At 67.2% G+C, this 112,090-nt stretch carries 93 protein-coding genes, 3 tRNA genes and 1 pseudogene (2 of these 97 running past the window's edge); 35 read left to right on the top strand and 62 right to left on the bottom strand.

All coding sequences use genetic code 11. The features are described 5' to 3' along the window. The 4 genes from HFGMBDPB_RS18440 to HFGMBDPB_RS18425 form a co-directional block, all read left to right on the top strand. Nucleotides 1–910, top strand: the 3' portion of a protein-coding gene (locus HFGMBDPB_RS18440; protein ID WP_349305386.1) for a GMC family oxidoreductase N-terminal domain-containing protein. Its footprint begins 563 nt before the window's first position; the window shows 910 of its 1,473 coding nt (coding positions 564–1,473); the start codon falls outside the window, past its left edge; it ends in the stop codon at nucleotides 908–910. 49 nt (nucleotides 911–959) lie between these two features. Continuing rightward, complete coding sequence (locus HFGMBDPB_RS18435; RefSeq protein WP_239009427.1) at nucleotides 960–2,390, top strand: gamma-aminobutyraldehyde dehydrogenase; 1,431 nt, start codon at nucleotides 960–962, stop codon at nucleotides 2,388–2,390. 125 nt (nucleotides 2,391–2,515) lie between these two features. Continuing rightward, nucleotides 2,516–4,042: a flavin-containing monooxygenase gene (locus HFGMBDPB_RS18430; RefSeq protein WP_212645983.1), complete on the top strand. Its 1,527-nt coding sequence runs from the start codon at nucleotides 2,516–2,518 to the stop codon at nucleotides 4,040–4,042. Next, the gene (locus HFGMBDPB_RS18425; protein WP_016445442.1) at nucleotides 4,039–4,938 is read left to right on the top strand and encodes an alpha/beta fold hydrolase; all 900 of its coding nucleotides are present in this window, start codon (nucleotides 4,039–4,041) and stop codon (nucleotides 4,936–4,938) included. The genes HFGMBDPB_RS18430 and HFGMBDPB_RS18425 overlap by 4 nt, the downstream gene beginning before the upstream one ends. A gap of 48 nt (nucleotides 4,939–4,986) precedes the next feature. Here HFGMBDPB_RS18425 and HFGMBDPB_RS18420 read toward each other — a convergent pair whose 3' ends face one another. The 5 genes from HFGMBDPB_RS18420 to HFGMBDPB_RS18400 all read right to left on the bottom strand — a co-directional run bounded on the left by HFGMBDPB_RS18420 (nucleotide 4,987) and on the right by HFGMBDPB_RS18400 (nucleotide 12,650). Continuing rightward, complete coding sequence (locus tag HFGMBDPB_RS18420) at nucleotides 4,987–6,198, bottom strand: patatin-like phospholipase family protein (RefSeq protein WP_212645982.1); 1,212 nt, start codon at nucleotides 6,196–6,198, stop codon at nucleotides 4,987–4,989. Nucleotides 6,199–6,422: 224 nt separating this feature from the next. Further along, nucleotides 6,423–7,745 (bottom strand): NAD(P)/FAD-dependent oxidoreductase, encoded by a 1,323-nt coding sequence (locus HFGMBDPB_RS18415; protein WP_026062277.1) that lies wholly within the window; start codon nucleotides 7,743–7,745, stop codon nucleotides 6,423–6,425. A 29-nt stretch (nucleotides 7,746–7,774) separates the two neighbouring features. After that, complete coding sequence (locus HFGMBDPB_RS18410) at nucleotides 7,775–10,915, bottom strand: efflux RND transporter permease subunit (protein ID WP_212645981.1); 3,141 nt, start codon at nucleotides 10,913–10,915, stop codon at nucleotides 7,775–7,777. After that, nucleotides 10,912–12,042, bottom strand: coding sequence for an efflux RND transporter periplasmic adaptor subunit (locus HFGMBDPB_RS18405; protein ID WP_016452446.1), 1,131 nt, complete (start codon nucleotides 12,040–12,042; stop codon nucleotides 10,912–10,914). The genes HFGMBDPB_RS18410 and HFGMBDPB_RS18405 overlap by 4 nt, the downstream gene beginning before the upstream one ends. Before the next feature lie 23 nt (nucleotides 12,043–12,065). Next, nucleotides 12,066–12,650: a TetR/AcrR family transcriptional regulator gene (locus HFGMBDPB_RS18400; RefSeq protein ID WP_016445447.1), complete on the bottom strand. Its 585-nt coding sequence runs from the start codon at nucleotides 12,648–12,650 to the stop codon at nucleotides 12,066–12,068. A gap of 74 nt (nucleotides 12,651–12,724) precedes the next feature. On the opposite strand from HFGMBDPB_RS18400, the gene HFGMBDPB_RS18395 reads away from it, so the two are divergent. Then, entirely contained in the window at nucleotides 12,725–14,125 is a 1,401-nt protein-coding gene (locus HFGMBDPB_RS18395; protein ID WP_227472661.1) for an efflux transporter outer membrane subunit, read from the top strand. Nucleotides 14,126–14,257: 132 nt separating this feature from the next. After that, complete coding sequence (locus tag HFGMBDPB_RS18390) at nucleotides 14,258–14,833, top strand: TetR/AcrR family transcriptional regulator (protein ID WP_249343542.1); 576 nt, start codon at nucleotides 14,258–14,260, stop codon at nucleotides 14,831–14,833. 245 nt (nucleotides 14,834–15,078) lie between these two features. On the opposite strand, the gene HFGMBDPB_RS18385 is transcribed toward HFGMBDPB_RS18390, so the two are convergent. The 6 genes and pseudogenes from HFGMBDPB_RS18385 to HFGMBDPB_RS18360 form a co-directional block, all read right to left on the bottom strand. Then, the gene (locus HFGMBDPB_RS18385) at nucleotides 15,079–16,287 is read right to left on the bottom strand and encodes a sensor domain-containing diguanylate cyclase (protein WP_017404992.1); all 1,209 of its coding nucleotides are present in this window, start codon (nucleotides 16,285–16,287) and stop codon (nucleotides 15,079–15,081) included. A 422-nt stretch (nucleotides 16,288–16,709) separates the two neighbouring features. Next, nucleotides 16,710–17,279: pseudogene (locus tag HFGMBDPB_RS18380) on the bottom strand (transposase); the annotation flags it as partial. Nucleotides 17,280–17,333: 54 nt separating this feature from the next. Then, entirely contained in the window at nucleotides 17,334–18,068 is a 735-nt protein-coding gene (locus HFGMBDPB_RS18375) for a tyrosine-type recombinase/integrase (protein WP_212645979.1), read from the bottom strand. Between the two features lie 159 nt (nucleotides 18,069–18,227). Further along, nucleotides 18,228–18,304, bottom strand: a tRNA-Arg gene (locus HFGMBDPB_RS18370). 85 nt (nucleotides 18,305–18,389) lie between these two features. Then, entirely contained in the window at nucleotides 18,390–20,147 is a 1,758-nt protein-coding gene (locus HFGMBDPB_RS18365) for a M14 family metallopeptidase (protein ID WP_016449926.1), read from the bottom strand. Nucleotides 20,148–20,386: 239 nt separating this feature from the next. Next, nucleotides 20,387–22,183: a DEAD/DEAH box helicase gene (locus HFGMBDPB_RS18360; protein ID WP_016452439.1), complete on the bottom strand. Its 1,797-nt coding sequence runs from the start codon at nucleotides 22,181–22,183 to the stop codon at nucleotides 20,387–20,389. 267 nt (nucleotides 22,184–22,450) lie between these two features. Between HFGMBDPB_RS18360 and ettA the strand changes: the two genes are divergently transcribed. From ettA to HFGMBDPB_RS18345, 3 genes are all read left to right on the top strand, one after another. Next, nucleotides 22,451–24,112: an energy-dependent translational throttle protein EttA gene (ettA, locus tag HFGMBDPB_RS18355; protein ID WP_016449924.1), complete on the top strand. Its 1,662-nt coding sequence runs from the start codon at nucleotides 22,451–22,453 to the stop codon at nucleotides 24,110–24,112. A gap of 60 nt (nucleotides 24,113–24,172) precedes the next feature. Next, on the top strand, nucleotides 24,173–26,779 hold the full coding sequence (locus HFGMBDPB_RS18350; RefSeq protein ID WP_212645978.1) for a DUF1631 family protein: 2,607 nt from the start codon (nucleotides 24,173–24,175) through the stop codon (nucleotides 26,777–26,779). Between the two features lie 240 nt (nucleotides 26,780–27,019). Beyond that, nucleotides 27,020–28,165 carry an FAD-dependent monooxygenase gene (locus HFGMBDPB_RS18345; RefSeq protein WP_212645977.1) on the top strand — a complete coding sequence of 382 codons (1,146 nt, stop codon included), beginning with the start codon at nucleotides 27,020–27,022 and terminating at the stop codon, nucleotides 28,163–28,165. A 6-nt stretch (nucleotides 28,166–28,171) separates the two neighbouring features. Here HFGMBDPB_RS18345 and HFGMBDPB_RS18340 read toward each other — a convergent pair whose 3' ends face one another. The 10 genes from HFGMBDPB_RS18340 to HFGMBDPB_RS18295 form a co-directional block, all read right to left on the bottom strand. Continuing rightward, complete coding sequence (locus tag HFGMBDPB_RS18340; RefSeq protein WP_016449921.1) at nucleotides 28,172–29,182, bottom strand: P1 family peptidase; 1,011 nt, start codon at nucleotides 29,180–29,182, stop codon at nucleotides 28,172–28,174. Nucleotides 29,183–29,248: 66 nt separating this feature from the next. Further along, nucleotides 29,249–29,641, bottom strand: coding sequence for a copper-binding protein (locus HFGMBDPB_RS18335; RefSeq protein WP_016452437.1), 393 nt, complete (start codon nucleotides 29,639–29,641; stop codon nucleotides 29,249–29,251). A 15-nt stretch (nucleotides 29,642–29,656) separates the two neighbouring features. Beyond that, on the bottom strand, nucleotides 29,657–30,166 hold the full coding sequence (locus HFGMBDPB_RS18330; RefSeq protein WP_016452436.1) for a DUF411 domain-containing protein: 510 nt from the start codon (nucleotides 30,164–30,166) through the stop codon (nucleotides 29,657–29,659). A 34-nt stretch (nucleotides 30,167–30,200) separates the two neighbouring features. After that, nucleotides 30,201–30,692 (bottom strand): cupredoxin domain-containing protein, encoded by a 492-nt coding sequence (locus tag HFGMBDPB_RS18325; protein WP_046242186.1) that lies wholly within the window; start codon nucleotides 30,690–30,692, stop codon nucleotides 30,201–30,203. 20 nt (nucleotides 30,693–30,712) lie between these two features. Continuing rightward, complete coding sequence (locus tag HFGMBDPB_RS18320) at nucleotides 30,713–32,095, bottom strand: multicopper oxidase family protein (protein ID WP_212645976.1); 1,383 nt, start codon at nucleotides 32,093–32,095, stop codon at nucleotides 30,713–30,715. A gap of 1 nt (nucleotide 32,096) precedes the next feature. Next, entirely contained in the window at nucleotides 32,097–33,545 is a 1,449-nt protein-coding gene (locus tag HFGMBDPB_RS18315; protein WP_212645975.1) for a TolC family protein, read from the bottom strand. Next, nucleotides 33,542–33,895 (bottom strand): hypothetical protein, encoded by a 354-nt coding sequence (locus tag HFGMBDPB_RS18310; RefSeq protein ID WP_212645974.1) that lies wholly within the window; start codon nucleotides 33,893–33,895, stop codon nucleotides 33,542–33,544. Before HFGMBDPB_RS18310 ends, HFGMBDPB_RS18315 begins: the two co-directional genes overlap by 4 nt. A gap of 121 nt (nucleotides 33,896–34,016) precedes the next feature. Continuing rightward, nucleotides 34,017–34,475: a hypothetical protein gene (locus tag HFGMBDPB_RS18305; protein WP_249343540.1), complete on the bottom strand. Its 459-nt coding sequence runs from the start codon at nucleotides 34,473–34,475 to the stop codon at nucleotides 34,017–34,019. A gap of 48 nt (nucleotides 34,476–34,523) precedes the next feature. Next, a complete protein-coding gene (locus HFGMBDPB_RS18300) occupies nucleotides 34,524–34,910 on the bottom strand; it encodes a DUF3703 domain-containing protein (protein ID WP_016449914.1) in 387 nt (128 codons plus the stop codon). Further along, nucleotides 34,907–37,111, bottom strand: a complete 2,205-nt coding sequence (locus HFGMBDPB_RS18295) for a heavy metal translocating P-type ATPase (protein ID WP_212645972.1) — start codon at nucleotides 37,109–37,111, stop codon at nucleotides 34,907–34,909. The genes HFGMBDPB_RS18300 and HFGMBDPB_RS18295 overlap by 4 nt, the downstream gene beginning before the upstream one ends. 39 nt (nucleotides 37,112–37,150) lie before the next feature. On the opposite strand from HFGMBDPB_RS18295, the gene HFGMBDPB_RS18290 reads away from it, so the two are divergent. The 4 genes from HFGMBDPB_RS18290 (at nucleotide 37,151) to HFGMBDPB_RS18275 (ending at nucleotide 40,304) form a co-directional block, all read left to right on the top strand. Then, complete coding sequence (locus HFGMBDPB_RS18290) at nucleotides 37,151–37,615, top strand: Cd(II)/Pb(II)-responsive transcriptional regulator (protein ID WP_212645971.1); 465 nt, start codon at nucleotides 37,151–37,153, stop codon at nucleotides 37,613–37,615. A gap of 72 nt (nucleotides 37,616–37,687) precedes the next feature. Beyond that, nucleotides 37,688–38,491, top strand: a complete 804-nt coding sequence (locus HFGMBDPB_RS18285; protein ID WP_012204765.1) for an MlaE family ABC transporter permease — start codon at nucleotides 37,688–37,690, stop codon at nucleotides 38,489–38,491. 65 nt (nucleotides 38,492–38,556) lie between these two features. Further along, nucleotides 38,557–39,549 (top strand): MlaD family protein, encoded by a 993-nt coding sequence (locus HFGMBDPB_RS18280; RefSeq protein ID WP_212645970.1) that lies wholly within the window; start codon nucleotides 38,557–38,559, stop codon nucleotides 39,547–39,549. Continuing rightward, nucleotides 39,546–40,304 (top strand): hypothetical protein, encoded by a 759-nt coding sequence (locus HFGMBDPB_RS18275; protein WP_212645969.1) that lies wholly within the window; start codon nucleotides 39,546–39,548, stop codon nucleotides 40,302–40,304. Before HFGMBDPB_RS18280 ends, HFGMBDPB_RS18275 begins: the two co-directional genes overlap by 4 nt. A 59-nt stretch (nucleotides 40,305–40,363) precedes the next feature. Here the strand turns inward: HFGMBDPB_RS18275 and HFGMBDPB_RS18270 are convergent, their stop codons facing one another. After that, nucleotides 40,364–40,528 (bottom strand): hypothetical protein, encoded by a 165-nt coding sequence (locus HFGMBDPB_RS18270; RefSeq protein WP_016449910.1) that lies wholly within the window; start codon nucleotides 40,526–40,528, stop codon nucleotides 40,364–40,366. A gap of 236 nt (nucleotides 40,529–40,764) precedes the next feature. Next, entirely contained in the window at nucleotides 40,765–41,793 is a 1,029-nt protein-coding gene (locus HFGMBDPB_RS18265; protein WP_016449909.1) for a porin, read from the bottom strand. 528 nt (nucleotides 41,794–42,321) lie between these two features. On the opposite strand from HFGMBDPB_RS18265, the gene HFGMBDPB_RS18260 reads away from it, so the two are divergent. Further along, nucleotides 42,322–42,960 carry a LuxR C-terminal-related transcriptional regulator gene (locus HFGMBDPB_RS18260; RefSeq protein WP_016449908.1) on the top strand — a complete coding sequence of 213 codons (639 nt, stop codon included), beginning with the start codon at nucleotides 42,322–42,324 and terminating at the stop codon, nucleotides 42,958–42,960. Nucleotides 42,961–42,986: 26 nt separating this feature from the next. Here HFGMBDPB_RS18260 and HFGMBDPB_RS18255 read toward each other — a convergent pair whose 3' ends face one another. Continuing rightward, complete coding sequence (locus HFGMBDPB_RS18255) at nucleotides 42,987–45,638, bottom strand: hybrid sensor histidine kinase/response regulator (protein WP_061287759.1); 2,652 nt, start codon at nucleotides 45,636–45,638, stop codon at nucleotides 42,987–42,989. A 223-nt stretch (nucleotides 45,639–45,861) separates the two neighbouring features. Between HFGMBDPB_RS18255 and HFGMBDPB_RS18250 the strand changes: the two genes are divergently transcribed. Further along, entirely contained in the window at nucleotides 45,862–47,190 is a 1,329-nt protein-coding gene (locus HFGMBDPB_RS18250) for a dicarboxylate/amino acid:cation symporter (RefSeq protein ID WP_016449906.1), read from the top strand. 83 nt (nucleotides 47,191–47,273) lie between these two features. On the opposite strand, the gene HFGMBDPB_RS18245 is transcribed toward HFGMBDPB_RS18250, so the two are convergent. The 9 genes from HFGMBDPB_RS18245 to HFGMBDPB_RS18205 form a co-directional block, all read right to left on the bottom strand. Then, on the bottom strand, nucleotides 47,274–48,155 hold the full coding sequence (locus HFGMBDPB_RS18245) for a MurR/RpiR family transcriptional regulator (RefSeq protein WP_016452430.1): 882 nt from the start codon (nucleotides 48,153–48,155) through the stop codon (nucleotides 47,274–47,276). A 120-nt stretch (nucleotides 48,156–48,275) separates the two neighbouring features. Next, the gene (locus HFGMBDPB_RS18240) at nucleotides 48,276–49,448 is read right to left on the bottom strand and encodes a Gfo/Idh/MocA family protein (protein WP_212645968.1); all 1,173 of its coding nucleotides are present in this window, start codon (nucleotides 49,446–49,448) and stop codon (nucleotides 48,276–48,278) included. 39 nt (nucleotides 49,449–49,487) lie between these two features. Continuing rightward, on the bottom strand, nucleotides 49,488–50,420 hold the full coding sequence (locus HFGMBDPB_RS18235; RefSeq protein WP_017404562.1) for a TIM barrel protein: 933 nt from the start codon (nucleotides 50,418–50,420) through the stop codon (nucleotides 49,488–49,490). Nucleotides 50,421–50,444: 24 nt separating this feature from the next. Next, complete coding sequence (locus HFGMBDPB_RS18230; RefSeq protein WP_026062169.1) at nucleotides 50,445–51,458, bottom strand: Gfo/Idh/MocA family oxidoreductase; 1,014 nt, start codon at nucleotides 51,456–51,458, stop codon at nucleotides 50,445–50,447. 14 nt (nucleotides 51,459–51,472) lie between these two features. After that, nucleotides 51,473–52,294: a TIM barrel protein gene (locus HFGMBDPB_RS18225; protein ID WP_034365010.1), complete on the bottom strand. Its 822-nt coding sequence runs from the start codon at nucleotides 52,292–52,294 to the stop codon at nucleotides 51,473–51,475. After that, the gene (locus HFGMBDPB_RS18220; RefSeq protein ID WP_016449900.1) at nucleotides 52,291–53,238 is read right to left on the bottom strand and encodes a sugar phosphate isomerase/epimerase family protein; all 948 of its coding nucleotides are present in this window, start codon (nucleotides 53,236–53,238) and stop codon (nucleotides 52,291–52,293) included. The genes HFGMBDPB_RS18225 and HFGMBDPB_RS18220 overlap by 4 nt, the downstream gene beginning before the upstream one ends. Before the next feature lie 24 nt (nucleotides 53,239–53,262). Continuing rightward, nucleotides 53,263–54,300, bottom strand: coding sequence for an ABC transporter permease (locus HFGMBDPB_RS18215; RefSeq protein WP_016449899.1), 1,038 nt, complete (start codon nucleotides 54,298–54,300; stop codon nucleotides 53,263–53,265). A 29-nt stretch (nucleotides 54,301–54,329) separates the two neighbouring features. Then, nucleotides 54,330–55,880 carry a sugar ABC transporter ATP-binding protein gene (locus HFGMBDPB_RS18210; RefSeq protein ID WP_212645967.1) on the bottom strand — a complete coding sequence of 517 codons (1,551 nt, stop codon included), beginning with the start codon at nucleotides 55,878–55,880 and terminating at the stop codon, nucleotides 54,330–54,332. 73 nt (nucleotides 55,881–55,953) lie between these two features. Then, nucleotides 55,954–56,934, bottom strand: coding sequence for a sugar ABC transporter substrate-binding protein (locus HFGMBDPB_RS18205; RefSeq protein ID WP_212645966.1), 981 nt, complete (start codon nucleotides 56,932–56,934; stop codon nucleotides 55,954–55,956). 219 nt (nucleotides 56,935–57,153) lie between these two features. On the opposite strand from HFGMBDPB_RS18205, the gene iolD reads away from it, so the two are divergent. From iolD to HFGMBDPB_RS18185, 4 genes are all read left to right on the top strand, one after another. After that, nucleotides 57,154–59,037 (top strand): 3D-(3,5/4)-trihydroxycyclohexane-1,2-dione acylhydrolase (decyclizing), encoded by a 1,884-nt coding sequence (gene iolD, locus HFGMBDPB_RS18200; RefSeq protein ID WP_212645965.1) that lies wholly within the window; start codon nucleotides 57,154–57,156, stop codon nucleotides 59,035–59,037. 89 nt (nucleotides 59,038–59,126) lie between these two features. Continuing rightward, entirely contained in the window at nucleotides 59,127–60,053 is a 927-nt protein-coding gene (gene iolE, locus HFGMBDPB_RS18195; RefSeq protein WP_212645964.1) for a myo-inosose-2 dehydratase, read from the top strand. A gap of 44 nt (nucleotides 60,054–60,097) precedes the next feature. After that, a complete protein-coding gene (locus HFGMBDPB_RS18190) occupies nucleotides 60,098–61,195 on the top strand; it encodes a porin (protein ID WP_212645963.1) in 1,098 nt (365 codons plus the stop codon). Nucleotides 61,196–61,330: 135 nt separating this feature from the next. After that, nucleotides 61,331–62,305: a DUF4434 domain-containing protein gene (locus HFGMBDPB_RS18185; protein WP_212645962.1), complete on the top strand. Its 975-nt coding sequence runs from the start codon at nucleotides 61,331–61,333 to the stop codon at nucleotides 62,303–62,305. A gap of 16 nt (nucleotides 62,306–62,321) precedes the next feature. Here the strand turns inward: HFGMBDPB_RS18185 and HFGMBDPB_RS18180 are convergent, their stop codons facing one another. The 12 genes from HFGMBDPB_RS18180 to HFGMBDPB_RS18125 all read right to left on the bottom strand — a co-directional run bounded on the left by HFGMBDPB_RS18180 (nucleotide 62,322) and on the right by HFGMBDPB_RS18125 (nucleotide 78,651). After that, nucleotides 62,322–63,467 (bottom strand): acyl-CoA dehydrogenase family protein, encoded by a 1,146-nt coding sequence (locus HFGMBDPB_RS18180; RefSeq protein ID WP_016452419.1) that lies wholly within the window; start codon nucleotides 63,465–63,467, stop codon nucleotides 62,322–62,324. A gap of 26 nt (nucleotides 63,468–63,493) precedes the next feature. Further along, nucleotides 63,494–64,195 (bottom strand): alginate O-acetyltransferase AlgF, encoded by a 702-nt coding sequence (locus HFGMBDPB_RS18175; protein WP_016449891.1) that lies wholly within the window; start codon nucleotides 64,193–64,195, stop codon nucleotides 63,494–63,496. Nucleotides 64,196–64,212: 17 nt separating this feature from the next. Further along, the gene (locus tag HFGMBDPB_RS18170; protein WP_212645961.1) at nucleotides 64,213–65,676 is read right to left on the bottom strand and encodes an AMP-binding protein; all 1,464 of its coding nucleotides are present in this window, start codon (nucleotides 65,674–65,676) and stop codon (nucleotides 64,213–64,215) included. Between the two features lie 69 nt (nucleotides 65,677–65,745). Next, nucleotides 65,746–65,985: an acyl carrier protein gene (locus tag HFGMBDPB_RS18165; RefSeq protein ID WP_016449889.1), complete on the bottom strand. Its 240-nt coding sequence runs from the start codon at nucleotides 65,983–65,985 to the stop codon at nucleotides 65,746–65,748. Between the two features lie 22 nt (nucleotides 65,986–66,007). Then, nucleotides 66,008–67,588 (bottom strand): MBOAT family O-acyltransferase, encoded by a 1,581-nt coding sequence (locus HFGMBDPB_RS18160; RefSeq protein ID WP_016452417.1) that lies wholly within the window; start codon nucleotides 67,586–67,588, stop codon nucleotides 66,008–66,010. Nucleotides 67,589–67,601: 13 nt separating this feature from the next. Further along, nucleotides 67,602–68,735 carry an alginate O-acetyltransferase AlgX-related protein gene (locus HFGMBDPB_RS18155; RefSeq protein ID WP_133073582.1) on the bottom strand — a complete coding sequence of 378 codons (1,134 nt, stop codon included), beginning with the start codon at nucleotides 68,733–68,735 and terminating at the stop codon, nucleotides 67,602–67,604. Between the two features lie 3 nt (nucleotides 68,736–68,738). Beyond that, a complete protein-coding gene (locus tag HFGMBDPB_RS18150; RefSeq protein ID WP_212645960.1) occupies nucleotides 68,739–69,779 on the bottom strand; it encodes an alginate O-acetyltransferase AlgX-related protein in 1,041 nt (346 codons plus the stop codon). A gap of 54 nt (nucleotides 69,780–69,833) precedes the next feature. Further along, complete coding sequence (locus tag HFGMBDPB_RS18145) at nucleotides 69,834–72,701, bottom strand: NfrA family protein (RefSeq protein ID WP_212645959.1); 2,868 nt, start codon at nucleotides 72,699–72,701, stop codon at nucleotides 69,834–69,836. After that, a complete protein-coding gene (locus tag HFGMBDPB_RS18140) occupies nucleotides 72,698–74,419 on the bottom strand; it encodes a glycosyl transferase family protein (RefSeq protein WP_074924255.1) in 1,722 nt (573 codons plus the stop codon). The genes HFGMBDPB_RS18145 and HFGMBDPB_RS18140 overlap by 4 nt, the downstream gene beginning before the upstream one ends. 42 nt (nucleotides 74,420–74,461) lie before the next feature. Beyond that, nucleotides 74,462–76,693: a hypothetical protein gene (locus HFGMBDPB_RS18135; protein WP_212645958.1), complete on the bottom strand. Its 2,232-nt coding sequence runs from the start codon at nucleotides 76,691–76,693 to the stop codon at nucleotides 74,462–74,464. Between the two features lie 99 nt (nucleotides 76,694–76,792). Continuing rightward, nucleotides 76,793–77,977 carry a non-hydrolyzing UDP-N-acetylglucosamine 2-epimerase gene (wecB, locus tag HFGMBDPB_RS18130; protein WP_016449882.1) on the bottom strand — a complete coding sequence of 395 codons (1,185 nt, stop codon included), beginning with the start codon at nucleotides 77,975–77,977 and terminating at the stop codon, nucleotides 76,793–76,795. Nucleotides 77,978–78,561: 584 nt separating this feature from the next. Next, nucleotides 78,562–78,651 (bottom strand) — tRNA-Ser (locus HFGMBDPB_RS18125). 591 nt (nucleotides 78,652–79,242) lie between these two features. On the opposite strand from HFGMBDPB_RS18125, the gene HFGMBDPB_RS18120 reads away from it, so the two are divergent. From HFGMBDPB_RS18120 to HFGMBDPB_RS18110, 3 genes are all read left to right on the top strand, one after another. Then, on the top strand, nucleotides 79,243–80,265 hold the full coding sequence (locus tag HFGMBDPB_RS18120; protein ID WP_249343538.1) for a hypothetical protein: 1,023 nt from the start codon (nucleotides 79,243–79,245) through the stop codon (nucleotides 80,263–80,265). Nucleotides 80,266–80,310: 45 nt separating this feature from the next. Next, complete coding sequence (locus tag HFGMBDPB_RS18115) at nucleotides 80,311–81,411, top strand: M15 family metallopeptidase domain-containing protein (RefSeq protein ID WP_034364978.1); 1,101 nt, start codon at nucleotides 80,311–80,313, stop codon at nucleotides 81,409–81,411. Nucleotides 81,412–81,481: 70 nt separating this feature from the next. After that, complete coding sequence (locus tag HFGMBDPB_RS18110; RefSeq protein WP_212645957.1) at nucleotides 81,482–83,281, top strand: SAM-dependent methyltransferase; 1,800 nt, start codon at nucleotides 81,482–81,484, stop codon at nucleotides 83,279–83,281. Between the two features lie 47 nt (nucleotides 83,282–83,328). On the opposite strand, the gene HFGMBDPB_RS18105 is transcribed toward HFGMBDPB_RS18110, so the two are convergent. Further along, complete coding sequence (locus HFGMBDPB_RS18105) at nucleotides 83,329–84,546, bottom strand: MFS transporter (protein WP_074924265.1); 1,218 nt, start codon at nucleotides 84,544–84,546, stop codon at nucleotides 83,329–83,331. 106 nt (nucleotides 84,547–84,652) lie between these two features. Here HFGMBDPB_RS18105 and HFGMBDPB_RS18100 point away from each other — a divergent pair, with 106 nt between their 5' ends. Then, on the top strand, nucleotides 84,653–85,609 hold the full coding sequence (locus tag HFGMBDPB_RS18100) for a LysR family transcriptional regulator (RefSeq protein WP_016448914.1): 957 nt from the start codon (nucleotides 84,653–84,655) through the stop codon (nucleotides 85,607–85,609). 185 nt (nucleotides 85,610–85,794) lie between these two features. Here HFGMBDPB_RS18100 and HFGMBDPB_RS18095 read toward each other — a convergent pair whose 3' ends face one another. Beyond that, nucleotides 85,795–86,058: a hypothetical protein gene (locus tag HFGMBDPB_RS18095; RefSeq protein ID WP_016452405.1), complete on the bottom strand. Its 264-nt coding sequence runs from the start codon at nucleotides 86,056–86,058 to the stop codon at nucleotides 85,795–85,797. A gap of 201 nt (nucleotides 86,059–86,259) precedes the next feature. On the opposite strand from HFGMBDPB_RS18095, the gene HFGMBDPB_RS18090 reads away from it, so the two are divergent. After that, on the top strand, nucleotides 86,260–86,553 hold the full coding sequence (locus HFGMBDPB_RS18090) for a DUF2789 domain-containing protein (RefSeq protein WP_212645956.1): 294 nt from the start codon (nucleotides 86,260–86,262) through the stop codon (nucleotides 86,551–86,553). A gap of 86 nt (nucleotides 86,554–86,639) precedes the next feature. After that, entirely contained in the window at nucleotides 86,640–88,577 is a 1,938-nt protein-coding gene (locus HFGMBDPB_RS18085) for a hybrid sensor histidine kinase/response regulator (RefSeq protein WP_212645955.1), read from the top strand. A 33-nt stretch (nucleotides 88,578–88,610) separates the two neighbouring features. On the opposite strand, the gene HFGMBDPB_RS29930 is transcribed toward HFGMBDPB_RS18085, so the two are convergent. The 3 genes from HFGMBDPB_RS29930 to HFGMBDPB_RS18075 form a co-directional block, all read right to left on the bottom strand. Further along, nucleotides 88,611–88,733: a hypothetical protein gene (locus HFGMBDPB_RS29930; RefSeq protein WP_016448910.1), complete on the bottom strand. Its 123-nt coding sequence runs from the start codon at nucleotides 88,731–88,733 to the stop codon at nucleotides 88,611–88,613. Nucleotides 88,734–88,921: 188 nt separating this feature from the next. Beyond that, nucleotides 88,922–89,011: transfer RNA gene (locus HFGMBDPB_RS18080), tRNA-Ser, on the bottom strand. Nucleotides 89,012–89,024: 13 nt separating this feature from the next. Then, nucleotides 89,025–89,984: a LysR substrate-binding domain-containing protein gene (locus HFGMBDPB_RS18075; protein WP_212645954.1), complete on the bottom strand. Its 960-nt coding sequence runs from the start codon at nucleotides 89,982–89,984 to the stop codon at nucleotides 89,025–89,027. Nucleotides 89,985–90,144: 160 nt separating this feature from the next. Between HFGMBDPB_RS18075 and HFGMBDPB_RS18070 the strand changes: the two genes are divergently transcribed. Further along, entirely contained in the window at nucleotides 90,145–90,552 is a 408-nt protein-coding gene (locus HFGMBDPB_RS18070; protein ID WP_074924276.1) for a tautomerase family protein, read from the top strand. A 68-nt stretch (nucleotides 90,553–90,620) separates the two neighbouring features. Here the strand turns inward: HFGMBDPB_RS18070 and HFGMBDPB_RS18065 are convergent, their stop codons facing one another. Together HFGMBDPB_RS18065 and HFGMBDPB_RS18060 are read right to left on the bottom strand one after the other, a co-directional pair. Further along, nucleotides 90,621–91,538: an SPFH domain-containing protein gene (locus HFGMBDPB_RS18065; protein WP_016448907.1), complete on the bottom strand. Its 918-nt coding sequence runs from the start codon at nucleotides 91,536–91,538 to the stop codon at nucleotides 90,621–90,623. A 127-nt stretch (nucleotides 91,539–91,665) separates the two neighbouring features. Next, entirely contained in the window at nucleotides 91,666–92,091 is a 426-nt protein-coding gene (locus HFGMBDPB_RS18060; protein ID WP_016448906.1) for an NfeD family protein, read from the bottom strand. 151 nt (nucleotides 92,092–92,242) lie between these two features. Between HFGMBDPB_RS18060 and HFGMBDPB_RS18055 the strand changes: the two genes are divergently transcribed. Next, entirely contained in the window at nucleotides 92,243–94,816 is a 2,574-nt protein-coding gene (locus HFGMBDPB_RS18055; RefSeq protein ID WP_212645953.1) for an arginine/lysine/ornithine decarboxylase, read from the top strand. Nucleotides 94,817–94,903: 87 nt separating this feature from the next. On the opposite strand, the gene HFGMBDPB_RS18050 is transcribed toward HFGMBDPB_RS18055, so the two are convergent. From HFGMBDPB_RS18050 to HFGMBDPB_RS18040, 3 genes are all read right to left on the bottom strand, one after another. Then, nucleotides 94,904–95,953 carry a Bug family tripartite tricarboxylate transporter substrate binding protein gene (locus tag HFGMBDPB_RS18050; protein ID WP_212645952.1) on the bottom strand — a complete coding sequence of 350 codons (1,050 nt, stop codon included), beginning with the start codon at nucleotides 95,951–95,953 and terminating at the stop codon, nucleotides 94,904–94,906. Nucleotides 95,954–96,098: 145 nt separating this feature from the next. Further along, nucleotides 96,099–97,346 (bottom strand): CaiB/BaiF CoA transferase family protein, encoded by a 1,248-nt coding sequence (locus HFGMBDPB_RS18045; protein WP_074924282.1) that lies wholly within the window; start codon nucleotides 97,344–97,346, stop codon nucleotides 96,099–96,101. A 39-nt stretch (nucleotides 97,347–97,385) separates the two neighbouring features. Continuing rightward, the gene (locus tag HFGMBDPB_RS18040; RefSeq protein ID WP_212645951.1) at nucleotides 97,386–98,339 is read right to left on the bottom strand and encodes a hydroxymethylglutaryl-CoA lyase; all 954 of its coding nucleotides are present in this window, start codon (nucleotides 98,337–98,339) and stop codon (nucleotides 97,386–97,388) included. Between the two features lie 158 nt (nucleotides 98,340–98,497). Here HFGMBDPB_RS18040 and HFGMBDPB_RS18035 point away from each other — a divergent pair, with 158 nt between their 5' ends. Further along, on the top strand, nucleotides 98,498–99,229 hold the full coding sequence (locus tag HFGMBDPB_RS18035; protein ID WP_212645950.1) for an IclR family transcriptional regulator: 732 nt from the start codon (nucleotides 98,498–98,500) through the stop codon (nucleotides 99,227–99,229). Between the two features lie 24 nt (nucleotides 99,230–99,253). Here the strand turns inward: HFGMBDPB_RS18035 and HFGMBDPB_RS18030 are convergent, their stop codons facing one another. The 4 genes from HFGMBDPB_RS18030 to fabI form a co-directional block, all read right to left on the bottom strand. Further along, the gene (locus tag HFGMBDPB_RS18030) at nucleotides 99,254–100,174 is read right to left on the bottom strand and encodes a ZIP family metal transporter (RefSeq protein WP_016452392.1); all 921 of its coding nucleotides are present in this window, start codon (nucleotides 100,172–100,174) and stop codon (nucleotides 99,254–99,256) included. A 45-nt stretch (nucleotides 100,175–100,219) separates the two neighbouring features. Next, nucleotides 100,220–100,855: a superoxide dismutase gene (locus HFGMBDPB_RS18025; RefSeq protein ID WP_212645949.1), complete on the bottom strand. Its 636-nt coding sequence runs from the start codon at nucleotides 100,853–100,855 to the stop codon at nucleotides 100,220–100,222. Nucleotides 100,856–100,922: 67 nt separating this feature from the next. Next, nucleotides 100,923–101,048 carry a hypothetical protein gene (locus HFGMBDPB_RS29925; protein WP_269431527.1) on the bottom strand — a complete coding sequence of 42 codons (126 nt, stop codon included), beginning with the start codon at nucleotides 101,046–101,048 and terminating at the stop codon, nucleotides 100,923–100,925. A 216-nt stretch (nucleotides 101,049–101,264) separates the two neighbouring features. Then, on the bottom strand, nucleotides 101,265–102,065 hold the full coding sequence (gene fabI / locus HFGMBDPB_RS18020) for an enoyl-ACP reductase FabI (RefSeq protein ID WP_016448897.1): 801 nt from the start codon (nucleotides 102,063–102,065) through the stop codon (nucleotides 101,265–101,267). Between the two features lie 111 nt (nucleotides 102,066–102,176). Between fabI and HFGMBDPB_RS18015 the strand changes: the two genes are divergently transcribed. The 4 genes from HFGMBDPB_RS18015 to HFGMBDPB_RS18000 all read left to right on the top strand — a co-directional run bounded on the left by HFGMBDPB_RS18015 (nucleotide 102,177) and on the right by HFGMBDPB_RS18000 (nucleotide 108,063). Then, complete coding sequence (locus HFGMBDPB_RS18015; RefSeq protein WP_249343536.1) at nucleotides 102,177–104,006, top strand: extracellular solute-binding protein; 1,830 nt, start codon at nucleotides 102,177–102,179, stop codon at nucleotides 104,004–104,006. 96 nt (nucleotides 104,007–104,102) lie between these two features. Then, nucleotides 104,103–105,131 carry a microcin C ABC transporter permease YejB gene (locus tag HFGMBDPB_RS18010; RefSeq protein ID WP_016448895.1) on the top strand — a complete coding sequence of 343 codons (1,029 nt, stop codon included), beginning with the start codon at nucleotides 104,103–104,105 and terminating at the stop codon, nucleotides 105,129–105,131. 104 nt (nucleotides 105,132–105,235) lie between these two features. Next, the gene (locus tag HFGMBDPB_RS18005; protein ID WP_074924285.1) at nucleotides 105,236–106,378 is read left to right on the top strand and encodes an ABC transporter permease; all 1,143 of its coding nucleotides are present in this window, start codon (nucleotides 105,236–105,238) and stop codon (nucleotides 106,376–106,378) included. Next, nucleotides 106,375–108,063: an ABC transporter ATP-binding protein gene (locus tag HFGMBDPB_RS18000; protein ID WP_212645948.1), complete on the top strand. Its 1,689-nt coding sequence runs from the start codon at nucleotides 106,375–106,377 to the stop codon at nucleotides 108,061–108,063. Before HFGMBDPB_RS18005 ends, HFGMBDPB_RS18000 begins: the two co-directional genes overlap by 4 nt. A 24-nt stretch (nucleotides 108,064–108,087) precedes the next feature. Here the strand turns inward: HFGMBDPB_RS18000 and HFGMBDPB_RS17995 are convergent, their stop codons facing one another. Continuing rightward, on the bottom strand, nucleotides 108,088–108,714 hold the full coding sequence (locus HFGMBDPB_RS17995; RefSeq protein ID WP_212645947.1) for a lipocalin family protein: 627 nt from the start codon (nucleotides 108,712–108,714) through the stop codon (nucleotides 108,088–108,090). 247 nt (nucleotides 108,715–108,961) lie between these two features. Here HFGMBDPB_RS17995 and HFGMBDPB_RS17990 point away from each other — a divergent pair, with 247 nt between their 5' ends. Further along, a complete protein-coding gene (locus HFGMBDPB_RS17990) occupies nucleotides 108,962–109,123 on the top strand; it encodes a hypothetical protein (protein WP_012204826.1) in 162 nt (53 codons plus the stop codon). Between the two features lie 89 nt (nucleotides 109,124–109,212). On the opposite strand, the gene HFGMBDPB_RS17985 is transcribed toward HFGMBDPB_RS17990, so the two are convergent. After that, nucleotides 109,213–109,548, bottom strand: coding sequence for a MerR family transcriptional regulator (locus HFGMBDPB_RS17985; RefSeq protein WP_212645946.1), 336 nt, complete (start codon nucleotides 109,546–109,548; stop codon nucleotides 109,213–109,215). After that, the gene (locus HFGMBDPB_RS17980) at nucleotides 109,545–110,534 is read right to left on the bottom strand and encodes a DnaJ C-terminal domain-containing protein (protein WP_212645945.1); all 990 of its coding nucleotides are present in this window, start codon (nucleotides 110,532–110,534) and stop codon (nucleotides 109,545–109,547) included. The genes HFGMBDPB_RS17985 and HFGMBDPB_RS17980 overlap by 4 nt, the downstream gene beginning before the upstream one ends. 168 nt (nucleotides 110,535–110,702) lie before the next feature. On the opposite strand from HFGMBDPB_RS17980, the gene HFGMBDPB_RS17975 reads away from it, so the two are divergent. Both HFGMBDPB_RS17975 and HFGMBDPB_RS17970 read left to right on the top strand, forming a co-directional pair. Continuing rightward, nucleotides 110,703–111,530, top strand: a complete 828-nt coding sequence (locus tag HFGMBDPB_RS17975) for a c-type cytochrome (RefSeq protein ID WP_212645944.1) — start codon at nucleotides 110,703–110,705, stop codon at nucleotides 111,528–111,530. Next, nucleotides 111,527–112,090, top strand: the 5' portion of a protein-coding gene (locus HFGMBDPB_RS17970) for a cytochrome c (RefSeq protein WP_212645943.1). 780 nt of this gene lie beyond the right edge of the window; only the first 564 of its 1,344 coding nucleotides appear in the window; it begins with the start codon at nucleotides 111,527–111,529; the stop codon falls past the right edge of the window. The genes HFGMBDPB_RS17975 and HFGMBDPB_RS17970 overlap by 4 nt, the downstream gene beginning before the upstream one ends.

Genomic DNA, 112,090 nt, shown 5'->3' with positions numbered 1-112,090 from the left:
GCGTGCGCATCAGGAGGTGCTGCTGTCGGGCGGCGCGATCAACTCGCCGCAGCTGCTTCAGTTGTCCGGCATTGGCGATCCGTCGCATCTGCGCGCTGTGGGCATCGACGTCACGGTGGCATTGCCTGGCGTGGGCCAGAACCTGCACGATCACCTCTCCGTCGGAGTGCAATGCCGCTCGACGCAGCCCAACTCGCTCCTGACCTATGTGCGTCCCGTTCGTGCTGCCGCCGCCCTGGCGCGGTACATGTGGGACAAGGGAGGCCCTGGCGCGTATCACGGCGTGGAGGCGCTGGCCTTCGTGAAAAGCCAGCCCGATCTGATCGCCGCGGACATCCAGTACCACTTCGAGATGATCATGTACCGCGAAAACGGTCGGGTCATCATTCCCGAGCACGGTTTCACGCCCCTGTTCAACATCTCGCGCCCCAAGAGTCGGGGCTGGTTGAAGATCCAGTCGGCGGACCCCACTCAGCACCCGCGCCTTCAGCCCAACTATTTCTCGGATCCGGATGACATTCGCATCTATCGCGAGGGGATTCGTGTCGGCCGGGAAGTGCTGGCGCAAAAGGCGTTCGATCCCTATCGCGGCGTGGAGTACGCCCCCGGACCGCAGGCCACGACCGATGCCCAGATCGACCAGTACCTGAGGGAGAACGTCGAATCCGTCTACCACCCGGTAGGCACTTGCAAGATGGGCAGCGACGAGATGGCTGTCGTGGACGATCGGCTGCGCGTGCGCGGCGTGAGCGGCCTGCGCGTCATCGATGCACCCATCATGCCGACCATCGTGAGCGGCAATACCAATGCACCCACGATCATGATCGCCGAAAAGGCGGCGGATTTCATCCTCGCTGCGGGCTCCCGCGGCGCCAAGGCCGCGACCGCGGTCGCCGCCGTTGCGGCCTAGCGGTCCGCGGCATATCCCCTCAACCTCATCCCGTAGACAGGAGACTCCCGTGTTTGACCAAGAACTGCTGATCGGTTCCGCCTTTGTCGTGGGCGCGGAAACCAAGGAGAAGATCCTTAATCCAAAGACCGGGGCGCTGCTGACCGAATTGGCCGAAGCCTCGCTTGCGCAGGTCGATGCGGCGGTCGAGGCAGCGTCCAAGGCCTTCACCGCCTGGTCTCGAACCACGCCTGCCGAGCGATCGCGCCTGCTGTTGAAGCTGGCCGATGCCATTGAGAGCGCCGGCGAGGAATTCGCGACGCTCGAAGCGCTCAACTGCGGCAAGCCGCGCATCCGCGTGCTGGAGGATGAGATCCCGGCGATCGTCGATTGCTTTCGCTTCTTCGCCGGCGCCGCACGAACGATGCACGGCGCTGTGTCCGGCGAATACGTTGCCAACCACACGTCGATGATTCGCCGAGACCCGATCGGCGTCGTCGCATCCATCGCGCCCTGGAACTACCCTCTGATGATGGCGGCCTGGAAATTGGCACCCGCGATTGCTGGCGGCAATACGGTCGTGATCAAGCCTTCGGAGCAGACGCCCCTGACGCTGCTGAAGCTTGCGAAGATCATTGCGGACATCTTTCCCGCCGGTGTCGTCAACGTGGTCACGGGGCGCGGCGCTAGCGTGGGCGATGCGCTGATCCACCATCCGAAGGTGGCGATGGTCTCGCTCACCGGCGATATCGGCACGGGCAAGAAGGTGCTGCAGGCCGCGTCCAGGATCGTCAAGCGGACCCACCTCGAGCTCGGCGGCAAGGCGCCCGTCATAGTCTTCGATGACGCCGACCTTGCCAGCGTCGTGGAAGGCGTCAAGGTCTTCGGCTACTACAACGCTGGCCAAGACTGCACCGCCGCCTGCCGCATCTATGCCGGCAAGAAGATCTACGACAAGCTCGTTGCCGACCTTTCCGGTGCGGTCAAGAGCCTCAAGTTCAATCAGCCCAACGATGACGACAACGACCTGGGCCCACTGATCTCGGCCAGGCAGCAATCCCGCGTCGAATCCTTTGTTCAGCGGGCGTCTGAAAACAAGCACATCGAGATTACGGCGGGCGGCCGCGTGGGTGGTGGTAGCGGCTTCTTCTACGAACCCACCGTCGTGGCTGGCGCGCTGCAAGGCGACGAAATCGTCCAGCGCGAAGTCTTCGGTCCCGTCGTCTCGGTGACGCGATTCGACGATGCCGATGAAGCAGTGCGCTGGGCCAACGATTCCGACTATGGCCTGGCCTCATCGGTCTGGACCCAGGACATTTCACGCGGCATGGCGACGGCCGCCCAATTGCAGTACGGCTGCACCTGGATCAACACGCACTTCGTGCTGACGAGCGAAATGCCGCACGGCGGCGTGAAGTCATCGGGCTACGGCAAGGATCTGTCCATGTACGCACTGGAGGACTACACGGTCGCGCGGCATGTCATGGTCAAGACAGGCTGAAACGATGCACAGGGTCAACGCGATCGCCGGCGCCCGTGTGGCGCAGATCGAGGGCGGCAAGGGCGGCAGCCTCGAGCTTTTTTACTTATTGAAAACTGGTCAAAACACAAGGAAACAGGAACAGCATGCTCTCGCAATCAGCTCCTCTCGATGAACCTCTGGACGTCCTGATCATTGGGGCGGGAGTTTCCGGCATCGGCCTTGCCGCCTATCTGCGCCGAAAACAGCCCGGAAAACGCTTTTCCATTCTCGAGGCTCGAGAGCGGATTGGCGGAACATGGGATCTGTTCAAATATCCCGGCATTCGATCCGACTCGGACCTCTACACCTTCGGTTTCGACTTCAAGCCCTGGGTCAAGAACAAAACGCTGGCGGACGCACGGGACATCCTCGAGTACCTTCGCGAAACCGTTGAGGAGTTCGATCTGGGGCCGGTCATCCAATACCAGCAGCAGGTGGAATCGGCGGACTGGCTGAGCAGTGAGGGCCTTTGGGCGGTCCGGGTCCGCGACGGAATCGGCGGCGATGTCCGCACGGTCAGGACCCGCTGGCTGTTCAGCGCTGGCGGCTACTATCGATACGATCAAGGCTACAGCCCGCGCTTCGAAGGCTCGGAACGTTTCAAGGGGCGGATCGTGCATCCGCAGCATTGGCCTGAGGATCTGGACTACTGCGGCAAGCGCGTCGTCGTGATCGGCAGCGGCGCCACGGCAGTGACGCTCATCCCGGCGATGGCCGATCAGGTGGCGCACATCACCATGCTGCAGCGCACGCCTTCGTACATCATCAACCAGCCTGCTACCGACTCCGTCGCCGGCTTCCTGCAAAAGATACTGCCGGCCCAAACCGCCTACTCGCTGACCCGCTACAAGAACGCCAGGATCACTCTGGGGTTCTGGAGCTTTTGCCAACGCTTTCCGAAGCTGGCCCGAAAGCTTCTCGTGGGGCTCGTGCGCCGGGACCTGCCGAAGGGGTACCCCGTCGACGTGCACTTCAACCCGCCATACAACCCTTGGGACCAGCGGCTGTGCTCGGTGCCCGACGGTGACTTGTTCAAATGCCTCAGTTCGGGCAAGGCGTCCGTGGTGACCGACCAGATCGAGACCTTCACCGAATCGGGCATCCTTCTCAAGTCGGGCAAGGAAATCGAGGCCGACATCATCGTCACGGCCACCGGACTCAACGTCCAGCTCTTTGGGGGAGTGGCCTTGCGCAAGGATGGGCAGCCGGTGGTGTTGAGCGAAACATTGGCCTACAAGGGAATGATGTTGTCCGGTGTGCCGAACTTTGCCTTTGCCGTCGGCTACACCAACTCGTCTTGGACGCTGAAGGTCTGCCTGCTGTGCGATCACTTCTGCCGGCTCCTGGCTTACATGGATGAACATCGGCACGCCGTCTGCGAGGCACAGGCGCCAGAAGGGATCGAGACCCGCCCGCTGCTGGATTTCGGTGCAGGCTACGTGCAGCGCGCGCTGCACAGCGTGCCACGACAGGGACCCGGCGAACCTTGGGTCATGTCCATGGACTACTTCCGCGACGTCAAACTGCTGCGACGCGGGCGGGTGGCAGAAAAGTGCCTGGCGTTCTCGCCGGCCCCCGGCGCGAGTTCCCAGGCTCCGCTTGATCTGCGACTTTCAAAGGCTCGCGCATGAACACGGGAGACCTCTTCTGCAATATGGCCGATGGCCGACGCATCTGCTACCGCAGCCACGGCCCCGATGGCGGGGAGACGTTAATTCTGGTGGTGGGCCTGGGGTTGCAACTGACGTACTGGCCACAGGCCTTGATCGATGGTCTGGTAGAGGCCGGTTTGCGGGTGGTTGTCTTGGACAACCGCGACGCGGGACAGTCGTCCTTCACCGACGCCGAGCCGCCCAGCACATTCCAGCAACTCCTTCGCCGGCCCACGCGCGGCTACGACCTGGGGCACATGGCCAGCGATGTGGTCGGTTTGATGGATGCCCTGTCCATAGCCTCTGCCCACGTCATGGGGATGTCCATGGGCGGCATGATCGCGCAGACCCTGGCGGCGCGCCATGCCGAGAGGATGAAGTCGTTGACCTCCGTCTTTTCGACCACCGGATCATTGAAGGTCGGCCAGCCGGCGCTCAAGTCGATATTGCAGCTGATCCGTCGGCCGCCACGTGATCAGCGGGAGGCTGCTCGAGATTACGTCGACCTCTTGCGAGTGGTCGGCTCGAGCCTGGAGTGGAGCGAGCCTCGGCACCGGCAATATGCAGAACAAGCCTGGGAGCGCGGTGGTGGCCTGCGCAACAACGTCGGCACCGCGCGGCAGATCGGGGCAATCATCAATTCCGGTGATCGGACGGCCGAGTTGGGCCGCGTGCGGTGCCCCACGCTGGTCATCCATGGCGACCGGGATCTGATGGTGGCGACCAGTGGCGGTTACGCCACCGCAGCGGCCATCGGTGGCGCACGCCTGGTCATCTTGCCGGGCATGGGGCATGACATTGCACCGGGTCTGGTCAACATCCTCGTCGACCTGATCGCGGGACATGTGCGGTCCTGCCTGCGCCCTGCGAGCTAGGCGAGGGTGCTTGTCGGCCTTTGGGGCTTTGGCGCGCGCGACATCAGATCATGGTGGCGCCAAAGCCTTCAGCGATTCAACCAGCTCCTGGTAGGCCGGGGATTTTCGAACAGCCTCCGAACCTGCCTGCTGCAAGTCGCGGACGTCCTGTGCTTCGACCGTGAAGGCCGTCGGCACACGCAAAAGCCTGTAACGGAAACTGTCGTCGTCGACATCGTTCAGGCTTACGCTGACGACATATACCTCGCAATCTGCTGCAAACGGGCTGCCAGGCAAACCTCTGGTGCGCTGAATCTCGTTACGCCAGCGTTGCAGATCATCGTTGAGCATTGCCAGCGTCTGCTGGCTGTCGCGGGTCCCGGCACCAAAGATCAGTGTCTCCAATACCTGTGGAATGGTAGGGACCTGATCACTCTTGTCCACACGCTCGGCAAGCGCACGTGCAGAGTTGACTGTGACCAGCACCAGGCGATGGATGGAGCCAGCTTTTGCTTCAGGGAAGTTCGCGCCCATGGAGCCTACAGCGGTCATTTGATCGAGCAGCAAGCGAACGCCGAGGTTGTCGCTGACTCCGCCATCCACCAGGTGGATATAGGGGCGCTCCTTGGCATTGCGGTAGCTGACGGCACTGCGCCGCAATATGTGTGCGCGGTAGCCTGACGCGGGCTGAAGTACCGATGCTTTTACCTCGGGACATTGGTCGGCATAGTTGCGTATGGCGACGGGCGACAGCAGCAGCGGTACGGCGGAGGACGCTGCAACTGCGAATGACAGTGGGGTAGCGTCAAGATCGGAGCAGATCAGCTGGAACTGTTCGGACGTGAAGTTGAAGGGGGCCCCGGTGGTCAGGTCGGTAGCCGTGATCATGAGGTCCGGTGCTCCAGGGCGCCTGCGAGCGTCGGCGAAGGTCTTGCCTTCGTAGAGCTTGTTCAGGCGATCCATCAGCAACTGCGTTCTGCCATACCAGGGTGAGGTCAATGTGTAGAGCTCACCAGGCCAGAACACATCGCGTATGAGACGGCTTTCGAATGGCGTGAGCAGGAATTCTGGCTCAAATCGCTTGAGCGTCGCGTCGCCAAAGGCTGCGTAGTGTGCGGCCAGGATGCTGCCACCTGACACGCCACTGATCAATACGGTCTCGTCCAGCAACGTCGTTGTGCGTTCTCCGATCTTGAACTCCTGCGCCTTGAGTTCACGCAGCACACCGAGGCCAAAGGCTGCGGCACGCGCACCCCCTCCGGACAAGGTCACGGCAACCATGACAGACTTTGGTTGATGCTGCTCGGCCGCTAGCACCTCCCGAGGCTGATGGGGATACGGTTCATTGATCCAGGGCCTGTAAGTGGAGCATCCTGCCAGCAATAAGATCGAAATGGCTTGCAGGGTGCGAGTCCAGGGTGAAGCTAACTTGCGCATGTGTATACCGTGAGGAAAGCCGGTGTCAATCTGCCTTGTCCTAGTGACCTGTACATGTTTTGCACATTTCAATCGAGCCGGATGGTGGGACGGAGCCGGGCATTCATCAGATCGACCAGCCACATCTGGCTGCCACGCCAGAAGCCATGCAGCTGGGCCTGGTGGCTGCGGTAAAGCAGTGCATGGCTCAGTTGCGCCAGGCGCCCTCTGAAGGTCACACCCTTGAACAAGCCTGTCTTGCCGAGCGAGCCATAGGCGTCATATTCACCCAGTGACACCAGGGCCCCCATATCACGGTACTTGAAATCCGGTGGTGATATGTCGTGCAGCAGTGCGGCTGGAAGATGGCGAATCAGGTGCTGCGCTTGTTGATGAGCAATCTGTGCGGTAGGAGGAAACGGCCGCTCGGCCCCCTCGGGTATCAGGCTGGCACAGTCGCCCAATGCATAGATGTCCGCGTCATGGGTAGTCTGCAATGAAGGGCGCACGATCAACTGATGGTTACGGTTGGTCTCCAGCCCATCCAGATCACTCAGAATCTCCGGGGCCTTGACTCCGGCCGCCCAAACCTTCAGTGATGCATGAACTTCCGTGTTGTCGCCCAACACGAAGCCGTGCGCATTGACCGCTGCCACACGCGTCGCGACCTTGACCTGCACACCCAGAGCTTCCAGCCGAGCTTGGGCACTGGCGGAAATATCTTCCGGAAAGGCCGCAAGGAGGCGAGGGCCGCTTTCTATGAGCGTGATGTTTATCCGCCTCTTCAGACCCTTGGCTCCATAGGCCTCTGCAGCGTCAGCCAAACCGACGAGTTCGGCAGCCAACTCCACACCAGTCGCTCCGCCACCAACGATGGCGATGGAAAGGGTGGCATTTTTCTCATTGCTGCCTTCGTGTCCCAGGCATTGGAGCAGCTGCGTGCGGATCTCCTGGTTGAATGCATCTGCCTGCAGGCGTGAGTCGATGGTGTAGCAGTGCTCGGCCGCACCCGGTGTGCCAAAGTCGTTTGCCTGGCTGCCTACTGCGATGATGAGCTTGGTATACGGAACGCTACGCTCCGGGACAAGCACCCGTCCGTCGGGTGCCAGCAGCGCCGCAATCTCCACTTGTCGCGACTCGCGGTCAACGCCCAGCAGTTCACCGGGCTCGTAAGAGAAATTGCAGGCATGTGCTTGTGCTATGTAGGCCGTTTGTTGCTGGTAAATATCGCGCGTGCCCGCTGCGATGGTGTGCAGCATGGGTTTCCACACGTGGGCGAACTCGCGATCAATCAGCAGGACTGGTGGCAGCTTGCTGCCGGAATTGGCACTCAGCTTGCCCATCGCCGTGGCAACGGCAAGACCTGCCACGCCACCACCTACGATGATGATCGGTGCTTGGGATGTATTCATGTCATGGTTCCCTGGGTAGAGATGTCCTGTCAGGCAGCTACCGCTTGGGCGTTATTGCGGCCTGTCAAGCGTGCCGCCCATTGGGCGATTCGGTCGCTGAACAGCAGTTCGTACAAGACAGGCACCAGGCCCAGCGTGATCAGGGTGCCGAGCATCAGGCCGCCGATGATGGTCACGGCCATGCCGGTCCACAAAGTGCCGGCAAACAGTAGCAGCGGGATCAGACCCACGATGCAGGTCATCTTGGTCATCACGATGGGGCGCAGTCGCGCTACCGCTGCCGCGACGACCGCTTCGCGCCGGGTCTTGCCCTCGGCCAGCTCTTCCTCGATCCGCTCGAGCAGCAGCACCGCGTTGTTGACGATGATGCCTGCCAGCGACAGCAAGCCGAACGTTGCCATGAAGCTCATGGGCTCTCCCGCGATCATCATCGCCGGCCCGACACCAATCATTGCGAACGGAATGATGGCGAGGATCAGCGCGAGCTTTCGGAAGGAACGGAACTGCCATAGGAACAGAACCAGCATGGCTACGGTTGCATGCGGTAGGTACTGCTCCAACGAGACGTTGGCTTCAGCGGAGTCTTCAATCTCTGCGCCCATTTCGATGCGATAGCCTGGTGGCAAGGCGATCTGGCTCACGACTGGAGCGGCAGCTTGTACCGCCTGCAGTGCCGTGCCATGGGTGCTGCGGCCCTCAACCGTCAAGGTGCGCACCAGGTTGCGGCGTAAGAGCGCTGCGGGCTCGAAGTCGAGGCTCACTGCAGCCATGGCCGAAAGTGGGTGCGGCGCCCCTCCATTGGCAGGATAGATGAGTGTATTGGCGAGGTTCTCCGCACTGGCGCGCTCGGAAGCCGTACCGCGTATGACCAGCGGTACCAAGGTGTCGTTGTCGCGCATGACGGATGCCTGAATACCGCTGTTGCGCGCTGCCAGCGTCGTCGCAATGTCTTCGCTGCTGATTCCCAGCGCTCGTGCCTTGGCTTGATCAATCTGTACATTCATGCGTGGAACACGGGGGCCCCAATCATCGCGAACCATCACCATTCCGGGAATAGGTCGCAGCGCAGCTTTCACCTGTTCGCCGATGGCTCGCAACACATTCTCGTCAGGCCCGGAGATCCGATAGGCAACCGCACCCGCGTCATTGCTGCTGCGCGAGAACAGCTTGGGGTCGATACGCACATCCGGGTGATGGTCATTCATCCAGGCGGTGGTGCGTTCCATCACCGTCTTGAGTTGCTTGGCATCCTTCACCGTGACAGTGAAGTAGCCCACGTGAGAGGCTGGCATAGGAGGGGTCAGTGCCAGCACGACCCTGGGCCCGCCTTCGGCCACATAGCCAATGCTGGTGCTGACTTCGGGGTTCACCTGCCTGTCAGCGAGCCAGCGGCTCAGATCCTCTACCACCTGCTTGGTTTGGCGCGTGTCCGTACCCGGCTGCAGCTCCAGCCCCATTTGGAACTGGGGGCGATCCGATGGCGGCAAGAAGCCTGCGGGCAGGTTGGCCAGCAGAAGCAGGGCACCGGTCAACAGCGCGACCATGAATCCCATGAAGATGGCTTTGTGCGCCAACAAGTACCGGATCACCTTGGCGTAGCCGGCATAGAAGCCGGTAAGCTGGGGTTCGGCGTGTGCATCGTGATTCTCGTCTGTCGGCTTGGGGTGGGCTTTCAGGAAGTAGTAGCAAAGCAGCGGAGTCACTGTCAGGCATAGGAGCCAGGAGCCGAGCAGGCACAACCCCAGAACGATGACCAGCGGCTTGAGGTATTCATTCGTTGTGGTGTTTCCAAAGAAGAAAGGAGAGAAGGCCAAAATGATGACCAGTGACGAGGTCAACAGCGGAATGGCAAGCGTCCGCCCGGCTTCGATGCAGGCGTTGCGGCGGTCTTCACCCAATGCGAGTCGCCGCTCCACGTCTTCCACGATCACGATGCCGTTGTCCACCAGCAGTCCCAACGCAATGATGATGGCCGCCATGGATACCGAATGCAGTTCAATCCCCAGGCTGCGCATGATGAGCAGCGTGAGGAGAATCGTCAGCGGCACGATGCTGCCCACCACCAGGCCCGCCCGCCACCCCAGGAAGAGGACGACCACGATCATCACGATGACCACCGTCTCGCCCATCACTTGGTTCATGCGACCCATCTCGGTCTTGACCACGTCGGGCTGGAAGGTCACGTAGTCCAGGCTGAAGCCCGCAGGCAACTGGGCCTGCAGCTCCGTCACGCGTTGCTGCAATGCGGCGCCCACAGTCTTGACGTTCTGGCCTGATCGCATCGAGATGCCCAACACCACGGCATCCTGGCCCTTGTAGATGGCCGCGCTTTCCGGAGGATCGGCCTTTTGCACCTGGAGACGCGCCAAGGCGCCCAGACGGATTTGGGCAGGGCCAAGGTGCGACGCGTCGGCGCCCTGGCGTGCCAATGGCACCGACAACATGAAGTTTTCCAGTTCGGCGACGGAGCGGATTTCGCCCGATGCGATTACCACACTGTTGACGCCAGCCAGAACAGCCTGGCCCCCTGACTGCACCACGTTCTGCTGGCGCAGTTGTTGCAGCACCGCAGCGGGCGACAAACCCAGACCCGCCATGCGTGCACGGTCGAACTCAAGATAGACACGGTCCTCTTGCCAGCCGTGCACGCTTACGCCCTGTATGCCAGGTAAACGGAAGATGCCTTCTCGCAGCATCTTGAGCGGCTCGCGCATCTCGCTCATGGAGAAGTCCGGCGCTGTCACGGCAATCGACGCGATTGCCACGCGGCCGAAATCGTCATCGATCTGAGCAGGCAAGGTACCCGTGGGGAACAGGGGTTCCACCTCCTGCACCTTGGCGCGCAATCGCTGCCATACCGGCATCAACTCCTTGACGTCTTCGCGCAAAGTAGCCTTCACCAGCACAGAGCCGGAGCGCACCGTGCTGACGACGTTTTTCAGTTCCGCCATCTGGCGCAGATTTTCTTCCACGGGACGGGCAATCAGCTGCTCCATGCGCTCGGAGGGCATGCCAGGATTGGAGATCATGATCACGGCATCACGTATCGTGACGGAGGGCTCCTCCTGCGAGGGAAAGCTCAGGAAGGTAAAGATCCCCGTAATCAAAATCAGCAGCGCGACAAAAAGGGTCAGCCTGCTGGATTGCAGCGCTCCTTCGGCCAGCTTCATGATTTCGCCCCTTTCAGGACAGTCTGGGGCACATGCACTACCACTTGTTGTCCAGCGTTCAGAAAGGCGGTGCCGGCGGTCACCACGCGGTCCCCGACGGATAAGCCCTGGTCGATGACAACCCGCCCGTGGGACGTCAAGTGGCCTGCGGTCTTGATAGGTCGCAACTCCAGTTTGTTTTCCTGATCGATCACGTACACCTGGGCCTGAGACGCTTCAGTGCCAGCCATGACCGCAGTAACGGGCAAGGTCAGTGTGGCAGCCTGGGCTGGTTTCTGTGGTAGCTCTACCGACACCATTCCGCCGCTTCGAAGTCCGGGGCTGCTGCTTCGTTCTGTGCGCTGGACGCTGTAAATGGCCTGAACCAGTGAGCCGTTGTCACTGCGTGTGGACAAGTATTCGAGCACCAACGGGAAAGTGCGTTCGCCACTGCGGCCCTGCGCCTTATCACCCACAGCAAGCGTACTGGCGACGGTATCCGGAAACATGGCAACCACCTCCAGAGCACTTCCCGCCTGCAACTGCAAAATGGTCTGTCCGGCAGACACGTCGGAATGTGGCTGTGCTTGTCGGCCCACCACTTCACCATCAAAAGGCGCGGTGATTTTTGTCAGGCTCAGGTCACGGCGTGCCGATGCAAGTGCGGCATCTGCCGCATCGAGCTGGCTGCGCGCCAGTTGGTGCGCAGCGCGAGCAGACTGCAGGGCAGTGGGGGAGATGATCTTGTCATTGGCAAGCATCTCCTGTTGATGGAGTTGGGTGCTGCGCTCTAGCAGCGATGCGGCTGCTGCCGCACGGTCCGCAGCAGCTTTGTCCACGCGCCATCGGGCAGGTGACTCGTCCAGCCGCGCAATCACTTGACCTGCCCGCACACGGTCGCCCACTTCGACGGAAATGGCCGTGAGTCGGCCAGATGTTTCAAAACCCAGATCAGTGCGTTGGCGCGCGCGCAACGTGCCGACAAAGTTATCTGCGCGGGATGCAATGCCCGCTTCGCCAACGACCTCGATTTTCACCGGTTTGGGCGTAGCCGTTGTAGTGGCGGCATGTTGTGTGCAAGCAGCCAGCGTGACGGTCGATAGCACGCATGCCAGTAACCGGGAGATGGAGTTGAGAGAGAAATGCATGATTGGATGCGTGTGTGAATGGTTCAGGGCAGTTGTGCAATCAACTCTTCAACAGTCTTCCTGACGGCATTGCGCTGCTCAGAGGTGAATTGGTGAAGACGGAGCAAATCAATGAGTTGCATCCCATCCATTGCCAGACTGATCAGCAAAGCGCGGCCTGGATCGGCGCACTCACTGGCGATACCGTAGCTGCGCTCGAACAAGGCCTGTACAGGTGGCAGCAGGTCAGGATGAGAGAAATGGGCTTCAAGCAGGTTGCGCATCAGTCGCTGCAGCTGCGGGGGCATTTGGAACGTCATTTCGACCAGTTCCATCATGGCGGACTGCAATTCGCTTTGGCTCCCGCGGGAGGCGTCATTCACGCGCGATGCGCGCTGCTCTTCGGCGGCGCGGCTGTAGAGATCGATGGTTCGGGCCATGCTTTCCACCACAGCCACCAGGAGCTCGTCGCGGGTCTTGAAGTGATATATGAGACCGGCCTTGGTCACTCCCGCAGCGGCAGCAGCAGCTTCAATGGTCAGTTGCTGAACCCCGCGCTCACTCACCAGGGCGGTAGCGGCGTCAAGGATCTTGTCTCGGGAGCTTGGGCGTCTTGTCGTCTTGGTCATGAAAACTCCACTTGAAAACTTATCTATACGTATAGTATAGTAATGTCATCGCAACGTCAACGCCTGGTCCTCATATGCTCGAAATTTCTCCACGTTCCCAACGCTTTCTCCGTCGACCCCTGCTGCTTGGCGTTCTCAGCCTGGCCGCTCTTGGCTTGGGAGGCTGCGCGTCGGTTCCGCCCTCGGTCGGGCCTGACGCTGCATCGGTGGACGTGCCTGGGCAATGGGGTGCCCCATACCAAGGTGTTGCTGCCGTCAACGCTGACTGGTGGACAGACTTCCATAGCGCTGAACTGGACCGTCTGGTCCGCATGGCACTGGATTCCAATCGGGATCTGCGCATCGCCACAGCCCGCATGGCCCAAGCCCAGGCACTGTTGGGAAGTGCTGAAGCCGAACGCCGCCCACAGTTGGGCGCCACAGCCGGTGCGCAGCGGGGGCGAGACAGCGCCGACGCAGTGAAGGCTGAACGCAGTTCCGTCGGTTTGCGCGCAAGCTGGGAGGTGGATCTGTTTGGGCGCGGCGCACTGGGCGTGGACGCCGCCAAGGCAGACATACAGAGCAATCGCCAGGCACTCGCTGCCGCGCGTATCGCTCTGGCTGCCGATGTCGCCACTGCGTACTTTGAACTGCGCACCCTGGATGCCCGCGTGGGGATGAGGCACGAAGTCATGACCTTGGCTGAGCGCCAACTGCACGTGGCGCAGAAAAAATTTGAGGCGGGCCAGTCCAGTGCACTGGACGTTGAGCGCTGGAAGACAGAGCTTGCACAAGAGCGCGCGGCAGTCCAGCAAGTGAAGGGTGAGTTGCAAGTGCGTCAGCGACAGCTGGCGGTGCTGTTGGGCGCCAGCCAGCCACCGGTGCTGGATCTGAAGGCTGAAGCCGTCATGCCCCAGGCGCCCGCTCCCTTGCTGCCTGCCGATTTGTTGGAGCGCCGCCCTGATGTACAACGCCAGGCCCGCGCTCTGGATGCTGCGCTGGCACGGGTGGGTGTCGCCCGACGCGAGATTTACCCTCGCCTGCAGATCGCCTGGGCCGGAGCGCGCGAGCGGTTGGCGGCCATCGGTGGCTCCGCGTCTCCCATTTCCGTGGTGGGATACGGCATCTCGCTATCCCTGCCCATTCTGGACGGTGGCCGGATTCGCTCGAATGTAGAGATACAGGAAGCCCGCGCCCAAGAGGCAATGGCGGGGTACGAGCAGTCGATGATCTCCGCGCTGGCCGACGCCGAAACTTCGCTGGTGCAATGGTCGGCATCGGAAGCCAGTTTGCGCGAACTGCTGGATGCACGAGAGGCGGGCGACATGGCAGCGCAACGCGCGGCGCGCATGTTCGCTGCCGGCATGGCTGACGCCACGGCAGTGCTGGACACTCAACGCGAACAGCTGCGGGTACGGGACGCAGTCGCACAGGCCGAGGGGCAGCGCTGGACATCGGCCGTTCGTCTTCGCCGCGTGTTTGCCGGAACTGTCTGAATGCATCCCCTGTGTGCAAAAGCCGCGAATCGATCTGACATTCATATGCCTTGACGAACAGAGATGTCGGATGACCAAAAGGCAGAAGAGGTTGCGTATCGGGAAGGTTGGAGATGTTTTGCTTGCACGCCCATGACCATCGAACTGGATGACAAGCTGGCCAGTGCGCTGGCACTGGCGGTGTCTCAACACCCAAGAGCAAACCTTGAACAGCTTGCACGCGCGGCAGGTACTTCCAAGGGAACGCTTTACCGAATCTGTGCGACTCGGGAGGGGATGATTGAATTGTTGATGCAACGCACTGAACGGCACATGCGAGAGGCGCTGGAAAAGGCAGATCTCACGCGGCTACCTTTTGCTGATGCGCTTCATCGCCTGACAAAACACCTTATGACCCATCGTGAGCTCTACCTGTTCTGGAGTGCCGTTGTATCGGTCGACCTCGGAGGTACCAAAGACCACGACATGAAAGGCTACGCGCTTTCCTTTTTTGGAGGTGCGCTCGAGGATTTTTTTTTAAGAGGGCAAAAGGCTGGCGTTTTCCGGATTGACATGTCAGCAAGATGGCTGGCGAAATCCTATAGCTTTTTGCTTTATGGCGCTCTCGATTCAGCCCAGAGAGGAGAGATTGCCACGTTGGGAATATCGGGAAGCGTGAACAAGATATTCCTGTGTGGTGCCAGTTCCGATCCTGCATCAGTCACATAGGGCAGGGTGCATTGGCATCGCCGAAGGTGGTGCGTACTATCTTGCCGCGGGTCGCGCCGCGCAGTCTCGTGCTGCATGGATCAGGCGCTTGACCGTGCAGCCGGACCACGGCAATGCCTGCGGGTGCCAGGGGCCACTCACCTTGTCGGTGCCTCAGACCTGCATGCTGGCGCATGCCATCCCCATTCCGAGTCCCTTGTCCAGCTCGGCGCCTTTCGCAGGATCGAAAAAGTGAATACCACGTTCTACAGATAAACCATTGCCACCCTCGCATCCTGGTCTGAAATGCCGGGAGAGGAACTGGCTGTTTCGATCCGGTTGCGCCCGGCCGCCTTTCCCCTGTAGAGGGCGGTATCGGCCTGTCGAAGGGCCTCTTCCATATCATGCGTGCCATGGAAAGGAGGCGAGATCCCGATGGTGACCGTGCAGCGCAGCGGATGACTGGAGCCAGCAACCGAGACCGCCTGGCTTGCAATGCCGGTGCGCAGCCGTTCTGCCAACTGTGTGGCGCCCCTGGTGTCCGTTTCCAGGCAAATGACTACGAATTCTTCGCCTCCAATGCGGCCTGTCAGGTCGCCGTGGCGTACGGTGGCGCGAAGCAATGCGGCCACGTGCCGCAGAACTTCATCCCCTGCCTGGTGTCCATGGGTGTCATTGATGCGCTTGAAATGGTCGACATCCATCAGTAGCAGGCATGTCGGCGCAGCGTTGCGGCTGTTGAAGTACAACTGCATCGCTTCTGAAATCCCTCTGCGATTGAGCAGATGGGTCATGGGATCGCGTGCCGCCATTGTGCGCAGGTCATCCGTCAGGCGCCGCAACACCAGCCAGACAATGGAGGGAGGCAGCACGGTCGCCAGGGTGGACATGTAAATGTAGAAAACCATCTGAAAGCGGCTTTCCATGTGCAGTGCTTCCAGGCCGCTGTCCATAATTTTCAAGAATTTCAATGCATTGAGCACACAGATGCCGCCAATCACAAAAGCAAAGAAAATCATTTCCCCGTAGAAATCCTTGGCAAAAGTGCGTAAGCCATAGATGACGTTCAGTGTCATGGCGAAGAAGAGCACTGCCGACATTGCTGCGAGCATCGCGTAGCGTGCCACAGGCCCGGCGCTCCAATGCACCAGCCATTGCGCCATGCCGTAGGCCACTGAAAACGCGATCAACGGGCGCCACACTGGAACGGGCTGCCCAAAAAAACGCATGGCACCGAGCCAGTAGGCGATGGGCGCTGCCAACGTGAGGGTGTGGTTGACCACGCTCATCACGCTCCAGGCGGGCTCTCCTTCAACCAACTGCAGCACATAGGCCGACCCCAGCAGGAGGTCGCCCAGGGCAAAGACATCCATTCCCATCCTGTTGCCTTGCAGGCGTCGGCTGATGAGCAAGAACATGACCGAAAAGCACAGCAGGTGTGCGCAGAGCATGCCGACGAGAATGGTTGCAACCATGGGGATGTCAGGTGGGAAGTGCTTTGTCTAAAAGGGTGTTACCGGGCTGCGGCCACTGTCGCATCACCAGGAAAATGTTGGGTGCCAGGTGCATGCTTTGGCAATGTAGCCGACATGGGGGCTAGCAGATGGCCCAAGGTGCTTCGGCTGCTCTTGGCGAACAAGGCGTGCATGCGCTCGTGGGACCAGTCCATCGATGTGATGAAGGTGGCGGCGCGCTGCAGCTTCTGCATGGCTCGATCCCTGTCTTCATCTGATGTTGCCCCCAAATTCCCGCCCCCACCCTATTCGCAATAAAGCATCTGGTCAGCCGCTGCAGCCTGTTGCTGCCTGAACCCCCGAGGCGACCGCATTTTCAGCGAAGAATGCGGATGCACCTCGTTGAAGTGCTCGAAGGCAGCTGGCAGTTGTGCCACTACCGTCACCAAGCCACAGGCACGTCGGTAGCCATAGCTGGGCAAGTCGGCAATTTCCTGGCGCAGTTCGGCGAGCAGCCCTGCATCGTCGCTGGGTGTGCGATGGCTGCGGCCATCGGCCCAGTCTTCACCGCGCCCAATCAGGTCGGGCACATGCGAGCGCGCCAGCCCCATCATCCGCAGACCAGTTTTCACTGGTCGTCCCCGGGCAACAAGGGCGAGCGCGCAATCCACTTTTTTCTGCGACGTACTCCACGGCTTCCTTGAGGATTTCGTTCTCCAAGGTCTTCTTGCCGAGCACGCGCTGCAGCTTGGCGATTTCTGCGCGTGCAGCCGCCAGCTCGGATGCCGGCACGACTGCCTCGCCAGCGGAGACGGCGGTCAAAGCACCCTGGCGTTCGAGCTTGCGCCACTGGCACAGCAGTCCAGCGAAACGCCTTCCCGCCGAGCGACCAATGACACGCTCATGCCCGGTTCGTAGGTTCGGCGCACCAGCGCCGCCTTCTCTGTGAAGGGCCAGCGCCTGCGGCGCTGATCCTTCACGACTACCTCTATTGACTCCGTATGCTTAGTCATATGCACAGTCCTGTTCCTATCTCAGAAGACAAGCGATAGGGCGGGGCCGGGGAATTAAGGGGTTAACTCAAGGGCTGACAGCTGCAGAGCTGCCTTGGTTGTGGGCTGACCCCTGTATTCGTCTATTGAACGTAGAAGCTCTCCAGCTTTGCTTGGCTCGAGGACTGCTGCCATGTGCTTCACCACGATTGGCTCAAGAGCACCTTGCAGGTCAGAGACCGGGTTGCGCTCACATCGTCCCGTCTGGATGCCGTAGCGAAACACCTGCCCTGCTGTCTGGCGAAGCGTGTGAGCAGTTTCGCGTGCCCCTCGTTTTTCGACCTTGCGGAGCACGCCCAGCAGCAGGGGAGGGGTGATCTCAGGAAGCAACATGCGGACCACATGCGGGAACAGATCCTTGGACATGTTGCGCAGCCATTTCTCTGCGTAGGTGTCGCTCCATGCACCGGACTTGACGCCATGAAATTCACGCGCGACAGCCTCAAAAGTGCTCTCCTGGGCATGGGCGAGGGCGAGCTTCTGGACTTGCTTTGCAAGGCTGGGGTCGATGCTGGATGCGAGCTGTTCTCTGGCTTCATCGCGGCGACGGCGGGCCTGGGCGAGTCCTACAGTGGGATACACCCCTAGTGCAAGCGTCTTCTGCTTGCCTGCAAAGCGGTACGCCATGCGCCAGTACTTGCCAGACTCCTTCACGTGCAGGTACAAGCCATGCCCATCGGAGTGCTTCGATCCAGCGCTCTTGCTGGGGTCGTGTCTGAGGGCTTTGATGAAGGTGTCTGTCAGGGGCATTCAGGTCGTGTTGGCATCTTGCGTGTCAAGTACACGGGATACCAACAAACATCCTGGATGTCCCCGGATGCCGTTGGACGGCTTTGAACGCTGGATGTCCTTGAAGCCCAAGGCCAGCGCCTATTCTTGAACTTCTTTGAACTTCTTGGGATGCCAGGATGGCCTGCCCGGAGGGACTCGAACCCCCGACCTATTGCTTAGAAGGCAATTGCTCTATCCGGTTGAGCTACGGGCAGGTATGGCCGCTGACGGGCCAGCGCGGATCATACCCGCAATGGGCGGGCGCTCAGGGCTTGGCGGCGTGCCCTGGCGCCCTTGCCGTCATTCGGCGTCTTCTTCTTCCTCGAACACCACAGAAGGGGGGGCCATCACGCGCGCCATGTCGCTCAGCGTGGGCACCAGGCCGCGTGCGAGGTAGCTGTAGGGCGTGTCGGGCTCCAGCGCCGCAGCGGCAATATTGGCCATGGGCTGGTTCATCGACAGGTAGTAGCTGCCCACGGGTGCTTCGACGGCGCCGCGCGTGAGCGCATAGGCGCCGCTGGCGGGCGTGGCCGAGCGGGCCTCGTTGTACGAGTCGGCCAGCAGCTGGCCGGGCTCGGCCACCTTGAGCACTTGCAGGCCCAGCAGGCGCAGCCTGTCCACGGCGGTCTGGGCGCTGGCGGACAGCCAGTAGCCGCAGGAGCGCGGGCGCGACAGCGTGGTGCGGGCCTGCAGGGAGGCGTTCCAGTCCACGCGCACCTGCTGGTCGGCACCCGTGTCGGGCTGGATCATGGTGAGCGTGCGCTGCTCGGGCGTCTGCTCGGCCTGGACGGCCAGTTGCTGGTGGCAGGCGAGAGAGGCGGTCTCGCGCGCCACGAAGGCCTGCACCTGGGTGAGGTCCTTGGCGCGCTCGGCGCTCGAATGCAGCATGCGTGTGGCGGCGGTGACCAGGGTGTGCACGCGCCGCTGGATGTGGGCGCGGCCCAGGTCCGAGCCACGGCTGCTGACCAGATAGCCCACCGAGTTCTTGAGTCCGCTGATGTTGCGCAGCGAATCGGGCGCCAGGCTGCCCATGGAGATGGACTTGTCCTGCAGGTCCTGGCTGGTGGTGTAGTACCAGTCGCTGCTCAGGCCGGCCTGCGACAGCGCGGTGCGCAGCGGTGCCGTGTACCACTCGCGCGCAGCCTTGGTCACGAATTCATTCTGGTTGGCCGTGGCCGAATACTGCAGCAGGGCGTCGTAGCGCTGTATGGCCTGGTACTTCTGCAGGAAGATGCTGGCGGCCGGGAATTCCTGCAGGTCCACCACGGCGACGGGGCGGTAGTCGCGTGCCAGCGTGGCCAGGGCCTTGGCCTCCGGCGTGTTCAGGAGCAGGTGGTCATGGGCGATGTCGGTGCCATCGGCTGCATTGCGCGTGCCGGCTTCCACGGCATCGGGGTTGGCGCGCGGCACGAGGATCACGTTGATCTGCTGCAGCAGCGGCTCCAGCAGGCCGCCGGGAGCGAGTTCGCGGGCAATGATGAGCAATGCCTCGGTCCCTGCAGGCTCGTCGCCATGCTGGCCGGCCACGAGCATGACCGTGGGGCGGCGGCTGTCATAGAGCGCCGACGGCTGGATGCCGGGAGCGCGCGTGGCCACCAGGGCCTGGATGGGGCTGCCGCGCTGCGAGCTGCCGGGCTGCACGATTCCCAGGCGCGTGTCGCGGCCCAGGGATTTGCTGGCCTGGCTGTTCAGCCAGGAAGACAGTTCGCTGGCCGTGGTGAACTGGTTGCGCTGCGGCGCCAGGCCGGGCGTGTCATAGCGCGTGGCCGGGTCGGGGAAGCGCGCCGCCACGGCCGCGTTGTAGGGCAGGGGGACGAGGTTGTTGGCCGGTGCGATCGGCTGCGTGGTCGCCTGGGGCACCACGGGTATTTCCGGGGCCGGGCGGGTGGGCGTGGCCACCTGGGGCTTGGAGGACGTGGGCCAGGGCGGCAGCGGCGTGCTGGAGCAGGCGGCCAGCAGGGCGGTGCATGCCAGGGCCGACCACCGCAGCCGGCCCTGTGGCAGCTCCGGATCGGGGCGCTGGCTGGAGGGTATGGCGGGTGGAGTCAGCAGTGTCATGGCGTGGCCTTGAGGAACCAGTCGTGGGGAATCTTGGGGAATCCGGGAAAAGGGGTGCGGCCTTCAGTCGCCGCAGGCCGCAATGCTATCGGGATGATAGCCATGCAGGCTTGCGGCGCGCTGTCGGCTGAAGGCGCAATCTGTGCAATGCAAAAGGGCTGCAGCCCCGGGGAGATGCAGCCCTTTGGGCTGGTGCAATGCCCGGTATGCCGCCTGGCACGCCGGGTATTCAGTGCAGGTCAGCGACCGTAGCCGCCGCGCGAGGAGCCGCCACGGCCACCGCCGCCGAAGCCACCACCGCCGCCGCCGCCACCGCGGTTGAAACCACCGCCGCCGCGGCGGCCGCGTTCGGCCATGGTGTCCACGCTGGTGCGCATCGGGTCGGGTTGGCCGCCGCCGGCGCCGCCGCGCGGTCCGCTGCTGCGTGCATGGCCGAGCTGCGTGCCCAGGTGGGCGTCAGCGCGCGGGGGCTGGTCGTCGAAGCGACGGCCACCGCCGCCTTCGCCGTCAGGACGCGGGCCGCGACGGGGGGCGTTCTGGGGACCTGCCTTGGGGCGGTGAGCAGCGCCGGAGCCGTTGCCCGGACCGTCGAAGCGGTCGCGGCGCGGCTTGTTGTTGGCGCCTGCGCCGGCGTGGTTGCGGCCACGGCCCTGGCCGCCTGCGCTGCCTTCGGAGCGGCCTTCGTCCGAGCCTGCCTTGGGTGCTGCCTGGCCACGGCCGCCTGCACGACCGCCGCGGTCGGGCTGGGCAGCCTTGTTGGTGCGGATGCGGTCCATCATTTCCTGGCGCGCGGCCTTGGCGGCGGCCTGCATGACGTCACGGCTGGGCGGCTTGCCCGCGCCGCCCCAGATGGTCTGGCGGCCCATGGCGATGGGTTCGGCCACTTCGCCTTCTTCCGGGCCGAAGCCTTCGAGCACCTGCACGGGGATTTCCTGCTTGGTGAAGCGCTCGATGTCCATCATGAAGCCTTCTTCGTCCATGCACACGAGGCTGACGGCATGGCCTTCGCGCCCGGCACGGCCCGTGCGGCCGATGCGGTGCACGTAGTCTTCGGAGACGTTGGGGATTTCGTAGTTCACGACGTGCGGCAGCTCATCGATGTCGATGCCGCGTGCAGCGATGTCGGTGGCCACCAGTGCGCGCAGCTCGCCGGTCTTGAAGCCGGCCAGTGCCTGGGTGCGTGCGCTCTGGCTCTTGTTGCCGTGCAGCGCCATGGCGCTGATGTTGTTCTTGGTCAGGAATTCGGCAACGTTGTTGGCGCCGAACTTGGTGCGCGTGAACACCAGAACCTGGCTCCAGTTGTTCTCGTTGATGATGTGCAGCAGCACCTGCTTTTTCTTGCCGCGGCCCACGGGGTGGATCACCTGGGTGATGCGCTGCACGGTGGTGTTGCTGGGCGTGACCTGGATGGACTGCGGATTGCGCAGCAGGCCGTTGGCCAGGTCGCGGATCTCGTCGCTGAAGGTGGCCGAGAACAGCAGGCTTTGCTTTTCCTTGGGCACCAGGGCCAGCACCTTCTTGACGTCGTGGATGAAGCCCATGTCCAGCATGCGGTCGGCTTCGTCGAGCACCAGGACTTCGACGGTGGACAGGTCCATGAAGCCTTGCTGCTGCAGATCCAGCAGGCGGCCCGGCGTGGCGACCAGGATGTCCACGCCCTTCTTGATGCGGTCGATCTGGGGCTTCATGCCCACGCCGCCGAAGATGACGGTGGAGTTGATGTCCAGGTACTTCGCGTAGCTGCGCACCGATTCCTCGACCTGCGCTGCGAGTTCACGCGTGGGCGTCAGCACCAGGGCGCGGATGCCCTTGCCGCCGAACTTGTTGCGCGGCACCTGGCCTTGCGAGAGGCGGTGCAGCATGGGCAGGGTGAAGGCCGCGGTCTTGCCGGTGCCGGTCTGGGCGCCTGCCAGCAGGTCGTGGCCGGCGAGCACCGCCGGAATGGCCTGTGCCTGGATGGGAGTCGGGTTCTCGTAACCCTCCTCAAGCACGGCCTTCAGAATGGCGGGAGCCAGATTCAGTTCTTCAAATGTCATGTGATCAAAGATGCGCCCGTCCGGGGCGCTGGGTATCAGCCTGCCGAGGCAACCAGGGCGGTTGCCGGACCAGTCGTAGGCGGATGAGGTTCAATGTCGGGAGCCTGGAAAACAGCGTCCATCGTCCCCAGCTGGAATGCTGATGTCACGGGCAACTGGAACCCGCAACGCAGGGTATTGTCGCATGCGCCGATAATCACGGCTGGCGTGCAACCGATTTGTTGCCCGGTTTTTGCAGAAATCAACGATTCAAGTACTCGGACCAGAATGGCTCAATACGTTTTTTCGATGAACCACCTCACCAAGACCGTGCCGCCCAAGCGGCAGATCTTGAAGGATATCTCTCTCAGCTTTTTCCCGGGCGCCAAGATCGGCGTGCTGGGTCTGAACGGCTCTGGCAAGTCCTCGCTGCTCAAGATCATGGCCGGGGTGGACAAGGAATTCGAAGGCGAGGCGCTGCCCATGCAGGGCCTGTCCATCGGCTATCTGCCGCAGGAGCCTCAGCTCAATCCAGAGCACACGGTGCGCCAGGCTGTGGAAGAGGCCATGGCCGAAGTCAACGCGGCCCGCGCGCGCCTCGATGAAATCTACGCCGCCTACGCCGAGCCCGACGCCGACTTCGACGCGCTGGCTGCCGAGCAAGGCGAGCTGGAAGCCAAGATCGCCGCTGCCGGCACCGACTCCGAGCACCAGCTGGAGATCGCCGCCGACGCCCTGCGCCTGCCGGCCTGGGACGCCGTGATCGGCAAGCTGTCCGGCGGCGAGAAGCGCCGCGTGGCGCTGTGCAAGCTGCTGCTGTCCAAGCCCGACATGCTGCTGCTGGACGAGCCCACCAACCACTTGGACGCCGAGTCCGTGGAATGGCTGGAGCAGTTCCTGCACCGCTTCACCGGCACCGTGGTGGCCATCACCCACGATCGCTACTTCCTGGACAACGCTGCCGAGTGGATCCTGGAACTGGACCGTGGCCACGGCATTCCCTACAAGGGCAACTACTCCGAGTGGCTGATCCAGAAGCAAAACCGCCTGGAGTCCGAGCAAAAGGGCGAGGAAGCCCGTGCCAAGGCCCTGAAGAAGGAACTGGAGTGGGTTCGCCAGAACGCCAAGGGCCGCCAGGCCAAGTCCAAGGCCCGTATCGCGCGCTTCGAGGAACTGAGCGATTTCGAATACCAAAAGCGCAATGAAACCCAGGAAATCTTCATTCCTGTGGCCGAGCGCCTGGGCACCCAGGTCATCGAGTTCAACAACGTCACCAAGAGCTTTGGCGACCGCGTGCTCATCGACAACCTGACCATGAACATCCCCGCTGGCGCCATCGTCGGCATCATCGGCCCCAACGGCGCCGGCAAGTCCACGCTGTTCAAGCTGATCGCGGGGCGCGAGCAGGCCGATTCCGGCGAAGTCATCGTGGGCCAGACGGTCAAGATGGCCTATGTGGAGCAGACGCGTGACGCGCTGGCCAATGACAAGACGGTGTGGGAAGACATCTCGGGCGGGCTGGACATCATCAACGTCGGCAAGTTCCAGATGGCCTCGCGCGCCTACGCAGGCCGCTTCAACTTCAACGGACAGGACCAGCAAAAGAAGGTCGGCAACCTCTCCGGCGGCGAGCGCGGCCGCCTGCACCTGGCCAAGACCCTGATCCAGGGCGGCAACGTGCTGCTGCTGGACGAACCCTCCAACGACCTGGACGTGGAAACCCTGCGCGCGCTGGAAGATGCGCTGCTGGAGTACGCGGGCACGGTGCTGGTGATCTCCCACGATCGCTGGTTCCTCGACCGCATCGCCACGCACATCCTGGCCGCCGAAGGCGATTCGCAGTGGGTGTATTTCGACGGCAACTACCAGGAGTACGAAGCCGATAAGAAAAAGCGTCTGGGCGAAGAAGGCGCCAAGCCCAAGCGCATGCGCTACAAGGCACTGAAGTAAGCATCAAAGGCAAGCCTCAAAGCGCCTCCGGCACGGGCTGGAGCCTGTATTCTTCGGGCCATGAATCCTCCACCCGTTTCTGTTGCCGCGTTGCAGGCCTGCCTGGTGCAGGCTGTCCGCGGCTCGGAGGCGCTGATCCTGCGGCTGCTGCAGCGCACGGCTCATGCCATGGAGCAGGCCGAGCTGCCTGGCTCCGGCCTGCCGCGCCGCGCTGAAATCCCCGAGGCGCTGGAATTGCTGGCCCGCCACCGGGCCGCCATGCTCAAGGGCTATGGGCTGGCGCTGCTGGAATGCTTTGGCCAATCCGGTGGCGCTGCCGCCTGGCCGCCGGTGCCGGGCATCTCCGGTGCGTCCGGTGTGCCCGGCACCACCGATTTCGCCTCCCTCTCCCTCCTGGATGACTCCGTGCTGCAGTCGCAGCTGGCCCACCAGCGCCTGCTGCAGCATGTGGCGCCGCAGGTGGAGATCGCACTGGCCGAGCTCGATGCCCTGGTCAGCGCCATCCAGGGCCTGGACCGTGTCCAGCCCGAACGCAACCCGCTCAGGCCCCACAACTATGTGCAGGCGCTGCAGCGCGTGATCGACGACACCGGGGTCGAGCCCGAATGCGCCGCCTGCTGGCTGGGCTTCATGCGCGAGCATCTGGGCGCATTGCTGGTATCCGAGTACGGCCATGTGGCCCAGTCCCTGCGCGACCAGGGCGTGCAGCCTGCCGCCTATGGCGTGGCACCGCCGCCCGAGCCGGGCCGGCGCCAGACCGACATGCCGGGGCCGAACCGCTGGCGTGCGCCTTCACACTATGGCGATGCCGTGGCACAGAGCCGCGCCTACGGCGCCTTCGGCCAGCAGGCGCAGGAAGATGAGTTGACGCGGCGCCTGGTGGCCGCCCTGCTGTCCGACCCCCGCTGGATGGATTCACACCGCGAGGCGCCCGCTGCGGCGCCTTCTTCCATGCTGGCGCTGGCCCAACCATCCGCCTATTCCGTGCCCGGGCAGTTTGCGCCGGCCATGGACGGCGCAAGCCGGCTGCAGACCACCGCCTGGCAGGGCAGCGAGACGGCACCCACCGTGCTGGCGGCGCTGCCCGAAGGCTGGACCTCGCTGAGCTGCATGGCGCTGGAGTCCGTGCAGCACCACTCGGCCCAGCTGGAGCAGCTGATGCAGGCCCTGCAGCCGCAGGAGCCGCAGGAGCCTCCCCCGGGCGCGCGCGCCGACGACGGCGCGGCGCTGCATACGCTGCAGCGCATGATGCGCTTCATGGCCGCCGACACGCGCCTGCTGCCTTCCGTGCAGCGCACGGTGGGCCGGCTGGAGCCGCTGCTGCAGCAGCTGGTGGTCCAGGACACGCGCTTTTTCGAGGACCGCAATCACCCTGCGCGCCAGCTGCTCGACGAGCTGACGGCGCGCAGCCTGTGGTTCGACAGTGAATCCGCACCGGGCTATGGCCAGTTCCTGCAGGTGGCCGATTCCGCTGCCATGCGGCTGGCGGCCCTGCAGCGCGCCGATGCATCGGCCTTTGCCACGGTACTGCAGCAGCTGCGTGACGGTTGGGGCGGCAGCGGCATGCAGCCCGTGGGCCCGAGCGAAGCGCCTGAAGATGGCACGGTGACCGGCCCCGTCTCGGCCGCGCTCCGGCGCGTGGAAGGGCGGCGTGCGGACCCGCGCTGGCCGGAAACCGCCATGCCCCGGGCCGAGCAGATCGCAGCCGCCATCCGGCGCCTGCCCAGTGCCCAAGGCGTACCCGATGACATCCTGGAATTCGCCACGGGGCCGTGGGCCCAGGTGATTGCCAGCGTCCAGGAGCCTGTGGACGGCAGCGAGGCCCGCGACCCCGGCGGCTACCTCGCCCTGGTGCCCAGCCTGCTGTGGAGCGTGTCCGCACACGCCGGCCGCGATACCGACCGGCTGGTGGCGCTGGCGCCGCGCCTGCAGGCCCGGCTGCGCGCCGGCCTGCGCAGCGTGGGGCGCACGGAGGAGGAGATCCAGGCCTTTGCCGCGCGCCTGGCCGGCCTGCACCAGGATGCGCTGGATGCGGGTGTGGTCCGCCAGCCCATAGAGAGCGTGGATATTTATCTGGACTCCGTGCCGCCCACCGTCTATGGGTCGGACTCGGTGCTGGCGTCCCTGCCTTCCCGGTTCGATGCTGCCGGGCCCGGCCAGGCCAGGCCCGTCCAGGCAAGGCCCGGCTCCTCGGCAGCGCGCCTGCCACAGTCGTTGTTCGGCGTGGCGGCCTCCATGCCGGTGCCGCTGGATGTGCCTCAGCCCATGGCGAGCGATATGGCGCACGAGATGGCCACCCTGACCGAGCAGGACCTGGAGCTGCCCGAGGCGCTGCAGGACGAGCTGCCTGCCCCCCCGGCCGTTGCGGCGTCGCCGACCAGGATGCCTGGCGAGCCTGCCGGGCCCCAGGTGACGCCGCATGCGACATCCGTGGCACCTGCACCTGAACCTGTGGCACCCGTGGCGCCCGTGGTCTCCGAGGACTGGGCGCTGGGCACCTGGGTGGAGCTGTCCAATGCCCGGCAGAGCATCCGCACCCAGCTGACCTGGGTCAGCCCGCAGCAGACGCTGTTCCTGTTCACGGCCACCGATGGCAGCACCCAGTCCATGACGCGCCGCATGCGCGACAAGCTGCTGGCGCAAGGGCAGCTGCGGCGCGTGGACTGAGGCGGCTGCGGCGCCGGCCTCACCCGCCGCTCCTGCCGCACCCGCCGCACCCTCTCTTGCACCTCCAACACCCGCCTGCCGGACATGCGCCGGCGCCGATGGGGACGAATCGTGCCCAATTCGGGCGTTGCGGAGGTTGAGGCTTGAGGCGCGTCAAAAAGACAATGTCCTGCATCGATGCGCCCCGGATCATGGGGCGCATCACCACCGAATAGACCCCACCAGCAGGAGACAGGAACCATGGCGCGTTTGAGGATAGGCATCGTCGGAGCAGGCATTGGCGGATTGGCGGCAGCCAATGCGCTGCACCAGGCAGGGCATGAAGTATTGGTGTTCGAGCAAAGCCGGCAGTTCCTGCGCGTGGGCGCGGACATCAACCTCACGCCCAATGCCGTGCGCGCCCTCGATGGCCTGGGCGCCGACATCGCCGCCGCCGTGCGCGCCAGCGCCGCACGGCCCACGCACCGCATCAGCCGCAACTGGGACACGGGCGAGGAAACCTCGCGCCTGACCATGGGTGACGAGGCCGAGCGCAAATACGGCGCACCCCAGCTCACCATCCACCGCGCGGACCTGCTGGCGGCCCTGGCCGATGCCTTTCCACTGGACCAGGTGCAGTTGGGCAAGCGCGCCAGCCAGATCACGCAGAGGGGGCAAGGCGTGGACATCGCCTTCACCGATGGCAGCGAAGTGGCCGGGCTGGACGCACTCATTGGCGCGGACGGCATCCACTCCGTGGTGCGTGCGGCCCTGTTCGGCGCCGAAAGCCCGCGCTTCACGGGCGTGGTGGCCTTCCGCGCGGTGGTGCCTACCGAGCGCGTGCGCCATGTGCCCGACATCCAGGCCTTCACCAAATGGTGGGGTGCCACGCCGCAAAGCCAGATCGTGACCTTTCCGCTGAACCAGGGGCGCGATACCTTCATCTTTGCCACCACGGCCCAGGAATCGTGGCATGAGGAATCCTGGACCACGCCGGGCAGCGTCGAGGAGTTGCGCGGCTTCTATGCCGATTTCCATCCCGACGCGCGGGCGCTGCTCGACGCCTGCGACACGGTGCTCAAGACCGCGCTGTACGAGCGCGATCCCCTGCCGGCCTGGTCGCAGGACCGCATCACGCTGCTGGGCGATGCCTGCCACCCGATGATGCCCTTCATGGCCCAGGGTGCGGGCATGGCCATCGAGGATGCCGTGGTGCTGGCGCGCAACCTGGACGCTGCCCATGGATCGCAGCAGGTGCCCGCTGCCCTGGCGCGCTACCAGGCCATGCGCATGCAGCGCACCAGCGAGATCCAGATCGGCTCGCGCGGCAACAACTGGCTGCGCGCCGGTGGCAATGCCGATGGCGTCTACGGCTACGACGCCTGGGCGGTGGCACTGCAGGCCTGAACCCGGTCAGGGCCGGCAGGCGGCCAGCTCCCTGGCACAGGGCAGCTCCAGCCCTTCGGCCGTGGTCAGCGACTGCGCGGCCAGCACGGCGCGCACCGTGGCCAGGGCCACGGCCTCGGCGGCCATGGCGGACAGGGTCAGCATGCCCAGCGAGTGCTCGGCCAGGCCCGTGCCCAGGGCGAACAGGGTGTCGCCATCGCTCATGGTGTGCACGGGTCGTATGGCGCGTGCCAGGCCGTCATGGGCCACCACGGCCAGGCGCTGGGCCTGGGCCTTGGTGATGCGTGCATCGGTGGCAACCACGCCGATGGTGGTGTTGGTGCCTGCCAGCAGCGGCCGGGGCTCTTCGCCGCGCAGCAAGGCACGGCAGGTGTCGTGCAGCTGGCGGCCATCGGGGCTGCGCGCGCCGGCCAGCAGCACGCCGCTGTGGGGATCGACCACATCGCCCACGGCATTGCAGGCGATGAGCGCGCCCACGGTGACGCCGTGCACGGTGAGCGAGGCCGTGCCGATGCCACCCTTCATGGCGCGATCCATGCCGAAGACCTTGCCCACGCAGGCGCCCATGCCGGCGCCCACATTGCCCTCGGCAGGCCGCGCGGCGCTGGCGGCCTGGCAGGCCGCATGGCCGGCATCGGCCCCTGGGCGGATGCGGCTGTCGCCCACCGCCAGGTCGAACAGCACGGCGGCCGGCACGATGGGCACGCGGCCCACGCCCACATCCAGCCCTATGCCCTGCTCGTCCAGCCAGCGCATGGCGCCGCTGGCCGCGTCCAGCCCCCATGCGCTGCCGCCCGAGAGCATGACGGCATGCACCTGCTGCACCAGGTTGGAGGGATGCAGCAGGTCGGTCTCGCGCGTGCCGGGGGCGGCGCCACGCACATCGCAGCCCCCCACGGCGCCGCCGCGCGCCAGCACGACGGTGCACCCCGTGGGGCGGCGGGCATCGGTGTGGTGGCCCACCTCGATGCCCTGTACGCGGGTGATGGAGCCGGGGTCTGAGTCGGTGCTTGGCATGCGCTGCTCTGCTCTGTGATGGACAGGCCTTCACCTTAGCCGAAACGGCAGCCCTGCACCCGGTCTTCAGCGCAGCACTTCCAGCTGCGTGACCACGAAGGCGCCCTGGTCCTGCTCGGCGCGAAAGCGCACCTTGTCGCCCGCCTTGAGGGCGGGCTCGGGTGCTGCCACGCGCAGCTGGAAGACCATGGTCATGGGCGGCATGCCCAGGTTCTTGAGTTCGCCGTGGCGCAGCGTGACCTTGCTGGTGCGTGCATCCCAGCGCGTGACCTCGCCTTCGCTGAGGTCCTGGCTGGCGGCGGCGGGTGCGGTTTCGGCAGATTGCGCGCCATGCGCCGCATGGTCGTGGGCCGTGGCCTGGGCACAGGCCCAGGCCGGGATCAGCGCGGCGGCAAGGGCCAGGCGCACGGCAAGGGCGGTACGGGACGTACGGGAAACAAGGAGGACTGTGTTGTGCATGGTGTGCTCCGGGGTTCAGCGGTAGCTGGTGAAGGTGCGGGTGGAAACGTCGCTGTTCATGAGGTTCTTGGTGATGAGCAGCACCTCGTAGGGGTCCTTGCGGCCGCCGTACTCGGGGCCGTCCATGCCGGGGCTGCCCACGGGCATGCCGGGCACGGCAATGCCTACCGCCTTGGGCTTTTGCCTGAGCAGCTTGTGCACGTCGGCCGCAGGCACATGGCCTTCGAGCGCATAGCCTTCGACCAGGGCCGTGTGGCAGGACCCCAGGCGCGCCGGAATGCCCAGCCTGGCGCGCACGGCGCTGTTGCCGGTGTCGTGCACGGTGACGGCAAAGCCGTTGTGCTCCATGTGCACCACCCAGTCCTGGCAGCAGCCGCAGTTGGGGTCCTTCCAGACCTCGACCGGGATGCGGGCCGTGGGTGCAGCCGCCCACAGCGAAGGGGCGGCGAATGCCGTGCAGGCCAGGGCCATGCGGCGCAGCGCACTGCGGCGCGGGTGGGCGGATGCCATGCGTTCATGTTTCATGGGGTGCTCCTGAAGGGGGGAAGAAGTGGCGCGCTCATTGCGTCACGGTGATGGTTCCGCGCATGCCGGCCTGGTAGTGGCCGGGGATGAGGCAGGCAAAGTCGAAGCTGCCTTCGCGGTTGAAATTCCAGACCAGGTCGCCGGATTGGCCGGGCGAGACATGGGCCATGTAGGGCTCGCCGTGCTCCATGGTGGGGAACTTGAGCATCATCTGCGCGTGCTCGTCCAGCGAGGCCGGCGTGCCCAGCACGATCTCGTGCATGACCTGGCCCTTGTTGGCCACGCGCAGGCGCACCGTCTCGCCGCGCCTGACGCTGATGCGCTCTGGCGTGAAGCGCATGTTGTCGCTCATGTCCAGGGTGATGGTGCGCCGGGCGGCTGAGGCATCGCCGGCAATGCCCCAGGGCTTTTGCTCCTTGACCGCGGCGGCCTTGGGAGCGTCATCGTGGGTTTCGCTGCCATGGGCGAAGACGGCAGCGGGGCCGGCAAGCAGTGCGGTGGCAAGGAGGAGGGCAAAGGTGTTCATGAGGTGCTCCTTGGATGGCATCAGTGGTGCTCATGGCCCGCACCGGGCTTGCGCACGCTGGGCGCGCCGGGGGACTGGCCGGGCGTGGTCTGGCGCGGTGCGGAGGCCTCGGCCGCCGGCCCCTTCCATTCATAGGCCACGCGGCCCTTGGGGTGGTTGAACCAGCCCGGGTCGCCGTAGTCGTTGGCGCCCAGCTGCTCGCGCACCTTGAGGGTGGTGAACATGCCGCCCATCTCGAGGGGGCCGAAGGGGCCCGTGCCCGTCATCATCGGGAAGGTGTTGTCGGGCAGCGGCATTTCCATGGAGGCCATGTCGCCCATGCCGCGCTCGCCCATGACCATGTAGTCGGGCACGATCTTCTGGATCTTGCCGACCAGGCCCCGGTGGTCCACGCCGATCATGGTCGGCGTGTCATGCCCCATGGCGCCCATGGTGTGGTGGCTCTTGTGGCAGTGCAGGGCCCAGTCGCCCAGCTCGTCGGCGATGAACTCCACCTGCCGCATCTGGCCCACGGCCACGTCGGTGGTCACCTCGGGCCAGCGCGCGGACCGGGGCACGGGGCCGCCGTCGGTGCCCGTGACCTCGAATTCGTGGCCGTGCAGGTGGATGGGGTGGTTGGTCATGGTCAGGTTGCCCACGCGCAGGCGCACGCGGTCGCCGCGCCTGGCGACGACGGGGCTGATGGCGGGGAACACCCGGCTGTTGAAGGTCCAGATGTTGAAGTCCGTCATCTCGGCCACGCGCGGCGTCATGGAGCCGGGCTCCACGTCGTAGGCCGACAGCAGGAAGGCGTAGTCGCGCTGGACCTCGGCGATCTGCGGATGGGCCGCCTTCGGATGCGTGATCCACAGGCCCATCATGCCCATGGCCATCTGCACCATCTCGTCGGCATGCGGGTGGTACATGAAGGTGCCGGGACGGCGCGCCGTGAACTCGTAGACGAAGGTCTTGCCGGGCGGGATGTGCGGCTGGGTCAGGCCGCCCACGCCGTCCATGCCGTTGGGCAGGCGCTGGCCGTGCCAGTGCACGGTGGTGTGCTCGGGCAGGCGGTTGGTCACGAAGATGCGGACCTGGTCGCCTTCCACGACCTCGATGGTGGGGCCGGGGCTCTGTCCGTTGTAGCCCCACATGTTGACGAAGAAGCCCGGCGCCACCTCGCGCACCACGGGCTCGGCCACCAGGTGGAATTCCTTGACGCCTGCGTTCATGCGCCAGGGGGTGGTCCAGCCGTTGAGCGTGACCACGGGGCGGTAGGGGCGGCCGTTGGGCGGGGCCAGCGGGGCGGCGGTTTCGGCCGAGGACTGGGTCGCTGCCTCGGGCAGGGCGGCCAGGGCCACACGGCTGACGGCGGCACTGGAGACGGCGGCCACGGCGGCGGCGGTGAAGAAATTGCGGCGGTTCATGTCAGTGGCTCGCTTCGTTGGTGGGGGTGGGCGCGGCAGCGCTGGCGGCAGCCTGGATGGCTCCCGGCGACGTGCCGGTCAGTGCCAGCTGCAGGTCGGTCTCTGCCAGCCAGAAGTCGCGCTGCGCATCGGTGGCGGTGGCCACGGCCTGGGCGCTGCTGCGGGCCTCGGCCAGCAATTGCCAGACGCTGACGAACATGCCGTTGTAGCGAAGCATGGTTTCATCCTGGATGAAGCGGCGCAGCGGCAGCACCTCAGCCTGCTGCTGGTGGGCCAGGTCCCAGGCCGTGCGGTAGCGCATCCAGCTGCTGCGCGCCTCGGCGCGCGCCTGGATGGCGCCTTGCTGCAGCTGGGCCGCGCTGCGCTGCAGCTCGGCGCGCGTGCGGCCGCTGGCGGCGCCACCCCAGTCGAACAGCGGCAGGGGCAGGTCGATCTCCCAGCCGCGTGTCACATCACTGTGGCCGGTGGCCCGGTCCGTGGCGGTGTTGCGGCTGTAGCCCAGGCCGATGTCGCCGAAGATGGCGCCGGCGCGCGCCCAGCCCCGGCGCTCGCCCAGATGGTCCAGGTCGCGGCGCAGGGCGCGCAGGTCCAGGCGCTCGCGCAGCGCGGTGGCCTCGGCATCGTCCCCGGCGCGCAACTGCGTGGCGGCCTGCGGGATGGCGGGCAGCTGGTCGGGCAGCTTGAAATCGATGCGCCGTCCCCACAGGCCCATCAGGCGGGCCAGTTGCTCATGCTCGGCCGTGGCGGCCAGGCGCGCACGCGCCAGCTGGGCTGCGGTGTCCTGCTGGATGCTGAGCTCGCGCGCCTGCTGCAGCCGGCTGAAGTTGCCCACGCGGGCCATGCGCCGCGCCAGCTCGGCACCGGCCTCGGCCGCCTCGTGCATGCGCTCGCTGGACGCCAGCTGCTGGCGTGCGGCCACGGCGCGCAGCCATGCGCGGCGCGTGTCGGCGGCCAGCCGCAGCACGTCCTGCGCGGCGGTCAGCGTGGCCTGTTCCATCTGCATGCCCTGCCAGCGGCTGCGCCAGGGCAGGGTGATCAGGCTGACCAGGCCGAAGCTCAGCTGGCGCTCGATCTCGCGCTCGTCGCTGTTGACCATGCGGCCCAGGGTCAGCGTGGGGTTGGGCAGTGTCAGGGCCTGCACGCGGTCTGCATCCTGCACGCCCAGTTGCGCCAGGCGCGCCTGCAGGCCGGGGTTGTTGAGCAGTGCGATGCGCACGGACTGGTCCATGTCCAGCGGCTGGCGCAGCCACTCGTCGATGCGATGCTGCGCCGCGTCGCGGGCCTGCAGATCGGTTGGTGGCAGTTGGGCGCCGTCCGGCAGGCGGCTGGCGGTATGGGACTGAACCACGCCGCGCAGGCCGTCGGGCGAGATGCTGGCGCAGCCGGCCAGGGCCAGCACGGCAGCCATGGCGCCGACCAGCCGGGTGGGGGCGAAGACGGTGCGCTTCATGGCCGGCCTCCGTGCTGCATGTGAGAGCCGTGCGGGGACGGCGCAGGCGTGGATCGGCCGGCCTGGGCCGCCTCCCAGCGCAGGATGTCCACATGGCCGTTGGGAAACTCGCCCACGGCGGCGTTGGCCTGGCGCCAGTCGGTCAGCTCGGTTTCCACGGCGCCGCTGGCCGGCAGCGCGGCATGGCGCAGCGGCAGGCTGGCCGCAGCCGGATCGATGGCGCCGTTCAGGCCTGCGGAGGAAGAGGCCGGGGGGTGGCTGCCGTCATGGGCCCTGGCAGCGGGGCTGGATGCGGCAAGGGCCGCCAGCCCGAATTGGATAAGGGGGACTAGAAAATGCGCACGGCGCATGGTGTTCTCCTGAATGCGAAACGGACAACGCATCCGCGGCCAGACGCCCCGCCATGCCCGCAAGCGGGCTGCCCATGGAGGGGCGGCAGGGATGGCGCGGACGCACTTCGGGCGTCAGGCTTCAGGAAATGGGTGGCTTGATGGCCTGCAGCTTGGCCGCGCTGGCAAAGCGCGTGCTGCCTTGGGGGCGCAGTGCGGCGGACGGCGCAGCGCCGTCCGAGCCGATCTGGCCAGGGGTGAAAAGGGCCGAATGGCAGATGCCGCACAGGGTGCAGCTGGGGCCGTGTTCATGCTCGCCGCAGCCGCCGCCCGCAGGGCTGCCGGCCTGGGGGGAGCAGTCTGCACTGTGCTCGGCGTGCGACGTATGCGAGGGGTGAGAGGGCTGCTCCATGGCGTGTGCCGGATGCCGTTCATGGCTGTCCGGCGTCTGCGCTATCTCCGGCGCATGGTGGTGGAGTGCGGAGTCCGACGCCAATGCGACGGCCGGAGCCGGGACGCCCATCACCGGAGCCGCCCCCATGGCCATGGCATCGCCCAGCAGGCCACGCAGGACCAGCAGCAAGACCAGGACAATGGACAAGGGGCGACGCATAGGCATGGATGATACCGGACGGTGCCACGAAGTTCCTCAGGTGCGGGCCCTCTGCCCGGGCGGGCGGCGCGTGGTGCGCAGTGCCTCGGCGATCAGCGCCGATATGGCGGGTGGCATGTCCATGGGCAGGGTGGCCGGCACCGTGGTGCGGCCGGTGTTGCCGCGCGGCAGCCGGTCCAGCAGATGGCCTGCGGGCACCAGGGCCAGGCGCAGCAGCTGGCCGGCGACCTCCCTGCCGTCGCGCAGCTGCAGCGCGTGGCGCAGCATCCAGCAGTGGGATCGCCAGTGCAGGCCCAGCAGCTGCTGGCCCAGCACATGGCTGGCCTCCAGCAGCAGCCAGCGCTGTGCGGGCGCCTGGTCCTGGCTTGAACGGAAGCTGTGCAGCAGGTGGGTGAAGGCGGCACGGCGCTGGGCGTCGGTCATGCCGCCTCCCTGTCGCTGCCCCAGCGGCGCAGCCGAAGGCCGTTGCCGACCACCAGCAGGCTCACGCCCATGTCGGCGAGCACAGCCAGCCACATGCTGGCGTTGCCGGCCAGGGCCAGCGCGAAGAACACCAGCTTGACGCCCAACGACAGGGCGATGTTCTGCCAGAGCACGGCGTGGGCGCTGCGTGACAGCTCCACCACCTCGGGCAGGCGGCGCAGGTCGTCGTTCATCAGCACCACGTCGGCGGTTTCCATGGCCATGCCCGTGCTGTGCATGCCGCCCATGGCAAAGCCGATGTCGGCTTGGGCCAGTGCCGGCGCGTCGTTGATGCCGTCGCCCGTCATGGCCGTGGGGCCGCGTGTGCGTTGCAGCTCGGCCAGTGCGTCGAGCTTGTCCTGGGGCAGCAGGCCGCCGCGCGCATCCTGGATGCCGGCTTCGGCAGCGATGGAGCGCACGGTGGCCGTGTTGTCGCCGCTGAGCACCACGGGCTGCACGCCCAGGGCCTGCAGGCGTGCCACGGCCTCGCGGGCCTGGGGCCGCAGCGGGTCGGCCACGGCGAACAGGGCCCGCACGCCGCTGCTGTCGGCCAGCAGGGTCACGGTGCGGCCCTGGGCTTCGTGCATCGCCAGGCTGGCACGCAGCGCGGCGCTGTCCCAGCCTTGCTCCTGCACCCAGCGCAGGTTGGCCAGGGTCCAGAGCTGGCCGTCGATCTCGGCCTGCACGCCACGGCCGGGCAGGGCCAGCAGCTTGCTGACCGAGGCCCGTGCGGCATCGGCGGCCACGGCGGCATCGGCCTGGAGGCCGGAAGCAATGGCGCGCGAGACCGGGTGGTCCGAGCGGCCGGCCAGGGCCAGGGCGCGCGCGGCGGGCAGGGCGGGGCCAGGGGCGGCGTCCCGGGCTGCATCCTCTTCGCCCCAGGACTTCCATTCGACCAGCTTCGGGCTGCCCGTGGTCAGCGTGCCGGTCTTGTCCAGGGCAATGGCGCGCAGCTTGCGCGCCGATTCCAGCGCCTGGCCTCCCTTGATCAGCAGGCCGCGGCGTGCAGCCGCCGTGAGCGCGCTGACCACGGTGACGGGGGTGGACAGCACGAGGGCGCAGGGGCAGGAGATGACCAGCAGGGCCAGGGCCTGGTAGGCCGCGTCATGCCAGCTCCAGTCCATGACCAGCGGCGCCAGAACCGCCAGCGCAATGGCCAGCACCAGCACGATGGGCGTGTAGACGGCGGCAAAGCGATCGACAAAGCGCTGGGTGGGTGCCTTGGAGGCCTGGGCCTGCTCCACGGCATGGACGATGCGCGCAATCAGGCTGTCATTGGCCGCCGAGGTGACGCGCATCTGCAGTTCGCCATCCTGGTTGATGCTGCCGGCGTAGAGCTCGTCGCCCGGGGCCTTGTCGGCCAGGGCGCTTTCTCCGGTGATGGGCGCCTGGTTGACCGAGCTTTGGCCTCGCAGGACCACGCCGTCCAGCGGCACGCGCGCGCCGGGGGCCACGCGCACGGTGGCGTCCAGCGCCACGTCGGCGGCCGCCACGCGCTGAACGCTGCCGTCGGGCTGGAGCACGTCGGCCGTCTCGGGCGCCATCTGCAGCAGGCTGCGGATGGCATTGCGCGCGCGGTCCATGGCCTGGTCCTCGATGCGCTCTGCCGCGGCGTACAGGGCCATGACCATGGCGGCCTCGGGCCACTGGCCGATGGCGAAGGCACCCGTGACGGCAATGGCCATCAGCGCATGGATGCCCAGCTTCAGGCGCAGCACGTCGCGGATGCCGGCCTTGTAGACGCCCAGGCCCGACAGGGCAATGGCCAGCACGGCCACGGCCATGCCGCCGTATTGCAGGGCCGGCACGCCGCCCTGGGAGCCGCTGAGCCAGTGGGCGGCTTCGGCCAGCACGGCTGCAATCAGCGCGGCCGTGATGCGCGGCCAGCCGGGCAGCACGCTGTGGTCATGGCCGGCATGGGGATCGCTCTCGTCGTGACCGTGGTCATGGTCGTGGTCATGGGCGTGATCGTGGCCCTCGCCGTGCGCATGCGAGTGGCCATGGGCCTTCTTGCGGGCCGGCGTGGGCTGGGTGATGGTGAAGGGCGCGCAGCAATCGGTGCCGCAGGCGGAAGACGGCGAAGTCGAGGCGGGCGTGGAATGGGCTGGGAAGGCTTTCAGGGCCTCGTTGCCCTGAGGGCTTGGCAGGCGATTGGAGTTCATGCGAGCATTGGAAACGGTGAAGTCACTTCAAGGTCAAGCATGTCACAGCATGAATCTGCGCGCTGGCGCATCGGCGAGGCGGCCAAGCGTTCCGGCGTGGCCGCCGCCAACATCCGCTACTACGAGAAGGAAAGGCTGCTCAGTGCAGGCGCGCGCGAGGACAACCAGTACCGGCTGTACAGCGACAGCGATGTGCACCGGCTGCGCTTCATCCGCCTGTGCCGCGCCATGGACATGTCGTTGGAGGAGGTCCGCACCCTGCTGGCGCTGGACGGCGCCAGCAAGGCCGACTGCGTGGCTGCCAACGAAACCCTGGATGCCCACCTGGGCCATGTGCGCGAGCGCCTGGCCGAGCTGCGCGCGCTGGAGCATGAGCTGATGCAACTGCGCAGCCAGTGCGACGGGTCGGCCAGCTACTGCCATCTGATCGAGGCCCTGCATGCCCAGGCCGACGAGCCGCTGGCGCCTGCCCTGGGCAGCTCCGGCGCCAAGCGCCATGTGTAGCGCCGTCCGCGGCTGCCTGTCTTGCGCCGGCGTCCGACGGACCGTCCCGGTACGGCTCGCTATCATCGACCGATGAGCCTCAGCCACGCAGCCCTGTCCCTTCCCGACCGCATCTGGGCGGCGCTGCGCGACCATGCGCTGGCCTGGTGGCGCAGCGTCTACCTGGGCGCCGTGCTGCTGGTGCTGGCCATGTCCCCTTCCAGCTACCGGCGCGGCGCGCGGCGTGCCATGGCGCACCAGATCTATGTGCAGACCGGCCCCATCCTGCTGGGTTTCACGGCGCTTGCGGCCCTGCTGTGCGCGGTCATCACGCGCATCGTCATCGTCACGGCGCTGAGCTATGGGCTGTCGCGCTATGCGCTGGAGATGGTGGTGCGCGTGCTGGTGATCGAGCTGATCCCGCTGACGGCCGCGCTGTTCGTGGCCATGCGCTGCACCATTCCCAACGGCACGCTGATTGCGCAGCTGCGCGCGCGGGGCCAGCTCCAGGCCTGGCAGGAGCGCGGCTCCGATCCGCTGCGCATGGCCCTGGTGCCGCGCGCGGCCGGTGGCGTGTTTGCCTCGGTCACGCTGGCCGTGCTCAGTTGCGTGGTGGCCCTGGTCACCGTCTACCTGAGCGTCTATGGCTTCACGCTGGCGGGCCTGCCCGGCTACACGCGCATCTTCGGCCAGATCTTCACGCCGGCCGTGACCCTGGTCTTCGTGCTCAAGACCTGGTTCTTCAGCCTCACCGTGGCCATCATGCCCATGGCCTCGGGCCTGTATGCGCCGCTGCGGCGCCACCGGCTCGGCGGCGCGGCGCTGGGCGGCTTTGCGCGCATGTTTGCCGTGCTGCTGGTGATCGAGGTGATCTCGCTCATGGGCAACTACTACTGAGCACGCCCGCTGAACTCCACGAACCCCACATGCACGGCAAGGCCCGTGCCAGAACAAGGAATGCCATGACCGATACGCGGCGCACGCCGCCAGACCCCTGGGACGGCGAGGAAATCGAGGCCCTCAAGCCTGTGGCGCACCTGCGCGCCAAGGCGGCGGGCCTGCTGCTGTTCACGCTGGTGCTGATTCTTGGATCGGCCCTGTACCTGCTGTACTCGCGCGGCGTGTTCGACGCCACGCAGCGCCTGGTGCTCACGGCCGACGACTCCGAGGGCGTGAGCGTGGGCATGGACATGACCTTCTCGGGCTTTCCGATCGGGCGCGTGCGCCGCATCGAGCTGGCCGAGGACGGCAATGTGCGCATCCTCATCGACGTGCCGCGCAAGGACGCGCACTGGCTGCGCGAGTCCAGCGTCTTCACCCTGGTCAAGGGGTTGGTGGGCGGCACCACCATCAAGGCCTACAGCGGCATCCTCAGCGATCCGCCGCTGCCCGACGAGGCCGTGCGCCCCGTGCTGCGCGGCGATGCCACGGCCGAGCTGCCGCAGATCATGTCCACGGCCAAGGAAGTGCTGGGCAACATCGCCCAGCTCACCGCACAGGACTCGGCCCTGGGCGGGTCGCTGACCGAGCTGCGGGGCCTGGCCGGCCGGGCCCAGGGGCCGGGCGGCGTGCTCGGCGTGGTCATGGGCAGCGAGCAGGAGGCGCGCAAGGTCACGGCCCTGCTGGACCGCGCCAATGCCACGCTGGCCCGCATGGAGCGCATGGTGGCGCGGGCCGACAGCCAGGTGTTCGACGCCGGCGGCGTCATGCCCGAGGTGCGTTCCACCGTGGTGCAGCTCAACGGCCTGCTGGCCGACACGCGCCGCACGCTGGGCAAGGTGGACGCCGTGCTGGCCGAGGCCCAGGCCGTGGGCTCCAATGCGCGCGAGGCCACGGCCGACCTGGGCGCCCTGCGCGCCGAGGTGGAGGGCAACCTGCGCCGCCTCGAAGGCGTGCTGGCCGACCTGCAGCGCAAGTGGCCGTTTGCCCATCAACCGGAGTTGAAGCTGCCATGAGTGCTGCCGCCAAGAAACTTTCTGCCGCAGCCCTCCTGGCGCGCCATGCCGCCGCCGGCGCCGTGCTGACCGTGGTGCTGGCCGGCTGCAGCAGCCGCCCGCCCGCACCGGACTGGGCGCTGAATGCCGAATCTGTGTCCCAGCGCGCCTCCACCGCCTACCTGGAAGGCCGCCAGCGCGTGCAGGCCCTGGAATGGGACAAGGCCCGCGCCGAAGTGGCCGCCACGGGCCGCACCGACCTGGCCGCGCGTCTGGAGCTGATGCGCTGCGCGGCCCAGGTGGCCAGTCTGGAATGGGACGACTGCCCCGGCTACCAGGCGCTGGCGCTTGACGCGGCGCCGGCGGAGGCCGCCTATGCGCGCTATTTGCAAGGCAGGCCCCGGCCCGAAGACATTGCGCTATTGCCGGAACTACAGCGCCCCGTGGCGCAGGCGCTGCTGGGTGCGCCTGCCTCGGCGCTGGCTGCCGTGGGCGCCATCAAGGAACCGCTGCCCCGGCTGGTGGCGGCCGGCGCGGCCTTGCGGGCGGGGGCGGCACAGCCGCAGTTGCTGGAGCTGGGTGCCGAGACCGCCTCGGCCCAGGGCTGGCGCCGTGCGGTGATGGCCTGGCTGCTGCTGCAGGCCAGGGCCCATGATCAGGCGGGCGAGGTGGACAAGGCCCAGGCCGTCAGGCGCAGGCTGGCGCTGCTGGAGAAGACGGCCAGCGGTGGGGGCGCATCGGCAGGTACATCAACCGGCGCATCGGCCGGCAAATGAAAACAGCGCCAGTCCGCAAGGGATGGCGCTGAGCAGGCATTTGCAGGCGCTTGCAGGGCCTACATCGACGACAGCAGGGCGCCCGGGTCTTTTTGCAGCAAGGTGTCTGCGGCCGGGGCGGCGCTGTCCAACCACAAGGTGGCAACGCTGGCGGCGACGGCAAGCAGTACCGTGGCGGTGAAGGCAATGAAGGGATGACGTCCGAAGGGGCTGGGTCTGCGCATGGTGCACCTCCTGTCTGGCAGCGCAGGCAGAGCATGGGGCTGGGCCTGGACTCCATTGCACACCGGATTGCGCAGCGTGGCTGTCGGACAATCGCTTTCTCTCTTGACGTTCGTGAAAAAAGCGGTGGGAGAAATTCCCTATCGATCTTCAGAAGGCCGAAAAAAAAGCGAGGCAGGGCCTCGCTGAAAGTTCGGGACGTAAGTCCCCGGCCCGTGCTGGCAGGCCAGGCGTCGCCTTAGAAACGGTGGCGGATACCCGCGATCAGGCTGGTGCCCGACTTCAGGTCCGTGATGCGGTCGTGCATCAGCACGGTGTACACATCGGTGCGCTTGGACAGGTAGTGGTCGTAGCCCAGGCTGGCCGTGGTGCGCGTGGAGTCCACGGCGCCGATCTCGGCCTTGGTGCGGGCCAGGGCGGCCTTGATGGTGCCGGCGCTGCTCACGGGCACGTCCAGGCCCAGCGAGTAGGTGCTGTTCTTGCGGTCCAGGTCCTTGACCTTGGCCTGGCCATAGGTCGCGTACAGCTTGGCCACTTCGAAGTTGTAGGTGCCGCCCAGCATCCAGTCGGTCTTGGTGGGCATGACGGCCAGGCTCACGGGGTTGCTGATCTGGGCGCGCTCGTAGAAGGCCACCAGGCTCAGCGGGCCGCCGAAGTACATGGCGTTCACGCCGATGTTCTTCTTGCCGGAGTCGCCGCCCTTTTCACCGAACTGGTAGTGGACGTTGGCCTGCAGGCCGCCGAACTTGGGCGTGCTGTAGACGATCTGGTTGCTCCAGCCGGTGTCCGACGGCGTGGTCAGGTTGGCCGAGCCCCAGGCTGCCGTGCCCACGTTGGCGTGCAGCACCAGCGGGGAGATGGTGAAGGAGTCGCCGAAGGGGTTGGTCAGGATGGTGGGCAGGAAGTTGGGCGCCATGCCGCGGCCCAGGCGCACCGTGCCGAAGCCGCCGGACAGGCCGACGTTGGCATCGCGCGAGAAGTACGGGTCGCCGTCGAAGCGGCCGGGGCTGCCGGTGTCCACGCGCATGAAGGCCGTCAGCTGGAAATCGACCTTCAGGCCGCCGCCCAGGTCTTCCTGGCCCTTCATGCCCCACCAGGAGGTGGTCATGCCGCCCGAACCCACGACGCCCTTGCCGCTGGCGTCGCCAGCCATGCGCATGGAGCCGGCATAGGCGTCCACCAGGCCTGTCAGCTGGACCGAGCTTTGGGCGTGTGCAGCGCCGGCGCAGGCCAGTGCAGCGGCCAGTGCGATGAAGGAACGTTTCATGTTGAGGAGTCTTTCATTGTTGGATAGTGGAAACGGTTGGCCAGTGCTGTGACCGGGGCAGACGATGAGGCAAACGCCCTGGGCGGGCTATGTGGCAAACCTGGGACAGTGGCGTTTTCGCATCAGGGTCCGGCCGGTGTCGGCGTGCCTTTGCGGTGCGCGCGCGAGGCAGTCCAGACTGGCTAAGCCGCGTATTACAACGCATCCCAGCCATTGCACCGGCCAGAAAGTGGTGTCTTTGACACAGTTATGACGAAACTTAATTTGTGTTTTGCACTCTCGCGGCTTGAACGCTGCCGTGCACTGGGTTGGGGCCGGGGCACCAGGCCTGTGCAGCAGGCCCTTGCAAGAGGGCTCAAAGGTCAATTCAGGGCTCCTTGTTCGTCGGTTGGAGGAAGATTTCCGCCTGTTGCCAGGCCTGTGGCTGCAACTGATTGCAAACGGCGTGCCAGCCTGCAACCCGGCCACCGGCCTCCACGGGGGGCCATGAGCCGGGCATGTGTTTGCAGACGTGTCAGACTCGCGCCCATGTCCGAATCCACCCTGCTCGTTGCCGATGACCACCCGCTGTTCCGCGCTGCGGTGATCCATGTGCTGCGCGAGGCCCTGCCGCAGTTCGCCGTGCTGGAGGCCGCAAGCGCTGCGACCCTGGGGGCGGCGCTGCAGCAGCACCCCGAGATCGAACTGGTGCTGCTGGACCTGGCCATGCCGGGCGCGCGCGGCTTCTCCGCGCTGCTGCATGTGCGCGGCGAGTACCCCGACATTCCGGTGGTGGTGATCTCATCCAACGACCATCCGCGCGTGATCCGCCGTGCCCAGCAGTTCGGTGCTGCAGGCTTCATTCCGAAGTCGGCGCCGGCCGAGGCCATAGGCACGGCCCTGCAGGAAGTGCTGGACGGCGGCAGCTGGTTCCCGCCCATGGCCGCCGAGCGCTCCGAGGCCGACGCCGCGCTGGCCGCGCGGCTGGCCCAGCTCACGCCCCAGCAGTTCCGCGTGCTGCTGTGCCTGGCCGACGGCCTGCTCAACAAGCAGATCGCCCATGAACTGGGGCTGGCCGAGAACACCGTCAAGGTGCATGTGACGGCCATTCTCAAGAAGCTGGAGTGCTACAGCCGCACGCAGGCTGCCGTGCTGGTCAAGAGCCTGGAGAACGACGGCACGGCCTGAACTCCATGCCGCGGCGTGCCGTGCCCCTACCGGTGGCGCAGCAGCATCTGGCTCATGAGCGCACGCAGCGCGGGCGGGCGCACGGGCTTGGCCAGAAAGCCCCAGCCGCGCTCGGCCGCCTGGCGGCGCAGCATGCCGTCGCGCTCGGCCGTGACCAGGATCACGGGCGGCGACTGGCCCCAGCGCTGGCACAGCTGCGCGTAGACATCGGGGCCGTGCAACTGGCCCAGGCGCACATCGAGCAGCACCAGTTGCGGTGCCTCGCCGGGCGCGGCCAGCGCCAGCGCCTCGGCCGGGCCGCCGGCCAGCGGCACGCTGCAGCCCCAGCGCTGCAGCAGGGCGCGCATGGCGGTGCAGGACTGGGGATCGTCCTCCACATACCAGGCGTTCATGCCCTGCAGCGGTGCATCCTGGTCCGGGTCGCCGGTCTGCGCGCTTGCGGCGATCTGCGGCACGGCGCCCGGGTCGCCCAGCGGCACGCAGACCCAGAACACGCTGCCCCGGCCCAGTTGCGAGCGCAGGCCGATCTCATGGCCCAGCAGCCGGCCCAGGCGCTCGACGATGGCCAGGCCCAGCCCGGCGCCACGGTCGTCGCCATGGCCTTCGTCCAGGCGGCGGAATTCCTCGAAGATCTCGTGCTGCAGGCTCTCGGGAATGCCCGGTCCCTGGTCGTGCACCTCGATGCGCAACTGCTGGCCCTGGCGCCGGCAGCCGATGACGATGCGGCCCTGGCGCGTGTAGCGTATGGCGTTGGACAGGAAGTTCTGCAGGATGCGGCGCAGCAGGGCCTCGTCGCTGCGCACCACGCAGCGCGTGTCCACCGCGCTCAGGCGCAGGCCCCGGCTTTCGGCCAGGATGCCGAAGTTGTGGCGCATGACCTGCAGCAGCGGGCCCAGCGCGAAGTCGCGCACGCGCACCTCCAGCTGGCCCGATTCCATGCGCGAGATGTCAAGCAGGCTGCCCAGGATGGCGTCCTGCGCGGCCAGGGCGCCGTCGATGCTGTCGGCCACGTGGCGGCCCGCCTCGTCATGCAGATGGCTGCGCAGCAGGGAGCTGAACATGCGCGCGGCGTTCAGAGGCTGCAGCAGGTCGTGCACCGCAGCGGCCACGAAACGGGTCTTGTAGCGGTTGGCCTGCTCGGCCTCGCGCTTGGCCTCGGCCAGGTCGCGCGTGCGCTCGGCAATGCGCTGCTCCAGCGCATCGGCCAGCGAGCGCAGTTCGCGCGCGGCGTTCTTGTAGCTGGTGATGTCGGCGTAGCTGGTGACGAAGCCGCCATCGGGCAGCGGGTTGCCGCGGATCTCCAGCACCGTGCCGTCGTCCTTGGTGCTTTCGCGCAGGTGCGGGCTGCCGCTGCGCAGATGCTGCAGCCGCCGGTGGATGGCTTCTTCGATGGGGCCGGGCCCCAGCAGGCCGCGCCGGGCGTTGTAGCGGAACAGGTTCTCTATGGGCTGGCCCGTGCGCAGCAGCTCGGAGGGAAACCGGAACAGCTCCACGTAGCGCGAGTTCCAGGCCACCAGGTTGAGGTCGGCATCGATCACCACCACGCCCTGGGGCAGGTGCTCCAGGCTGCGGCTCAGGCCCGTGTCGGCCTGGCGCGCGGCCTGGACGATGCCGTCCTGGGCCGTGCGCAGCTCCTGGGCATGCTGGCGCAGCACGGTCTCCAGCTCCAGGCGGCTGCGCAGGCGCAGCGCGGCCAGCCGCCTGCGCTGGCGCACGAACAGCACCAGCATGCCCAGGGCCAGCCAGCCCCCCGCCGCCGCCGCCGCCGCCCAGCGGCTGGCCACGGTGCTGGCCTGCGTGTCATGCAGCAGGTGCAACTGCCAGTCGCTGCCGGGCAGAGGCAGGGTCTGCCACAGCGTGGTGCCGGGCAGTGCGGGTTCCTGCATCTGCACCAGGCGGCTGCCTTGCTCCAGGCCCTGGCGCACCCGGTAGCGCATGGGGTGCAGTTCCTGGTCGATGTACTGGCGCGTGGCGGCCAGGTCCGCCTCGTCGGCGGGGCTCAGGGGTGACAGCAGGCGGTAGCGCCAGTCGGGCTGGCTGGCCAGGAAGACCACGCCGTGCTCGTCCGAGGCCATGACCACGTCGGGCGTCTGCAGCCATTCGCGCTCCAGCTCCAGCAGCGCGATCTTGATCACCACCAGGCCCGCGACGGCGTTGTGCTCGTCCAGGATGGCCTGCGAGAGGAAGTAGCCCGGCAGGCCCGTGGTCAGGCCGATGCCGTAGAACCGCCCGCTGCCGCGCGACAGCGCCTGCTGCACATAGGGCCTGAAGCTGTAGTCCACGCCCACGTTGCTGCGCGTCTCGCGCCAGTTGCTGGCGGCCAGGGCCGTGCCGTGGCGGTCGATCAGGGTCAGCGTGGACGACTGGCTGGCGCCGTTGGCCTGCTCCAGCTTGCGGTTCAGGGCATCGACCTCGGCGGGAGACAGCGGGTGGGTGAGGGCGGCACGCAGCTGCGCATCCAGCGCCAGCACCTCGGGCAGGGTGCGGTAGCGGTCTATGCGCTGGCCCAGGGCCTGGGCGTAGAGGCTGAGCTGGCGCTGCACGCTTTCGGCCTCGCCGCGCAGGGCTCGGTGGTAGACCAGCTCCCCGGCCAGCAGCATGCAGGCGAGCATGCCGCCGAACAGCAGCAGCAGGGTCCAGAAGGAGCGGCGTGAAGGGCGTCGAACGGGTTGGGGCATGGTGGTCTGGGCCCGATTGGGCGCCAGCTTGGTGCCTTCCAGGGACGGGAAGGGGTTGGGGATTACCCTGATTCTGCGTCCATTCTCCCTGGGAGAGCGCCTGCGCCTAATACCAATAGGTTATCGGCGCCGGAGGATGCCAGCGGTACAACCTGCACCTTCCCGCAACTTGCCGCACCTCGGTGGTGCGTCAACCCCACAGAAATCCTGCCGGAGCCGCACCATGCATGCCGTCCCCACCCACGCCGCCAGCCCCGAGCGGCTGCCCTTCTACCGCCAGCTGTATTTCCAGGTGGTGGTCGCCATCGTGGCGGGCGTGCTGCTCGGCCACTTCGAGCCCCAGTACGCCGAGCAGTTCAAGCCGCTGGGCGACGCCTTCATCAAGCTGGTGAAGATGATCATCGCGCCGGTGATCTTCCTGACCATCGTCACCGGCATTGCGGGCATGACGCACCTGCGCACGGTGGGCCGCGTGTTCCTCAAGGCCATGGCCTACTTCCTGTTCTTCTCCACGCTGGCCCTGGTGGTCGGCATGGTGGTGGCGCACGTGGTGCAGCCTGGCGCGGGCATGAACATCAACCCGGCCGACCTGGACCAGGCTGCCGTGAAGGGCTATGTGGCCAAGTCGCATGAGCTGACGCTCACCGGCTTTGCCATGGACATCATCCCCAAGACGCTGGTCAGCCCCTTCGTGGGCGACAACATCCTGCAGGTGCTGTTCGTGGCCGTGCTGTTCGGCATCTCGCTGGCCATGGTCGGCGACGCCGGCAAGCCCGTGCTCAACTTCCTGGAGGCGCTGACGGCCCCCGTGTTCAAGCTGGTCGGCATCCTGATGAAGGCTGCGCCGCTGGGCGCCTTCGGCGCCATCGCCTTCACCATCGGCAAGTTCGGCCTGGGTTCGCTGGTCAACCTGGCCTGGCTGGTGGGCTCGTTCTACATCACCTCGCTGCTCTTCGTGGTCGTGGTGCTGGGCTTCGTGGCGCGGCTGTGCGGCTTCTCGGTGCTCAAGCTGGCACGCTACCTGAAGGCCGAGCTGCTGCTGGTGCTGGGCACCTCGTCCTCGGAATCGGCCCTGCCTTCGCTGATGCAGAAGATGGAGCGCGCCGGCTGCGGCAAGTCCGTCGTGGGCCTGGTCGTTCCCACGGGCTATTCGTTCAACCTGGACGGCACCAACATCTACATGACGCTGGCCGCGCTGTTCATCGCCCAGGCCACCAACACCCACCTGACCCTGGGCCACGAGATCGCGCTGCTGCTGGTGGCCATGCTCAGCTCCAAGGGAGCTGCCGGCGTGACCGGCGCGGGCTTCATCACGCTGGCCGCCACGCTGGCCGTGGTGCCCGAGGTGCCGGTGGCGGGCATGGCCCTGATCCTGGGCGTGGACCGCTTCATGAGCGAGTGCCGCTCGCTGACCAACTTCATGGGCAACGCCGTGGCCACCGTGGTGGTCTCGCGCTGGGAAAACGAGCTGGACTACAGCAAGCTCAACGCCGCCCTGGATGGAGAGCCTGTGCAGGCCCTGCCTGCCGAGGCCGCCGTGGCCAAGGCCTGAGAACGCCCTGGCCAGGGCAAGGGCCGGCAACGGCCCCTGCCTGCCCCACCGCTGCGCCACCCCAGGGTGGCGCTTTGCTTTGTCTACTCGCCTGCCAAGCTGCCGGGCGCGGCTGACGAGCGCAGCGACAGCTCCAGCCGGTAGGCCAGGGCCACGAAAAGGCTTTGCGCCAGCCCCATGGCCGCCGTCAGCGCGCGAAAGCCGAAGGTGGCGCTGTCCTGCACGATCAGGGCCGCCTCGGCCTCGCGCGCAATGGGGCTCATGCGGCTGTCGGTCATGGCGATCAGGTGGGCGCTGCGCTGCCTGGCCCACTGCGCCACCTGCACGGTTTCGTCCGCATAGGGCATGAAGGAAATGGCGATCATCACGTCGCCGCTGCGCACCGACCGGATCTGCCCCTGCTGCATGCTGCCCAGCGCGCTGAACAGGCCTATGCGCTTGTCGGTGTGTTGCAGCGCATATTCCAGATACACGGCCACGGGAAACGAGCGGCGCGAGCCGGCGATCCAGATCGCCTGCGTGCCGGCCAGCAACTCCACCGCCCGGTCGAATGCCTGACCGTCCAGGTTCTGGCGCAGCTGTTGCATGCCGGCCATGCCGCCTTTGAGGAATTCGTCGGCAATCTGCACGGGCTCCAGGGCGGCGGGGCCGGCCTCGACCATGTCGCGCACGCGCAGCTCATAGGCGCGGCCCGGCGCGATCTGCTCGGCAAGGCCTTCGCGGAACAGGCGCTGCATTTCGGAAAAACCCGAGAGCCCGAAATGCTTGGCAAACCGTACGACGGCCGAGGGCTGCACACCACATTGCGCGGCCAGGGACTGTATGCCTTGCAGGCCGAGCTGGTCGCGGTGGACCTCGATGTGGCGGGCAATGGCCTTGAGCTGCCGGCTCAGGCCATCGTATTCCTGGGCAATCTGCTGCAGGAGTCGGTCCACGGATGCGGGGGGCGGCGGGGAAGGGCTCATCGCAGGCGGGCCGGTGGGCGATCCCGGGGCAAGGGATCGACTGATTTCTGGATGGGCCATGATGCCATGGCGATCCCCGGGTCCCGGGCCGCTGGCGGCTCAGGCGGGGCATGGCATTCCCTAGCAGTAGTCCACCCAGATCCCGCCGGCATCGGCCGAGCGCACGCAGTTCTCCACCCAGCGCACGCCCTCGATGCCAGCATGGATGTCCGGATGGAGGATGGTTTGCAGCGCCTCGCGATCGCGCCTGTCCGTGGCCTCCATCGCCAGCGCGAAGCGGTGGTAGAGGTTGGACCATGCCTCGAACAGGCCTTCCGCATGGCCTGCGCTGATGCGGTCTTCCTGCAGCGCGGCGGGGTGCAGATAGCCCATGCCGCGATCGAGCACCTGCGCCGGCTGGCCCTGGACTTCGTGGCGCAGCTGGTTGGGGTGTTCGTCCCACCATTCGAGGCTGGCCCTGGCGCCGATGACGCGCAGCTTGTGCCCATGCATGGAGCCGCTGTTGACCGCGCAGGCCCACAGGCAGCCCATGGCGCCGCCCTGGTACTGCATGAGGGTGAAGGCGTTGTCCTCCAGCGGGGCGCGGCTGCTGACGAAGCTCTGCCGGCTGCACATCAGCCGCTCGATCTTCAGCCCCGGCAGCATCACCTGGGAAAGGTACAGCGGATGCGTGCCAATGTCGCCCAGCACATAGCTGGGGCCGGCAAAGGCCGGGTCCATGCGCCAGCGCGCGGCGGGGCTGGACTGCTCCACCGCCTCGCTGTGAAAGCCGTGCGAGAACTGCATCTGCACGATGCGGATGTCGCCCAGCTCGCCCCGCGCGATCATCTCGCGCGCCTGGGCGATGAGCGGGTGGCCGGCATAGCCGTAGGCCACGCCGACCATGCGGTTCCTGGCAAGGGACAGCTCCAGCAGCTCCTTGGCCTCGGCCGTGGTGAAGCACAGCGGTTTCTCGCAGACCACGTGCAGGCCTGAGAGCAGGGCGGCCTTGCAGATCTCGAAATGGGTGTTGTTGGGCGTGGCGATGGATACCGCGCGAATGCCGTCCGGGCGGCCGGCCTCGGCCTCGAACATCGCCCGGTAGTCGGCGTAGCAGCGCTGCACGTCCACGCCCAGTTGTTCGCCGAACCGGCGCCCGCGCGCGGCATCGATGTCGAACGCCCCGGCCACGAGCCGGAAATTGTGGTCGCGCAGCGCCGCCGACCGGTGCACATGGCCGATCTGGCTGTTGTGTCCGCCGCCGACCATGCCCCAGGCAATCGGGCGGCCGGGCAGAAGGGTTCCGTCGATCATGGTGTCCACCTTTGTGTTGCGTCTTCAGCAAAAGCGTCTTCAGCAAAAACCTGTGCGGGCCAGGAAGGCGCGGCTGGCGGCCACGTCGGGCAGGCTGGCACCCGCATTGCGCGGGTCGCGCTCCTGCTCCACCGTGATGCAGCCTGCATAGCCGATCTCCCGTAGCGTGGCGCCTATGGCCGGATAGTCGAGCACGCCTTGGCCGATGGGGCACATCACGCCCCGGGCGCAGGCGTCGAAGAACGCAATGCGCTCGCCCATCACCTGCCCGTACACCTGGGCGTCTATGTCCTTGAAATGCACGTATTCCAGCCGTGCCGCATGCCGGCGCAGCCAGCTTGCCGGGTCCATGCCGCTGTAGTGCAGGTGGCCGGTATCCAGGCACAGTCCGGCGGCCTGCGCCGGCACGTCGGCGGCGATGCGGTCGATCTCGTCGGCAAATTCGATGTAGCCGCCCGCATGCGGATGGATCACCGCGCGCACGCCGAAGCCGCTCCAGGCAAGGTGCGCTATCTGGCGGATGTGATCGACCATGGCGGCCCAGCGTGCATCGGACAGGCGCGGGGCGCGGTCCGGGTGGCCGGCCTCGAAGTCGCGCTCGGGGTGGCCCCAGTCCATCACCACGAGATAGGGCGCCGGGTAGCGTTGCCCGGCTGCAGCGGCCGGCCTGGGAAGCTGGCTGATGAGTCCGCAGATCTCGCGAGTCTGGCGCAGCAGCTGCGGCAGCCGGGCCGGCGAGACGAGATCGTCGAAGATCGTGCCGGCGGTGATGCACAGGCGCCGCTGCGTGAATTCCGTGCGTACCAGGGCCGCCTCGAGCGGGATGTAGCCGCAGGGGCCGAGTTCCATGCCCCGAAAGCCCGCCTCGCAGGCCTCGTCCAGCACCTGGCGCCAGGGCGGCAGGTGCGGGTTGTCCACGTTGTCCACGCCCCAGCAGCAGGGCGCGCAGCCAATGGTCAGGGTCGCTGTCATGGTCGCAGTCATGGCGTCAGGGGCTCAGGGCTGGTAGAACGCCGGGCGCGCTGCGCTCGCCATGCGCTCTATCGCGCCGGAGGACTGCGCCAGCAGGCAGGCATCGGCGGCCACTGCGGCGGCGTAGCCGTCCCAGGCCGAGGGACCTGTCAGTTGCCGGTCGCGCACGCCGTCGATGAAGGCCTGCAGCTCCGCGTCGTAGGCGGCGATGAAGCGCTGCTTCCAGTCGGTCAGCAGGGGCGTGCAGCTGCTGGCCGCGCGCTTCATGGGCACGGCCGCAGGCTCCGGCAGGCGCGCGATGCCCGTCTCGCCCACCACTTCGCACTGGATGTCGTAGCCGTACCGGCAGTTGACGAATACCTCCACGTCGATGCGCACACCGCCCACGGTCTCCAGCAGGATGATCTGCGGATCGTTCAGATGCGGCAATGCGTGGCGCGTCTTCCTGGGGAACACCACCTGGGCGCTGGCGTAGTCGTCGTCCAGCAGCCAGCGCAGGACATCGAGCTCGTGGATCAGCGTGTCGGTGATGGCCATGCTGGTGGTGTAGCCCCCGGCCACCGTGGGATTGCGGTGCGCGCAGTGCACCATCAGGGGCGCGCCAATCTCGCCGGCGGCGATGACATGGCGCAGCGCACGGTAGCCCGCGTCGTAGGGGCGCATGAAGCCGACCTGCACCAGGCGCCGGCCCTGCGCCACCTCCGCTTGCACGATGCGCATGCAGCCTGCGGCGGTCACCGCCAGCGGCTTTTCACAGAACACGGGCTTGCCGTGGGCGATGGCCTCCAGCACCAGTTCCTCGTGCGAGGGACCCCAGGAGGTGACCAGCACCGCCTGCACCTGTGGCGCAGCGATCAGTGCCCGGCCGCTGTCCATGATCTCGATGGCCGGATCATGTCTGGCCACCACGTCCCGCGCCTGCTGCGCATCGATGTCTGTCACCGCCACCACCCGGGCGCCCGACATCACCCGGGAGATCCTGCGGATGTGGTCTTGTCCGATGGCTCCGCAGCCTATTGCTCCGATCTGCAGCGTCATATGGTTCCCTTCTTTCAAAGCAATGAATGGCGGATGAAGTCCATGCTCTGGCGCAGCAGGGCTTCGTTGCTGTCCGCGTCCGTGATCCGGGCCGCGAACGGCTCGAACGAGACCGGGCCGCCATAGCCGCGATCGAGCAGTTCTCGCAACTGGGCGATGTTGCCCAGGCGGTCTCCTTCGCCGACCAGCACGCGGTGGCCGTCGCGCATCTGGCCGTCTTCGAGCCGGTGGTCCTCGACGCCCGAGACATGCACCAGCCCGGTCAGGTCGGGAAAGAAGATGTCTTCGCCGGCCAGGTAGTGGTGGAAGCTGTCGTGCACCAGCCTGAAGTGGCGTTCGCCGGCTGCGCCGTAGATCGCCTCGACGGCATCGGACTTGCGGCGCAGCGCGCACTCGGCAAAGCCCAGGGGCTCGACCAGTCCCTGCACGCCATGGCCATCGAGGAGGGGGCGCAGCTGCCTGAGGGCATGCACCAGGTCGCGCCGCCGCTGGCCGGGCGTGCGCGGGTCGGCCCTGTCGTTCAACGGGCACATGACCAGGGCCCGGGCGCCGCAGTCACGCGCGTACGCCGCCAGCGCGCGCGCCTTGCGCTCCAGGCCGGCGTCGAAAACGTCGAAGGGATACAGCGCGTTGATGGACACGATGGTGATGTCGGCCTGCCGCGCCGCGGCCTGGATGGCGGCGGGCGCCGTGCCGTCGCAGGTCTCGGCATGGGGCAGGTCGTTGCGGATCTCGATGGCCGACACGCCCAGGCGCCGGCACATGGCCAGGTAGCCGGCAAACGGCATGCGAGAGGCGCTGATGCGGTTGATGGCGAAATGGATGGGATTCGTCATGGGCCGGGACTCGGGTGGGAAGCGGTGGTCAGGGGCGCAAAGCGGTCCGGGAAATGCCTTTCCAGCTGTTGCTGTATCTGCTGGCGCATGAAGCGGCTGGATTCGGCCGCACGCTCTTCCCAGGCGAACACGCAGGACGACAGAACGCCGTCGAAGCCGGCGCTGCCCAGCGTGCCGAAGAACAGGTCCCAGTCGATCTCGCCCTGTCCCATGTCCAGGTGCTGGTGCACGCGGATGTGGTGCGAGCCCGGCGGGTTGACGATGTAGCGCAGCTGGCTGCTCTTCCTGTGGTCGAAGGTGTCGGCCACGCGCACATGGGCCAGCAGCGGCGCGGCTTCGCGCAGCATGGCGGCCATGTCGCCGCCGTAGTGGAAGGTGTGCGGGGCGATATAGGACAGCCGCAGCGCCTTCGAGCCCATGTTCCTCACGATGTCCATGGCCGGCTGCAGCTGCTCTATCCAGTCCTCCGGATGCGGCTCCACGGACAGCGTGATGCCTTCGCGCTCCAGGATGGGCAGCAACTCGTCCATGGAGCGGAACCAGGCGGCCTCGCACATCTCCTTCGGATTCGCGCCGGCAGGACCGTTCACCGAGCGCTCGGGCGAGGCTCCACGGCCGAACTCCGAGACCATCAGCGCGCACTCCATCTCGATGGCCACCTCGATGGCCTTCTTCCAGCAGCGCATCGCCCATTGCCGTTCGTCCTCGAACGGGCTGGCCCAGCGGTACATGGGCTGCAGCGATGCCAGTGCCACGCCGCTGGCGCGCATGGCCTGGCGGAATGCGGCCATGCGCTCCTTGGTGGCGCGCGGCATCACCCACCAGTCCAGGAAATCGCTGCGCGGCGACAGCTCGATGTGCGCATAGCCCAGTTCGGCCACGGCCTGCGGCAGCCGGTCCAGCGGCTCGTGCCGGATCATGTAGGGATCGAGGGCGATTTTCATGGTGTCTGCCTGCAGGGCGCGCCGTCAGCGCCGCGCCTTCTTGTTGCGGTACTGGTCGGCGACCACGGCCGCGACGATGATGGCGCCCTTGACCATCTCCTGGTAGTAGGCGTCGATGCGGATGAAGGTGAAGCCCGAGGTCATGACGCCCAGGATCAGCACGCCGATCACCGTGCCGGTGATGCGGCCCATGCCGCCGGCCAGCGAGGTGCCGCCGATCACCACGGCGGCAATCGCATCGAGCTCGTACATGACACCCATGCCCGACTGGCCCGAGATGGCCCGCGCCGCCGTCACCGTGCCGGCGATGCCGCCGAGCAGGCCGGCAATCATGTAGACCCAGACCAGATGCCGCTGCACGTTGATGCCCGAAACCACGGCTGCCTGGCGGTTGGAGCCGATGGCATAGGTGAATTTGCCGAAGCGCGTATGGCGCAGCACCACGTGGAAGACGGCGGCGAGCACCAGAAAGATGATCACCGGATGGGCGCCGGAGCCGATCGCTGCGAAGTCGTCGGTCAGCATGGAGACGGGCGTGCCGTTGGTGAACCACTTGGCAAAGCCGCGTGCGGCCACCATGGTGCCCAGCGTGGCGATGAAGGGCGGAATGCCCGTGAAGGCGATCAGCGAGCCGTTGAGCAGGCCGACCATCAGGCCCACGCACATGCCGGCCGCCACCGGCCAGACCACGGGCAGGTCGGTCAGCTGCGGGAACACGGCACGCGGAAAGTCGGACACCTGTGCCAGGCTGGCGGACACCACGGCGGTGGCGGCCACCACCGAGCCCGACGACAGGTCGATGCCGCCGGTGATGATGACGAGGTTGACGCCCACGGCGATGATGCCGATCACCGCCATCTGCAGCACGATGATCTGCAGCCGCTCGGCGTTGAGCAAAAAGCTCTGGCCCACGGTGAGCCAGCCGGCCGCCTCGAAGAACAGTGCAATGCCCAGCAGCACCAGAAAGATGCTCAGTTCCGGCGGCCGCCTGGCCCGGTGCAACGGGCCGGTGCCCGGGCCGGGCGGGGAGGGGGCCTGCGAAATCGATGGGGTATTGCTCATCTTGCCTGTCTCCGCTTGGGGTCCCCGGCTCAGCGGGAAGCCAGTTCCATGATCCGTACCTGGTCGGCGTCCCTGCGCTCGACGATGCCCGTCATGCGTCCCTCATGCATGACCAGGATGCGGTCGCTCATGCCCAGCACTTCGGGCATCTCCGAGGAAATCATCAGCACGGCCGCGCCCTCGGCGGCCAGCGTGCCGACAAGGCGGTGGATCTCGGCCTTGGCGCCGACATCGATGCCGCGCGTGGGCTCGTCGAGGATGAGGATGCGGGGCCGCGTCAGCAGCCAGCGGCCGATCAGCAGCTTTTGCTGGTTGCCGCCCGACAGGTTCTGTATCTGTTCATGCAGGCCGGGCGACTTGATGCGCAGCGTGCGCGCCATGTGCTCGCAGTCGCGGCGCAGCGCAGCCCGCTCGACGAAGCCGCACTTCACATGGCGGCTGCTCAGCACCGCCATCTCCATGTTGGCCTGCAGGTCCAGGCACGTGAAGCAGCCGGTGTCCTTGCGGTCCTCGGTGAGAAAGGCCATGCCGTGCCGCATGGCCTGCGCGGGCGAGTCGATCTTCACCGGCCGGCCGTCGATACGGATCTCGCCGCTGGTGGCGGGCACCACGCCGAACAGCGCCTCGGCCAGATTGGAGCGCCCGGAGCCCACGAGGCCGGCCACGCCCAGGATTTCCCCGGCGCGCAGCTCGAAGCCCAGGCCGCTGAACACGCCCTGCACGCCCAGCCCGTCCACGGACAGCACCACGTCGCCCAGGGCCACGTCCTGCTTGGGGAACATCTGTGTGATCTCGCGCCCCACCATCATGCGGATGATGTCGTCGCGCGTGACGTCGGCGGCCGCATGCGTGCCTATGTAGCGGCCATCACGGAACACCGAGAACTCGTCGGCGATCTCGAACAGCTCGTTCATCTTGTGCGTGATGTAGACGATGCCTTTGCCCTGGCTGCGCAGGTGGCCGATGATCCGAAACAGGTGCTCCACCTCCCTGTCGGTGAGCGCGGAGGTGGGCTCGTCCATGATCAGCACCTCGGAGTCGAAGGACACGGCCTTGGCGATCTCCACCATCTGGCGGCTGGCCACGGTCAGCGTGCGCACCTCGGCCCCGGGATCGATGCCGATGGCCAGCCGGTCGAACAGCGCCTGCGTGCGCTGGCGCAGCTGGCGGTGGTCGACCAGGCCGAGGCGGTTGAGCGGCTCGCGGCCAATCCAGATGTTCTCGGCCACGCTCATGCCGGGCATGAGGTTCAGCTCCTGGTGGATCATGGCAATGCCCTGCTGCAGCGCATCCAGCGGGCCGTGCAGCGTGACGGGCCTGCCCCTGAGGCGGATCTCGCCCTGGTCGGGCGCATGCATGCCGGCAATGATCTTCATCAGCGTGGATTTGCCGGCGCCGTTCTCGCCCATCAGCGCATGCACGCTGGCGCTGCGCACGCGCAGCTGCACATCGGCCAGTGCCACGACGCCGGGAAACGACTTGCCCACGCCACGCACTTCCAGAAGCCAGTCGCCAGCAGGGGATGGGGAAGCTGCTGGCCAGGGGGCGGCCTGCAGCCTGCCCGGCGAGACGGTGGGCATGGGCACTCCTTGGAGGACAGGTTGTGAAGAGGTGGCGGGGGTGACGGGGCGACGCGGACCAGGCGAGGCCGGCTCAAGGCCTGGCGTACTGGTCCATGTTCTCGGGCGTGACCAGTTCGAAGGGCACGTTCACGAAGCGCTCCACGGCCTGCTTGCCGGCCAGGCGCAGGGCGGCATCGACGGCATTGGCGCCCTGGCCCGCCAGGTTCTGGAAGACGGAGACCTTGAGGTCGCCGTTCTTCATGGACGCCAGCCCGTCCGGCGTGGCGTCTATGCCGGCCACGATCATGTCGGGCGTCCATTTCCTGGCCGACTTCAGCGCGTTGATGGCGCCTATCGCCATCTCGTCGTTGTTGGCGAGGATGGCGTCGAACTTCATGCCCGAACTCAGCCAGTTCATGGTGATGTCCTGGCCCTGCGTGCGGCTCCATTTGCCTTCGCGCTTGTCCAGGATCTTCATGCCTGCGCACTCGCGGGTCGCCAGCACTTCCTCGATGTCGCGGGTGCGCACGCGCGCCGAGTCGTTGGACAGCTCGCCCATCAGCACCAGCAGGTCGCCCCGGCCGCCCAGCAGCTTGCAGACCTGGCGGGCCTGCAGCGTGCCCGACAGCTTTTCGTCGGACGCGACCACGGCAGTGCCTGCGGGCAGCTTGTCGAAATCCACGGGCTGGCGGTTCACGTAGACCAGCGGAATCCGGGCGGCGCTCACCATGCGGGTGATCTTGGGCGTGGCGTCGGTATCGACCGGGTTGACGATGATGGCGTCGGCCCGCTGGGCAATCATGTTCTGGATCTGGCTCAGCTGCTTGCCCACGTCGTTGCTGGCGTCCTCGATCTGCACGCCGGCTCCGTGCCTTTTCGCTGCATCGACGATGCCGTTGCGCAGGATGGTCAGGCCCGTGTCGTCAAACAGCGCCATCGCCACGCCGATCCTGAGGGGCTGCACCGGGGCCTGGGCCTGCGCTGCCCGTGGTTGTGCCTGAGCCTGGCCATGCAACGGCAGGGCGACCAGAAGGGCTGCGGCAATGGCAGCCAGCAGGTGTCTTTTACTCATCCCTCGTCTCCTTGTTCCTGAGCGGCAGCGGGGCGCATGCAGGCCCCGCATGGACTCGCCACACACCGGATTGCACCGGACCGTGAGGAGAACTGTAGTTCCGTGCCGTGAAATTTTGGAAATTAATTTCTAAGTGATTACACCTAAGGAAAATAATTTCCAATAGTTTTAATCTTTCGTCCATGTTCTGAACGGCGGGCATCGGAGACAAGGCAAGCCATGACAAGCACTGTGAGATTGACCGTCAGCCAGGCGCTGGTCCGCTACCTGGCGGCCTTGCGGGCCGAGGTCGTGCAGCCGGACGGCAGCACCTCCATCCAGCCCTATTGCGGCGGCGTGTTCGCCATCTTTGGGCATGGCAACGTGGCCGGGCTGGGCGAGGCCCTGCATGCCGACAGGCACAGGCTGCCCACCTTTCGCGCCCACAGCGAACAGGGCATGGCCCATGCGGCCGTGGCCTTTGCCAAGACCCATTTCCGCCAGCGCATGATGGCCGTGACCTCCAGCATCGGCCCCGGCGCCACCAACCTGGTGACCTCCGCCGCGCTGGCGCATGTGGCGCGCCTGCCGCTGCTGCTGCTGCCCGGGGACATCTTTGCCTCGCGCCTGCCCGATCCCGTTCTGCAGCAGGTGGAGAGCTTCGAGCAGGGCGATCTGAGCGCCAACGACTGTTTGCGCCCGGTCACGCGCTACTTCGACCGCATCATGCAGCCCGAGCAATTGCTGGTGGCCTTGCCGCGTGCCATCCAGGTCATGACCGACCCGGCCCAGTGCGGCCCCGTCTGCCTCGCGCTGCCGCAGGATGTGCAGACCCAGGCCTTCGACTGGCCCATGGATTTCTTCCACCCGCCGCTGATCCGCCTGCGCCGCCAGCCGGCCGACGCTGCCGGGCTGGCCGAGGCCGTGGCCTTGCTGGCCTCCGCCAAAAGGCCGCTGATCGTGGCGGGCGGCGGCGTGCTGTACAGCCAGGCCTGGGAGGCCTTGCGCGTGTTTGCCGAAACGCATGGCGTGCCGGTGGCCGAGTCGCAGGCCGGCAAGGGCAGCCTGGCCTGGGACCATGCCCTCAATCTGGGCGCCATCGGCGTGACCGGCTCGCCGGCTGCCAACCACGCGGCCCGGCACTGCGATGTGCTGCTGGCCATCGGCACGCGGCAGCAGGATTTCACCAGCGGCTCGCAGGCGCTGTACAGCCAGGCCACGGTGCTGGGCCTGAACGTGCAGCCCTTCGATGCCGCCAGGAAGCGTGGCCGCCAGCTGGTGGCCGATGCCCGTATTGGCCTGGCCCAGCTGGGTGCAGGATTGGCCGGCTGGCGGGCCGATCCACGGTGGACCGAAGAGCTGCGCGCCCGGGCCTCAGCCTGGGCACAGCGCGTGGCGGAGCTGACATTGCACGTGCCCCAGGGCGAGCTGCCCTGTGACGCCGAGGTGATCGGGGCCTTGCGCGAGTCTGCCGCCGACGCAGGGCTGGACAGCGCCCGCAATGACATCGTGGTCTGCGCGGCCGGCACGCTGCCGGCCGAGCTGCACAAGCTGTGGCGCAGCGGCCTGCCGGGCAACTACCACGTGGACTATGCCTATTCCTGCATGGGCTACGAGATCGCGGGCGGTCTGGGCGTGAAGCTGGCAAGGCCCGAGCGCGAGGTCATCGTGGTCGTGGGCGATGGCTCCTACATGATGCTCAACGCCGAGCTGGCCACCTCGGTGCTGCTGGGCCGAAAGATCATCGTCGTGGTGCTGGACAACCGTGGCTACGGCTGCATAGAGCGGCTGCAGATCCGCTGCGGCGGCGCCAGCTTCAACAACATGCTCGACGACTGCGTGCCCGAGGGCGGCGAGCGCTCGTCCATAGATTTCGCCCGCCACGCCGCTGCCATGGGGGCCGAGGCCGTCCACGTGGGCGGTGTGCAGGAACTGCGCCGCGAAATGCTGCGTGCGCGGGCGTCCCGCCGCAGCCAGGTGCTGGTGATAGATACCACCCACCACCGCACCACGGCCGACGGCGGCGCCTGGTGGGAGGTTGCCGTGCCCGAGGTCTCGGACCGCCCCGAGGTCCAGGGCGCGCGGCGCGAGTACCTGCACCACAAGGCAGGCCAGCGGCGCTGACGCCGCGCCACCGTCGCCCCGCCCGATTTCTGCCCATCTGCCCATCTGCCTAACTGTCTAGGCGCCTATCTGCCCCAAGGAGGACTCGCATGAACTGGAAGGTTCGCATCGGTATCAATCCCCTGTCCTGGATGAACGACGACCTCCCTTCGCTGGGGGGCGATACGCCGCTGGACACTGCACTGAAGGAAGGCGCCGAGATCGGCTACGCGGGTTTCGAGCTGGGCAACAAGTTTCCGAAAACCGGCCCCACGCTCAAGGCCAGGCTCGACGCGTACGGGCTGGCCTGCGTCTCCGGCTGGTACTCGGGCTTTCTGGCGCAGGCCGATGCGGGCAGCGACGACCAGGCCCTTGCCGCCGAGGCCGAGCGCTGCAAGCCCCACATGGACAGGCTGCGCCACAACGGCGTCGACGTGGTGGTCTATGGCGAATGCGCGGGCACGGTCCAGGGGCAGATCGGCACGCCTGTGTCCCGGCGCCCGCGCTTTGCCGACGATGCGGCCTGGCAGCGCTATGCGTGGCGGCTGGATGCCTTTGGCGCGCACCTGCTGGAGTGTTACGGCATCCGGCTGGCCTATCACCACCACATGGGCGCCCAGGTGGAATCCCCGCAGGATGTGGACCGCCTGATGGCGCTGACCGATCCGCGCAAGGTCTTTCTGCTGTTCGATACCGGCCATGCCTACTACGGCGGCGCGGCCGATCCGGCGGCGCTGCTGAAAAAACATGTGGCGCGCGTGGCGCATGTGCATTGCAAGGATGTGCGTCCCCAGGTGATTGCCCAGGCGCGCCAGGGCGACTGGAGCTTTCTGCAGGGCGTGGTCAACGGCATCTTCACGGTGCCGGGTGACGGCGCGCTCGACTTCGAGGCGGTGCTGCGCACGCTCAGGGATGCCGGCTACCAGGGCTGGCTCGTGGTCGAGGCCGAGCAGGACCCCGCCATCGCGCCCGGCTACGCATACGCGAAAAAGGGCTACGAGACGCTGAGCGCGCTCGTGGAGCGGCTGGGCGCCTGAGGCCATCCGGCATCGAGGCATGAAAACCAAGGGAGGACAACGTCATGACATCTGCAATCCACCACGCCCTGTGGGGCCCTGCGGCCCGGGCCACCGTACCTTGCCTGTGCGCTGCGGCGCTGGCCGGCGCAGCCAGTCTGGCCGCGGCGCAAGGCAGCGTCACGCTGTATGGGCGCATCGTCAGCGGTGTCGACTATATGAACCGCATTGCCGAGGGGCCGGGCCGGTCTTCCGATCAACTCCGGCACGCCGGGCAATGGGGCGCGACCTGGTGGGGGATGCGCGGGGCTGAGGACCTGGGTGGCGGCCTGAGCGCCGTCTTCCATCTCGAAAGCCAGTTCTCCGCCGACGACGGCACGGTGGGCGACAGCTTCTTCAGCCGCTATGCGGTAGTCGGCCTGCGAAGCCAGACGTACGGCACGCTGCTGCTGGGCCGGGCCATGGGCATTCCGGACGGCGAGGTCTGGGCGCTGGACCCCATGGGCCTGCAGGCCATGGGTGCGGGCACGCTGCAGGGCAACCGGACCTGGGGGTCGCGCCCCAATGCCATCAGCTACCAGTCGCCGGCCTGGGGCGGGCTCTCGTTTCGCACCCAGCTGGGGCTGAACGGGGAGGCGGGCCGTTCCCGGGCCGGGCGCCAGGCCGCCGCCAGCGTGGGCTATGAGCAGGGGCCGCTGGTGCTCAAGGCCTTCTACGAAGAAATCCGTGACGGCAACGGCGCTTTCAGTTCGCTCTACACGGCATCGCGCCTGTACACGGTGGGCGCAACCTACCGCGTGGGCGGCCTCAAGCTGTTCACGGGCTACAGCCAGATCCGGTCAGGCCTCCTGACGGTGGCCGACGCCGACAACCCGGCAGGCGCCCGCAGGCAACAGACCTACTGGATGGGCGCCAACTACCAGGCCACGCCGGCGCTGGTGCTGGTGGGCGGCGCCTACCGCGCCAACCGCAGTGGCGGCGGCGCCAGCCTGCTGAGCCTGGGGGCCAACTACCATCTTTCCCGGCGCACCATGCTGTATGGCACGGTCGGCACCCTCTCCAACGGGGGCACAGCCTCGTTCTCGGTGGAGGCCAACAGCGGCAAGCCGCTGCCCGGCTCCGGCCAGCAGGGGCTTTACGCGGGCGTCGTGCACTCGTTCTGAAGCCGCCTTCGCCGCGCATCAACCCTCAGCCCGGCCGGGTCAACCCCCGCTGGGCCGGCCCCCTTGGGGCGGGGCGGTGCCGCTTGGCTGTATTCTTGGCGCTTGCCTTCACGCAGCCTTGCGGCCGTCCCCAACATGCATTTGTCCAGACGCGAATTCCTCGGCGCCGGCGTGGCCGCCGCCTGTGCCTCGCTGGTCGGTTGCGCGGCCTCGGCGCCCGTGTCGGGCAGTTTCCTGCAGCCGTGGCGCAGCCATCTGGAGATGCCGCGCGACCAATGGCGCCAGCGCCTGGCCGCCACCCAGGCGCTGGGCTGCCGCGAGCTGTTCGTGCAATGGAGCGGCCTGCTGGGCGATACCGAGGCGGGCAGCTGGATGCTGGCCGACGCGCAGATCGCCGACCTGCTGGACATCTGCACCGAACTGGGCATGGGCGTGCACTTGGGCCTGCCCTATGACGAGCGCTGGTGGAAGCAGATCAGCCTTGACAACGCCGCAGGCCCTGCGCCTTACCTGGCGCATATCGCCGAGCTGGGCGCCAGCCACATGTACGCCAGCACCTGGCCGCGCCATGCGGCCTTTCGCGGCTGGTACATCCCCTACGAGCTGGAGCAGTACCACTGGGCCGCGCCCGAGCGCATCGAGCTGCTGGTGAGCGCGCTGCAACCGCTGGCCCAGGCGGCAGCGGCCACATCCGGCCAGGTGCCCGGCATCTCCACCTATTTCAGCCAGCTGCAGACCCTGGGCAGCCTGCCCACGCTGTGGAGCATCCTGCTGGACCGCGTGTCCCTGCGCCCCATGGTGCAGGACGGCGTGGGCGTGGCGGGCCTGGGCAACTACGAGGCGCTGGCGCCGCTGCAGCAGATGCTGCTCGAGCGCAGGGCGCCGTTCGATCTCATCGTGGAACTGTTCGAGCAACTGCCGCCCGCGCGGCCCGATGGCTCGGACTTCCAGGCGCGCACGGCCAGCTTCGAGCGCGTGCGTCGCCAATGGGACGTGGCCCGCGACTACGGCGCCCAGCGCGTCGTTGCCTTCGCCATCGATCCCTGGGTGCTGAACGACACGCCCGAAGCCCGGCAACTGCTGCGCGGGTGGAAATCCGCCGCGCGCTGAGCGGCAGGCGGCCGGGTCAGAAGCGCTTGGCGATGATCTCTCGCAGGATCTCGCTGCTTCCGCCGAAGATGCGCAGTGCCCTTGCATCGGCCCAGGCACGGCCGATGCCGTATTCCGCCATGTAGCCGTAGCCGCCGTGCAGCTGCAGCAGCTCGTCCAGCACCTGGCCCTGCAGCTCGGTGGCGTTGAGCTTGGCCATGGCGGCGGTGACGGAGTCCAGCGAGCCTTCCATGTGCTGGGCCAGGCAGTCGTCCAGGAAGACGCGCAGCATGGTGGTCCTGGCCAGGGCGTCGGCGAACTTGAAGCGGGTGTTCTGGTAGTCGAGCACGCGGCGCCCGAAGACCTTGCGGTTGCGCACGAACTCGGCAGCCTCGTCCAGCATGCCTTCGGTGGAGGCCGCCGCACGCAGCGCGATCGCCAGCCGCTCCTGCGCCAGTTCCTGGGTCACATGCTCGAAGGCTGCGTTCTCGCGCCCCAGCAGGTGGTCGGCCGGCAGGTGCAGTTCGTCGAAGAACAGCTCGCAGGTGTCCTGGCTGTGCTGGCCTATCTTGCGCAGCGCCGGGCCCTTGCCCAGGCCCTTCATGCCTTCTTCCACCACGAACAACGACAGGCCGCGCGCGCCCAGGTCGGGCTCGGTGCTGGCCAGCACCACCATCAGGCCGGCGTTGACGCCGTTGGTGATGAAGGTCTTCTGGCCGTTGAGCACGTAGCCGCCGCCTTCACTCTCGCTCTTGCGGCGGGCGCGCGTGCGCACGGCCTTGAGGTCGCTGCCCGCGCCGGGCTCGGTCAGCGCGATGGCGCCGATCAGCTCGCCCGTGGCCATGCGCGGCAGCCAGCGGTCCTTCTGCACCTGCGTGCCGAAGTTCCAGAGATAGGGCGCCACCATGTCGGAGTGGATGGAAAAGCCGATGCCCAGGCAGTTGGCACGCGCCAGCGCCTCGATGACCACGGCCGCGTGGCCGAAGTCCCCGCCCTGGCCGTAGGGCGGGGGCAGGTCGCAATTGAGCAGGCCGCTGTCGCCAGCCTTGCGCCACAGGGCGCGCGGCGTGATGCCCTCTGCCTCCCAGTCATTGATGTGGGGCAGGATCTCGGTGGCCACGAATCGGTCCACCTGTTCCTTGAACAGCAGGTGGTCTTCACGCAATACGGAGCGGGTGCGCATGTCTGTGTCGGTCTCCTTGGGCTGGGTCAGGGGCGATAGGTGTCGGTGGCGCTGGCCTGGCCGCGCAGCACGGGGGAGGCGGCCGTACCCGTCATGAACAGGCTGTAGTGGTCGCCGGGCTGCAGCTGGGGCAGTGCCAGCGGCGCGCTGACGGCCTTGGCGCAGCTGGCACTGAGCTGGGCGCTGACCGGGTTGATGGAGCGGCTGGCCGATGCGGCCGGCGCCACGCCCGTGAACAGGGGCGTGCCCGCGGGCGCGACCTGCAGGCTGCCCTGGGGGCAGTCCGTGGTGAGATTGTAGAAACGCAGCTCGGCCTTGAGCGCGTCCTGGCTGCCGCCGGAGTCGTCGATGGCCGTGAAGCGCGTGGCCGCGTTCTTGCCCTGGCGCTGCGGCACCAGGGTGGTGAAGCTGCCCGGCGCCACCTTCATGCTGCCGGCGCTCTTGCCGTCCAGCTGGATGGCAAAGGGCGTGTCGCCCTTGACGATGGCGTAGCTGCTGGCCGGCTTGCTGCCGGACAGCGTCTGCTCGGGGCCGTCGGCGATCTTCACGCGCAGGCTGCCCGCGTCGGGGTGGACCACGCGCACGAAGGACGAGCCTGCGGGGGGGCGCGCGGCGTACAGCTGGGCCAGCGTGCCTTCGGCATGCGCTGCAGGCAGGCAGGACAGGGCCGCCAGCCCGGCCAGGGTGAACAGTGCTTGGCGCCTCACAGCGGAAAAAACGGAAGTCATGCCTGCAGATCCTTGTTTCATTGGGCGGGGCGCATGCGCGAGTCGAGGTACATGCGCTCCAGTTGCTTGCGGTCGGCCTTGTCGGTCTGGGTCAGCGGAAAGCCATGGCAGGCCAGCAGTTCCGACGGAATCATGTAGGGCGGCACGCGCTGGGCCAGCAGTTCGCGCCATCCGGCCAGGTCTTCGGGCAGGGGGTGCATGCCGGGCGGGCCGCTGCGGTCCAGGTCCACGAAGCCGATCATGCGCACGATGAAGCCGTCGGGCCGCTTGAGTGCCACCGCCGCGCCTGCGCGCACGCCGGGCAGGGTGGCCAGCACGGCATCGACCTCGGCCAGCTCGATGCGGTAGCCGTGCATCTTGATCTGGTCGTCGCGCCGGCCGTGGAAGGTGACCAGGCCCTCGCCGTCGATCTCGCCCAGGTCGCCCGTGCGGTAGCCGCGCTTGCCGTTGCGCATGAACATGCGGGTGGCGTGCAGGTCGGGGCGGTTGAGGTAGCCGCGCATCACATGGTCGCCGGCTACGCAGATCTCGCCTTCGTCCAGGAACACATCGGCATAGGGCTTGGCCCGGCCGATGGGAAAGGGCAGCGGCGCGCGCTGGCGCAGCGCGGGGTCGATCTCCACCCAGGTGGTGGAGCAGGTGGCCTCGGTGGGGCCGTAGGAGTTGATGATGCGCGCCTGGGGAAAGCGGCTCCACAGCGCCTCGGCCACGGTGGGCGTGAGCGATTCGGCGCCGAAGACGAAGACGCGCAGGTCGGGCAGGTGCTGCTGGTCGAAGTCGGCATCCAGCAGCTGCTGGCGCACGAAGGAGGGCGTGGACGCCCAGACGTTCACATGGGTGCGCGCCAGGTAGGCGGCAAAGGCCTGGCGGTCGGCAATGGTCTCGCGCGCGCACAGCACGCAGGCACCGCCCGTGACCAGGGCGCCCATCCAGTTGAACAGCGAAAAGTCGAAGCTGAACAGCATCTGGTCCATGAACACCGGCGCCTCGCCCAGGGCCAGGCAGTCGCGTATCCAGCCGGCGAACAGGCCCATGCTCTCGCGCCCGATCTGCACGCCCTTGGGATCGCCCGTGCTGCCCGAGGTGAACATGATGTAGGCCAGCGATTTTTCCTGCAGCGGCTGCGCGGCGATGCCGGTGTCCACAAAGCTGCGGGCCTGCGCGTCGTAGTGCAGGCCGGCTTGCACCAGCGTGGCGATGCGCGCCATGCGCTCGGCCGGGTTGATCACGTCCACGGGGACAAAGGGCACGCCCAGGCGCAGGCAGCCGAGGATGGCCACGAGAAAGGCCGTCTCCTTGTGCCCCGTGATCAGCAGCGGCTCGTCGCGGCGAGCGCCGCGCGCCAGCGCCTGCTGCTCCCATTGCTCCACGGCCTGGGCCAGTTGCTGCCAGCTCAGCGTGCCGGCGGCATCGATGACGGCCGGCCGCTGCGTGCCGGCGTCGGGCTCGATGAAGTCGAAGCGGTCAAAACTGAATCGCATGCGGGCTCCTTGCGGCGGTGGGTGGATGGGGATGGCTGCGCAGGCCGGGCCGACAGTGCCGGCGTCTCATCACGCCTTGCGCTGCTCGGCCACGTACTGCGCCAGCGTTTGCACGGACTCCAGGTGCAGGTCGATCTCCGATGGCGGTATCTTGACGCCGAATTCCTTCTCGATGGCCAGGGCCACGTCCACGGCGGACAGCGAGTCCACCAGGCCCGATTCGAGCAGCAGCGTATCGGGCTCGACCGAGGTCAGGATGATGGCTCCGATGATCTGGGCAATCTTGGTTTCGATGTCATTGTGGGACATGCTTTTTTCTCCAACAGGCGTTTCAGAACTGGAAATACAGGAAGCGGGTTTCCTTGTGCAGGTTGACCAGGCACAGGAAGAGCAGGACCAGGGTCACGGCCGTCCAGCCCGCGCTGGGGCGCCAGCGCATCCAGGCCCGGGGCGCTTCCTGCACCTTGAACATGGCGGGCGAGAAGCGGCCCAGGATCTGGTGGGCATTGGGCGTGAACCAGGCAATGGCCAGCAGCAGCAGCACCAGGGCCAGCTGCATATGGTGGCCTATGGCCAGGCGGATGGCATCGCCCAGTGCCAGTCCCTGGACGTGGGACAGCGACTCCAGCGCCTCCACGCCGCGCAGGCCGGCCATGCCCTTGAGCAGCAGCATGGCGTCGCCCACGCCGTGGGCGCGGAAGAAGGTCTGGGCGATGAGCACGGCGATGAAGGTGATGACAACGCACAGCGCCTGCACGCCCCGGCCCGATTTGCGGGCGGCGGCCGGCTTGCGGCTGACCACGAAGATGCGCCAGGCATGGTTGACCGACAGGTAGAAGGCATGCAGCAGGCCGAAGATCACGTACTGCAGGCCGGCGCCGTGCCAGATGCCCGCCAGCCCCATGGTGAACAGCGTGGGCACGACGATGGTGGCCGCAAAGCCGCCCGGCGTGCGCGCGGCGCTGGAGCCCACGGACAGGCCGCGCTTTTCGCGTGCGCGCGAGATGGCCATGGCCACGGGGTAGTACAGGTAGGCCGTGAGGTAGCGCGTCAGCGTCATGTGCCAGCGCGCCCAGAAGTCGATGATGCTGCCGGCCTTGTAGGGCGAGTTGAAGTTCAGCGGGAAACGGATGCCGAACATGCGCGCCAGGCCCAGGGCCATGTCCGAATAGCCCGAGAAGTCGAAGTACAGCTGCAGCGCGTAGCTGAGGCTGGCGCCCCAGGCGGCCCAGAACTGCAGCTCGCCGGGCGCGGCGAAGCCGGCGTCCGCATAGGGTGCGATCTCGTCGGCCAGCAGCACCTTCTTGGCCAGGCCGATCACGAACAGCGTGCCCCCGATGGACAGGTTGTCCGCGCGGAACCGGTAGTTATCCGGCTGCGCGAACTGCGGCATCATTTCCTTGTGGTGCAGGATGGGCCCGGCAATCAGGTGCGGGAAGAAGGTCACGAACAGCACGTAGCTGAGCAGGCTGCGTTCCTTGACGATGCCCGAGCGGCAGTCCAGCAGGTAGCCGATCTGGGTAAAGGTGAAGAACGAGATGCCCAGGGGCAGGATCAGCTCGTGCATGCCGCCCTGCGTCAGCCCCCATTCGCCCAGGAAGTTGAACAGCGTGGCGAAGTACTTGTAGTGGAACAGTGCCGCCAGGTCCGCGCCCACGCCCAGCGCAGTCACCAGCCCCTGCAGCCGCGCATGGCCGGCAAAGCGCAGGATCAGCCGGCTCACCACGTAGTTGAAGGCAATGGACAGGGCCAGCAGGGCGACGAACTGCGGGTTCCACCAGCCATAGAAGACGAAGGACGTCAGGCACAGCCAGAACGCGGCCAGCCGCAGGCTGATGGCGCCGGCCAGGTAGTGGCCCGCCAGCGCGATGGGCAGGAACAGCAGCAGGAAAAGATAGGAGTTGAACAGCATGTAGCGGGCGGTTTCACGCAGGCGGGGAGGCGGCGTCCAGCTCCTTGAGCGCCGCTTTTTCATCGTCCGTCAGGGGCAGGGACAAGGTGTTTTCCGAGAACTCCCAGATCACCAGCCGCAGGCTGGCCGGCCAGGAGGCGCGGCGCTTGAGGGCGGACACCATGGCGCCGCTGAACTGGCCGCCATCCATGCTGAGGTTCCAGACTTCATGGCCCAGCGCGCGGCCCAGCTGTGGCGCGAAATTGCTGCGCAGGCCGTTGGAGCTGCCGGCCAGCAGCACCTGCACGGGCGGCGTCTCGTCCAGCAGGCCGCCGCCGCGCACGGGGGTGATGGCCTGGGGGCGTATTTCGTCGCGCTGCGGGCGCCAGCCTGCCGGTGCGTCGGCCAGGCCGGCCAGGGCCAGCAGGTCGCCGGGCAAGGGCTGCAGCGGCCCGGGTGCAGACTCCTCGAAGGCCTGGCTGCCGCGCTGCCCGCCCAGCAGCGGCAGCGCGGCCCGGGCCACGGCCAGGGCGGCGGCGCGTGCGCCCTCGGCGTTCATGTGCACGTCGGTGCGAAAGAACACGGGCTGCGTCTGCTCCTGGGCCTGCAGGGCGGGGCGCAGGTCGGCAAAGGCAATGCCGTCGGCCTGCAGGCGCTGCTGCCACAGGTCCAGGCGCTGCAGCATCACGGGGGCCACGGGCAGGCCGCACAGATGGTCGGCCTCGATGCGCGACTTGTCGGGCACGGCCACCACCAGGGTGGCAATGCCCTTGTCCTGCAACTGCCGTGTCCAGTGGCGCAACAGGCGCTGGCGCGCCTCGAAGGGCGCGGCGCCCGTGCCGGGCTGGGGCCGCAGGCCGTCGCGGTAGAACATCCACTGCGGGCAGCCCAGGGCCACCTGCGCGCCTGTATCGCCCAGCAGGCGATAGCGCAGCGCGGCCTGGCCGGTTTCCAGCGAGGACTGCGCAGGCAGGCGCAGGCCCTTGTTCAGCGCCGTGCCCGCGCGGCCATCGAGCCAGGCCGACAGCTGCAGCTCGCCGGCCTTGGGGCCGTGGCGGGCCAGCGACCAGCCACCCCAGGCCAGGCCCGACAGCAGCAGGGCGCCCCAGATCCAGGCATTGCGCCGGTGGCCCTTGTCGGTTTGCAGGTCTTGCGCGGCTTGGTCCACGGGTCAGCCCTTGAGTGCGGCGCGCAGCCGCTCCAGCCAGGTGGCGCTGGGCATGAGGGAGGCGTTGTCCCACTGGCCGGCCGCGTTGGGGCCGTAGCTGTAGGTGGGCTCGAACATCTGCCACACCAGCACCTGGGGCTTGTGGGACTTGAAGGCCGGCGACTCCAGGTACTCCAGCAGCATGGTCCACTGGCCCACGTTGCCGGGCTTCCAGTTCAGCGAGACGGGGCGGTCCAGCAGGCTGGAGAGCTTTTGCGGAAAGCCGAAGTAGGGCTGGACCATGCTGTGGCCCGTCACATGGACGGGCGCGGGCTCGTCGTCGAGCAGGCCCTTGGCGGGGGCCTGGCGGCGCACGGTATAGACCTCGCGGCCCACCTGCTTGCGCTCTTCGGCGGTGAGAAAGAGCTCGGCCAGGTCGCCATAGCGGCGCTCGGTGACGGTGTCGCCCAGGGCCAGGCCGCTGCCGGCGCGGCCCGCCAGCTGGGGCACCTCGCCCTGGACCATGCGGGCCGTGGCTTCGGCCGTGGCGTCGGCCGCCGCCTGGGTCCAGTGCTGGTCGGTGCGGTAGAACACGTCCTTGCCGCTGTCGCGCACGGTGCGCAGCACGGCCTCGTCGTCGAAGCTGGGAATGCCTGCGCCCTGCAGCGCCTGCAGCACCTGCTTGTAGCGGCCCTGGACATCGGCGCTCATGGCCTTGCCATCGGGCATTTTGTCAGCGTAGAAGCGCACCTTGTCGGGCAGCAGCAGCACCTGCAGCTTCACGCCGCGCGCGGCCAGCAGGTTGCGCGCCTCGGTGATCAGCCGCGTGGATTCCGTGATGCCGGCGCGGTCCACCTGGGTCAGGCTGCCCCAGCCCGGAAACAGCCAGCCGTCCTTGCCCCTGAGAACGATGGAGGAGCTGTCCTGTGCCTGTGCCTGTGCCGTTCCCTGCGCTGCCAGCGCGCCCAGCACCAGGGCGCAGCCGGCCAGCCCGCGTGCGGCGCGCGCCATGCCCGAGCGCAGTCCGTGCAGGGCGGGGCGGGGTGCTTGCTTGGTCGAATCCATGGGAGCTTTCTCCTTTTCTCTTGTCTGTGTGGTGGCGGCGGCGGGGCGGGGCTTTCAATAGGACAGCGTCAGCGTCATGAACAGGCCCTTGGCGCGGTCGGCCTGGCCGCCGCCGATGTTGAAGCGGTACTGCATGGACCAGTCCAGATAGGACTGGGCCGTGCTGTAGTGGCTTTCGCGGAACCATTGGCGCAGGCTGATGCCCACGCCGGCGCTGGCCGACCAGCTGCTGCCATTGCCTTGCAGGGCCAGGGTCTGTCCCTGCTGGGCGGCCAATTGGGCTGCGGTGGGCGTGGCGCCAGGGGCGGCCTGCAGGGAACGCACTTGCACGCGGTTCCTCTGTTTGATCCAGTCGGCCGCGACCACGCCGAACGGGAAGATCACCAGGCCCTGGTTGATGCCGTCGGCGCGGAAGCTGCGCCCGATGCGGGCCTCGGTGGAGAAGAACCATTGCTCGCGCTTGTAGCGGCCCGAGCCGTCACCCACCAGGGCGCCATTGGTCTGGTCTGTCAGCGTGAAGCGCGAGGCCATGCTCTGGTTGGCATAGCCGGCCTGGCTGTAGCCTTCCATGGTGAACCAGCTGGAGCGGTCCGTGCGCCGGCCCGTGCCTTCGTAGAAGCCGTGGGTGACATAGGCCAGCCAGCCGCCCTGGCCCGCGCCCGCGCTGTACTTGGCCGAGATGGGATTGCCCAGTGCCGGGCCCGTGGGGTTGAGCGGATCGCGCCCGCTCATCAGGCAGCGCAGCTGGGGCGATTCAGGCGTGATGAAGCCCGAGCGCGTGGCGGAGCCGATGTTGAACTGGCGCTCTATGCCGAAGGTCAGCGCGTACTTGGTGGACGGCGTGAAGCGCATGCCCAGCGAGCCCGTGGTGGTGGGCAGGCCCGAGATGCCGCGGTTGTCGCCTGCCTGCACATTGATGGGCAGGCCCGTGCAGGGGTCGATGGCGCTTTGGCCCAGCGTGGTGCCGCCCCCGTCATGCAAGGTGCTGCCCAGCCGTCCGTAGACATCGAAGATGCGCGTCGATGAGTTGAGGAAGTTGGACGGGCGCCAGTAGGCCTCGGCCGTGCCGAAGACGGCGTCGCCGGCCTGGGTGAGGATGCCGTCCGAGAATGCACGCCCCGCCGGCCGCGCGCCCCGGTAGCCCAGGGAGACGATGGCGCCCCATTCGCGCGAGTAGCCGGAGACGGCGCTGCGCGCGTTCTCGCGCTGGCCCGGCGTCAGCTTGGCGGTGCCGGCATCGTCCAGGTCGATGGCTTGCTTGAAGGTGTGCACGGCGCCCCGGCTGTCGCCGGTGCCGGCCAGGGCATAGCCCTCGTCCAGCATGGCGCCCGCAGGCGCCTCGCCCGTGGCGCGGGCGGCACGAAAATCCTGCAGCGCCTTGGCCGGCTCTTCCTGGCGCGAGTACAGGTAGCCGCGCTGCATCAGCAGCTGGGCGTCGTTGGGGGTGAGGGACAGGGATTTGTCCAGCCGCAGCAGGGCCTGGCCCTGCTGGTCGCGGTTGCCTGCGGCCAGCGTGGTGGTCAGCAGCTTTTGCAGCTGCTCGTTGTCGGGGTCCTGCTCCACGGCCGTTTGCGCATGTTCGATGGCAGCCTTGTAGTCCTGGCGCGCGTAGGCCGCATAGGCCTGGGCGCTGGGGCCGCCTGCGCCCTGGGCATCGGAGGGCTGCAGCTCGCAGACCGTTCCGTAGGGCGTGTCGCGGCAGTCCTGCAGCGGCGGCGGGTAGTCGGCCATGGCCAGGGTCTGCGAGGCACCGCGCGTATCGGCCACCATGGGCGTGTCGCGGCCCGGGCGCAGTCCATCGGCTTGCTTGAGGCGGCGGGCCACGGATTCATCCTGCGCCGGCATGGGCGCCAGCAGCGCGCGGGCGCGTGCCGCGTCGCCCGCAGCCAGGGCTGCGTCGGCCGCGATCAGGCGCAGGTCGGCCGATTGCTTTTCGTCCAGCCAGTCCTGCTTGAGCACGTCGTCGAAGTCCTCGTTGGCCAGCGTGGTCTTGCCCTGGCGCTGGCGTATGTAGCCGCGCATGCCCAGGGCGGCCGTGTCCTCGTTGTCCTGCGCCAGTGCCTCGTCGGCAGCCTTTTCCGCGTCGGGCAGTTGCTCGGCCAGCATGAGCGAGGTGATCAGCAGCAAGCGGTGCGATGCCGTTCCCGGCGCCAGCGCCACGGCCTCGCGCGCAAAGGGCACGGCCTGCGCCGGGTTGTTGGCGATCAGCGCCTGGTAGGCCTTTTGCGCGGGCAGCACGGCCTGGCTGCGGCGCAGGGTCTGGCGCTTGGCCACCAGGTCGCTTTTGTTGGGTGGGTCCAGGGACAGGGCGGCATCTGCGGCCTCGATGGCGGCGCCCAGCTGGTCCTGGGCTTCCAGCGCACCAATCCACAGCAATGCCCATTGGCCTTGCGTGGGGTCCAGGCGAAAGGCCTGCTCGGCCTTGCGCGCGCTGTCTGCGTAGTTCCTGGCGTTGTAGTCGGCGTAGGCCTCGGTGGCGATGGGAAAGGCCTTGGTGTAGGCCTCGGAGGCCGTGGCCGCGCCGCCACCTGCGGCGGCCCCGCCTGCCGCAGCCGCGCGCACATTCGTCTCGGCCTGCTGCAGCGTGGCCTCGTCCATCCCGGCGGCGCGGGCCGAGGCGATGGCCTTGAGCGCTTCCTCGTTCTTGCCCTGCCTTTGCAGCGAGTAGATCAGCAGCATGCGCAGGCGCAACAGGTCGGGACGCAGCTGTATGGCCGATGCGGCGGCGCTGGCGGCCCGCGCAAAGCGGCCGGCCTGGTAATGGGCATAGGCCTGGTTGGCCAGCTGCCATGCGCGGCCCCTGAGCGGCGCCTCGGCCTTGACGGCTGCTGCGGCCTGCGGCCAGGCCGGCGGCGCGTTCCAGCCGGCGCCCAGCAGGGCGGCCAGGGTGAGTGGGCGAACGAGGGGTGCGAGACGCTTCATATGCCGGCCCTTGGTGTGCTTGGATTGCCTGTTGCGGCCAAGCCGGGATGTGCCGGGGGATCGGTGGGCTCCCCCTGCTGGAAGCTGATGGCCTCGCGCAGCGTGGCCTCGTCGAGCCAGCCTTGCTCCATGAGGATGGCGCCCAGCGGGCGGCGTTCGCGCCGCTGGATCTCCAGCGCGCTGGCCAGCCGGGTTTCGTCGATGGCCTGCCAGGACAGCAGCAGCTCGCCCAGGCGCTGGCGCTGGTGCACCAACTGGTCTGTGGAGGGGAAGTCGTGCATGGTCTTGTCCCAGGCCAGGCGCTTGCCCGTGACCAGGTGGACGATGAACAGCTTCCAGGCGCGCGCCGCTGCCATGGCATTGATGAAGTTGCCGATCACCATGCGCGGGACGGACAGCAAGGCGTGCTCCCAGCCGTACAGGCGCGAGACGAACCATGCGCGTTGCACCACGCGCAGCAGCAGGGCGACGACGTTGACGCTCATCAGCGTCACCAGCCAGCCATTGGGGGCGAACAGGGAGGGGTAGTAGACCGTCCACCAGCCCATGTGGTCGGCCAGCAGGAAGACCAGAAAGTTCAGCAGCAGCAGATAGGCCAGGATGGCCACGAAGGAGGTCACCAGCCCTTTGCGGTCGCGGAACAGCAGGTACTTGGTGGACAGCGGCCCGGCCCAGCCGACCTGGCTCCAGCCCTGCAGGCCGATGCCCAGCGTCCAGCGCGCCTTTTGCCGGTAGGCGGTCTTGAAGGTGTTGGGAAAGAACTCGCGTATGCCCAGCGGCATGGTGAGGGTGGACACCTTTTCCTTGCCCAGGCCGAACAGCGGCTTGCGCCGTATCACGTAGTCCACGGGGAATTTGCCGAAGATCTGCTTCATGCCCCGGCGCGCCAGCCGCGCGCCGATGTCGTAGTCCTCGGTCAGCGTGTCGGTGTTGAAGGGCTGGTTATGGGTCTCGGCGGCCAGTTCCTCCATCGCCTTGCGCGAAAAGCAGGTGCCCACGCCGGCCGAGGGCACCATGTGCGACATGCTCTCGCGCACCACCAGGTCCTTGGTGTGCCATTCGGCGAATTCGTCCATGTAGGTGCCGGCCACCAGCTCGTACCACTCGCGCTCCAGCGAGGTCACGGGCAGCTGGATGAAGTCCATGCGCGGCAGCAGGTAGTTGTAGTACTTGAGTTCCAGCGGGTGCAGCACGTCTTCGCTGTCGTGCAGGATCAGGCCGGCAAAGGGCTCGGGCTGCAGCGTGTTCTGCTGGAAGATGGCCTGCACGATCCAGTTGAGGCAGTCGGCCTTGCAGGTGGGGCCGTCATGCGGCACCTCCACGCGGACCAGCTGGCGGTAGCGCCGGCGCATGCGCTCCACCTCGTTCTTGGTGCGCTCGTCGTTGCGGTAGGTGCCCACGAAGATCATGTAGTTCTTGTAGTCCAACGTGCCCACCATGCTCTCGAGCATGGGCGCGATCACGTCGTACTCCAGCCAGGCCGGCACCATGATGGCCAGCGGCTTTTCCTCGACCTCCTGCAACTGCTGTGCCTTGAGCGGCTGGTAGCGGCGCTTGACGGTCAGCGCGCGCCAGGCCTCGCGCACCCAGTACCAGGCATCGATGAACAGGTCATCGATGCTGGACAGCAGGATGATGACGGCCACCACGGCGCTGGTGATCTCCAGCGCGTGGTAGTAGTCGGCCACCAGGTAGGGCCAGTAGAGGGAAGAGATCATGGTGATCGCCTCATGCCGTCGTCATCGTGGCTCGGGCCCGGCTCAGTGCCTGGGCTGCTTGCTGCGCGCCACCGCCCAGGCCAGCAGCACCAGCAGCACCACCACGACCAGCGCAATGGCGATGCCGGGCACGCTCCAGGACAGGAAGTTGCGCCATTCGTGGAAGGCGCCTTCGCGCGGACCGGACGGAATGCCGGCATCGGGGTTGCTGCTGTCGACCCAGGCCAGCGGGCCGTCACCGCCGATCACGGCGATGTTGCCGCGATTGAGCAGGAAGGGCTCGCCCAGGCCGCCAGTCCACTCGCCGATGGCACGCCACAGCACGCCCTGCTGGCCGCCGGCAGTGACCACTTCGGCCGAGGACAGCTGTTTCAGCCCCTTGATGTCCAGCCAGTCCAGCGACTTGCCGCGAATGCGCAGCTGCTGACCGTCCGTGACCGTCACCAGGGGCTTGGCGCCGTCCACCGGCACCTCCATGGCCACGAAGGGCATGGAAGGCTTGGCGGGCGCATCGGCCTGGGCCACGACCAGCTCGGCCTGCGAGGCCGACAGGCCGCTGGCTGCTGCCAGGTTGGCCATGCGCTCCAGCGCGGCCGGCGCGGCCGACAGGTAGCTGGCAGGCACCAGCAGCTGCGACCTGGCGCCCAGCAGGGGCAGCAGGCCGATGAAGCTGCCGTTGGGCTCGGCCTTGCCGGGCGTCACATAGCTGATGGCCGGCAGCACGCTGGCGGGATAGGGCTGGGGAATCTCGTTGCAGTCGGCCGAGTAGGGCTGGCGCTGCACCGACACGCGCAAGGTGTTGTTGATGCCCAGCGCGTAGCCGGGCACGCGGGCGCGCAGGCGCTCGGGCTGGCCGTTGGCGTCCAGCTGGCGGGCCGACAGCAGCATGCCGTTCCAGAACAGCGTGGCCACGGGGCGCGTGGCCGAGGCGCCGGGGGCTGCGGCCACGTACAGCGTGATCTCGCCCGGCATCCGGCCCTGCGAGGCGACGGCGCTCAGCGGGAAGTTCATCGTCCACTCGCCGCGCGACAGCACGTCGAAGCTGTCGGGACTGCCGCCCAGGCTGGACAGGCGTATGCCCTTGGCCTCGTCCCATTGCGGGGGCTGGGCCGCAGCCACCGTCACGTTGTCGCTGACCAGCAGGCGCTGCAGGGCGGCCTCCTGCAGGCCGGCCACGCGCGCACCCGCATCGGAGGCCACGGCCAGCACCATCTGGCGGCCCATGGGCAAGGCACGCAGTTGCTGCGAGGCCAGCGCCTCGCTGGCCAGCGGCGCGCGGCGGGCACGCCATTGCTGCAGCGCCTGGCCCGCATCGGGGTCGGTCGCCAGCTGGGCCTGCAGGGCTGCGAAGGCGGCGGTCAGGCGCTGCTGCAGTGCCTTGTCGGCCACCACGATGTCGCCGCTGACCTGGGCGGCCCCCAGCATGAGCAGCGCGCCCAGTTCGGCGTCACTGGCCAGCTTGTGCTGGGGCTCGGCGCCCCGCAGCGCGGCAAAGGCGGGCACGCCGGCCAGGGCGGCGGGAACCTCCAGGCCGCGCAGGTCGATCACCTCGCCCACGGCAGGAAGGGCCCGTACCTGCATGCGCCTGTTGTTGCGCTGCAGGCTGGCACCGATGCGCCAGGCGCTGTCGAACGAGGCCTGCTCCAGCTGCCTGCCCGACACCAGCACGGTGGTGCGCACGGGCAGGGTGTTCCAGACATCCTCGATGGTGCGCACATCGCGCGGGTCCACGCGGTAGCTCAGGCGTGTCTGCGGCGAGATGGTCAGCGAGTTGGCGAGGGAGTGGTTTTCGTCGCAGCGCTGCTGGCTGTTGTTGCGGTTGCGCCAGTTCACGCCCAGGCGCACGAAGTCGCTGGCGCGCGCAGGCTGGGCCACGGGCAGGTTGCGCTGCAGCGTGCCTTCGCCGTCCGGCACGGTCTGGGATACGGCCGGCGTACCGTTGAGCGAGATCACCACGGTCGAGGTCCCCGGCTCTCCCTTCAGGTAGCGGCCATCGAAGGCGATGCTGGCATCGCCCAGAGGCAGGCCGCGCGGCACGGGCAGGTAGAAGTCCTGGGTGGCCGTGCCGGCCAGCACGACCGGGTCGACAATGCCCAGCTCCTTGAGCGTGACGCTGCGCTGCACCCCGTCGCTGGCGCCCAGCTGCCGTATGGCGTCACCCAGCGCCGAGGCGGATGCCGTCTGGGCGAACAGGGCGCCCAGGCCCAGTAGCGAACCCAGCGCCCAGCGGGCCCCGGTGCGGGAAAACGAATGGCGGTGGATGGTCGGTTGCATGGGGGGCCTCTTTTTCACTTCGGTGCTCGGTTCGTGACGCGATTCGTGACACGTTCAGTTGCTGCAGGGCGGCTGCCGTTGCGTTGGGACTGGCGGCCTTCAGGCCGGCGCCAGGCCCTTGCCCATGGTGGCGAGGATGCCTGCCGGTCCGGCGGCAAACTCCTCGAAGGGCTGTCCCAGCAAGGCCCGTACGATGCGCTGCGAGGCCCGTCCGTCGCCATAGGGATTGATGCGGCGCGCGAACGAGGCGCGGTGGCCTTCATCGGTCAGAAGGCGGTTCACCTCGGCCACGATGCGCGCGCGCTGCGTGCCCACCAGCAGCACGGTGCCGGCCGATACGGCCTCGGGCCGCTCGGTCACATCGCGCATCACCAGCACGGGCTTGCCCAGGTAGGGTGCTTCCTCCTGCACGCCGCCGGAATCGGTCAGGATGATGCGGGCCCGCTGCATGAACCAGACGAAGTCCACATAGTCCAGCGGATCGATGAGGCGGATGTTGTCCATGCCGCCCAGCGTACGCATGACCACCTCGCGCACGGCAGGATTGAAGTGCACCGGGTAGACGATGAGCAGGTCCGGATGGCGCCGCGCCAGCTCGGCCAGCGCGGCGCAGATGTTCTGGAAGCCTTCGCCGAAGTTCTCGCGCCGGTGGCCCGTGACCAGCAGCAGCGGGCGCTGCGCGTCCACCCAGGGATGGCGCCCGGCAATGTCGCGGGCGAGCTCGGGCCGGGCATCGAGCCGGTCGCACAGCGTGGCCAGCGCATCGATGACGGTATTGCCGGTCACGGCGATGCGGCCCTGCAGGTTCTCGCGCAGCAGGTTGGCACGCGACGTGGGCGTGGGCGCGAACATCCACTGGCTGACCACATCGACCACGCGGCGGTTCATTTCCTCGGGAAAGGGCTGGGCCAGATCCCCCGTGCGCAGGCCGGCTTCCACATGGCCCACGGGAATGCGCCGGTGAAATGCTGCCAGCGCACAGGCCGTGGCCGTGCTGGTGTCGCCGTGCACGAGCACGTAGTCGGGCTTTTCCTGCTCCAGCACGCCGTCGGCGCCCGCCACCACGCGGGAGAACAGGCCGTTGAGTGTCTGGCTGGGTTGCATGACGGCCAAGTCGTGCCGGGCCTGCAGGCCGAACAGATCCATCACCTGGTCCAGCATCTGGCGATGCTGGCCTGTCACGCACACCACGCTTTCGATGCCGCGCGTCTGCGACAGGGCCGTCACCAGCGGCGCCATCTTGATGGCCTCGGGACGGGTCCCGAAAAACGAAAGAATTTTCATGCCAACCCCTTTGCGTCTTCTTGTGCTCTTCGCTCCTGCGTTGTTCTGGTGCTCCGCGCCCGGAGAGCGGGGGCCGTCTCAGCCCGAGGGCAGGCCGGGCAGGCTGCAAGGCGGTGTGGAATATACGTCGGGTTTTTGGCTTTTTCGATCGGCTTGGCGTCTCTGATTGAAAACTATCGTCAATTGAGTGAAATTGACGGAAATTAAGAGGACTTGAAGGGATTTTGTGACATTGCTTTCCATTTGGAACCTCCGTCGGATCTCTCACCCTGCAAGCCTCTTGCGGCTGGGCCTGAATGCTTGTTCGCGCCGCGCTGCGGTTGCACAAAGCTGCGCGCCTGGGTGCTTTGTTGCAGCTAGTACATCACTGAAACAAGGCTGTGCCTGTCGGACACCTGCGTATTGCATGCCCAGGCAGGGGTCTGCGCAAGGCTTGAGGGGCAGGTGCAGCCTGTGACTTTCCCTGATGCGCTGACGGCCTGCCGGGTGGATGCGGCGCGAGGCTGCGCGGGGCAGGACCCGGGCCGAATGCAGGCCCGGAAACGAAAACGGGCCCCGTGTAGGGGCCCGTTTTGCTGGGTGTATGGCGGAGAGGGCGGGATTCGAACCCGCGGTGGGGATTAGCCCACACACGCTTTCCAGGCGTGCGACTTAAACCGCTCATCCACCTCTCCGAAGCCCTCGATTGTAGCAGTGATTTCGGGCGTCCACGGTAAGAAACTGGTGCCGGCCGCGCTGGCCCGTGCGGCGATGGTTGCCCCACTCAAGGCCTGCAGTGCAACCGTGGCAATGCCGGGTGTTGCCTGTCCGGGCGCGGACAGGCGGGTAGTGACGGCAGGCAATACCGTGACATGGGACGGATTTGCGATGGGTTCAATGCATGCGCCTGGTGGTCATCCACTGATTTTCAGGGTGGAAAATGTAATGGAGTTCGTGTAAATGGAAGGTGCCGGAATGCGGTGTGAATCTCCGGTGCGGACCGTCCATCTGTGGCGACATTTTTCATGTGTACAAGATGGTATTTTCATTGCCCAGCTGCGTTGGTGCAAGCTATTGATATTGTTGAGGTTTCTTGAAAAAACACCGCCAATGAATCGGTATTTGCACGGGGTCCGGGAGGCATTGCGGGGGACGAATTTCCTTCATGCGGCGTTGGATGCATTTTGCAACAGACATCAAATGGGAGCTTGTGGAAAATGCCTGCGCCGATGAAATGCAGCAGTAACGGATTTCCGTCTGGCAAATCATAGGAACTCGCTATCGCCATGGCTTCCCACTCAATGCACGCCGATTCTCCATTTCGCCAGACGCCGGTATTGCCCGCACTGGCCTTCGGGCTTGTGGCGCTGCTGGGTACGACGGCGTTCGCTGCCGGGCTGCAGCGGCAGGTGCTGGAAAGCCTGCCGTCCGGCACGGCCAAGGGGGCGCCTGCCTATGAGTTGTCCCTGCCTGCCTGCACGGCGTCGGCCTGTCCCTTCGAACTGAGGCTGGTGCGTGCCGGTATGGAGCAAGGCAAGCCAGCGGCGCTGGCCTGGCCTGCTTCAAGAGGGCAGGCCCAGCTGGCGCCATCCGATCCGCTGTACGGCGTGGGCGATCCCTTGTCCGAGGCCGCGCAGCGCACGCGCGTCTGGACGACCGGCGAGGAAGAAGGCACGGTCACCGCCGCGGCGCGGACCTTGCGCCTGCCCGGCGCGCAAGGCGGGGCGCGCGCCTTGCTGGTCACGCAGATGGGCGGCTTCGACCATCCCAAGCGCCGCCATGCGCTCTATGTCGCCACGGCCCAGGGACCGCATCTGGCCTGGCAGTACGAAGAGCCTCCAGGCAGCTACCAAAGCTGGGTGCTGGCGCCCACGGGCCGGATCCCGGTGCTGCTGGTGCGCTATGACTCACCGCAGGACGACGCCCCCGACCAGATCGAGACCCGCAGCCTGCGCTGGAACGCAGGCCGGCAGGCGTTTGCCGAACAGGCATCGGCGCCGCCGGCTGCCGTGCAGGCCGTGGTGGCTGCGCGCTATGCCGGGGTGGCCGCTGCGCGTGCAGCGCGCGCGCAGCAGGCCGACTGCCTGGGAGGCTATGCCGTGGTGCTCACACGCCCCGCAGGAGCTGCGCCGCATCACGCCCTGGTGCAGGTGGCCGCGGATATGGCACAGGCGCATGCCGAATCGCTGCGGCTGCGTGCCTGCTCGGCCAGGCTGCAGCCGCGCACGGTGCCTTTGGCGCATCTGCTGCCGAAGGCGGAACAGGCGCCCGGCCGGAAACCTGAACGCAAGACCGATCCCGCCCGCTGAGCCCGAGCAGCGCGTGACACCGACAACCGCAAAGAGGGAAGACACATGCCAGACATCAAGGACAGCGTAGGCGAGGGCGGCAGCAACCAGGTCCATGACGTGGCCCTGCTGCAGGCCATGCTGCGCGTGGTGAAGGACGCCAAGAATGCACCCTATCTGGGCGTGGACTACGACGGCAGCTACGGCGCGCAGACGCGCGCCGCGCTGGAGCGTTTCCAGAACGACCACAAGCTGGCGGCGGCCAAGGCCGCGCCCGGCCAGCCGCAGGCCGGTGGCGCCAAGGAGGCACTGGGCCTGGCGGCAGCCGGTGGCGCCACGGTGGCCAAGCTCAGCGCCATGCTGCCCGCATCGCACCAGAACATGCGCTCCGCGAACAACTCCAAGACGGTGTATATCGAGGCCAAGGCCCAGGATGCGGCCACCAGCAAGGCCGCCATTGCCAACGATGCGGAGTACGAGCCCACCTTCCGCGCCAAGCTGGCCAGCCTGGTGCAGCAGATGTACGACACGCACAAGATCGCGCTGTGGATCACGCCCACCGGCCGCCGCCGCACCTTTGCCCAGCAGGCGGCAGAGACCCAGACCAAGGCCGGCCCCGGCGAGAGCAACCACAACTTCGGCCGGGCGGCCGACATCGGCTTCAAGCGCTTCCAGTGGGTCAAGGGCGACGGCAGCATCGTCACCGATGCCGACTGGCTCAACCAGCTGCACACCGCCAAAGCGGCCGATGCCGCGCGCTGGTGGGATGAGCGCGACCGCCTGGCCGCCAAGCAGGGCCTGCTGCCGCTGAAGTTCGAGCGCGTGCACCTGCAGGCCTTCGCCCAGGAAGGCGTGAGCAACCAGCGCTCGCTGGCCAAGCTGCTCAATGCCGTTTCGCAGAACAACATGCGCTGGAAATCCGCCTACCAGGCCGACCTGCAGTCCCAGGGCAAGCACTGGGTCACCGTGGGTTCGGCCAAGTCCATCTGGGCCGGAACGGCCTCCGTGACCAAGGCCGATCTGGCCAAGGCCCGCACCCTGGCCACGGGCAAGCAGGTGAAGGAAACGCAGATCACCCAGGACGAGGTGGCCGCCATGCGCCGCATGCTCAAGGCCGATTTCGAGCAGGCCGACCTGAACTGGTCCAAGTGGGCACCCGTGCCCTGAGCCCGGCCGGACGTCTGCCGCCTGCCGCGCGAGCAGGCGCCACTGCCGTGCATCTCCCGGAGAAAGCATCTTGAGAACCGACTATTCGAAGGGCGAGGCCGCGCTGCGCGTGCCCTTGCCCATGTCCATGCCCATTTCCCTGTCCCTTGCCGCCTCTGCCGGTGCGCCCACCGGGCCGCCCGCTGCGGTCCGTGCGCCGCAGGACGTGCTGTCCGGTGTGCGCGTCGCCTCGCAACTGCTGCAGGACTTTCGGCCCATCACCGAAAGCATCGAGTGGGAGCTGGGCCATCTGCATTGGGCGCAGGCGGGCCTGTTGACCTTTGCCGAGAACGAGGTGCCCTATGTGGTCAACAACAGCGGCCGCCTCTCCGAAGATGCGGCGGCCCTGCTGTTCCATCACTGCGCGGACACGGCGCCGCAGGGCACGATTGCCGTGCTGGAGCTGGGCGCGGGCTGCGGCCTGTTCGCGCGCATGTTCCTGCAGGCCTTCCGGCACCTGTGCCAGCAGGAAGGGCGTGATTTCGACCAGCGGCTGGTCTGCTACGTGACAGACGGCTCGCCGCGCACCGTTGCGCAGTGGCACGAGCGCGGCCTGTTTGCCGAGTTTGGCGGCCAGGTCGTGGCAGGCTGCTGCGACGCCATGCACCCCGAGGCCGTTCGGCTGCACGACGGCAGCACGGTGCCGCTGCCGCCGCTGCATGCCGTGTTCTGCAACTACGTGCTGGATGTGCTGCCCGCCACCGTCGTGCGGCGCCAGAATGGCGGGCCGGTGCAGGAGCTGCGCATACGCACCCGCCTGACGGACGATGCCCAGCTCGTGCGCCAGTACACCGCGCTGTCGCCGCATGAGATCCGCGCCCTGGTGGATCACGCGGATGCGGCCGAGCGCGCGCGCCTGCTGCCCCTGGTGGGCCTGTTCGAGCAGGAGACGGGATTTTTCGACTGCGGCGACGCGGCACTGTCGCCCTGGGTGGATGCCGCCCTGTCCGTCAGCGAGGACGCGACACGCCTGCTGGTCAACCACGGCGCCTTCGACGCGCTGCAGACGCTGCAGCAGCGGCTGGCGCCCAAGGGCCTGGTGCTCATCAACGACTACGGCGCCTGCACGCCCGAGGCGGCGGCCCAGTCGGGCGCCTCCCAGCGCTTTGGCCGCACCAGCGCCATCGGCCTGAACTTCCCGCTGCTGGCGCAATTGTTCGGGCGCGAGGGCTGGCAGGTGCTGGCGCCTTCGGGCGATGCGCAAAGGGCCATCCATGCGCGGCTGCTGATCGGCGAGGGATGCGAGCGCACGGCGGCCGCCTTTCTCAACCGCTTCAGCGCCGACGCGCAGCAGTTCTTCGAGGCCCCGGCCCATGAGGCCCGCACGCACCTGGAGTCGGGCCGGCAGGACGCCGCGTTGGAAAGCTACCGCCAGGCCATCACCCGCAGCCCGCGCGACTGGCGCCTGCTGGGCGAGGTGGCGGAGTTCGTGGGCCTGCAGCTGCGGGACTTTGCGGCAGGCATCGAGCTGGCGCGCAGCGCGCTGGAGCTCAACCCCTGGCTCAGCACCTGGCTGTGGAACGTGCTGGGCGACTGCCTGTTCTGCCAGGAGCAGTTTGCTGCCGCGCATGACGCCTACCTGCAGGCCGAGCGCATAGACCCGCGCGATGCCCGCACCCAGCTCAACCTGGCCTACACCTGGCAGCAGTGCGGCGACCCGGGGCGCGCGCTCGCCTGCATCGCCCAGGGCCTGGCGGGAGATGCCCATGGCGTGCACACGCAGCGCCTGATGGAAAAGCAGCAGCAGATCCTGGCGCAGATCGCTGCCCTGCGTGCCTCGCAGCAGCAGCGGCTGGCGCAGCGCGCGGCGCGTCTGCAGGCCGGGGCATAGGCCAGGACATAGGCTGGCAGGCCCGCCAACGGCCCGGCCTGCCAGCTTCAGTGCTGGCGGCCGGCCAGCCGCACGCCCAGCGCTGCCGCCGATGCCGCGCAGGCCAGGGCCACCACGCCGCCCCAGCCCCATTGCGCCAGGGCCAGCGCGCCCAGCGCCGAGCCCGAGGCCATGCCGATGAACACGCCCGTGAACAGCAGCGCATTGAGCCGGCTGCGCGCGGCAGGCTCCAGGCCATACACCAGGGTCTGGTGCGCCACCAGCGTGGCCTGGATGCCGAAGTCGAAACCGATGGCGCTGGCCACCAGCAGCGGCAGCTGTGCGCCGGCCGGCAGCCAGGGCGACAGTGCCAGCACGGCGAACGATGCCAGGGCCAGGCCCGCACCCAGGCAGGTCACGCGCTGCGGGCCGCTGCGGTCGGCCAGCCGGCCTGCCAGCGGGGCGGCCAGCGCACCGGCCGCACCCGCCAGGCCCAGGGCGCCGGCAGCGGCGCTGCCCATGTGGAACTGCTGATGCAGCATCACGGCCAGCGTGGACCAGAACGCGCTGAAGGCCACCGACAGCAGGCCCTGTGCCAGTGCCGCGCGGCGCAGCGCAGGCTGGCTGCGCCACAGCTGCACCATGGAGCCCAGCAGCGCGCCATAGCCCAGTTGCGTGGTGGGTTTGAAACTGGGCAGCCCGCGCCACAGGGCCACCCCCAGCAGTGCCATGGCAGCGGCGGCCAGCAGGTAGACGCTGCGCCAGCCCCCATGCTCGGCCAGCAGGCCGCTGACCACGCGCGACAGCAAGATGCCCAGCAGCAGCCCCGTCATCACCGTGCCCACCACCTTGCCGCGCTGGTGCTCGGGCGCCAGCGTGGCGGCGGCCGGCACCACGTCCTGCGCCAGGGTGGCGGCCAGGCCCACGGCCAGGCTGGCAGCCAGCAGCGGCGCCAGGCCCGGAGCCAGCCCGCTGGCCAGCAGGGCCAGCATCAGCGCGGCGGTCTTGGCCAGGATGATGCGCCGGCGGTCCATGCGGTCGCCCAGCGGTGCCAGCAGCAAAATGCCCAGCGCATAGCCCAGCTGGGTCAGCGTGGGCACAAAGCCCACGGCGCGTTCGCCTGCGCCCAGGTCGGGGCCGAGCACCCCCAGCATGGGCTGGCTGTAGTAGAGCGAGGCCACGCCCACGCCCGCCGTGGTCGCCATCAGCAGCACCAGCGATGCCGGCACGCCGGCAGCCTGCGCGCCCGCAGCGGTTTGCATATGCGTAGATTGAATAGAAGACATGTTGAGGCGCCTGTCAGGCGCAGTTGAAAAGCGATGGCCGTAGTGTGGTGCGGCGCAGCACACCACGGTAGTGGCTGCGCCTGCAGAATCGATATACGCTTGGCGTATGACCCTTGCCGACCTTCCCCTGCCTTCTGGCGCTGACCGCATCGAACTGCTGCAGACCTTTGTGCGCATCGTCGAAAGCGGCAGTCTTTCGGCCGCTGCGCAGCAGATGTCCACCACCCAGCCCACGGTCAGCCGGCGCCTGCAGACGCTGGAGCGCGCGCTGGGCCTGCGCCTGCTGCGGCGCTCCACCCACGCCATGGCGCTGACCGACGACGGCCAGCGCTGCCTGGAGCACGCGCGCGAGCTGCTGGAGGCATGGCACGCGCTGGAGTCCGACCTGCGCGGCGCCCAGGACACGCCGCGCGGCCTGCTGCGCGTGGTCGCGCCCCACGCCTTCGGCCAGGACCAGCTCATGGCGCCGCTGCTGGCGTTTCTGGACCGCCATCCGGCCGTCAAGGTCGAATGGCTGCTGCATGACCGCCAGCCGGACTTCATTGCCGAAGGCATCGACTGCGCCGTGCAGGTCGGCACCGTGGTCGACCCTTCGGTGATTGCGCTGCGCGTGGCCGAGGTGCCGCGCATTGCCGTGGCCGCGCCTGCCTTGCTGGGGCAGGGCAGCGTGCCCCAGCACCCGCGCGAACTGCAGGGCCTGCCCTGGATTGCGCTGCGCACCTTCTACCAGCGCGAGCTGGAGCTGCACCGCGTGGGCGATGAGCGGGTCTGCAAATCCTGGCGCCTGCAGTTCGAGCCCCGGCTCAGCACCGACAGCCTTTATGCGCTGCGCAACGCTGCCCTGGGCGGACTGGGCGCGGCCCTGGCCTCGGCCTGGATCGTGCGCGAGGATCTGGAGGCCGGGCGCCTGGTGCATCTGGCGCCCGACTGGCAGGCGGCGCCGCTGCCCGTGCATCTGGTCTACCCACCCGCGCGCCACCAGCCGGCGCGGCTGCGCGCCTTCATTGCGGCCATGCGGGAAGTCATGCCGGGCCTGACGGGAATGCGCGCGCCGCTGCCCTGAGTTGCTTGCTTGCTGCATCGTGTCCGCCCACGGCACCAGCCCCGACCTGAACCTGCCCGGTGCGCCGCGCAGTGTGATGTTGGCGCTGCGGCACAGCTTCTGAGGCTGCGCCCGGCATGGCCCCGGGCTTCTCCAAAAGACCAAGGCCCACGCGAGTGGGCCTTGGTCTATCCGGGCGTTGCCGTCTACTCGGTCGCCTTCTTCAGCGATTCCTTGGCGTTCTCTGCCGACTGCTTGGAGCGCTTGTTGTGGTAGTCCGACTTGACGTTGTTCACGGCCTTGCCGACCGGCCCGCTGTCCTTGGCCTTGGCGTCGGCCTGCTTTTCCTTCACCTTGTGGTCTGCAGCGTCGGCGGCTTCGGAGGCGGCCTTGCCCACCTGGGCATGGACGGGTGACAGGGCAGCGGCAGCTGCGAAGGAAATGGCGGTGGCAAGCAGCAGTTTCTTCATGGAATGCAATGTCCTGTGATGAGATGGCTGCATGGTGCGCCGGACCGCCGAGGCAACCGTGTAGGAGCAGGGCTTTGCACGGCGCGGGCGCTGCGGCCCACTCGCAGAAGGGCCGCCGACGGCAGCTTGCTTCAGTGTCCGACATGGTGCCGCCGGCCGAGCTTCTAGCCTTGAGCCAACCCCGTCACAACAAGGACCCCCATGATCACAGCCGAACCCACCATGACCAATCTTTTCGACCAGCTGGGTCTGGACTCCAGCCCGGAGGGCATCAAGCAGTTCATCCTCTCGCACCGGCTGGAAAAGGACACGCTGCTGGTGGATGCACCGTTCTGGACCGACGCGCAACGTGCCCTGTTCTCGCAGCAGTGGCATGCCGATGCGACCTGGGCGCTGGTGGTGGACCAGCTCAGCGAGGCCTTGCATGCCGAGCCGGACCTCCAGGCTGCGCCTTTGCCCGCAATTGCCGGGCACGAGCAGGAGGCTCGTCCCTGATCCTGTGATGCAACCGCTTGCGATGAACCCGTGGTGCTTACAATTTTTCCGGCTCGTTCAACCCATTTGCCTACGGAGTCGTTCACATGCTGACCTCGACTGGTCTGGCGCCGGCCCCTGCAGGCTCCGACGCACAACTCCCCCTTGATCCGGGCCTTGCTGCTTTGGAGGCCTTTCCGGACGCAGTCTTCGTCGTCGGACTCGATGGACGCCTGGCGCGCTGCAACCGCCATGCGTTGAGCCTGCTGGAGCATTCCGGCGATGCCCTGGAGGGCAGTGTTTTCGAGGACCGCTTCGTCGCCAGCAGCGGGCGCGCAGGCTGGTTCAACAGCCAGTGCGAGCCCGCAGGCGCCGCACGGCAGGCCAGCCGCTGGCCCTTGCTGACCTGCACGGGACGCGAGCGGCCTGTGGCCTCATGCAGCTCTCGCGTACGGCTCGGCGATGGCAGCCTGGCCCTGCTGCTGAGTGTGCGCGAGGCGGATGCACCCCCGTCCGGGGCATCGCAGGCTTTGGCCGTGCCTTCCCGGTCCAGCCCTCTTTCCAGCGCCGAGCGCAGCTTTGCCTTGCTGGTGCAGAGCGTGACCGACTGTGCGATCTACATGCTGGATCCCGAAGGCCGTATCGTCAGCTGGAACCTGGGTGCCAAGCGCATCAAGGGCTATGAAGAGGACGAGGTCCTCCATACCCATTTCTCGCGCTTTTACACACCAGAGGACCAGCAGGCGGGGCTGCCACAGGCGGGACTGCGCACGGCCGTCAGCACCGGCCGCATGGAGGCCGAAGGCCTGCGCGTGCGCAAGGACGGCTCGCGTTTTTGGGCATCGGTCGTGATCGATGCCATCTACGACGAGGGCCGGCTGATCGGTTTTGCCAAGGTCACGCGTGATGTGACGGAGCGCAAGGCTGCCGAGGCCCAGCTGCGCCAGGCCTTGAAGATGGAGGCCATCGGCCGCTTCACGGGCGGGGTGGCCCATGATTTCAACAATCTGCTGATGGCCGTGCTCAGCAGCCTGGAACTGCTGCGCAAGCGCATGCCGCCCGACGATCGCCTGCGTTCGCTGGTGGAGATCGCCACGCGCGGCGCACAGCGCGGTGCCTCGCTGACCCAGCGCATGATGGCCTTTGCGCGGCAGCAGGAATTGAAGACGCAGGCCGTGGACGTCGCTGTGCTGCTGACCGGGATGCAAGGCCTGCTGCAGCAGACGGCTGGCCCGCATATCTTTCTGAAGATGGTCCTGGCCTCAGACCTGCCGCGCATCGCCACCGACCCCAGCCAGTTCGAGAGCAGCATCCTCAGCCTGGTTGCCAATGCGCGCGATGCCATGCCGGGCGGCGGCGTCATCAAGATCACGGCGGCCGTGGAAACCACGCTGCCGCGCCAGCTTGCGGGCCTGGCCTCGGGCTCGTATGTCTGCGTGCGCGTGGTGGACACCGGCGAGGGCATGGACGAACAGACACTCTCGCATGTGGTCGAGCCCTTCTTCACCACCAAGGGCGTGGGCAAGGGCACCGGCCTGGGCCTGGCCATGGTGGACGGGCTGGTGGCCCAGTCCGGCGGCAAGCTCGTGCTGCACAGCGCCCTGGGCAGCGGCACCACGGTGGAGATGTGGATGCCCGTCTCCAAGGACGAAAGCACGGCCTGCCATCTGGGCGGGCAAAGCGTGCAGGACGTGGGGCCCCTGGATGTGCTGCTGGTGGATGACGACCCGCTGGTGAGGGCCAATGCCTCGGCCCTGCTGGAAGACCTGGGCCACCGCGTCACGACCCTGAGCGCCGGGCAGGAGGCCATCGACCTGCTTGCGCGGCAGGCGCGCTTCGACGTGGTCATCTCCGACTACGCCATGCCCGGCATGAACGGCGTGGAGCTGGCCCGGCATATTGCCGCGCGATACCCGGGCCTGAACTTCATCCTGGCCAGCGGCTTTGCCGACATACCGGCACTGCCACCAGGAATGACGCGGCTGGCCAAGCCCTATTCGCAGGACGATCTACGCCAGCTGCTTCATCAGCTCGGGAAGGCTTGAGCCCCTGGAAAGCCGCGAGATCCTGAGACGGCCTCAGACACCAGCCTTCTCGAACAGCCGGCGCAGTACCTGCATGGGCAGGAACTTGACGCCGCGCCGCTTCAGCTCGCGGCGAAAGAGGCGCTCCCTCTCGATAAAGTTGATTTTTGGTTTCATCTCGTTCCGGGTGCAATGACTGAACCGGGCAATCTATCAGCGCAGAGGGGCGCTGCTGTAACACCCTGTCATTGCCCCCTTGATCGAGGGCCATCATCGCCGCGTGCGGCCGTGCAGGCATCGGGTGGACGAAAAAAAGCCCTGGGACCAACGTCGTCAGGGCTTTTTCACTGGCTTGGCGCCATGTCTGGCGGAGAGGGCGGGATTCGAACCCGCGGTGGGGATTAGCCCACACACGCTTTCCAGGCGTGCGACTTAAACCGCTCATCCACCTCTCCGAAGACCGCGATTCTAGCATCGATTTTTTGGGGTGGCCGCGAAGTTTCCTGCATGCGTGATCGATATGCCCTGGACGGCTGGCGCTTCGGGCATGGCCCGTGCCTGCGCCTGCAGCCAGTTGCAGAAGATGTCGAGCCGGGTCTGCACCGCAGTGCTTCGGCGCAGCGCCAGGTAGCGGTAGCCGGAGGCAGTGAAGCCGAAGGGCGCCAGTAGGCGGCCGGCCTGCACGTCGTCCATCACCAGGTGCCAGGGGGTGACGGCCGCGCCCAGGCCGCGCAGCGCGGCTTCCAGCGTGAAGTAGTAGTGCTCGTAGACGGGGCCGGCCGCTGCGGGCGGGGCCATGTCCATGGAGGCGGCCCACAGGTCCCAGGCGTTGCGCCGGCCGCGTGTGTGCAGCAAGGTGAGGCTGGGCAGGTCTTCAGGCTGCTGGAGGCGTCCTGCCATGGCCGGGGACATCACCGGGCCCAGGTATTCGGCGAAAAGAGGCAGGGACGTCTCGTTGTCTGCAAGGGCCTCGCCGCTGTCGTGCGTGATGGCCGTGATGAGCAGGTCGCAGCCTTCGCGTGCAGCGTCGGTGCCGGTGTCGGTAGTGCGCAGGCGCACCTCGATGCCGGGGTGGTGCGCGTGAAAGTCGAACAGCCGGGGGATCAGCCATTTGACGGTGAAGGTGCTGAAGCAGGCCACGTCCAGAGGGCCTTCGTGGGCGTCGCCCAGGCTGCGCACCGCCTCATGGATCTGCTCGAAGGCCTGGGTCAGCGCCGGCTGCAGGGTGCGTGCTGCCGCAGTGAGCGTGGGGCGGGCCTTGGTGCCTGCGAACAGCGGCAGGCCCAGGTGCTGCTCCAGCTGCCTGACCTGGCGGCTGACGGCGCCGGGCGAGACGCACAGCTCGTCCGCCGCCGCCGTCATGCGGCCCAAGCGTGCGGCGGCTTCAAAGGCGCGCAGGGCGGCCAGCGGGGGCAGGCGGCGGGTCATGGGTCGGGTGGAGGCTATGTGAGTTCCAGGTACATAGAACCGGCCGAATCATCGCTTTTCAGGCCATGGGCCGGTCGGTAGATTGCCGCTTCGGCTGGCAATCCTGCGTGGATTCTGGCCGGACTTTCCATCTCCATTCGATCCCAAAGCACATAGCACCATGCCCTTCGTCCACACCTATCTGCCCCAGTCCACCTCCACTTCCCAGCGCGATGCCGCCGTGCAGGGCATTCACCGCGCCCTGGTGGAAGGCATCGGCATGCCCGAGGACGAACTGTTCAACATGGTGCACCCGTACGCTCCCGGGCAGTTCGCGTTCAGCCGCAGTTTCAACGGGGTGGCGCGTTCGGATGCCGTGGTGGTGGTCGAGATCACCATGCGGCGCGGGCGCAGCGATGCGATGAAGAAGGCCTTGTATGCGGCCATTGCGCGCAATCTGCATGAAGGGGCGGGGGTGGCGCCGGCCGACGTGTTCATCTTCATGCATGAGAACGACTACTCGGACTGGTCCGTGGGCCATGGGCGCTTCGCCATGGGCCTGGTGCAGCAGGTGGGCGCACCCGCCTGATCCGCACAACGCCGCTGCAATGAAAAACGGGCCGCGATGGCCCGTTGTTCATGGCGTGGCGGCGGCTCTCAGCTGGTGCGCTGGCCGGTCTGGATCATCTTCATGGCCGAGGTGATCAGGCTGGAGACTTCGGTCATGTTGCTGGGCACGATCAGCGTGGTGGTGGCGTCAGAGGCAACCTGGCCATAGGCCTCGACGGCCTTTTCGGCGACCTTGAGCTGCACGGCCTGCTCGCCACCGGGCTGGCGGATGGCGTTGGCCACGCGTTCGATGGCCTGGGCCGTGGCGTCTGCGACCGCCTTGATGGACTCGGCCTCGCCCTGGGCCTTGTTGATGACGGCCTGCTTCTCGCCTTCGGAGCGGGCGATGAAGGCTTCGCGCTCGCCCGTGGCGATGTTGATCTGTTCCTGGCGGCGGCCTTCGGAGGCTGCGATCAGGGCGCGCTTTTCGCGCTCGGCCGTGATCTGGGCCTGCATGGAGCGCAGGATTTCGGCCGGCGGCGTCAGGTCCTTGATTTCATAGCGCAGCACCTTCACGCCCCAGTTGAGCGCGGCCTCGTCGATGGCGGAGACCACCTGGGCGTTGATCATGTCGCGCTCCTCGAAGGTCTTGTCCAGTTCGAGCTTGCCGATCACGGAACGCAGCGAGGTCTGGGCCAGCTGGGTGACGGCCATGATGTAGTTGGACGAGCCGTAGCTGGCGCGCATGGGATCGGTGACCTGGAAGTAGAGGATGCCATCCACCTGCAGCTGGGTGTTGTCGCGCGTGATGCAGACCTGGCTGGGCACGTCCAGCGGGATTTCCTTGAGGCTGTGCTTGTAGGCCACGCGGTCCACGAAGGGCACGAGGAAGTTCAGGCCGGGCGTGAGCGTGCCGGCGTACTTGCCGAGGCGTTCCTTGACCCAGGCGTGCTGCTGGGGCACGACCTTGATGGACCGTGCGATGAAGATGGCCGCGATGACCAGAATGACGATGGCGATTTCCATGGTGTCTCCAGGCCCCGGAGGGGCATTCGGTGAAACAAGAGGGCGGCGGGACGGCTGGCGGATGGTGCCTGCCACTATGCCCGATGCAGATGCCCGCGCCGTGAAGCGCGGGCGTGGGGATGGGCAATCAGAGTTTGTCCACCAGCAGCCGGTTGCCGACGACCTCGGCCACGCGGTGCATGCCGGCAGAGGGCAGGTTGCCCGGACGGCTGATCACGGTCCATTGGGCGCCGCGGTAGCGGACCTGGGCCGTGCCGTCGGAGTTCCATTGCTCGACCATGACGGATTCGCCGACATCGAGGTTGACGTCGCGGTTGCTGGAGGCGGGCTGGCGGCTGGGCAGGCGCCGGCGCACCAGGTAGCAGGCCAGTACGAAGGCGCTGCCGAGCACGGCGGCAATGACGAGCTGGGCAATGGGCGCCAGGCCCATGTGGGCGCACAGCGCACCGACGATGGCGCCCAGTGCCAGCATCAGCAGATAGAAGCTGCCGGTCAGCAATTCGGCGATGACCAATGCGCCGGCGACGAGCCACCAGATGGTGGAATATTCCATTCCCAGACTCCCTGTTTATGACGGTTGCTTGTGTTTAGTGCACCACATTCTGGGTGAAAAGCCGCACGCTTCAAAGGCGCAATAAGGATATTCCTTACACTTCGCGCCTGTTTCGTTTTTTAGGCCCGCTCAGGTTACGGAGGCTGCCCCCATGAAGTTTCGCTTTCCCATCGTCATCATCGACGAGGACTACCGTTCCGAGAACACCTCGGGCCTGGGCATCCGCGCCCTGGCACAGGCCATCGAGCAAGAAGGTTTCGAGGTGCTGGGGGTGACCAGCTACGGCGACCTGTCGCAGTTCGCGCAGCAGCAAAGCCGGGCCAGTGCCTTCATCCTGTCCATCGATGACGAGGAGTTCTCGCTGGGTGGCGAAAGCGATCCCGTGATCCACAGCCTGCGCAGCTTCATCGGCGAAGTGCGCCGCAAGAACGCCGATGTGCCGATCTACATCTACGGCGAGACCAAGACCAGCCGCCACCTGCCCAACGACATCCTGCGCGAGCTGCACGGCTTCATCCACATGTTCGAGGACACGCCGGAGTTCGTGGCCAAGCACATCATCCGCGAGGCCAAGAGCTACCTGGAAGGCGTGCAGCCGCCGTTCTTCAAGGCGCTGCTGGACTATGCGGAAGACGGCTCCTACAGCTGGCACTGCCCCGGACACTCGGGCGGCGTGGCCTTCCTCAAGAGCCCCGTGGGCCAGATGTACCACCAGTTCTATGGCGAGAACATGCTGCGCGCCGACGTGTGCAACGCGGTGGAGGAACTGGGCCAATTGCTGGACCACAACGGCGCCATCGGCGAGAGCGAGCGCAATGCCGCGCGCATCTTCAATGCCGATCACTGTTATTTCGTGACCAACGGCACGTCCACGTCGAACAAGATCGTCTGGCACCACGCCGTGGCGCCCGGCGACGTGGTCGTGGTGGACCGCAACTGCCACAAGTCCATCCTGCACTCCATCATCATGACGGGTGCGATTCCGGTGTTCCTCAAGCCCACGCGCAACCACTTCGGCATCATCGGCCCGATCCCGCAAAGCGAGTTCTCGGTGGAGTCCATCCAGGCCAAGATCGCGGCCAATCCGCTGCTCAAGGGCGTGGATGCCAAGACGGTCAAGCCCCGCGTGCTGACGCTGACGCAGTCCACCTACGACGGCGTGCTCTACAACACCGAGACCATCAAGAGCATGCTGGACGGCTATGTGGCCAACCTGCACTTCGATGAGGCCTGGCTGCCGCACGCTGCCTTCCACCCGTTCTATGGCAGCTACCACGCCATGGGCAAGAAGCGCGCGCGCCCCAAGCACTCGGTGGTGTATGCCACGCAGTCCATCCACAAGCTGCTGGCCGGCATCAGCCAGGCATCGCATGTGCTGGTGCAGGACAGCCAGACCGAAAAGCTGGACCATCACCTGTTCAACGAGGCGTACCTGATGCACACCTCGACCAGCCCCCAGTACAGCATCATCGCCAGCTGCGACGTGGCCGCCGCGATGATGGAGCCGCCCGGCGGCACGGCCCTGGTGGAAGAGTCGATTCTGGAGGCGCTGGACTTCCGCCGTGCCATGCGCAAGGTCGAAGACGAGTTCGGCGACGACGACTGGTGGTTCGAGGTCTGGGGTCCCGAGAAACTGGCCGATGAAGGCGTCGGCTCGGCCCAGGACTGGATCATCCGCGGCCAGGACGCGGCGCCCAAGCGCTCCAAGGCCAAGAACGGCAAGGAGTTCGACAACTGGCACGGCTTTGGCGAGCTGGCCGACGGCTTCAACATGCTGGACCCGATCAAGTCCACCATCGTGACGCCGGGCCTGGACCTGGACGGCGATTTCTCGGACACGGGCATCCCGGCCTCCATCGTGACCAAGTACCTGGCCGAGCACGGCGTGGTGGTGGAGAAGACGGGCCTGTATTCGTTCTTCATCATGTTCACCATCGGCATCACCAAGGGCCGCTGGAACACCATGCTGACTGCGCTGCAGCAGTTCAAGGACGACTACGACCGCAACCAGCCGCTGGCACGCATCCTGCCCGAGTTCTGCCAGCAGCACCGCCGCTACGAGCGCATGGGCCTGCGCGACCTGTGCCAGCACGTGCACGAGCTGTACGCCAAGTACGACATCGCCCGCCTGACGACCGAGATGTATCTGTCGGACCTCAAGCCCGCGATGAAGCCCAGCGATGCCTACGCCCACATCGCGCACCGCAAGACCGAGCGCGTGGAAATCGACCACCTGGAAGGCCGCATCACCGTGGGCCTGGTCACGCCGTACCCGCCCGGCATTCCGCTGCTGATCCCCGGCGAGGTGTTCAACCGCAAGATCGTGGATTACCTGCTGTTCGCGCGTGAGTTCGCCAAGGAGTGCCCTGGCTTCGAGACCGACATCCACGGCCTGGTGGAGCTGGAGGACGCGGACGGCGAGGTGCGCTACTACGCCGACTGCGTGGCCCAGGCCGCTCCTGCCCGCAAGGCGCCGGCTGCCGGCAAGTCTGTGGCCGGAAAATCCGCAGCGGCCAAGGCGGCGGCCAAGCCGGCTGCCAAGGCTGCGGCAAAGCCCGCTGCCAAAAAGGCCGTGAAGGCTGCTGCCGTCAAGGCGCCGGCCAAGCGCCCCGCAGCGGCCCGCAAGGCCGGGTCGGCGCCGGAAGTCGGCACGGCCGCCAAGCCGGCGCGCGGCCGCAAGATGGTGCAGGTGGGCGATGATGGCCCCTTCGGCCGCACGATCTGATCGGCTGGCCGGCTGACGACGGCCCGTCAAAAAGGCGCGGTCCCCGCAAGGGGCGCCGCGCCTTTTTTCTTGCCCGCTGTTTGCCGCTCACTCCAGGCGGATCCTGGCATCGTGGATCAGCGCGGCCCAGTCCGTCTGCTCCTTGAGCAGGTACCGGGCCGCGTCCTGCATGCTGCCGCCCAGGGCCGTGCTGCCCTCGGCCTGCAGTTGCTGCTGCACGGCGGGCTGCTGCAGGGCCGCGTTCACGGCGGTATTCATCTTCTGCACGATGGCGGCCGGCGTGTCCTTGGGCGCGACGATGAGCTTCCAGTCCACGGCCTCGAAGCCTGCATAGCCCGATTCGGCCACCGTGGGTACCTCCGGCAGGATGGGCAGGCGCCTGGCCGAGGTCACGGCCAGGGCGCGCAGCTTGCCGCCCTTGAGCAGCGGATAGACGGCCTGGGGCGTGCCGAACATGTAGTGCGTCTGCTTGCCCAGCAGGTCGGTCACGGCCGGCGCTGCGCCCTTGTAGGGCACGTTGAGCACCTGGATGCCGGCCTTGAAGGCCAGCATCTCGCCGGCCAGGTGGCCCACCGTGCCCGTCGATGCCAGTCCCTGGCGGATGCCTCCCGGGTCGGCCTTGGCGGCCTTGACCAGGTCCTGCACCGATTTCCATGGCGAGTCCTGCGGCACGACCAGCACCGTGGGCTGGGCGGCGACCAGGGCCACGGGGATCAGGTCGGTGCGGGGGTTGAAGGGCATGCTGGGCAGCAGGGCGGGGTTGATGGCGAGGTTGGCGGTCTGGCCCATGCCGAAGGTATAGCCATCCGGCGCGGACTTGGCCACCGCATCCAGCCCGATGTTGCCGCCCGCGCCGGGCTTGTTGTCCACCACCACGGTCCATTGGTTCAGCGTGCCCACGCGCTCGCTGATCTGGCGCGCGACCGCGTCCGTGCCGCCGCCCGGCGTGTAGGGCACGACCATGCGCACGGCGCGCGAGGGCCAGTTGCCGGGCTGGGCCTGGGCCGCCAGCGGGAGCAGGGCGGCAGCCAATGCGGGCAGGGCGCACAGCAGCAACTGGCGGCGCGGGGCGGAACAAGGGCGGGCCTGTGTCTGTGTCCGGTTTTGGGCGGCCGGGTTGCGGTGGATGGCGGGCATGGTGTTGTCTCCGGGAATTTTTGGGAAAAGGCCTCCCCGCCGGGCGCGCGGCAAGCGTCGTCCGGTGTGGGGTGGATGGGGTGCAAGGTTGCAGGGGCGCCGCGCGTCGGGTGGACGGCGGCGGCTTCAGTGGCTCAGCCTGGCATCAATGGGAGGCCTTGGCGTGGCTGTCGGTGGCCTCGCCCTGGGCCAGGGCCAGGGCCTGCTCGCTGCTGTAGCCCAGTGCGGTGAGGATCTCCAGGCTGTGCTCGCCCAGGCGCGGGGGCGACAGGCGCACATCCAGGCGCTTGCCGTCCAGCGTGAAGGGCAGCAGCACGGTCTTGGTCTCGCGGCCATCGGGCAGGGTGATGGGGGCCAGCGCGCCCGTGGCGTTCAGGTGCGGGTCTTGCAGCAGGTCCTGCGGGCGTGCGATGGGGGCGAAGGGCAGGCCGTTCTTCTCGAAGACCTCGGCAATGTGGGCGGCGCTGTGCGGGGCCATCTTCTCGCGCAGCAGCGGCATCAGCCAGCTGCGCGCCAGCACGCGGTCGTTGTTGCTGCCAAGGCGCGGATCGTCGCGCAGCTCGCCCAGGCCGAAGGCGTCGCAGAACAGGCGCCAGGCGCCGTCGCTGACCACGGCCAGGAAGATCTGCTCGCCGCCCTGGACCTCGAACACGTCGTAGATGGCCCAGGCCGAGATGCGTGCCGGCATGGGCGCGGCCGGCTTGCCGGTGACGGCGAACTGCATCATGTGCTGGGCGACCAGGAAGATGTTGTTCTCGAACAGTGCGCTTTGCACTTCCTGGCCGCGCCCGGTCTTCTCGCGCTGGGCCAGGGCAGCCATCGCGCCCATGGCGCCGAACATGCCGCCCATGATGTCGTTGACGCTGGCACCGGCGCGCAGCGGGTCGCCGGGGCGGCCCGTCATGTAGGCCAGGCCGCCCATCATCTGCACCACCTCGTCCAGCGCCGTGCGGTGCTCGTAGGGGCCTGGCAGAAAGCCCTTGTGGCTCACGTAGATGAGGCGCTCGAAGCGGTCCTTGAGGCTGTCGTAGTCCAGCCCCAGCTTGCGCATGGTGCCGGGCTTGAAGTTCTCGCAGACCACGTCGGCCGTGGCGATCAGGCGCAGCGCGGCCTGCTTGCCTTCCTCGGTCTGCAGGTCCAGCGTCACGCTCTTCTTGTTGCGGTTGAACAGCGGGAAAAAGCCCGAGCCCGAACCCAGCAGCTTGCGCGTGGCATCGCCGTCGCGGCCGTGGCCCACGGGCTCGACCTTGATGACTTCGGCGCCCAGGTCGGCCAGCATCATGCCGCAGGACGGGCCCATGACCATGTGGGTGAACTCGACCACGCGGATGCCTGCGTAGGGCAGTGGCGTGGCCTGGCCTGCGGCCGTGTCGGGGGAGGTGGGTTGGCTCATGGGAAAACGGTGAATGAATGTATGGGTTGTCGCCGCGGCTCAGGCCGGTGCGTAGGGGTGGGGCGCAAAGCCCTTGGGCAGTCCGGCCAGCGGCGTCATGCCGTGCAGCTCCTCGCCGGGCAGGCCTGCGGCCAGCGGCTGGCGGGCGGCGATCAGGCGATCGATGTGCACGCCGGTGCGGATGCCCATGGCCTCGAACATGAAGACCAGGTCTTCGGTGACCACGTTGCCCGAGGCGCCCGGCGCGTACGGGCAGCCACCCAGGCCGGCCAGCGAGGCATCGAAGGTGCGCGCGCCAGCCTCGTAGGCGGCCAGGCAGTTGGCCAGGCCCAGGCCGCGCGTATTGTGCATGTGGGCCGCGCCTGCCTGTTCGCCCAGCTCGGCCCGCAGCCGTGTGAACAGGCGCCGCACCTGGGCCGGGTTGGCCATGCCCGTGGTGTCGGACAGGCCCGATTCGTCGGCGCCCGCCGCCACGCAGGCCAGGGCCAGTGCAATCACTTCGTCCTCGGGCACCAGGCCCTGCAGCGTGCAGCCGAAGGCCGTGGAGATGCCCGCCTCGATCAGGGCATGCGGTGCGATCTCGTCGCGCAGCGCGGCAATGGCCCGCACCTCGTCCACCATCTGCATGGGGGTCTTGCGCACATTGGCCATGGAATGCTCGGGGCTGGCCGATACGGGCAGCGTGACCTTGTGGACGCCGGCGCGCAGCGCAGCCTCGGCACCGCGCAGATTGGGGACCAGGGCCATCACGGTGACGCCGGGCAGCGTGATGGCGTGGGCGACCACCTCGGCCGCGTCGGCCATCTGGGGCAGCAGCTTGGGCGAGACGAAGGAGCCGACCTCGATCTCCTGCAGGCCCGAATGGGCCAGGGCGTCGATCCACGCCAGCTTGTGCGCTGTGGACATGGTGGAGGCCACGGACTGCAGGCCATCGCGCGGGCCGACTTCGCTGATGAGTACGTCAAAACGGTGGGAGGACATGGGCAGGGACATCCGGTGGTGGGTGGCGATGACCGCAGGATTCGCCTGTTGACATCGGTTGCTTGAGTCGTTCTAATAGATAGAACTTGATTCTCTCTATTGAAATATTCCCTGCTGCACGCGCCATCGTCAAGCCTGCGTGCCTGGGGTTTTCCCTTGGGTGCCTTTTTATGCCTCGCAAATCAGTGACGGAATCGGTAGCCGACGAGAACGCCGCGCCGGGCGGAGTGGCTGCGGTGGACCGGGCCTTGAGCCTGCTGGCCGCCTTTGGCGACGGAGATGACGGGCTGACGCTGGCCCAGCTGTCGGAACGCACGCGCCTGTACAAGAGCACCGTGCTGCGGCTGCTGGCTTCGCTCGAACATGGCGGCTGGGTGTTGCGCCTGGATGATGGCCGCTATGCCGTGGGCCCGGCCGTGGCACGGCTGAACACCGTGTATGCCCGGCATTTCTCGCTGGACAGCGTGGTCATGCCCGTGCTGCGTACCCTGGTGCAGGCCACGGGCGAGAGTGCGGCCTACCACGTGCGCCAGGGGCAGGACCGGCTGTGCCTGTACCGCGTGGATTCGCCCCATCCCGTGCGCGACCATGCGCGCACCGGCGATCTGCTGCCGCTGGGGCAGGGTGCGGGCGGGCGGGTGCTGTCCGCGTTCGATGCCGAACTGTACGCCGCATCGCGCGGCGGCAGTCGCACGCAGCTGGCCCGCGTGCGCGCCGATGGCTACTGCGCCATGGTGGGAGACAGGCACCGGGAGATCGCCGGGATTTCTGCCCCGGTCTTCAAGCGCGATGGAGAGTTGGCAGCGGCACTGACACTGACCATGCCAGCCCACCGCTACGAGGAGCGCCACGCCCGCCATGTGCTGGCGGCGGCGCGGGAGCTGGGGCTCTTGCTGCCCTGAGCCAGGCGTGCGCGGTGCGCGGACTCAGCCCAGCGCCGTGTCCAGCACCATCATCAGCACAAAGCCCAGCATGAGGCCGCCCGTGGCAAAGGCCTCGTGGCCCTTGCGGTGCGACTCGGGAATGATCTCGTGGCTGATCACGAAGAGCATGGCGCCTGCCGCAAAGCCCAGGCCCCAGGGAAGCAGCGCGGCCGAGCCGCTGACGATGACTGCGCCCAGCACGGCGCCCAGCGGCTCCACCAGGCCCGATGCCATGCCCAGCGCCACGGCAAAGCTGCGCTTGTAGCCCGCAGCCAGCAGGGCCACGGCGACCACCAGGCCCTCGGGCACATCCTGGATGGCAATGCCTGTGGCCAGCGCATTGGCGCGCAGTCCGTCGTTGCCCGCATAGCCCACGCCGATGGCCAGGCCTTCGGGCAGGTTGTGCAGGGCAATGGCAAAGACGAACAGCCAGGTGCGCTGCAGCTTGCGCGCGCCTTGCGGGTCCAGGCCTTCGCGGCCCTTGATGAAGTGCTCGTGCGGCAGCAGCCGGTCCATGAGCATGAGCGCCGCGCCGCCCAGCAGGATTGCCGTGCCGATGACAGCGCCTGCCGCCCAGCTCCCGCCCCCAAACAGGCCCTGCGTACGTACCGCTTCCAGCCCCGGCAGGATCAGCGAGAAGGCGCAGGCCGCCAGCATGACGCCGGCGCCAAAGCCGAACAAGGTGTCCTGCGTGCGCTCGGACAGGCGCTGGGACAGCATCACGGGCACGGTGCCCAGGGCTGTCGCCAGCGCGGCTGCCGAGCCGCCGGCCAGGGCCTGGAAGACCACCGGATGGTTCTGGGCATAGGCCCAGAACTGGCTGGTGAGCGCCCAGGCGCCGGCCATCATGATGGCCAGGCCGATCCACAGGCGGATGTTGGACCGTACGCTGGTCTTGGAGCGGAAGCGTTGTGGCAGATCCATGCTGGTCGGGAATGGGTTGGGGCGTTGGCGGGCAGGCTTGGCCGATCAGCCGCGGGCTGCGGCGTAGCGGCGGGCCACTTCGGCCCAGCTGACTACGTTGTAGAACGCCGCGATGTATTCGGGGCGGCGATTCTGGTACTTGAGGTAGTAGGCGTGTTCCCACACGTCCAGGCCCAGGATGGGGGTGGCTCCGGAGCCGATGCCGGCCATCAGCGGGCTGTCCTGGTTGCCGCTGCTTTCCACGGCCAGCTTGCCGTCCTTGTCCACCACGAGCCACGCCCAGCCGCTGCCAAAGCGCGTGAGCGCGGCCTGGGTGAAGGCGGCCTTGAAGGCATCGAAGCCCCCCAGCTCCCTGTCGATGGCCTGGGCCAGCTCGCCCGAGGGGGCGCCTCCGCCACCCTGGTCTGCCGGGGCCATCACGGTCCAGAACAGGCTGTGGTTGGCATGGCCGCCGCCGTTGTTGCGCACGGCGCCGCGCACGCCTTCGGGCAGCAGGGACAGGTCGGCGATCAGCTGCTCCACCGGCTGGCTGCCGTGCGGCGTGTCCTTGAGTGCGGCATTCAGGTTGTTCACATAGGCCTGATGGTGCTTGGTGTAGTGGATCTCCATGGTCTGCGCATCGATATGGGGCTCCAGCGCGTCGTAGGCGTAGTTCAGGGGAGGCAGGGTGTAGTGGCTCATGTGGTTTCTTTCAGGGACTACGGGGGAAATCGGTGCGTCGTAAGGCGTGTGGGGGCGAGACCTGCAGTCAGTGCGCCAGCCGCGAGGGCAGGGCCGTTGCCGCGATGTCGAAGACCCGGGACGAGGCCTGCAGTGCCGCATCGATGGGGGCTTGAACGGGAGAGGGCAGGCTGAGGTCAGGGGTTGCTTGCATCTCTGCTGGATCCGAGGGTTTCAGAGATTCCTTGATATTGATCTGAGAATTGTATTATTCATGAGAATCATTCTCATTCAAAACAAAAATGACCTCAGTCAAGCCGATGTGTATTTCCTTGCGCGTGCAGGCAGGACCCGCAGTCGTGGGTTCCGGGCGAAAAAAAAGCCCCGCAGGCGGCAATGCCTGCGGGGCCGGTCGGGTGGCGGTGGCCGCTTAGACCTGGTCGGCCGACAGGCCTGCAGTCTGGCTGAAGCCGCCGTCCACGTAGGTGATCTCGGCCGTCACGCCCGAGGCCAGGTCGGACAGCAGGAAGGCGGCCACATTGCCCACATCCTCGATGGTCACGTTGCGGCGCAGCGGCGATGCATCGGCCACGCGGCCCAGCAGCTTGCCGAAGTCCTTGATGCCCGATGCGGCCAGCGTCTTGATGGGACCGGCCGAGATGCCGTTGGCGCGGATGGCGCGGCCGTCTGCCGTGCGGCCCACGGCCTCGGCCAGGTAGCGCACCGAGGCTTCCAGCGATGCCTTGGCCAGGCCCATGGTGTTGTAGTTGGGGATGGAGCGCAGCGCGCCCAGGTACGACAGCGTCAGCAGCGAGGACTTGTCGTTGAGGTAAGGCAGGGCCGCCTTGGCCATCGCGGGGAAGCTGTAGGCGCTGATGTCGTGCGCGATCTTGAAGCCCTCGCGCGACAGGCCTTCCAGGAAGTTGCCGGCGATGGCCTCGCGCGGCGCGAAGCCGATGCTGTGCACGAAGCCGTCGAACTTGCCCCAGGTGGCGCCCAGGTCGGCGAACAGCTTGTCGATCTGGGCGTCGTCAGCCACATCGCAGTCGAAGATCAGCTTGGAGTCGAATTCTGCGGCGAACTCGGTGATGCGGTCCTTGAAGCGCTCGCCCACATAGCTGAACGCCAGCTCCGCGCCCTGTGCGTGGCAGGCCTTGGCGATGCCGTAGGCGATGGAGCGGTTGGACAGAACGCCCGTGATCAGCAGTTTTTTACCGGCGAGAAAGCCCATTGTTGTTCTCCAGAGGAAGTGAGTGGAAGTGCGCAGCAGCTGGCGGCGAAGGCGGGGCCCCGCGTCAGCGTTTGCCAGCGGGCGGCTGGCTGCGTGGTGCAGAATTGTCGCATGCGCCATTGGATGATTTCTTCGCTGCTGTTGGCCTCGGCGTGTGTGCCGGCGTGGGGCTCGCATGCCTATGCCCTGTGGGGAGAGCCCCGCTATGCCGAGGGCTTCAGCCATTTCGACTATGTCAACGCCAAGGCCCCCAAGGGCGGCGAGCTGCGCCTGGTGAGCAACCTGCGCATCTCCACCTTTGACAAGTACAACCCGTTCACCATCAAGGGATCATCTCCGGCCTATCTGGCCGAACTGATGTTCGACACCCTGCTGTGGCCCTCGCTGGACGAGACCGCCACGGGCTACGGACTGCTGGCAGAGGATGTGCAGGCCGCACCCGACGGCCTGTCGGCCACGTTCCGGCTGCGGCCGCAAGCGCGCTTTCACAACGGCAAGCCCGTGCTGGCTGCCGATGTCAAGTTCAGCTATGACACGCTGGTGGGGCCGCACGCATTGCCTGGCTACCGATCGCTGTTCTTCGATGTGGCGGGGGTCGACGTGCTGGATGAACGCACGGTGCGCTTTCGCTTCAAGCAGCCGAACCGGGAACTGCCGCTGGTTGTGGGCGCCATTCCCGTCTTCAGCCGCGACTGGGGCATGGAAAACGGCAAGCCCAAGCCCTTCGACCAGGTGGTGACGGATACGCCCATCGGCAGTGGACCCTACAGGATAGGACCTGTGCGCTTCGGCAAGGACATCACCTATGTGCGCGACCCGGACTACTGGGGCCGCGATCTGCCCGCGCGAGTGGGCACGGCCAATTTCGACCGCATCTCCGTCAAGATCTACCGCGACAACACGGCGAAGCTGGAAGCGCTGAAGGCCGGCGAGTTCGACCTGATGCGTTTTTACAGCGCCGGCGACTGGGCGCGGCGCCTGTACGGCAGGCGCTTCGACCGGGGCGAGCTGGTCAAGGGCGAATTCAGCAACAAGCTGCCCTCGGGGTTCCAGAGCTATGTGCTCAACACCCGGCGCCCTTTGCTGCAGGACGTGCGCGTTCGCCGTGCGCTGGACCTGGCCCTGGACTACGAATGGATGAACCGGCAGATGTTCTACGGCTCCTACCAGCGCGTGCGCGGGCTGTTCGGCAACACGGCCTGCGAGACCCATGGCGAGCCCTCGCCAGAGGAGCTGGCGCTCATGGAGCCCCTGCGCAAGAGCATTCCGCCGGAGGCCTTCGGCCCCATGGCCGAGCCGCCGCGCACCGATGGCAACAACTCGCTGCGTGCCAACCTGCGCCAGGCGCGGCAATTGCTGGCCGATGCCGGCTGGACCATTCAGGATGGCGTGCTGCGCAATGCGCGGGGCCAGGCCATGGAGCTGGAGTACCTGGACAGCAGCGAGTCGGGCATACGCCAGGTCTCGCCCTGGATACGCAATCTGGAAAAGCTGGGCATACGGCTGCGCTTTCGCTCGGCGGACTTTGCGCTGTACCAGCAGCGCGTGGAGAAGTTCGACTACGACATCATCTCCATTGCCTACCAGGGCACGAACAACCCGGGCCAGGAATTCGCCGACCTGTTCGGCAGTCGGGCGGCGGACACGGACGGCTCGGGCAATTTTCCCGGAGTCAAGAATCCCGCCGTCGATGCCTTGATCCGGCGCATGACCGAGGCCAAGACCGAAGCGCAGCTGTTGCCCGCGTGCCACGCACTGGAGCGTGTCATCGCGCATGGACACTACCTGATTCCGCAGTGGAGCGCGGGAACGCACCGCATGGTCTACGACTCCTGGCGGCTGGTGCGGCCCGCCGTGGTTCCCGCCTACGCGAAGGGCGAGAGCTGGGCCATGGATACCTGGTGGGCCCGCATGCCGGTGCTGACCGCGCCGCCTCCATGAGCGGGCGCTGCCGCCGCATCGTTGCGATCCGTTGCATGATGGGCACGCTCCCGGGCCGGGGTGCCCCCCGGCAATCGACATAATGCAGGACTTCTTATGTGGGCCTACATACTCAAACGCTTGCTGCTGATGGTGCCGACCCTGCTGGGCGTGCTGCTGCTGACCTTCGTGGTCGTGCAGTTCGTGCCCGGTGGCCCGGTGGAGCAGTACCTTGCCGAAGCCAAGGCCAGCGTGGGCCGTGGCGGCGAAGGCGGTGGCCTGGCCTACCGTGGCAACCAGGGGGTGGACCCCCAGCGCATAGAGCAGATCAAGGCCCTCTACGGGTTTGACAAGCCGGCCCATGAGCGCTTCTTCCAGATGCTCGGGCAGTTCGCGCGGTTCGATCTGGGGCGCAGTTTCTTTCAGAACAAGGATGTCTGGCAGCTGATCAAGGAGAAGCTGCCGGTCTCGGCCAGCCTGGGCCTGTGGACCTTTTTCATCAGCTACCTCGTGGCCGTGCCCCTGGGCATTGCCAAGGCCGTGCGTGCCGGCTCGCGTTTCGACTTCTTCACCACGCTGCTGATCCTGGTGGGCTATGCGATTCCGGGCTTTGTGCTGGGCGTGGCGCTGCTGGTGATCTTCGGCGGGCAGCTGCAATGGTTTCCGCTGCGCGGGCTGACCTCGGCCAACTGGGATGAGCTGTCCTGGGGCGCGCGCATCGTGGACTATCTATGGCATATCGCGCTGCCGGTCACGGCCATGGTGGCGGGCAGCTTCGCCATCACCGCCATGCTCACCAAGAATGCCTTTCTGGAAGAGATCCGCAAGCAATATGTGCTGACAGCCCGCGCCAAGGGCCTGTCGGAGCGGCAGGTGCTTTATCGGCATGTGCTGCGCAATGCGCTGATTCCCATCGTCACCGGCTTTCCGGCCGCCTTCATCGGTGCCTTCTTCACGGGCTCGCTGCTGATAGAAACGCTGTTCTCGCTGGACGGCCTGGGCCTGCTCAGCTATGACAGCGTGATACGGCGCGACTATCCCGTGGTGCTGGGCACGCTGTACCTGTTCACGCTGATCGGCCTGGTGACCAAGCTGGTCAGCGATCTTTGTTATGTGTGGGTGGATCCGCGTGTACGGTTTGACTAGGTACCTTCCGAGCCGCTTCGCGGCTTGCCCGGTATGCACGGCGCCCTGTATCACGGGGGGCGGACGGGCGGCGCGTGGCGCCGGGCTTCGTTTCCTGGAGCGACATGGACACTGAAATGCAATCCGTTGTGGTTTCTGGAACGGGGCTGCCGGGGGCTGGGGCGCCTGCACCGCTGGCGGCGGCGGCGGTTTCGCCGGCGCGGCGGGCTTGGCTGCGGTTCAGGCGCAATCGGCTGGGATATTGGAGCCTGGTCGCTTTTTGCGTGATGGTGGTGCTGAGCCTGGGCGCCGAGCTGATCAGCAACGACCGGCCCCTGGTGGTGCGCTACGAAGGCCAGACCTACTGGCCGCTGTGGAACGATTATTCCGAGAAGACCTTCGGCGGCGACTTCGAGACGGCGGCCGACTATCTGGATCCCTACATCCGGGATCGCCTGAGCCAGGGTGGCAACTGGGCGCTGTACACGCTCAATCCCTACGGGCCGCAGGCGCTCAACTACTTTGCGAGCTTGCCCAATCCGGCGCCGCCCTCGCGCGAGAACCTGCTGGGCACGGACGATCGCGGGCGCGATCTGCTGGCGCAACTGATCTACGGCTTTCGCGTGAGCGTGCTGTTTGCGCTGGCGCTGACGGCCTCCGGCGTGGTGCTGGGCGTGGTGACGGGGGCCATCCAGGGCTTTTTCGGCGGCAGGACCGATCTGGCGTTTCAGCGCTTCATCGAGATCTGGGGCTCCATGCCCGAGCTGTATCTGCTGATCATCTTCAGCGCGGTGCTGGCGCCCAGCGTCTCGCTGCTGCTGGTGCTGCTGTCGCTGTTCGGCTGGATGGGGCTGTCGGACTATGTGCGGGCCGAATTCCTGCGCAACCGCCAGCTCGACTACGTGAAGTCGGCGCGTGCGCTGGGCGTGGGCAATGGCGCGCTGATCTGGCGCCATCTGCTGCCCAACAGCATGACGCCCGTGGTCACCTTTTTGCCGTTTCGCATGAGTGCAGCCATCCTGGCGCTGACTTCGCTTGATTTCCTGGGCCTGGGCGTTCCGCCCGATACGCCCAGCCTGGGCGAGTTGCTGAGCCAGGGCAAGAACAGCATCGATGCCTGGTGGATCTCGCTGTCCACCTTTGCGGTGCTGGTGGTGACGCTGCTGCTGCTGACCTTCATGGGCGATGCGCTGCGCGATGCCCTGGACCCGCGCAAGGCCGCTGCCACCGATGCAGCCCCGGCCGTTGATGCGAAGGACGCCGCATGAACGCAGAGCAGCCGGCAATGGACATGCCTTCCGCCCCCGGTCGTGGCCGGACGCTGCTGTCTGTGCGCAACCTGCGCGTGCGCTTTGGCAGCAAGGACGTGGTGCACGGCGTGAGCTTCGATCTGGCGGCCGGTGAGAAGCTGGCGCTGGTGGGTGAGTCCGGTTCGGGCAAGACCATCACGGCGCTGTCCCTGCTGAGGCTGGCCGGTGACGCCCAGCTGGGCGGGCAGGCGCTTTTCGACGGCCGCGACCTCCTGCGCCTGCCCGAGCGCGAGATGCGGGCCGTGCGCGGCGGCGACGTGGCCATGATCTTCCAGGAGCCCATGACGGCGCTCAATCCGCTGATGACCGTGGGCGAACAGGTGGGCGAGGTGCTGCGCCTCAAGCAGGGGCTGACGCGGGCGCAGTCCCTGGCCCAGGCGGCCGAACTGCTGGCGACCACGGGCATTGCCGAGCCCGTGCGCCGTGCCCGCGCCTTTCCGCATCAGCTCAGCGGCGGCCAGCGTCAGCGCGCCATGATCGCCATGGCACTGGCCAGCAGCCCGCGCCTGCTGCTGGCCGATGAGCCGACCACGGCGCTCGACGTCACGCTGCGCGGACAGATCCTGCAATTGCTCGATGACCTGCAACGCCAGACCGGCATGGCCGTGCTGATGATCACCCACGACCTGCACCTGGTGCGGCGCTTTGCCGATCGCGTGGCGGTGATGGAGCGCGGGCAGCTGGTGGAGCAGGGCGAGGTGCCGGCGGTCATGGCAGCTCCGCGCCATGCCTACACGCGCAAGCTGCTGGCCAGTGTGCCGCGCCGCGATCTGGTCGAGGCGCAGGCCGGTACACCGGGGGCGGCTCCCGAGCCGCTGGTCCATGCGCAGGGCCTCAAGGTCAGCTACCCGGTGCCGTTGACGGGCGTGCGCGGCTGGTTTGGCCAGGGGCGTTTTGTTGCCGTGCAGTCCGCCGACCTGGACCTGATGCCCGGGCGCACCGTGGGTGTGGTCGGGGAGTCGGGCTCGGGCAAGTCCACGCTGGCCCAGGCCGTGCTGGGACTGCTGCCGCATGAAGGCCAGCTGCGCATCGCTGGCCAGGCCTGGAGGCAGCCGGCCACGCGCAACTCGCCGGCCAATCTTGCGCTGCGGCGCAAGGTGCAAGTGGTGTTCCAGGACCCGTATTCATCGCTGTCGCCTCGGCTGACGCTGGAGCAGATCGTTGGCGAGGGCCTGCGCGTGCACGCCCCGGCGCTCACGGGGCGGCAGCGCCGTGACCGCGTCGTGGACATGCTGTCTGCCGTCGGGCTGACGGATGAGCAGTTCCCCGGTCTGCTCGATCGCTATCCGCATGAGTTCTCCGGAGGCCAGCGCCAGCGTATCGCCATTGCGCGTGCCCTGGTGCTGGAGCCTGAAGTGCTGGTGCTTGACGAGCCCACCAGTGCGCTGGATGTGACCATTCAGCAGCAGGTGCTGGGCCTGCTGCAGCGGCTGCAGCGCGAACGTGGCCTGGCCTATCTGCTCATCACGCACGATGTGGACGTGATCCGCGCCATGGCCCATGACGTGGTGGTGATGAAGGATGGTGCCATCGTCGAATCCGGCCCCGTGGCCCAGGTGCTGGGCGCGCCGCGTGAGTCCTATACCCAGCGGCTGGTGGAGGCTGCTGGCTTTTCGGGTGACGGCATGCCCGACGGGTTTTGAGTTCGCCGGCCTGCCGCCGGGCCGCTACCAGCTGCCTGTGGGATTGACCCCGTCCTGAAGAATCCACTGCACCTTGTCCACGGGCACGCCCAGCAGCCGGGCCTGGGCCAGCAGGCGCGCTGCCACGCCATCGGGCAGTTCAGGGGTGCGCGAAAGAATCCAGAAATAGCGCAGGTCCGAGCCGACCACCATGGCCCAGCGGTAGTCGGCATCCAGGGCCACCACGTTGTAGCCGCCGTAGAACGGTCCGAAGAACGAGACCTTGAGCGCCGCAACGCCGGGGCCATGCACCGTGCGGGCCTTGCCTTCAGCAGACTTCCAGCGCCGGCGGCCTGCGTCGTAGCCCCGGTTCAGCACATGCACGCTTCCATCGGGAAGCGGCGTGTATTCGGCCTGGGTGCGCTCCAGGCCTTTTTCGAAGCGGTGGTCTATGCGGGCCACCTCGTACCAGCGGCCCATGTAGCGCTGGATGTCCCAGCCGCGTACGGGCTCCACTGTGGCAGGAATGGGCGGGTTGCGCAGGCCCTTCCAAAGCAAGGCGGCTGCAGCGGCCCCGACGGCAAGCCCAGCCAGGCCTGCCGCGGGCCGAACCCAGGCAGGGCGGGGTGTGGACGGGGTGGTGACTTCTGTGCTTGGTTGGCGGGGTGACATCGTGCGGAACTCCGTGTTCAGGCAGGAGCGCATGCCAGGGGCATCATGTGCGCTTGGCAGCGTGCTCCTACTTTAGGACAGAACGCCGGGCCGCGGTGTAGGCCGGCGCTGCCGGAACTGCGGCTGTGCGGGCTGCGCAACGCAGGAACTTTCCCTATGCCGGAGCAGGCCATGTGTTTTTTTATGCGCGGGCCTGCAGGTCTATGGCCTAATTGCGCGTTCTCATTTTTTTGAAGAAGGAAATGCCATGGGCAACAAGATCGTTACCGAAGCCGACCGCAAGTTCACTCCCCAGCCTCCCCTGCCCAACGGCGTCACCCTGCCGACGCCCGGCCGTGGCCAGCGCGTGAGCCGCGCCCGTGGCGCCCACACCCATACCAAGAAGAACCCCGGCAAGCGTCACCGCTGAGCACGGCGGGCCGCATGCATGACTGCTGCGGCCGCGTTCTGAAAGCAAGAGCCCTCGAAAGAGGGCTTTTGCTTTTGGGGCGAATGCGCTCAGTGCTGCAGTGCCTGGAGCTTGCGGCGCAGCATCTGCACTTCCTCGATCAGGTCCGCCGTCAGCGCGGCCAGTTGAGGGTCGGCATCGAAGCTGTGCTCCAGATGGGCTATGCGGCGCGCACGCACCAGCATGTGGCTGCTGAAGCGCCACTGTGCCTGCGCGTCGGCCGCGTCGCCGGCCGGCTCGTTCTCGCAGTACAGCACCCCGGTCTGCACGCGCTCCACCACCCAGTCGGTGTTGCGCTGGCAGTGGCGGGCGAGATCGTGCAGATCCAGTGCGCCTTCATCCAGCAGTTCTGCAGGTTCGTAGAAGGGATACAGCGGCGTGCTCATAGCGAGGCTCCTTGGCCCGTGCCGTGCTGGCGGGCATCGAACGAGGGGAAGGCCTGGGCCAGTGCCTCATAGGCCTTTCGCTGGGCGTCGGTCTGCGGCTCCGGCAGGCTGATGCCCAGCACCAGATACAGATCGCCTGGCGTGGCGGCGGGCAAGCCCTTGCCCTTGATCCGCAGCTTGCGGCCTGCGCGGCTGCCGGCAGGGATGCCGACATCGAATTCGCCGGCAATCGTGGCGAGACGGACCGTGCCGCCCAGCGCGGCTTCCCAGGGCGCGAGCGCGATGGGCTGATAGACGTCCTTGCCCTCGGCCCACCAGCGCGGGTCGTGGCGCAGATGCACCTGCAGCAGCAGGTCGCCTGCAGGACCCTTGCCCAGGCCCTGGCCGCCCTGGCCTGCCAGGCGGATCATCTGGCCTTCGCGCACCCCCTTGGGAATGCTGACCTGCAATTCCTTGTCCCGCGCCACCGGCCGCCCGTCCTCATCCAGCACCGTGCTGCGCAGGTGCAGGCTGCGCTGGGCGCCGTGGTAGCTGTCCAGCAGGTCCAGCTCGATGCTGGCGTGCTGGTCCTGCCCGCGCAGGTCGGGTGGAGGTCGGTGCTGCCCGCCGCCCGCATGGCGCGCGCGGGCGCCCTGGCCGAACATCTGCGAGAAGAATTCGCTGAAATCCGCATCGCCGTCCGGCATGGCGCCATCGCCGCTGCGAAAGTGGAAGTCCTGACCTTCCCAGTCCGGTGGCGGCTGGAATCCGCCGGCGCCTGCGCTGCGGCGGGGCGCATCGGCCAGCGCGTCGTAGGCGGCACGCTTTTCGGGATCGGACAGCACGGCGTTGGCTTCATTGATCTCGGCCATGCGTTGCGAGGCATCCGCTTCCTTGCTGATGTCCGGGTGGTACTTGCGCGCCAGCTTGCGGTAGGCCTTCTTGATCTCGTCAGCACTGGCCTGCCGGTCCACGGCCAGGATGCGGTAGTAGTCCTTGTATTCCATGAATTTCCGTCCTCCAGCCCTTGCGGGCGATGTTCTGGGCAAGCCAGAAGCCAGCATAGCCCGGTCATGGCAGGGTCTCAACCGATGGGCCTTTTCCTGCTGGACTGGCATCTTGTGACGGGTTTACTACATTCGCGCGTCGGCAGGACGCAACAGGAGGCGTCGGACATGGCACATGGCAGGCGATGGCGGTACGGGACAGGGCTTTCAGGCGTCAAGGGGGCAAGGAGCTTGCTGGGCGCATGGCTGGCGGCCTGTGCATGCGGCGTGATGGCGCAGTCAGTCCAGCCGGCACCGGGCGTGCCGATGGCGGACCTGCCCCCCGCCGTGGTCAGTGCGCCTCTGCCCGATGTGGGCTCCATGGCGTCCAGGGTACTGGCCTGCACGGCCTGCCATGGTCCCGAGGGACGGGCCACACCCAGCGGCTACTTTCCTCGCATTGCGGGCAAGCCTGCGGGCTATCTTTACCGCCAGCTCAAGAATTTCCAGCAGGGGCGCCGCAGCTATCCGGCAATGAACCGGCTGATCGAATTCATGTCGGACGACTATCTGCGCCAGATCGCCGTGCATTTCGCAAGCCTTGAGCTGCCCTATGCGCCGCCCGTGCCGGCGCAGCTGCCGCCCGCCGACCTCGCGCGTGGCGAGCAGCTGGTGCTGCAGGGCGACGCGCAGCGGGGCCTGCCCGCCTGTGCTGCCTGCCATGGCCAGCGGCTCATGGGCGCGGGCGACGATATCCCGGGTCTGTTGGGCCTGTCACGCGACTATCTCAACAGCCAGATCGGCGCCTGGCGCTCGGGCCAGCGCCAGGCGGCCGCTCCCGATTGCATGGACCAAGTGGCCAAGGCGCTGACGCCGCAGGAAGTCGTGGCCGTCACGGCATGGCTGTCGTCGCGGCCTGCATCGGCGACGCCGGGAGGGCGCGAGGCCTTGGCGCGCCCCTTGCCGCTGCGCTGCGGTGCGGTGGCCGCTGTGGGCGGTCAGGAGGGCAGGCCATGAGTGTCCAAGTGGAAAATCCGGCCAGCGCGAGCGTACGCGGGCGGTGGCCCCTGCTGGCTCTTGTGGTCCTGGCCCTGGTCCTGGTGGGGCTGCTGCTGGTCTGGCTCAACCTGCGGGGGGAGCAGGGGGTTCATGCCTATGGCCACGGCGGCTGGTCGGGATCGACCGAAACACAGGCCGCCCTGGTCGAGCGCGGCGCCTACCTTGCGCGGGTAGGCAACTGCGCTGGCTGCCACACGGCGGCGGGCGGTGCCGAATATGCGGGCGGGCGGGGCTTGCCCACCGCGTTCGGCACGCTGTACACCAGCAATCTCACCTCCGACAAGGAGACGGGCTTGGGGCTGTGGTCGGCGCAGGACTTCTGGCGTGCGCTGCACAACGGGCGCTCGCGTGGTGGGCGCCTGCTATATCCGGCCTTCCCGTATGACAGCTACACCCGCGTGACGCGCGCCGATTCGGACGCCTTGTTCGCCTATCTGCAAAGCCTGCCCGCCGTGCGCGCGCAGACGCCGCCGCATGCGCTGGACTTTCCCTATGGCTGGCAGGGGTCGCTGGCCGTC

It is taken from the genome of Delftia sp. PE138 (assembly GCF_018320755.1).
GTDB lineage: Bacteria > Pseudomonadota > Gammaproteobacteria > Burkholderiales > Burkholderiaceae_C > Comamonas > Comamonas tsuruhatensis.
The sequence above is the reverse complement of the archived record's forward strand: the minus strand, read 5'-3'. Positions and strand labels throughout refer to the sequence as shown.

Excerpts from the sequence above, each read along its gene's own strand:
- HFGMBDPB_RS18430 (WP_212645983.1), top strand. The coding sequence starts at position 2,516 with ATGCTCTCGCAATCAGCTCCTCTCGATGAACCTCTGGACGTCCTGATC.
- HFGMBDPB_RS18425 (WP_016445442.1), top strand. The coding sequence starts at position 4,039 with ATGAACACGGGAGACCTCTTCTGCAATATGGCCGATGGCCGACGCATC.
- HFGMBDPB_RS18420 (WP_212645982.1), bottom strand. The coding sequence starts at position 6,198 with ATGGTTGCCGTGACCTTGTCCGGAGGGGGTGCGCGTGCCGCAGCCTTT.
- HFGMBDPB_RS18415 (WP_026062277.1), bottom strand. The coding sequence starts at position 7,745 with ATGAATACATCCCAAGCACCGATCATCATCGTAGGTGGTGGCGTGGCA.
- HFGMBDPB_RS18410 (WP_212645981.1), bottom strand. The coding sequence starts at position 10,915 with ATGAAGCTGGCCGAAGGAGCGCTGCAATCCAGCAGGCTGACCCTTTTT.
- HFGMBDPB_RS18405 (WP_016452446.1), bottom strand. The coding sequence starts at position 12,042 with ATGCATTTCTCTCTCAACTCCATCTCCCGGTTACTGGCATGCGTGCTA.
- HFGMBDPB_RS18400 (WP_016445447.1), bottom strand. The coding sequence starts at position 12,650 with ATGACCAAGACGACAAGACGCCCAAGCTCCCGAGACAAGATCCTTGAC.
- HFGMBDPB_RS18395 (WP_227472661.1), top strand. The coding sequence starts at position 12,725 with ATGCTCGAAATTTCTCCACGTTCCCAACGCTTTCTCCGTCGACCCCTG.
- HFGMBDPB_RS18390 (WP_249343542.1), top strand. The coding sequence starts at position 14,258 with ATGACCATCGAACTGGATGACAAGCTGGCCAGTGCGCTGGCACTGGCG.
- HFGMBDPB_RS18385 (WP_017404992.1), bottom strand. The coding sequence starts at position 16,287 with ATGGTTGCAACCATTCTCGTCGGCATGCTCTGCGCACACCTGCTGTGC.
- HFGMBDPB_RS18375 (WP_212645979.1), bottom strand. The coding sequence starts at position 18,068 with ATGCCCCTGACAGACACCTTCATCAAAGCCCTCAGACACGACCCCAGC.
- HFGMBDPB_RS18365 (WP_016449926.1), bottom strand. The coding sequence starts at position 20,147 with ATGACACTGCTGACTCCACCCGCCATACCCTCCAGCCAGCGCCCCGAT.
- HFGMBDPB_RS18360 (WP_016452439.1), bottom strand. The coding sequence starts at position 22,183 with ATGACATTTGAAGAACTGAATCTGGCTCCCGCCATTCTGAAGGCCGTG.
- ettA (WP_016449924.1), top strand. The coding sequence starts at position 22,451 with ATGGCTCAATACGTTTTTTCGATGAACCACCTCACCAAGACCGTGCCG.
- HFGMBDPB_RS18350 (WP_212645978.1), top strand. The coding sequence starts at position 24,173 with ATGAATCCTCCACCCGTTTCTGTTGCCGCGTTGCAGGCCTGCCTGGTG.
- HFGMBDPB_RS18345 (WP_212645977.1), top strand. The coding sequence starts at position 27,020 with ATGGCGCGTTTGAGGATAGGCATCGTCGGAGCAGGCATTGGCGGATTG.
- HFGMBDPB_RS18340 (WP_016449921.1), bottom strand. The coding sequence starts at position 29,182 with ATGCCAAGCACCGACTCAGACCCCGGCTCCATCACCCGCGTACAGGGC.
- HFGMBDPB_RS18335 (WP_016452437.1), bottom strand. The coding sequence starts at position 29,641 with ATGCACAACACAGTCCTCCTTGTTTCCCGTACGTCCCGTACCGCCCTT.
- HFGMBDPB_RS18330 (WP_016452436.1), bottom strand. The coding sequence starts at position 30,166 with ATGAAACATGAACGCATGGCATCCGCCCACCCGCGCCGCAGTGCGCTG.
- HFGMBDPB_RS18325 (WP_046242186.1), bottom strand. The coding sequence starts at position 30,692 with ATGAACACCTTTGCCCTCCTCCTTGCCACCGCACTGCTTGCCGGCCCC.
- HFGMBDPB_RS18320 (WP_212645976.1), bottom strand. The coding sequence starts at position 32,095 with ATGAACCGCCGCAATTTCTTCACCGCCGCCGCCGTGGCCGCCGTCTCC.
- HFGMBDPB_RS18315 (WP_212645975.1), bottom strand. The coding sequence starts at position 33,545 with ATGAAGCGCACCGTCTTCGCCCCCACCCGGCTGGTCGGCGCCATGGCT.
- HFGMBDPB_RS18310 (WP_212645974.1), bottom strand. The coding sequence starts at position 33,895 with ATGCGCCGTGCGCATTTTCTAGTCCCCCTTATCCAATTCGGGCTGGCG.
- HFGMBDPB_RS18300 (WP_016449914.1), bottom strand. The coding sequence starts at position 34,910 with ATGACCGACGCCCAGCGCCGTGCCGCCTTCACCCACCTGCTGCACAGC.
- HFGMBDPB_RS18295 (WP_212645972.1), bottom strand. The coding sequence starts at position 37,111 with ATGAACTCCAATCGCCTGCCAAGCCCTCAGGGCAACGAGGCCCTGAAA.
- HFGMBDPB_RS18290 (WP_212645971.1), top strand. The coding sequence starts at position 37,151 with ATGTCACAGCATGAATCTGCGCGCTGGCGCATCGGCGAGGCGGCCAAG.
- HFGMBDPB_RS18285 (WP_012204765.1), top strand. The coding sequence starts at position 37,688 with ATGAGCCTCAGCCACGCAGCCCTGTCCCTTCCCGACCGCATCTGGGCG.
- HFGMBDPB_RS18280 (WP_212645970.1), top strand. The coding sequence starts at position 38,557 with ATGACCGATACGCGGCGCACGCCGCCAGACCCCTGGGACGGCGAGGAA.
- HFGMBDPB_RS18275 (WP_212645969.1), top strand. The coding sequence starts at position 39,546 with ATGAGTGCTGCCGCCAAGAAACTTTCTGCCGCAGCCCTCCTGGCGCGC.
- HFGMBDPB_RS18270 (WP_016449910.1), bottom strand. The coding sequence starts at position 40,528 with ATGCGCAGACCCAGCCCCTTCGGACGTCATCCCTTCATTGCCTTCACC.
- HFGMBDPB_RS18265 (WP_016449909.1), bottom strand. The coding sequence starts at position 41,793 with ATGAAACGTTCCTTCATCGCACTGGCCGCTGCACTGGCCTGCGCCGGC.
- HFGMBDPB_RS18260 (WP_016449908.1), top strand. The coding sequence starts at position 42,322 with ATGTCCGAATCCACCCTGCTCGTTGCCGATGACCACCCGCTGTTCCGC.
- HFGMBDPB_RS18255 (WP_061287759.1), bottom strand. The coding sequence starts at position 45,638 with ATGCCCCAACCCGTTCGACGCCCTTCACGCCGCTCCTTCTGGACCCTG.
- HFGMBDPB_RS18250 (WP_016449906.1), top strand. The coding sequence starts at position 45,862 with ATGCATGCCGTCCCCACCCACGCCGCCAGCCCCGAGCGGCTGCCCTTC.
- HFGMBDPB_RS18245 (WP_016452430.1), bottom strand. The coding sequence starts at position 48,155 with ATGAGCCCTTCCCCGCCGCCCCCCGCATCCGTGGACCGACTCCTGCAG.
- HFGMBDPB_RS18240 (WP_212645968.1), bottom strand. The coding sequence starts at position 49,448 with ATGATCGACGGAACCCTTCTGCCCGGCCGCCCGATTGCCTGGGGCATG.
- HFGMBDPB_RS18235 (WP_017404562.1), bottom strand. The coding sequence starts at position 50,420 with ATGACAGCGACCCTGACCATTGGCTGCGCGCCCTGCTGCTGGGGCGTG.
- HFGMBDPB_RS18230 (WP_026062169.1), bottom strand. The coding sequence starts at position 51,458 with ATGACGCTGCAGATCGGAGCAATAGGCTGCGGAGCCATCGGACAAGAC.
- HFGMBDPB_RS18225 (WP_034365010.1), bottom strand. The coding sequence starts at position 52,294 with ATGACGAATCCCATCCATTTCGCCATCAACCGCATCAGCGCCTCTCGC.
- HFGMBDPB_RS18220 (WP_016449900.1), bottom strand. The coding sequence starts at position 53,238 with ATGAAAATCGCCCTCGATCCCTACATGATCCGGCACGAGCCGCTGGAC.
- HFGMBDPB_RS18215 (WP_016449899.1), bottom strand. The coding sequence starts at position 54,300 with ATGAGCAATACCCCATCGATTTCGCAGGCCCCCTCCCCGCCCGGCCCG.
- HFGMBDPB_RS18210 (WP_212645967.1), bottom strand. The coding sequence starts at position 55,880 with ATGCCCACCGTCTCGCCGGGCAGGCTGCAGGCCGCCCCCTGGCCAGCA.
- HFGMBDPB_RS18205 (WP_212645966.1), bottom strand. The coding sequence starts at position 56,934 with ATGAGTAAAAGACACCTGCTGGCTGCCATTGCCGCAGCCCTTCTGGTC.
- iolD (WP_212645965.1), top strand. The coding sequence starts at position 57,154 with ATGACAAGCACTGTGAGATTGACCGTCAGCCAGGCGCTGGTCCGCTAC.
- iolE (WP_212645964.1), top strand. The coding sequence starts at position 59,127 with ATGAACTGGAAGGTTCGCATCGGTATCAATCCCCTGTCCTGGATGAAC.
- HFGMBDPB_RS18190 (WP_212645963.1), top strand. The coding sequence starts at position 60,098 with ATGACATCTGCAATCCACCACGCCCTGTGGGGCCCTGCGGCCCGGGCC.
- HFGMBDPB_RS18185 (WP_212645962.1), top strand. The coding sequence starts at position 61,331 with ATGCATTTGTCCAGACGCGAATTCCTCGGCGCCGGCGTGGCCGCCGCC.
- HFGMBDPB_RS18180 (WP_016452419.1), bottom strand. The coding sequence starts at position 63,467 with ATGCGCACCCGCTCCGTATTGCGTGAAGACCACCTGCTGTTCAAGGAA.
- HFGMBDPB_RS18175 (WP_016449891.1), bottom strand. The coding sequence starts at position 64,195 with ATGACTTCCGTTTTTTCCGCTGTGAGGCGCCAAGCACTGTTCACCCTG.
- HFGMBDPB_RS18170 (WP_212645961.1), bottom strand. The coding sequence starts at position 65,676 with ATGCGATTCAGTTTTGACCGCTTCGACTTCATCGAGCCCGACGCCGGC.
- HFGMBDPB_RS18165 (WP_016449889.1), bottom strand. The coding sequence starts at position 65,985 with ATGTCCCACAATGACATCGAAACCAAGATTGCCCAGATCATCGGAGCC.
- HFGMBDPB_RS18160 (WP_016452417.1), bottom strand. The coding sequence starts at position 67,588 with ATGCTGTTCAACTCCTATCTTTTCCTGCTGCTGTTCCTGCCCATCGCG.
- HFGMBDPB_RS18150 (WP_212645960.1), bottom strand. The coding sequence starts at position 69,779 with ATGGATTCGACCAAGCAAGCACCCCGCCCCGCCCTGCACGGACTGCGC.
- HFGMBDPB_RS18145 (WP_212645959.1), bottom strand. The coding sequence starts at position 72,701 with ATGAAGCGTCTCGCACCCCTCGTTCGCCCACTCACCCTGGCCGCCCTG.
- HFGMBDPB_RS18140 (WP_074924255.1), bottom strand. The coding sequence starts at position 74,419 with ATGATCTCTTCCCTCTACTGGCCCTACCTGGTGGCCGACTACTACCAC.
- HFGMBDPB_RS18135 (WP_212645958.1), bottom strand. The coding sequence starts at position 76,693 with ATGCAACCGACCATCCACCGCCATTCGTTTTCCCGCACCGGGGCCCGC.
- wecB (WP_016449882.1), bottom strand. The coding sequence starts at position 77,977 with ATGAAAATTCTTTCGTTTTTCGGGACCCGTCCCGAGGCCATCAAGATG.
- HFGMBDPB_RS18120 (WP_249343538.1), top strand. The coding sequence starts at position 79,243 with ATGGCTTCCCACTCAATGCACGCCGATTCTCCATTTCGCCAGACGCCG.
- HFGMBDPB_RS18115 (WP_034364978.1), top strand. The coding sequence starts at position 80,311 with ATGCCAGACATCAAGGACAGCGTAGGCGAGGGCGGCAGCAACCAGGTC.
- HFGMBDPB_RS18105 (WP_074924265.1), bottom strand. The coding sequence starts at position 84,546 with ATGTCTTCTATTCAATCTACGCATATGCAAACCGCTGCGGGCGCGCAG.
- HFGMBDPB_RS18100 (WP_016448914.1), top strand. The coding sequence starts at position 84,653 with ATGACCCTTGCCGACCTTCCCCTGCCTTCTGGCGCTGACCGCATCGAA.
- HFGMBDPB_RS18095 (WP_016452405.1), bottom strand. The coding sequence starts at position 86,058 with ATGAAGAAACTGCTGCTTGCCACCGCCATTTCCTTCGCAGCTGCCGCT.
- HFGMBDPB_RS18090 (WP_212645956.1), top strand. The coding sequence starts at position 86,260 with ATGATCACAGCCGAACCCACCATGACCAATCTTTTCGACCAGCTGGGT.
- HFGMBDPB_RS18085 (WP_212645955.1), top strand. The coding sequence starts at position 86,640 with ATGCTGACCTCGACTGGTCTGGCGCCGGCCCCTGCAGGCTCCGACGCA.
- HFGMBDPB_RS29930 (WP_016448910.1), bottom strand. The coding sequence starts at position 88,733 with ATGAAACCAAAAATCAACTTTATCGAGAGGGAGCGCCTCTTTCGCCGC.
- HFGMBDPB_RS18075 (WP_212645954.1), bottom strand. The coding sequence starts at position 89,984 with ATGACCCGCCGCCTGCCCCCGCTGGCCGCCCTGCGCGCCTTTGAAGCC.
- HFGMBDPB_RS18070 (WP_074924276.1), top strand. The coding sequence starts at position 90,145 with ATGCCCTTCGTCCACACCTATCTGCCCCAGTCCACCTCCACTTCCCAG.
- HFGMBDPB_RS18065 (WP_016448907.1), bottom strand. The coding sequence starts at position 91,538 with ATGGAAATCGCCATCGTCATTCTGGTCATCGCGGCCATCTTCATCGCA.
- HFGMBDPB_RS18060 (WP_016448906.1), bottom strand. The coding sequence starts at position 92,091 with ATGGAATATTCCACCATCTGGTGGCTCGTCGCCGGCGCATTGGTCATC.
- HFGMBDPB_RS18055 (WP_212645953.1), top strand. The coding sequence starts at position 92,243 with ATGAAGTTTCGCTTTCCCATCGTCATCATCGACGAGGACTACCGTTCC.
- HFGMBDPB_RS18050 (WP_212645952.1), bottom strand. The coding sequence starts at position 95,953 with ATGCCCGCCATCCACCGCAACCCGGCCGCCCAAAACCGGACACAGACA.
- HFGMBDPB_RS18045 (WP_074924282.1), bottom strand. The coding sequence starts at position 97,346 with ATGAGCCAACCCACCTCCCCCGACACGGCCGCAGGCCAGGCCACGCCA.
- HFGMBDPB_RS18040 (WP_212645951.1), bottom strand. The coding sequence starts at position 98,339 with ATGTCCCTGCCCATGTCCTCCCACCGTTTTGACGTACTCATCAGCGAA.
- HFGMBDPB_RS18035 (WP_212645950.1), top strand. The coding sequence starts at position 98,498 with ATGCCTCGCAAATCAGTGACGGAATCGGTAGCCGACGAGAACGCCGCG.
- HFGMBDPB_RS18030 (WP_016452392.1), bottom strand. The coding sequence starts at position 100,174 with ATGGATCTGCCACAACGCTTCCGCTCCAAGACCAGCGTACGGTCCAAC.
- HFGMBDPB_RS18025 (WP_212645949.1), bottom strand. The coding sequence starts at position 100,855 with ATGAGCCACTACACCCTGCCTCCCCTGAACTACGCCTACGACGCGCTG.
- HFGMBDPB_RS29925 (WP_269431527.1), bottom strand. The coding sequence starts at position 101,048 with ATGCAAGCAACCCCTGACCTCAGCCTGCCCTCTCCCGTTCAAGCCCCC.
- fabI (WP_016448897.1), bottom strand. The coding sequence starts at position 102,065 with ATGGGCTTTCTCGCCGGTAAAAAACTGCTGATCACGGGCGTTCTGTCC.
- HFGMBDPB_RS18015 (WP_249343536.1), top strand. The coding sequence starts at position 102,177 with ATGCGCCATTGGATGATTTCTTCGCTGCTGTTGGCCTCGGCGTGTGTG.
- HFGMBDPB_RS18010 (WP_016448895.1), top strand. The coding sequence starts at position 104,103 with ATGTGGGCCTACATACTCAAACGCTTGCTGCTGATGGTGCCGACCCTG.
- HFGMBDPB_RS18005 (WP_074924285.1), top strand. The coding sequence starts at position 105,236 with ATGGACACTGAAATGCAATCCGTTGTGGTTTCTGGAACGGGGCTGCCG.
- HFGMBDPB_RS18000 (WP_212645948.1), top strand. The coding sequence starts at position 106,375 with ATGAACGCAGAGCAGCCGGCAATGGACATGCCTTCCGCCCCCGGTCGT.
- HFGMBDPB_RS17995 (WP_212645947.1), bottom strand. The coding sequence starts at position 108,714 with ATGTCACCCCGCCAACCAAGCACAGAAGTCACCACCCCGTCCACACCC.
- HFGMBDPB_RS17990 (WP_012204826.1), top strand. The coding sequence starts at position 108,962 with ATGGGCAACAAGATCGTTACCGAAGCCGACCGCAAGTTCACTCCCCAG.
- HFGMBDPB_RS17985 (WP_212645946.1), bottom strand. The coding sequence starts at position 109,548 with ATGAGCACGCCGCTGTATCCCTTCTACGAACCTGCAGAACTGCTGGAT.
- HFGMBDPB_RS17980 (WP_212645945.1), bottom strand. The coding sequence starts at position 110,534 with ATGGAATACAAGGACTACTACCGCATCCTGGCCGTGGACCGGCAGGCC.
- HFGMBDPB_RS17975 (WP_212645944.1), top strand. The coding sequence starts at position 110,703 with ATGGCACATGGCAGGCGATGGCGGTACGGGACAGGGCTTTCAGGCGTC.